109 protein-coding genes (2 of these 109 cut by a window edge) are annotated in these 110439 nt (G+C 66.8%); 40 read left to right on the forward strand and 69 right to left on the reverse strand.

The window, feature by feature from the left end; all coding sequences use genetic code 11:
- Together AC3ITW_RS04700 and AC3ITW_RS04705 are read right to left on the reverse strand one after the other, a co-directional pair.
- Positions 1-223: the 5' end (the start) of a sensor histidine kinase gene (locus tag AC3ITW_RS04700; protein ID WP_197584333.1), read on the reverse strand. Its footprint begins 1163 nt before the window's first position; the window shows 223 of its 1386 coding nt (coding positions 1-223); the start codon lies at positions 221-223; the stop codon falls past the left edge of the window.
- Positions 201-884, reverse strand: coding sequence for a response regulator transcription factor (locus AC3ITW_RS04705; RefSeq protein WP_088024830.1), 684 nt, complete (start codon positions 882-884; stop codon positions 201-203). The genes AC3ITW_RS04700 and AC3ITW_RS04705 overlap by 23 nt, the downstream gene beginning before the upstream one ends.
- Before the next feature lie 152 nt (positions 885-1036).
- On the opposite strand from AC3ITW_RS04705, the gene AC3ITW_RS04710 reads away from it, so the two are divergent.
- Together AC3ITW_RS04710 and AC3ITW_RS04715 are read left to right on the forward strand one after the other, a co-directional pair.
- Positions 1037-2215: an efflux RND transporter periplasmic adaptor subunit gene (locus AC3ITW_RS04710; RefSeq protein ID WP_489390106.1), complete on the forward strand. Its 1179-nt coding sequence runs from the start codon at positions 1037-1039 to the stop codon at positions 2213-2215.
- Positions 2216-2219: 4 nt separating this feature from the next.
- Positions 2220-5321, forward strand: a complete 3102-nt coding sequence (locus AC3ITW_RS04715) for an efflux RND transporter permease subunit (RefSeq protein ID WP_489390107.1) — start codon at positions 2220-2222, stop codon at positions 5319-5321.
- 270 nt (positions 5322-5591) lie between these two features.
- Here AC3ITW_RS04715 and AC3ITW_RS04720 read toward each other — a convergent pair whose 3' ends face one another.
- Positions 5592-5996, reverse strand: coding sequence for a GFA family protein (locus AC3ITW_RS04720; RefSeq protein ID WP_012510263.1), 405 nt, complete (start codon positions 5994-5996; stop codon positions 5592-5594).
- A 171-nt stretch (positions 5997-6167) separates the two neighbouring features.
- On the opposite strand from AC3ITW_RS04720, the gene AC3ITW_RS04725 reads away from it, so the two are divergent.
- Both AC3ITW_RS04725 and AC3ITW_RS04730 read left to right on the forward strand, forming a co-directional pair.
- Positions 6168-7142 carry an Lnb N-terminal periplasmic domain-containing protein gene (locus AC3ITW_RS04725; RefSeq protein WP_012510264.1) on the forward strand — a complete coding sequence of 325 codons (975 nt, stop codon included), beginning with the start codon at positions 6168-6170 and terminating at the stop codon, positions 7140-7142.
- Positions 7142-9163 (forward strand): esterase/lipase family protein, encoded by a 2022-nt coding sequence (locus tag AC3ITW_RS04730; RefSeq protein WP_489390108.1) that lies wholly within the window; start codon positions 7142-7144, stop codon positions 9161-9163. Before AC3ITW_RS04725 ends, AC3ITW_RS04730 begins: the two co-directional genes overlap by 1 nt.
- 38 nt (positions 9164-9201) lie before the next feature.
- Here AC3ITW_RS04730 and AC3ITW_RS04735 read toward each other — a convergent pair whose 3' ends face one another.
- On the reverse strand, positions 9202-10623 hold the full coding sequence (locus AC3ITW_RS04735) for an MFS transporter (protein ID WP_489390109.1): 1422 nt from the start codon (positions 10621-10623) through the stop codon (positions 9202-9204).
- 29 nt (positions 10624-10652) lie between these two features.
- On the opposite strand from AC3ITW_RS04735, the gene soxR reads away from it, so the two are divergent.
- Positions 10653-11087, forward strand: coding sequence for a redox-sensitive transcriptional activator SoxR (gene soxR / locus AC3ITW_RS04740; RefSeq protein ID WP_004147068.1), 435 nt, complete (start codon positions 10653-10655; stop codon positions 11085-11087).
- A 72-nt stretch (positions 11088-11159) separates the two neighbouring features.
- On the opposite strand, the gene AC3ITW_RS04745 is transcribed toward soxR, so the two are convergent.
- Positions 11160-11762, reverse strand: a complete 603-nt coding sequence (locus AC3ITW_RS04745; protein ID WP_489390110.1) for a short chain dehydrogenase — start codon at positions 11760-11762, stop codon at positions 11160-11162.
- Between the two features lie 100 nt (positions 11763-11862).
- Here AC3ITW_RS04745 and AC3ITW_RS04750 point away from each other — a divergent pair, with 100 nt between their 5' ends.
- Complete coding sequence (locus AC3ITW_RS04750) at positions 11863-12738, forward strand: LysR family transcriptional regulator (protein ID WP_197584355.1); 876 nt, start codon at positions 11863-11865, stop codon at positions 12736-12738.
- A gap of 59 nt (positions 12739-12797) precedes the next feature.
- Here AC3ITW_RS04750 and proC read toward each other — a convergent pair whose 3' ends face one another.
- Together proC and AC3ITW_RS04760 are read right to left on the reverse strand one after the other, a co-directional pair.
- Positions 12798-13619 (reverse strand): pyrroline-5-carboxylate reductase, encoded by an 822-nt coding sequence (gene proC / locus AC3ITW_RS04755; RefSeq protein WP_004147074.1) that lies wholly within the window; start codon positions 13617-13619, stop codon positions 12798-12800.
- A gap of 18 nt (positions 13620-13637) precedes the next feature.
- Complete coding sequence (locus tag AC3ITW_RS04760; protein ID WP_100434151.1) at positions 13638-14315, reverse strand: YggS family pyridoxal phosphate-dependent enzyme; 678 nt, start codon at positions 14313-14315, stop codon at positions 13638-13640.
- Between the two features lie 87 nt (positions 14316-14402).
- Between AC3ITW_RS04760 and AC3ITW_RS04765 the strand changes: the two genes are divergently transcribed.
- From AC3ITW_RS04765 to AC3ITW_RS04775, 3 genes are all read left to right on the forward strand, one after another.
- Complete coding sequence (locus tag AC3ITW_RS04765; RefSeq protein WP_004147099.1) at positions 14403-15440, forward strand: type IV pilus twitching motility protein PilT; 1038 nt, start codon at positions 14403-14405, stop codon at positions 15438-15440.
- A 132-nt stretch (positions 15441-15572) separates the two neighbouring features.
- Positions 15573-16667 (forward strand): PilT/PilU family type 4a pilus ATPase, encoded by a 1095-nt coding sequence (locus tag AC3ITW_RS04770; RefSeq protein WP_043033789.1) that lies wholly within the window; start codon positions 15573-15575, stop codon positions 16665-16667.
- Between the two features lie 152 nt (positions 16668-16819).
- Positions 16820-17803 (forward strand): aldo/keto reductase, encoded by a 984-nt coding sequence (locus AC3ITW_RS04775; protein ID WP_004147103.1) that lies wholly within the window; start codon positions 16820-16822, stop codon positions 17801-17803.
- Between the two features lie 55 nt (positions 17804-17858).
- Here the strand turns inward: AC3ITW_RS04775 and AC3ITW_RS04780 are convergent, their stop codons facing one another.
- Positions 17859-18758: a LysR family transcriptional regulator gene (locus AC3ITW_RS04780; RefSeq protein WP_153675053.1), complete on the reverse strand. Its 900-nt coding sequence runs from the start codon at positions 18756-18758 to the stop codon at positions 17859-17861.
- A gap of 93 nt (positions 18759-18851) precedes the next feature.
- Here AC3ITW_RS04780 and AC3ITW_RS04785 point away from each other — a divergent pair, with 93 nt between their 5' ends.
- From AC3ITW_RS04785 to AC3ITW_RS04795, 3 genes are all read left to right on the forward strand, one after another.
- A complete protein-coding gene (locus tag AC3ITW_RS04785; RefSeq protein WP_012510273.1) occupies positions 18852-19061 on the forward strand; it encodes a DUF4287 domain-containing protein in 210 nt (69 codons plus the stop codon).
- Between the two features lie 96 nt (positions 19062-19157).
- A complete protein-coding gene (locus AC3ITW_RS04790; RefSeq protein ID WP_032969133.1) occupies positions 19158-19607 on the forward strand; it encodes a GNAT family N-acetyltransferase in 450 nt (149 codons plus the stop codon).
- A 93-nt stretch (positions 19608-19700) separates the two neighbouring features.
- Positions 19701-20408, forward strand: a complete 708-nt coding sequence (locus tag AC3ITW_RS04795; RefSeq protein ID WP_012510275.1) for a YitT family protein — start codon at positions 19701-19703, stop codon at positions 20406-20408.
- A 73-nt stretch (positions 20409-20481) separates the two neighbouring features.
- On the opposite strand, the gene AC3ITW_RS04800 is transcribed toward AC3ITW_RS04795, so the two are convergent.
- Positions 20482-21024 carry a DNA-3-methyladenine glycosylase I gene (locus tag AC3ITW_RS04800; RefSeq protein WP_489390111.1) on the reverse strand — a complete coding sequence of 181 codons (543 nt, stop codon included), beginning with the start codon at positions 21022-21024 and terminating at the stop codon, positions 20482-20484.
- A complete protein-coding gene (locus AC3ITW_RS04805) occupies positions 21021-22808 on the reverse strand; it encodes a DUF4153 domain-containing protein (RefSeq protein WP_100467924.1) in 1788 nt (595 codons plus the stop codon). Before AC3ITW_RS04805 ends, AC3ITW_RS04800 begins: the two co-directional genes overlap by 4 nt.
- A 91-nt stretch (positions 22809-22899) precedes the next feature.
- Here AC3ITW_RS04805 and AC3ITW_RS04810 point away from each other — a divergent pair, with 91 nt between their 5' ends.
- From AC3ITW_RS04810 to AC3ITW_RS04825, 4 genes are all read left to right on the forward strand, one after another.
- Complete coding sequence (locus tag AC3ITW_RS04810) at positions 22900-23466, forward strand: YqgE/AlgH family protein (RefSeq protein WP_004147177.1); 567 nt, start codon at positions 22900-22902, stop codon at positions 23464-23466.
- Between the two features lie 19 nt (positions 23467-23485).
- Positions 23486-23953, forward strand: coding sequence for a Holliday junction resolvase RuvX (ruvX, locus tag AC3ITW_RS04815; protein ID WP_174238317.1), 468 nt, complete (start codon positions 23486-23488; stop codon positions 23951-23953).
- Between the two features lie 15 nt (positions 23954-23968).
- Positions 23969-24919, forward strand: a complete 951-nt coding sequence (locus tag AC3ITW_RS04820) for an aspartate carbamoyltransferase catalytic subunit (RefSeq protein WP_489390112.1) — start codon at positions 23969-23971, stop codon at positions 24917-24919.
- 253 nt (positions 24920-25172) lie between these two features.
- Positions 25173-25664 carry an REP-associated tyrosine transposase gene (locus tag AC3ITW_RS04825; protein ID WP_100434155.1) on the forward strand — a complete coding sequence of 164 codons (492 nt, stop codon included), beginning with the start codon at positions 25173-25175 and terminating at the stop codon, positions 25662-25664.
- 120 nt (positions 25665-25784) lie between these two features.
- Here the strand turns inward: AC3ITW_RS04825 and AC3ITW_RS04830 are convergent, their stop codons facing one another.
- From AC3ITW_RS04830 to AC3ITW_RS04905, 16 genes are all read right to left on the reverse strand, one after another.
- Positions 25785-26582 (reverse strand): carboxylesterase family protein, encoded by a 798-nt coding sequence (locus tag AC3ITW_RS04830; protein ID WP_489390113.1) that lies wholly within the window; start codon positions 26580-26582, stop codon positions 25785-25787.
- Positions 26583-26652: 70 nt separating this feature from the next.
- On the reverse strand, positions 26653-26919 hold the full coding sequence (locus AC3ITW_RS04835; RefSeq protein ID WP_004147233.1) for a hypothetical protein: 267 nt from the start codon (positions 26917-26919) through the stop codon (positions 26653-26655).
- Positions 26920-26980: 61 nt separating this feature from the next.
- A complete protein-coding gene (gene mgtE, locus AC3ITW_RS04840) occupies positions 26981-28342 on the reverse strand; it encodes a magnesium transporter (RefSeq protein WP_004147235.1) in 1362 nt (453 codons plus the stop codon).
- 180 nt (positions 28343-28522) lie between these two features.
- A complete protein-coding gene (ptsP, locus tag AC3ITW_RS04845) occupies positions 28523-30292 on the reverse strand; it encodes a phosphoenolpyruvate--protein phosphotransferase (RefSeq protein WP_012510280.1) in 1770 nt (589 codons plus the stop codon).
- Positions 30293-30294: 2 nt separating this feature from the next.
- Positions 30295-30564, reverse strand: a complete 270-nt coding sequence (locus AC3ITW_RS04850; protein ID WP_046983647.1) for an HPr family phosphocarrier protein — start codon at positions 30562-30564, stop codon at positions 30295-30297.
- Complete coding sequence (locus tag AC3ITW_RS04855) at positions 30557-30949, reverse strand: PTS sugar transporter subunit IIA (RefSeq protein WP_100434157.1); 393 nt, start codon at positions 30947-30949, stop codon at positions 30557-30559. Before AC3ITW_RS04855 ends, AC3ITW_RS04850 begins: the two co-directional genes overlap by 8 nt.
- Before the next feature lie 303 nt (positions 30950-31252).
- Complete coding sequence (rapZ, locus tag AC3ITW_RS04860; RefSeq protein WP_100434158.1) at positions 31253-32137, reverse strand: RNase adapter RapZ; 885 nt, start codon at positions 32135-32137, stop codon at positions 31253-31255.
- A 29-nt stretch (positions 32138-32166) separates the two neighbouring features.
- Entirely contained in the window at positions 32167-33117 is a 951-nt protein-coding gene (hprK, locus tag AC3ITW_RS04865; protein WP_005408388.1) for an HPr(Ser) kinase/phosphatase, read from the reverse strand.
- The gene (locus tag AC3ITW_RS04870) at positions 33114-33566 is read right to left on the reverse strand and encodes a PTS sugar transporter subunit IIA (protein WP_100434159.1); all 453 of its coding nucleotides are present in this window, start codon (positions 33564-33566) and stop codon (positions 33114-33116) included. The genes hprK and AC3ITW_RS04870 overlap by 4 nt, the downstream gene beginning before the upstream one ends.
- Before the next feature lie 21 nt (positions 33567-33587).
- Positions 33588-33905, reverse strand: coding sequence for a ribosome hibernation-promoting factor, HPF/YfiA family (hpf, locus tag AC3ITW_RS04875; protein ID WP_004147311.1), 318 nt, complete (start codon positions 33903-33905; stop codon positions 33588-33590).
- Positions 33906-33963: 58 nt separating this feature from the next.
- Entirely contained in the window at positions 33964-35388 is a 1425-nt protein-coding gene (locus tag AC3ITW_RS04880; protein ID WP_100434160.1) for an RNA polymerase factor sigma-54, read from the reverse strand.
- 40 nt (positions 35389-35428) lie between these two features.
- On the reverse strand, positions 35429-36148 hold the full coding sequence (gene lptB / locus AC3ITW_RS04885) for an LPS export ABC transporter ATP-binding protein (protein ID WP_049400688.1): 720 nt from the start codon (positions 36146-36148) through the stop codon (positions 35429-35431).
- Positions 36148-36699 (reverse strand): lipopolysaccharide transport periplasmic protein LptA, encoded by a 552-nt coding sequence (gene lptA / locus AC3ITW_RS04890; RefSeq protein ID WP_049462882.1) that lies wholly within the window; start codon positions 36697-36699, stop codon positions 36148-36150. Before lptA ends, lptB begins: the two co-directional genes overlap by 1 nt.
- A 104-nt stretch (positions 36700-36803) precedes the next feature.
- Positions 36804-37379, reverse strand: coding sequence for an LPS export ABC transporter periplasmic protein LptC (gene lptC / locus AC3ITW_RS04895; RefSeq protein ID WP_071228064.1), 576 nt, complete (start codon positions 37377-37379; stop codon positions 36804-36806).
- Complete coding sequence (locus AC3ITW_RS04900) at positions 37376-37924, reverse strand: KdsC family phosphatase (RefSeq protein ID WP_489390114.1); 549 nt, start codon at positions 37922-37924, stop codon at positions 37376-37378. Before AC3ITW_RS04900 ends, lptC begins: the two co-directional genes overlap by 4 nt.
- A 66-nt stretch (positions 37925-37990) precedes the next feature.
- Positions 37991-38992 (reverse strand): KpsF/GutQ family sugar-phosphate isomerase, encoded by a 1002-nt coding sequence (locus AC3ITW_RS04905; protein ID WP_012510287.1) that lies wholly within the window; start codon positions 38990-38992, stop codon positions 37991-37993.
- A 54-nt stretch (positions 38993-39046) separates the two neighbouring features.
- Here AC3ITW_RS04905 and AC3ITW_RS04910 point away from each other — a divergent pair, with 54 nt between their 5' ends.
- Genes AC3ITW_RS04910 through AC3ITW_RS04920 form a run of 3 tightly spaced genes read left to right on the forward strand, consistent with a single transcriptional unit; the run spans position 39047 to position 40896 of the window.
- Positions 39047-39277 carry a BolA family protein gene (locus AC3ITW_RS04910; protein ID WP_012510288.1) on the forward strand — a complete coding sequence of 77 codons (231 nt, stop codon included), beginning with the start codon at positions 39047-39049 and terminating at the stop codon, positions 39275-39277.
- A 21-nt stretch (positions 39278-39298) separates the two neighbouring features.
- Complete coding sequence (murA, locus tag AC3ITW_RS04915) at positions 39299-40570, forward strand: UDP-N-acetylglucosamine 1-carboxyvinyltransferase (protein ID WP_012510289.1); 1272 nt, start codon at positions 39299-39301, stop codon at positions 40568-40570.
- Positions 40567-40896: a hypothetical protein gene (locus tag AC3ITW_RS04920; protein ID WP_004147332.1), complete on the forward strand. Its 330-nt coding sequence runs from the start codon at positions 40567-40569 to the stop codon at positions 40894-40896. Before murA ends, AC3ITW_RS04920 begins: the two co-directional genes overlap by 4 nt.
- Positions 40897-41027: 131 nt before the next feature.
- Here the strand turns inward: AC3ITW_RS04920 and AC3ITW_RS04925 are convergent, their stop codons facing one another.
- From AC3ITW_RS04925 to purM, 7 genes are all read right to left on the reverse strand, one after another.
- Complete coding sequence (locus tag AC3ITW_RS04925) at positions 41028-41711, reverse strand: DUF3108 domain-containing protein (protein WP_100434161.1); 684 nt, start codon at positions 41709-41711, stop codon at positions 41028-41030.
- A gap of 2 nt (positions 41712-41713) precedes the next feature.
- Complete coding sequence (locus AC3ITW_RS04930; RefSeq protein ID WP_012510291.1) at positions 41714-42535, reverse strand: DUF3108 domain-containing protein; 822 nt, start codon at positions 42533-42535, stop codon at positions 41714-41716.
- Between the two features lie 67 nt (positions 42536-42602).
- Positions 42603-43262 carry a phosphoribosylglycinamide formyltransferase gene (gene purN, locus AC3ITW_RS04935; protein ID WP_100434162.1) on the reverse strand — a complete coding sequence of 220 codons (660 nt, stop codon included), beginning with the start codon at positions 43260-43262 and terminating at the stop codon, positions 42603-42605.
- A complete protein-coding gene (locus AC3ITW_RS04940; RefSeq protein ID WP_100434163.1) occupies positions 43259-43921 on the reverse strand; it encodes a DUF2238 domain-containing protein in 663 nt (220 codons plus the stop codon). The genes purN and AC3ITW_RS04940 overlap by 4 nt, the downstream gene beginning before the upstream one ends.
- Positions 43922-43963: 42 nt before the next feature.
- Complete coding sequence (locus tag AC3ITW_RS04945; protein ID WP_004147360.1) at positions 43964-44386, reverse strand: hypothetical protein; 423 nt, start codon at positions 44384-44386, stop codon at positions 43964-43966.
- A complete protein-coding gene (locus tag AC3ITW_RS04950; RefSeq protein WP_065722557.1) occupies positions 44383-44871 on the reverse strand; it encodes a hypothetical protein in 489 nt (162 codons plus the stop codon). Before AC3ITW_RS04950 ends, AC3ITW_RS04945 begins: the two co-directional genes overlap by 4 nt.
- 22 nt (positions 44872-44893) lie before the next feature.
- Positions 44894-45952: a phosphoribosylformylglycinamidine cyclo-ligase gene (purM, locus tag AC3ITW_RS04955; protein WP_100467929.1), complete on the reverse strand. Its 1059-nt coding sequence runs from the start codon at positions 45950-45952 to the stop codon at positions 44894-44896.
- 99 nt (positions 45953-46051) lie between these two features.
- On the opposite strand from purM, the gene AC3ITW_RS04960 reads away from it, so the two are divergent.
- From AC3ITW_RS04960 to hda, 3 genes are read left to right on the forward strand one after another with little or no spacing between them, the layout of a single operon-like run.
- On the forward strand, positions 46052-47191 hold the full coding sequence (locus tag AC3ITW_RS04960) for a DUF2066 domain-containing protein (protein ID WP_100467930.1): 1140 nt from the start codon (positions 46052-46054) through the stop codon (positions 47189-47191).
- Positions 47188-48357 carry an AI-2E family transporter gene (locus tag AC3ITW_RS04965; protein WP_004147375.1) on the forward strand — a complete coding sequence of 390 codons (1170 nt, stop codon included), beginning with the start codon at positions 47188-47190 and terminating at the stop codon, positions 48355-48357. Before AC3ITW_RS04960 ends, AC3ITW_RS04965 begins: the two co-directional genes overlap by 4 nt.
- Positions 48357-49064, forward strand: coding sequence for a DnaA regulatory inactivator Hda (hda, locus tag AC3ITW_RS04970; protein ID WP_012510296.1), 708 nt, complete (start codon positions 48357-48359; stop codon positions 49062-49064). Before AC3ITW_RS04965 ends, hda begins: the two co-directional genes overlap by 1 nt.
- A 518-nt stretch (positions 49065-49582) precedes the next feature.
- Here hda and murU read toward each other — a convergent pair.
- From murU to AC3ITW_RS04990, 4 genes are all read right to left on the reverse strand, one after another.
- Positions 49583-50293, reverse strand: a complete 711-nt coding sequence (gene murU, locus AC3ITW_RS04975) for an N-acetylmuramate alpha-1-phosphate uridylyltransferase MurU (RefSeq protein ID WP_489390115.1) — start codon at positions 50291-50293, stop codon at positions 49583-49585.
- Positions 50290-51315, reverse strand: a complete 1026-nt coding sequence (locus AC3ITW_RS04980; protein ID WP_012510300.1) for an aminoglycoside phosphotransferase family protein — start codon at positions 51313-51315, stop codon at positions 50290-50292. The genes murU and AC3ITW_RS04980 overlap by 4 nt, the downstream gene beginning before the upstream one ends.
- Before the next feature lie 64 nt (positions 51316-51379).
- On the reverse strand, positions 51380-51649 hold the full coding sequence (locus AC3ITW_RS04985; protein WP_004147394.1) for a GlsB/YeaQ/YmgE family stress response membrane protein: 270 nt from the start codon (positions 51647-51649) through the stop codon (positions 51380-51382).
- A 70-nt stretch (positions 51650-51719) separates the two neighbouring features.
- Positions 51720-53213, reverse strand: coding sequence for a M20 family metallopeptidase (locus AC3ITW_RS04990; protein ID WP_012510301.1), 1494 nt, complete (start codon positions 53211-53213; stop codon positions 51720-51722).
- Between the two features lie 199 nt (positions 53214-53412).
- On the opposite strand from AC3ITW_RS04990, the gene AC3ITW_RS04995 reads away from it, so the two are divergent.
- The 4 genes from AC3ITW_RS04995 (at position 53413) to AC3ITW_RS05010 (ending at position 56566) form a co-directional block, all read left to right on the forward strand.
- Entirely contained in the window at positions 53413-53739 is a 327-nt protein-coding gene (locus AC3ITW_RS04995; RefSeq protein WP_012510302.1) for a ComEA family DNA-binding protein, read from the forward strand.
- Between the two features lie 352 nt (positions 53740-54091).
- On the forward strand, positions 54092-55177 hold the full coding sequence (locus AC3ITW_RS05000; RefSeq protein ID WP_100434167.1) for a L,D-transpeptidase: 1086 nt from the start codon (positions 54092-54094) through the stop codon (positions 55175-55177).
- Positions 55178-55194: 17 nt separating this feature from the next.
- A complete protein-coding gene (locus AC3ITW_RS05005; protein WP_489390116.1) occupies positions 55195-55920 on the forward strand; it encodes a murein L,D-transpeptidase catalytic domain family protein in 726 nt (241 codons plus the stop codon).
- 34 nt (positions 55921-55954) lie between these two features.
- The gene (locus tag AC3ITW_RS05010) at positions 55955-56566 is read left to right on the forward strand and encodes a HutD/Ves family protein (RefSeq protein WP_012510305.1); all 612 of its coding nucleotides are present in this window, start codon (positions 55955-55957) and stop codon (positions 56564-56566) included.
- A 75-nt stretch (positions 56567-56641) separates the two neighbouring features.
- Here the strand turns inward: AC3ITW_RS05010 and AC3ITW_RS05015 are convergent, their stop codons facing one another.
- The 13 genes from AC3ITW_RS05015 to AC3ITW_RS05075 all read right to left on the reverse strand — a co-directional run bounded on the left by AC3ITW_RS05015 (position 56642) and on the right by AC3ITW_RS05075 (position 70059).
- Positions 56642-58246, reverse strand: coding sequence for a sulfite reductase subunit alpha (locus AC3ITW_RS05015; RefSeq protein ID WP_489390117.1), 1605 nt, complete (start codon positions 58244-58246; stop codon positions 56642-56644).
- The gene (locus AC3ITW_RS05020) at positions 58243-59214 is read right to left on the reverse strand and encodes an FAD:protein FMN transferase (protein WP_489390118.1); all 972 of its coding nucleotides are present in this window, start codon (positions 59212-59214) and stop codon (positions 58243-58245) included. The genes AC3ITW_RS05015 and AC3ITW_RS05020 overlap by 4 nt, the downstream gene beginning before the upstream one ends.
- A gap of 52 nt (positions 59215-59266) precedes the next feature.
- Positions 59267-60070 (reverse strand): DUF4198 domain-containing protein, encoded by an 804-nt coding sequence (locus tag AC3ITW_RS05025; RefSeq protein ID WP_032969161.1) that lies wholly within the window; start codon positions 60068-60070, stop codon positions 59267-59269.
- Positions 60071-60146: 76 nt separating this feature from the next.
- Positions 60147-60665, reverse strand: a complete 519-nt coding sequence (locus AC3ITW_RS05030; RefSeq protein WP_004147429.1) for a DUF2271 domain-containing protein — start codon at positions 60663-60665, stop codon at positions 60147-60149.
- Positions 60666-60691: 26 nt separating this feature from the next.
- Positions 60692-61330: a PepSY-associated TM helix domain-containing protein gene (locus AC3ITW_RS05035; RefSeq protein WP_154354638.1), complete on the reverse strand. Its 639-nt coding sequence runs from the start codon at positions 61328-61330 to the stop codon at positions 60692-60694.
- Between the two features lie 194 nt (positions 61331-61524).
- Positions 61525-63945, reverse strand: coding sequence for a TonB-dependent receptor domain-containing protein (locus AC3ITW_RS05040; RefSeq protein ID WP_100467936.1), 2421 nt, complete (start codon positions 63943-63945; stop codon positions 61525-61527).
- Positions 63946-64091: 146 nt separating this feature from the next.
- Positions 64092-64502 (reverse strand): hypothetical protein, encoded by a 411-nt coding sequence (locus tag AC3ITW_RS05045; protein WP_012510311.1) that lies wholly within the window; start codon positions 64500-64502, stop codon positions 64092-64094.
- Between the two features lie 164 nt (positions 64503-64666).
- Positions 64667-65344 (reverse strand): Fe2+-dependent dioxygenase, encoded by a 678-nt coding sequence (locus AC3ITW_RS05050; protein WP_100434173.1) that lies wholly within the window; start codon positions 65342-65344, stop codon positions 64667-64669.
- 10 nt (positions 65345-65354) lie between these two features.
- The gene (locus AC3ITW_RS05055; protein ID WP_485616895.1) at positions 65355-66074 is read right to left on the reverse strand and encodes a tetratricopeptide repeat protein; all 720 of its coding nucleotides are present in this window, start codon (positions 66072-66074) and stop codon (positions 65355-65357) included.
- A gap of 68 nt (positions 66075-66142) precedes the next feature.
- The gene (locus tag AC3ITW_RS05060; RefSeq protein ID WP_485616894.1) at positions 66143-68431 is read right to left on the reverse strand and encodes a TonB-dependent receptor; all 2289 of its coding nucleotides are present in this window, start codon (positions 68429-68431) and stop codon (positions 66143-66145) included.
- Between the two features lie 151 nt (positions 68432-68582).
- The gene (locus AC3ITW_RS05065) at positions 68583-68987 is read right to left on the reverse strand and encodes a hypothetical protein (protein ID WP_012510315.1); all 405 of its coding nucleotides are present in this window, start codon (positions 68985-68987) and stop codon (positions 68583-68585) included.
- A 203-nt stretch (positions 68988-69190) separates the two neighbouring features.
- Positions 69191-69523 carry a non-heme iron oxygenase ferredoxin subunit gene (locus tag AC3ITW_RS05070; protein ID WP_012510316.1) on the reverse strand — a complete coding sequence of 111 codons (333 nt, stop codon included), beginning with the start codon at positions 69521-69523 and terminating at the stop codon, positions 69191-69193.
- Positions 69520-70059 (reverse strand): GNAT family N-acetyltransferase, encoded by a 540-nt coding sequence (locus AC3ITW_RS05075; RefSeq protein ID WP_489390119.1) that lies wholly within the window; start codon positions 70057-70059, stop codon positions 69520-69522. Before AC3ITW_RS05075 ends, AC3ITW_RS05070 begins: the two co-directional genes overlap by 4 nt.
- A gap of 208 nt (positions 70060-70267) precedes the next feature.
- Here AC3ITW_RS05075 and AC3ITW_RS05080 point away from each other — a divergent pair, with 208 nt between their 5' ends.
- Positions 70268-70918: an REP-associated tyrosine transposase gene (locus tag AC3ITW_RS05080; RefSeq protein ID WP_004147515.1), complete on the forward strand. Its 651-nt coding sequence runs from the start codon at positions 70268-70270 to the stop codon at positions 70916-70918.
- Positions 70919-71034: 116 nt separating this feature from the next.
- On the opposite strand, the gene AC3ITW_RS05085 is transcribed toward AC3ITW_RS05080, so the two are convergent.
- The 5 genes from AC3ITW_RS05085 to AC3ITW_RS05105 form a co-directional block, all read right to left on the reverse strand.
- The gene (locus tag AC3ITW_RS05085; protein WP_489390120.1) at positions 71035-72291 is read right to left on the reverse strand and encodes a cysteine desulfurase; all 1257 of its coding nucleotides are present in this window, start codon (positions 72289-72291) and stop codon (positions 71035-71037) included.
- Positions 72288-73550, reverse strand: a complete 1263-nt coding sequence (gene sufD, locus AC3ITW_RS05090) for a Fe-S cluster assembly protein SufD (protein ID WP_100467944.1) — start codon at positions 73548-73550, stop codon at positions 72288-72290. The genes AC3ITW_RS05085 and sufD overlap by 4 nt, the downstream gene beginning before the upstream one ends.
- Positions 73550-74314 (reverse strand): Fe-S cluster assembly ATPase SufC, encoded by a 765-nt coding sequence (gene sufC, locus AC3ITW_RS05095; protein WP_004147524.1) that lies wholly within the window; start codon positions 74312-74314, stop codon positions 73550-73552. The genes sufD and sufC overlap by 1 nt, the downstream gene beginning before the upstream one ends.
- Positions 74315-74386: 72 nt before the next feature.
- A complete protein-coding gene (sufB, locus tag AC3ITW_RS05100; RefSeq protein WP_100434178.1) occupies positions 74387-75862 on the reverse strand; it encodes a Fe-S cluster assembly protein SufB in 1476 nt (491 codons plus the stop codon).
- Between the two features lie 17 nt (positions 75863-75879).
- Positions 75880-76335: an SUF system Fe-S cluster assembly regulator gene (locus AC3ITW_RS05105; protein ID WP_012510324.1), complete on the reverse strand. Its 456-nt coding sequence runs from the start codon at positions 76333-76335 to the stop codon at positions 75880-75882.
- Positions 76336-76546: 211 nt separating this feature from the next.
- On the opposite strand from AC3ITW_RS05105, the gene AC3ITW_RS05110 reads away from it, so the two are divergent.
- Entirely contained in the window at positions 76547-77014 is a 468-nt protein-coding gene (locus AC3ITW_RS05110; protein WP_012510325.1) for an SET domain-containing protein, read from the forward strand.
- Positions 77015-77093: 79 nt separating this feature from the next.
- Here the strand turns inward: AC3ITW_RS05110 and AC3ITW_RS05115 are convergent, their stop codons facing one another.
- The 4 genes from AC3ITW_RS05115 to AC3ITW_RS05130 form a co-directional block, all read right to left on the reverse strand.
- The gene (locus AC3ITW_RS05115) at positions 77094-77690 is read right to left on the reverse strand and encodes a YceB family lipoprotein (protein ID WP_005408439.1); all 597 of its coding nucleotides are present in this window, start codon (positions 77688-77690) and stop codon (positions 77094-77096) included.
- Between the two features lie 82 nt (positions 77691-77772).
- Complete coding sequence (locus tag AC3ITW_RS05120; protein ID WP_012510327.1) at positions 77773-78303, reverse strand: hypothetical protein; 531 nt, start codon at positions 78301-78303, stop codon at positions 77773-77775.
- A gap of 56 nt (positions 78304-78359) precedes the next feature.
- The gene (locus AC3ITW_RS05125) at positions 78360-78668 is read right to left on the reverse strand and encodes a DUF3861 family protein (protein ID WP_004147559.1); all 309 of its coding nucleotides are present in this window, start codon (positions 78666-78668) and stop codon (positions 78360-78362) included.
- 253 nt (positions 78669-78921) lie between these two features.
- Positions 78922-79320: an HU family DNA-binding protein gene (locus tag AC3ITW_RS05130; protein ID WP_012510328.1), complete on the reverse strand. Its 399-nt coding sequence runs from the start codon at positions 79318-79320 to the stop codon at positions 78922-78924.
- 371 nt (positions 79321-79691) lie between these two features.
- Here AC3ITW_RS05130 and AC3ITW_RS05135 point away from each other — a divergent pair, with 371 nt between their 5' ends.
- Positions 79692-80123 (forward strand): OsmC family protein, encoded by a 432-nt coding sequence (locus AC3ITW_RS05135; RefSeq protein ID WP_004147570.1) that lies wholly within the window; start codon positions 79692-79694, stop codon positions 80121-80123.
- Positions 80124-80203: 80 nt separating this feature from the next.
- Here AC3ITW_RS05135 and AC3ITW_RS05140 read toward each other — a convergent pair whose 3' ends face one another.
- Both AC3ITW_RS05140 and AC3ITW_RS05145 read right to left on the reverse strand, forming a co-directional pair.
- A complete protein-coding gene (locus AC3ITW_RS05140) occupies positions 80204-81082 on the reverse strand; it encodes a PhzF family phenazine biosynthesis protein (protein WP_100434179.1) in 879 nt (292 codons plus the stop codon).
- Positions 81083-81177: 95 nt separating this feature from the next.
- Positions 81178-82050, reverse strand: a complete 873-nt coding sequence (locus AC3ITW_RS05145; protein ID WP_012510330.1) for a PhzF family phenazine biosynthesis protein — start codon at positions 82048-82050, stop codon at positions 81178-81180.
- Positions 82051-82125: 75 nt separating this feature from the next.
- Here AC3ITW_RS05145 and AC3ITW_RS05150 point away from each other — a divergent pair, with 75 nt between their 5' ends.
- From AC3ITW_RS05150 to murD, 3 genes are all read left to right on the forward strand, one after another.
- A complete protein-coding gene (locus AC3ITW_RS05150; protein ID WP_100434180.1) occupies positions 82126-84720 on the forward strand; it encodes a bifunctional aspartate kinase/diaminopimelate decarboxylase in 2595 nt (864 codons plus the stop codon).
- A 79-nt stretch (positions 84721-84799) separates the two neighbouring features.
- On the forward strand, positions 84800-86152 hold the full coding sequence (murL, locus tag AC3ITW_RS05155) for a UDP-N-acetyl-alpha-D-muramoyl-L-alanyl-L-glutamate epimerase (RefSeq protein WP_100467946.1): 1353 nt from the start codon (positions 84800-84802) through the stop codon (positions 86150-86152).
- Positions 86133-87542 (forward strand): UDP-N-acetylmuramoyl-L-alanine--D-glutamate ligase, encoded by a 1410-nt coding sequence (gene murD, locus AC3ITW_RS05160; RefSeq protein ID WP_100434182.1) that lies wholly within the window; start codon positions 86133-86135, stop codon positions 87540-87542. The genes murL and murD overlap by 20 nt, the downstream gene beginning before the upstream one ends.
- Positions 87543-87663: 121 nt before the next feature.
- Here the strand turns inward: murD and AC3ITW_RS05165 are convergent, their stop codons facing one another.
- A complete protein-coding gene (locus AC3ITW_RS05165) occupies positions 87664-88260 on the reverse strand; it encodes an SMI1/KNR4 family protein (protein ID WP_100434183.1) in 597 nt (198 codons plus the stop codon).
- Between the two features lie 130 nt (positions 88261-88390).
- Here AC3ITW_RS05165 and AC3ITW_RS05170 point away from each other — a divergent pair, with 130 nt between their 5' ends.
- Positions 88391-89176: a dienelactone hydrolase family protein gene (locus tag AC3ITW_RS05170; protein ID WP_100434184.1), complete on the forward strand. Its 786-nt coding sequence runs from the start codon at positions 88391-88393 to the stop codon at positions 89174-89176.
- 18 nt (positions 89177-89194) lie between these two features.
- Here the strand turns inward: AC3ITW_RS05170 and AC3ITW_RS05175 are convergent, their stop codons facing one another.
- Entirely contained in the window at positions 89195-90160 is a 966-nt protein-coding gene (locus AC3ITW_RS05175; RefSeq protein WP_012510657.1) for an IS110-like element ISStma4 family transposase, read from the reverse strand.
- Positions 90161-90567: 407 nt separating this feature from the next.
- Positions 90568-91566 (reverse strand): polyprenyl synthetase family protein, encoded by a 999-nt coding sequence (locus tag AC3ITW_RS05180; RefSeq protein ID WP_004147673.1) that lies wholly within the window; start codon positions 91564-91566, stop codon positions 90568-90570.
- A 214-nt stretch (positions 91567-91780) separates the two neighbouring features.
- On the opposite strand from AC3ITW_RS05180, the gene AC3ITW_RS05185 reads away from it, so the two are divergent.
- Positions 91781-93394: an alpha-glucosidase family protein gene (locus tag AC3ITW_RS05185; protein ID WP_100434186.1), complete on the forward strand. Its 1614-nt coding sequence runs from the start codon at positions 91781-91783 to the stop codon at positions 93392-93394.
- A gap of 232 nt (positions 93395-93626) precedes the next feature.
- Here the strand turns inward: AC3ITW_RS05185 and AC3ITW_RS05190 are convergent, their stop codons facing one another.
- Positions 93627-96383 (reverse strand): TonB-dependent receptor, encoded by a 2757-nt coding sequence (locus AC3ITW_RS05190; RefSeq protein ID WP_489390121.1) that lies wholly within the window; start codon positions 96381-96383, stop codon positions 93627-93629.
- 251 nt (positions 96384-96634) lie between these two features.
- Positions 96635-98686, reverse strand: a complete 2052-nt coding sequence (locus tag AC3ITW_RS05195) for a glycoside hydrolase family 97 protein (RefSeq protein ID WP_100434187.1) — start codon at positions 98684-98686, stop codon at positions 96635-96637.
- A 237-nt stretch (positions 98687-98923) separates the two neighbouring features.
- Here AC3ITW_RS05195 and AC3ITW_RS05200 point away from each other — a divergent pair, with 237 nt between their 5' ends.
- The 5 genes from AC3ITW_RS05200 to AC3ITW_RS05220 all read left to right on the forward strand — a co-directional run bounded on the left by AC3ITW_RS05200 (position 98924) and on the right by AC3ITW_RS05220 (position 105396).
- Positions 98924-101116, forward strand: a complete 2193-nt coding sequence (locus AC3ITW_RS05200) for a glucosidase family protein (protein ID WP_100434188.1) — start codon at positions 98924-98926, stop codon at positions 101114-101116.
- Positions 101113-102600: an MFS transporter gene (locus AC3ITW_RS05205; RefSeq protein ID WP_100434189.1), complete on the forward strand. Its 1488-nt coding sequence runs from the start codon at positions 101113-101115 to the stop codon at positions 102598-102600. The genes AC3ITW_RS05200 and AC3ITW_RS05205 overlap by 4 nt, the downstream gene beginning before the upstream one ends.
- Positions 102600-104315 (forward strand): alpha-amylase family glycosyl hydrolase, encoded by a 1716-nt coding sequence (locus AC3ITW_RS05210; protein ID WP_100434190.1) that lies wholly within the window; start codon positions 102600-102602, stop codon positions 104313-104315. Before AC3ITW_RS05205 ends, AC3ITW_RS05210 begins: the two co-directional genes overlap by 1 nt.
- A 122-nt stretch (positions 104316-104437) precedes the next feature.
- Positions 104438-104824, forward strand: a complete 387-nt coding sequence (locus tag AC3ITW_RS05215) for an SseB family protein (RefSeq protein ID WP_100434191.1) — start codon at positions 104438-104440, stop codon at positions 104822-104824.
- 113 nt (positions 104825-104937) lie between these two features.
- Complete coding sequence (locus tag AC3ITW_RS05220) at positions 104938-105396, forward strand: GNAT family N-acetyltransferase (protein ID WP_004147717.1); 459 nt, start codon at positions 104938-104940, stop codon at positions 105394-105396.
- Positions 105397-105446: 50 nt separating this feature from the next.
- On the opposite strand, the gene AC3ITW_RS05225 is transcribed toward AC3ITW_RS05220, so the two are convergent.
- Both AC3ITW_RS05225 and AC3ITW_RS05230 read right to left on the reverse strand, forming a co-directional pair.
- Complete coding sequence (locus tag AC3ITW_RS05225; RefSeq protein WP_012510344.1) at positions 105447-105821, reverse strand: hypothetical protein; 375 nt, start codon at positions 105819-105821, stop codon at positions 105447-105449.
- 10 nt (positions 105822-105831) lie between these two features.
- Positions 105832-106731 carry a hypothetical protein gene (locus AC3ITW_RS05230; protein ID WP_012510345.1) on the reverse strand — a complete coding sequence of 300 codons (900 nt, stop codon included), beginning with the start codon at positions 106729-106731 and terminating at the stop codon, positions 105832-105834.
- Positions 106732-106979: 248 nt separating this feature from the next.
- Here AC3ITW_RS05230 and AC3ITW_RS05235 point away from each other — a divergent pair, with 248 nt between their 5' ends.
- A complete protein-coding gene (locus AC3ITW_RS05235; RefSeq protein ID WP_032969190.1) occupies positions 106980-107267 on the forward strand; it encodes a hypothetical protein in 288 nt (95 codons plus the stop codon).
- A gap of 76 nt (positions 107268-107343) precedes the next feature.
- On the opposite strand, the gene AC3ITW_RS05240 is transcribed toward AC3ITW_RS05235, so the two are convergent.
- Positions 107344-110439: the 3' portion of an ABC transporter permease/M1 family aminopeptidase gene (locus AC3ITW_RS05240; RefSeq protein ID WP_489390122.1), read on the reverse strand. The gene runs 489 nt beyond the window's last position; 3096 of the gene's 3585 nt are visible here — the last part of the coding sequence; its start codon lies off the right edge, out of view; the stop codon is at positions 107344-107346.

Genomic DNA, 110439 nt, shown 5'->3' on the forward strand with positions numbered 1-110439 from the left:
GGCTGTCGCGCAATGCTTCATCCAGTGCCGGCCCGTCGAAGCTCATGAACAGATGGGCGCGCTGCTGCAGGCCCGATTCGGTCAGGTCACTGAGGTAGTTCGAGATGCGCCAGTACATCACGCCCAGCAGCAGGCTCGACCACGCCACGAACAGGATGCAGTACAGGCCCAGCAGTCTGCTGCTGGAAGAGCGCCAGTGGTCAGGATTGCGCGTCGAAGACATAGCCGGTTCCACGTACGGTCATGATCGGCTGCGGTCGGCCGGGTTGTTCGATGCGTTTGCGCACGCGGCCGATATGCACGTCGATCAGGTTGGTACCCGGATCGAAGTGGTAGCCCCAGACTTCCTGGAACAGCATGCTGCGGGTGACGACCTGGCCGGCATTGCGCACCAGGAATTCGAGCAGCTTGAACTCGGTCGGCAGCAGCGCGATTTCATGCCCGCCGCGTCGCGCCGAACGGGTCATCAGGTCCAGTTCCAGGTCACCGGCGCGCAGTACGTTGTCGATGGCGCCAGTCGGGCCCTGACGCCGGATCAGCACTTCCACGCGTGCAGCCATCTCGTCCGAAGCGAAGGGCTTGGTCAGGTAGTCGTCGCCACCGGCGCGCAGGCCACGCACGCGTTCATCCACGTCCGACAGTGCGCTGATCATCAGCACCGGCGTGGTGATGCCTTCACGGCGCAGCGTGGTGACCAGGGCCAGCCCGTCGATGCCGGGCAGCATGCGGTCCAGGGTGATCACCGCGTAGTCGCCTGCACGTGCCAGCGCCAGGCCGTTGCTGCCGTCGCTGGCCACGTCCACGTCGAAGCCGTGGCTGCGCAGTTCGGTGGCGATCTCCTCGGCGGTGACAAGATCGTCCTCGATGGTGAGTACGCGCGGCATGGGCCAGTGTGCAGAGTGGGACAGGGGCATCCTCGCAATCGTGGGCAGCGACTGCAAATGAAAAATGTTTCATGCGCCATTTAGCAGGATCGTGCCGCCGCGTCTTCTATATTCGGCGCCGAACGCTCCCCCACGCGTGGAACCTGCAGCCGATGATCCTTCCGAACCCCTCCCGTCCGTACCGTGCCTGGCGGCTGCCGCGAACCGCGGGCCTGCCGCTGCTGGCGCTTGCCCTGGCCGGCCTGCTCAGCGCCTGCGGCAAGGACGCGCCCAAGCCCGGCGCCGCGGCACCGGAAGTGACGGTGCTGACCCTGCGCAGCCAGCCGCTGGCACTGCAGCAGGAACTGCCTGGGCGCAGCGTTGCCTCGCAGGAATCGGACGTGCGTCCGCAGGTGGATGGCGTGCTGGTGAAGCGGTTGTTCGAGCAGGGCCAGTGGGTGAAGGCCGGGCAGCCACTGTTCCAGATCGAGCCCGCGCTGTACCAGGCTGCGCTGAACGAGGCGCAGGCCAACCTGAAGACCGCCGAGGCCGCTGCGGTGACCGCGCGCCTGCGGGCGCAGCGCATGCAGGCGCTGGGCAAGGACCAGCTGGCCGCGCGCCAGGACGTGGACGATGCGATCGCCAGCGACCAGCAGGCTGCCGCCGTGGCGCAGGCCGCACAGGCCGCGCGTGACACGGCCAGCACACGGCTGGGGTTTGCCACGGTGACCTCGCCGATTGCCGGGCGCATCGGCCGCGCGCTGTTCACGCCGGGTGCGCTGGTCACCTCGGGCCAGGCCGATCCACTGGCACGGGTGCAGCAGATGGACCCGATGAACGTGGACATCACCCAGTCCAGCAATGAGTACCTGGCACTGCGCCGCGCCATCGCCGACGGTGGCGTGCAGGCCGACACAGCACCGGTGCGGCTGCGCCTGTCCGATGGCACCGACTACCCGCTGCCCGGCACGCTGGAATTCGCCGACGTGGACGTGCAGCAGGAAACCGGCAGCATCACCCTGCGGGCGCGTTTCCCCAACCCGGATGGGCAGCTGCTGCCGGGCATGTATGTGCGCGCATTGGTGGGGCAGGGGACCCGCCAGCAGGCGCTGCTGGTGCCACAGGCCGCGGTCGATCGCAGCCCCAAGGGCGAGGCGCAGGCGTGGCTGGTGGACAAGGACGGCAAGGCGCGGCTGCGCCTGTTCCGCACCGCGCGTGCGGTGGGCGACCAGTGGCTTGTGCTCGATGGCCTGGCCGGCGGTGAGCAGGTGGTGGTGGCCGGCGCGCAGGGCCTGGCCGATGGCATGACGGTACGGGTGAAGCCCGCGCCCGCCCCGGCCGGGAAGGACTGAGCAGATGCTGCCGCGCTTCTTCATCCATCGCCCGGTATTCGCCTGGGTCCTGGCGATCTGCATCATGGCCTTCGGCACCATCGCGGTGACCCAGCTGCCGGTGGAGCAGTACCCGGACATCGCACCGCCACAGGTCAACATCACCGCGAACTACACCGGTGCCTCGGCGCAGACGGTGGAAGACAGCGTCACCCAGGTGATCGAACAGCAGATCAAAGGCATCGATCACCTGTTGTATTTCTCGTCGACCAGTTCGTCATCGGGGCAGGCGCGCATCACGGTCACCTTCGACCAGAGCGCCAACCCGGATATCGCCCAGGTTCAGGTGCAGAACAGTGTCAACCAGGCCATCAACCGGCTGCCGCAGGAAGTGCAGCAGCAGGGCGTGACGGTGGCCAAATCCCAGGGCGACTCGCTGATGGTGGTCTCGCTGTACGACACCACCCGGCGCATGGAGCGCGTGGACGTCTCCGATTTCCTGGTCAGCAATGTTCAGGACCCGATCAGCCGCATTCCCGGCGTTGGCGAGATCAACGTGTTCGGCTCGGCGTACGCAATGCGCGTGTGGCTGGACCCGCACAAGCTGCGCGCCTATGACCTGATGCCGTCGGACGTGCGCGCTGCGATCCAGGCGCAGAACACGCAGGTGACGGCGGGCGAGCTGGGCGCGATGCCGTCCAGCCCGACGCAGAGCCTCAACGCCACGGTCACCGCGCAGTCACGCCTGCAGACCCCCGAGCAGTTCCGCGCGATCATCCTGCGCACCCTGCCCAATGGCGCGGCGGTGTTGCTGGGCGACGTCGCGCGGGTCGAGATCGGCGCGGAGAACTACCAGACCAGCAGCTATCTCAATGGCTATCCAGCGGCCGGCTTCTCGGTAACCCTGGCCTCGGGTGCCAACGCATTGGCTACTGCCGATGCAGTGCGCGCGGAGATCGAACGGCTGCGGCCGACTTTCCCGCCGGGGTTGCAGGTGGCCTATCCGCGTGACAGCACACCGTTCGTGCGGGTCTCGATCGAGGGGGTCATCCATACCCTGATCGAAGCCATCGTGCTGGTGGTGGTGGTGATGTTCCTGTTCCTGCAGAACCTGCGCGCCACGCTGATTCCGGCGATCACGGTGCCTGTGGTGCTGCTGGGCACATTCGGCGTGCTGGCCGTTGCCGGATTCACCATCAACACACTGACCCTGTTCGCGATGGTGCTGGCGATCGGCCTGCTGGTCGACGATGCGATCGTGGTGGTGGAGAACGTGGAGCGCATCATCCACGAAGAACATCTGCCACCGCGCGAAGCGACCGAAAAATCGATGGGCGAGATCACCGGCGCGTTGATCGGCATCACCGTGGTACTGGGTGCGGTGTTCCTGCCGATGGCGCTGTTCGGTGGTTCCACCGGCATCATCTACCGGCAGTTCTCGATCACGATCGCATCTGCCATGGCATTGTCGGCGCTGGTGGCGCTGACGCTGACCCCGGCGCTGTGCGCGACCCTGCTCAAGCCGTCTTCGGCGCAGAAACCGCAGGGCCGCTTCTTCCGGGCGTTCAACCGGGGTGTCGAGCGCAGCCAGTTGGCCTACCAGGGAAAGCTGGGTGGCGTCGTTACCCGGCCGCGGCGCTGGATGGCGTTCTACCTGCTGCTGGTGGTCGCCATGGTCGCGCTGTACGCGCGCATGCCCACCGGCTTCCTGCCGGTGGAAGACCAGGGCCAGGTGACCTTCCAGTTCTCCACGCCGGAAGGCACGCCGATGGCGCGCACCGAAGCGCTGGGCGAGCAGATCAGCCGCTACTTCATGGAGCACGAAAAGCAGAACCTGGATGTGGTGTTCGTGGTGGTCGGCCGCAACAATGCCGGCACCGGCCAGAACGCCGGGCAGGGCTTCCTCGCCCTGAAACCCTGGGATGAGCGCACGGGCGACAACACCGCAGCGGCGATCATCACGCGTGCCAATGCCTACTTCCGCAGCTTGCCGGATGCCAAGGTCAATGTACTGGCACCGCCGGCGGTGCGTGGACTGGGCCAGTCCAGTGGTTTCGAACTGTGGCTGCAGGACACCAGTGCGGCCGGGCGCGTGGCCCTGCAGGCAGCGCAGGAACAGGTGGTGCGCGCGGCCGGCGAAGACGACGGGCTCACCTCGGTGCGCCTGAATGGTCTGGGCGACAAGGCCGAGCTGCGGCTGGACATCGACCATGCCCAGGCCAGCGCGCTGGGCCTGGCCCAGGCCGACATCAATTCAACGTTGTCGGCGGCGTGGGGCGGCAGCTACATCAACGACTTCCTCGACCGTGGCCGGGTCAAGCGTGTCTACATGCAGGGCGACCAGCCCTACCGCAGCGTGCCCGACGACATCGGCCAGTGGTATGTGCGCGGCGGCACTGGGCAGATGGCCTCGTTCGCCAGTTTCGCCAGCAGCCACTGGGCGCGTGGGCCGCAGCTGCAGCAGCGCTTCAACGGCCTGCCGGCGATGCAGATCCAGGGCAGCGCCGCTGAAGGCCGCAGTTCGGGCGAGGCGATGCAGCGCATGCAGGCGCTGGTTGCCGATCAACCCGGGTTCGACCTGCAGTGGAGTGGCCTGTCCTACCAGGAACAATTGGCCAGCAACCAGACGTTGTGGCTGTACACCGCCTCCATCGCCTTCATCTTCCTGTGCCTGGCGGCGCTCTATGAGAGCTGGACGGTGCCGGTGGCGGTGGTGCTGGTGATCCCCCTGGGCGTGATCGGTACCGTGCTGGCGACCACGGCGGCCGGGTTCGTCAACGACATCTACTTCCAGGTCGGCTTGCTGACCACCATCGGCCTGTCGGCCAAGAACGCGATCCTGATCGTTGAGTTTGCCGAAGCCCGCTATCGCGCCGGCAGTTCGGCGGTGGAGGCGGCGCTGCAGGGCGCACGCCTGCGCCTGCGTCCGATCGTGATGACGTCGTTGGCATTTGTGGCCGGTGTGATTCCGTTGGCGTTGGCCACCGGTGCGGGTGCGGTCAGCCGTCGTGAAATCGGCATGAGCGTGATCGGCGGCATGGTCTCCGGCACGGTGCTGGCGGTGTTGCTGGTGCCGTTGTTCTTCGTGCTGGTACGCCGCCTGGGAGGTTCACGGCCGCAGCACTGAGAGTGGACCGCCGCTGTCATCTGACTGCCGCAGGGCCCTCACCGGTTCTTTGCCCAGGCATCGCTAGCGTACAGGTCCCCGTCCCCCACGGAGACCCGCCATGTGGCTGCTCGACCATCTCTGGCCTGGCCGTAGGCCTGTTCCTCCTCCGGTCGCCACCGAACCGCAGGCGACGCCCCGCCGGCCCTGGCTGAAGCGCCCGGTGCGGGCCGGCCGCAGCGGCATGGCCCCCTGGCAGAAGGTTGCCGCACCGCCACGACGCACTCGCCACTAACCGGTGCGGTCGGCGGGATGGTTGACCCCATCGTTGACTGGGATCACACCCAGCGCGAACGGGTCGATGCCTTCCAGGCAGGCCACGTTGTAGCCGTACTGTTCCGGGTTGGAGCGGCGCCGGTGATGGGTGTAGATGCCGCACACGCCACAGAAATAGTGCTCGGCCACATGGGTGTTGAACTGGTACAGCTGCAGGTGGTTCTGCCCGCGCACCACCTGCAGGCCCGCGCGGCTGACGCTGGCGGCAATGGCCCCCCGGCGCCGGCACATCGAGCAGTCGCAGCGGCGGGGTTCGACAATACCGTCCGGCAGGTCCAGCAGCAGTTCGACCGTGCCGCAGTGGCAGGTGGCTCGGTGCCGGGGTTGGACCGGAACGCCGGCCACGGAAGTGATGCCCATCGTTGCTCCTGTGAAGTGAACCTGGCCGCAGAGGCCGCCGCCGACGGTGCGCCGCCCAGCCTGAACGGTCCGTAGATGCCACGGTGAACCCGCTTGTGGCTAACTATGCGGCTTCGAGACCGCGACAGGGTGCCAGTGAACGCCGCAGGACGTTGGATGACAGGAAGTGCCATGGCGCTGGCGGCGCTGTGGGTGAGCGGGCTGCTGGCCTACCAGCTGCCGGGACCGGGTTGGCTGGCCACCGGCGTCGCCGTGCTGTGGCTGCTGGTGGCGCTGTGGGCGTCGTGGCGGGTCGCGCGCGGGCGTGCCTCGCGCCGCCTGGGCACGGCCTTCGGTGTGGCGCTGGCGTTGGCCGGCCTGTGGTGGCTGCTGCTGACCCCGCGCCAGGACCGCGTATGGGCCGACGACGTGGCCCAGCGCCTGCATGTGGTGTCCTTCGACGGGCGCCATGTGGTGCTGGACAACGTGCGCGACTTCAGCTGGCGCAGCGAAACCGACTACGACGCGCACTGGGTGCGCCGCGAATACGACCTGGACCAGCTGCGCTCGGCCGACCTGGTGCTGTCGTACTGGATGGGCCCGGCGATCGCCCACACGCTGATCTCGTTCGGTTTCGAGGATGGTCGCCACGTGGTGTTCTCGCTGGAGATCCGCAAGGAGCGCGGTGAGTCGTTCTCCGCGCTGGGCGGCTTCTTCCGCAAGTTCGAGATGACCCTGGTGGCTTCGGAGGAGACCGACATCATCCGCACGCGTACCAACGCGCGGGGCGAGGATGTCTACCTGTACCGCCTGCACGGCATGGACCGCGCACAGCTGAAGGAACTGTTCGCCGCGTACATCGCGCAGGCGCGCGAGCTGGATGCGAAGCCGGGCTTCTACAACACGCTGACCAGCAACTGCACGACCATCGTCTTCGACCTGGCCCGCCACATCGCACCGCGCCTGCCGCTGGATTACCGCCTGCTGCTGTCCGGCTATCTCGCCGAGTACGCGCAGGAGGTCGGTGCGCTCACGCCGGGCGTGCCATACGCCGAGCTGCACGACAAGGGCCGCATCACCCAGCGCGCATTGGACCTGGGTGATGGCGCGCATTTCTCCACCGTGATCCGCCAGGGCGTGCCCGGCACCGAGCAGGACCCGCAGTAATGACCCAACTCTTTCTGACCCGCTGGCAGCGCCTGCTGCCGGTGTTGTTCGTCGCCTTCCTGCTGCTGGGCAGCAGCGGCTGCGCGATGGTCACCGTCAAGCAGGTCAAATCCAGTGATTCGCTGGTCAACAAGCGCGCGGATGTGCTCAACACCGGCAAGCTCAGCCCGGCCGCGCGTGAAACGCTCAGCGCAGCGGGCCTGGACGAATCGCAGTGCGAGAAGGACTTCCTGGTCTGCCGCAGCACGTTGCTGATGACCGACGACCTCAATGTCGAACAACGCCTGTCGGCGCTGTCCGAGCTGTGGGTGAAGGCGGCATTGGCGATGACGCCGAAGAAGACCGCTGCCGGTGATCCACCGATGAGCGATGCGGCGCTGGATGCGTGGCTGGAGGCCGCGCGCTATGCCTATGCCTACCTGTTCTACAGCGGCCGCTCGCCGTCCGACCGAGCCTTCGAGGACCGCCAGACGCAGGTGCGTGACTACTACAACTACGCGGCCGAAAAGGCGGCGGTGGTGTTGTTCGTGCGCGCGCGTGCCGCTGCACTGGCCGGTGAGGACTACACGAAGCCGATCACGGTTGGCAGCTGGTCGCTGGCGTCCAATTACCAGCAGCTGGGCCTGAAGAGCATTCCCGCGCAGCTGGTTCCGGCCGGCACCGTCAGCTTTGTCGGCCTGCGCAGCACCTATCGCCGCGATGGCTTCGGTGCCGAGCTGGTGATGGTGATGGATCCGCCGAAGCTGGTTGCGCCGGTGATCGCACCGGATGGCCCGAAGGCCGAAACGGCACCGGATGATGAAGACGACGAGCGTCGTGGCCGCCGCCATCGTCATGACGATTCGGTGCCCGAGTTCAGTGAGATGTCCTCGATCAACGTCACTGCGCTGCTGCGGTTCGAAGGCAGCAGCCTGGAAGACGTGATGCGCACGCGCCGGGTCGAGCTGGATGCCTATTCGCCGGAAGCGACCGAGCGCATCACCCTGCACGGTGAGCAGGTACCGCTGGCCGGCAACTTCACTGCCGCCTACGGCCTGTGGCTGGCGCAGAGTGGCTTCGCGCGGCAGTCGCTGCGCACCCTGTTCGGCATGAGCGAGGGCATCGGCGAGCCGCACATCTACCTGATGCAGCCGTGGGATCCGAACCGCCGGATCATCTTCATGCTGCACGGCCTGGCCAGCAGCCCGGAAGCGTGGGTGAACCTGGCCAACGAAATCATGGGTGATCCCGAGCTGCGCCAGCAGTTCCAGGTGTGGCAGGTCTACTACCCGACCAATGCGCCGATCGCGTTGAACCGTTACGAGATCGCCAACGCGTTCAACGACACGCTGAAGCATTTCGATCCCGACGGCAGTACGCGTGCATCGAAGGACATGGTCTACATCGGCCACAGCATGGGTGGCGTACTGGCGCGGCTGCTGGTGAGCGATTCCGGCGATGTACTGTGGAACGACCTGCTGGCCAACTACGACCTGAAGGGTGAACGGTTGAAGCGGGTGCAGAACAAGCTGGGGCCGCTGCTGCATTTCAAGGCACAGCCGAACGTGGAGCGTGCGATCTTCATCGCTGCTCCGCACCAGGGCACCGACATCGCCGGCAACAAGGTCGGTCGCCTGATCGGCCGCCTGGTGCGGCTGCCGCTGACCATCCTCGGCAAGTTCGAGGATGTGTTCCTGGCACTGGCGCAGGCCGAGCAGCAGGTCGACGGTACCGCCAAGCCGAAGATTCCCAACAGCATCGACAACCTCAAGGCCAGCGACCCGTTCGTGAAGGCCGCCGCGCAGCTGCCGATCGAGACCGGCCTGAAGTACCACTCGATCATTGCCCAGCGCAAGCCGGAGCTGCCGGTGGAGAAGTCCGATGATGGGCTGGTGCCGTACTGGAGCGCACACCTGCCGGGCGCGCTGTCGGAGAAGGTGATCATCTCCGGCCACAGCGTGCAGGAAACCCCGCAGGCGGTGCTGGAGGTGCGGCGTATCCTGCATCGCGACGTCGATGACATGGGGACGGGTACCCGGTAGTGCCGGCCGCTGGCCGGCAATCCCGCAATGCGGCGGTGCTACACCCGTCGTGCGATCACCGTGGCCAGCAGCGCCAGGCCGAAGGTGATCGCCAGGCACAGTACGTAGCCGGTGTGGGGTGCGCTTTGCACGAACAGCGCGAACAGTGCACCGGAAACCGCCAGTGCGGTGGTCACCGACAGCGCCTCGCTCAGCTGCAGTGCCGAGGTGTTGGCACCCTGCTCGTGCGGTGAGGACAACGACAGCGTCAGCACCGACAAGCTGGCGTAGATCATGCCCATGCCGAAGCCGGTCACCGCCCAGCCGACCAGCGCCACGGGCAGCGGCACCGGATTGAACAACACGGCCAGTGTGGCGGCGATGCCGACCGTCATCAGCGGTGTGCCCACGCGGAGCAGCTGCTGGCGTGACCAGCCGCGCTGCTGGTGGCCCTGCAGCCATGAACCGGCGAACCAGCCCAGTGCACCAAGACTGAGCACGGCACCGGCCCAGCTGGGCGAGAGCCCGCGTTCGCGCTGCAACAGCAGTGGCAGGTAGGCCTCACAGGCGAAGAATGCGGCCGCCGCGACGCCGCGCAGCGCGATCACGCTGGGCAATCCGCGGCGCAGGATCAATGTGCCGGCGGGCAGCAGGCGATGCACGCAGAACAGCAGCGCCAGCAGCGCTGCGCCAATGCAGAGCAGGGCGGGCAGGCCGCGCTGCTGGCCGCCGAAGTAGAGCAGCAGCGCCGTCAGCGAGGCACCGCTGGCCCAGCGCACCACGTTGCCGCGTCCTTCGTCGCTGCTGGCAGCATCAGTGGGCTGCATGCGTGCCAGTGCCGGGCGCAGCAGCAGCGCGGCCGGGACCGCCAGCAGCGGCACCGCCAGGAACACCCAACGCCAACCGAGGTGCTGCACGATCAGGCCGCTCAGTGCCGGGCCGATCATCGACGGCACCACCCAGCCTGCGGAGAACGCGGCAAATACCTTCGGCCGCAGGTGCTCGGGGTAGCTGCGCCCGACCATCACGTACAGCGAGACTGAGATCGCACCCGCACCCAGGCCCTGCAGCAGGCGGCCTGCCACCAGCATGCCCATGCGCATGGCGAAGCCGGCCAGCAGCAGGCCCAGCACGAAGCAGGCCAGCCCATACCACAGCGGACGCGCCGGCCCCTGGCGGTCGGCCCAGCGCCCGGCCAGGGTCATGCCGATCACGCTGGTGGCCAGCGTGCCGCCGAACGCCAGTGCATACAGGCGCAGGCCATCCAGCGCCTCGGCCACGGTCGGCATCGCCGCTGCCACCGCCAAGGCCTCGAAGGCGTGCAGGGCGACCAGCGCGACCATGCCGATGGTGGTGGCGCGGTAGCGTGCGGACAGGATCGAAGTGTCGGCCGACGTGCTGGCGTCGACGGAAGAGGCAGTGGGGGTCATACGCGTCAGGTGCGGGCCGCGCTTGTCAACTGGCGGCGAAGATAGCAGCATGACACCTCAACTGCAGTTGAGGTCAAGTAATGGTGTCCCAGGATCTGAGCGTTGGCGAAGTATCCCAGCGCAGTGGCGTGGCCATTTCCGCGCTGCATTTCTACGAGCGCAAGGGGCTGATCAGCAGCCTGCGCACCTCGGGCAACCAGCGCCGCTACAGCCGTGACGTGCTGCGCCGACTGGCCGTGATCCGCGTGGCACAGCGGGTGGGCATGCCGCTGGAAGCCGTTGGCCGCGCTTTTGAAAGCCTGCCCGAGGGGCGCGCACCGACCAAGGCCGACTGGGCCAAGCTGTCCGCACGCTGGCGCACCGAACTGGAGGAGCGCATCCACATGCTGCAGCTGCTGCGCGACGAACTGACCGGCTGCATCGGCTGTGGCTGCCTGTCGCTGCAGCACTGCCGCCTGGCCAACCCGGGGGACGTCCTCGGCGAACGCGGCGACGGCCCCATGCGCTGGGAGTGACCGACAAAAAGGGGACGGAGGGGATTAAGTCGCAAGTGCACAAACGACTTAATCCCCTCCGTCCCCTTTTTCTTACCAGACCGTGATCGTCTCGCCGCTCTGGATGCCTTCCACCGCGCGCTGGAAGGCCAGTGCCGCGCGCTGTGCGCTCACCGCTTCAAAGCCGGGGAAGTAGGGCCCGTAGGCGGCCATCGATTCGATCAGCACGTTGGGGCTGACCACGTTGATGCGCAGGCCACGCGGCAGCAGTTCCAGCGCAGCGGCACGCACGAAGCCTTCCAGCGCGGCATTCACCGAGGTGGCGTTGACGCCATCGCGGATCGGCTGCGCGCTGACGATGCCACTGGTCAACGTGATTGAACCTCCGGCAGTGAGGTGGTGCTGCGCGACCAGCGCCAGCCGTACCTGGCCGAGCAGCTTGTCCTGCAGGCCCATGTTGAACTGCGCCGGGGTCATTGCCTGCAGCGGGCCGAAGTGCAGCTTGCCGGCGGTGGAGATCACCGCATCGACCGGGCCGGTACGCGCGAACAGTTCGGCGACGCTGGCATCGTCGGTGAGGTCCACGCGCAGTTCGCCGCTGGTGCGGCCGGCGGCGAGGATCTGGTGGTGCTGGCCAAGCTGGCGTGCGACCGCCTGGCCGAGGGTGCCGCTGGCACCCACAAGGAGAATCTTCACGGCGGTTCCTTGCGAGAGGGGGAATGAGCGCAGTCTGCGCCGTCACAGCCAGGTTCGGTAAGGTGCGTATGCTTAGTGGATTCCTAACTAAGGGTTAGCAATGGAGACGCTTCGCTGCATGCAGGCCTTTGTCGCCGTGGCCGAGCGCGGCAGCTTCACCGGTGCCGCCGAGCAGCTGCAGGTCTCGGCGGTGATGGTGGGCAAGTACATCCAGCAGCTGGAGGCGCACCTGGGTACGGCGCTGCTGCAGCGGAACACCCGGCGCCAGCGCCTGACCGAAGCCGGCAGCGCCTACCTGGCCGGTTGTCGGCAGGTGCTGGAGCAGGTGCAGCAGGCCGAGGCCGATGTCGCCGGCCTGCAGGTGCAGCCACGGGGCCTGCTGCGGGTCAGCGCGCCGACCACCTGGGGCAGCTGCGTGCTGGCGCCGGTACTGTCCGGGCTGCTGCGTGAGCAGCCGTTGCTGAACATCGAACTGGACCTGAGCAACCGCCGCGTGGACCTGATCGAGGATGGCTTCGACGTGGCAATCCGCGTTGGGCCGCTGCCGTCACAGGAAGTGGTGGCGCGGCCGTTGCCACCGTACGCGATGAGCCTGTGCGCGGCACCGTCCTATCTGCGCCGGCGTGGCACGCCGCGCACCCCTGAGGATCTGGCCGGGCATGACTGCCTGAGCCATCTGGCCTGGCGCGGTGGCCATGGCTGGCAGCTGGCCAACGGTGAACAGGTGGATTGGGAGGCGCGGCTGACCTGCAATGATGGTGTTGCACTGCGCGAGGCCGCCGTCGCCGGGGCAGGGCTGGTGCTGCAACCGACCGCACTGCTGGCCGGCGAGATCGGGGCAGGGCGGTTGAAGCCCCTGCTGCGCGACTACCTGCCGGAACCGCGACCGATGCACCTGATCTACCTGCCGGATCGACGGCCGCGTCCGCGCCTGCAGTGCTTCGTCGATTTCGTCATGGCCACATTGGGGCAGTGAGCATCCACGCCATGCGTGGATGATGGTAGGTGCCGGCCGTTGGTCGGCACACATCGGGATCAATCATTCGCCGCAGACAGTTCCTGCCCACGCACCTGCGCGGCGCGCAGCGCCGTATCCACCAGCGCCTCGAAACCACCGGCCTGGAAGCTCTCGATCGCGGCTTGGGTGGTGCCGTTCGGCGAGGTCACGCGGCGACGCAGTTCGGCCGGGCTTTCGCCGGCTTCATCGAGCATGCGCGAGGCACCCAGCAGGGTCTGCACCACCAGCGTGCGCGCCGCTTCTGCAGGCAGGCCCTGTGCGATACCCGCCGCTTCCATCGCTTCGGCCAGCAGGAACACATAGGCCGGCCCACTGCCGGAGACCGCGGTGACCGAATCCATCAGCGACTCGCTGTCGATCCACACCGTGCGCCCGGCACTGGCCAGCACCTGTTCGGCGCGTGCGTGCTGCTGCGCGTCCACCGACGCGGTGGCGTACAGGCCGGTCACGCCGGCGCCGAGCAGGGCCGGCGTGTTCGGCATCGCGCGCACCACCGGCAGGTTCCCGCCCAGCCAGCGTTCAAGCTGCGTGCTGGTGATGCCGGCGGCAATCGACACCACCAGCGGTCGGTTCGCCTGTGCCAGCGCCTGCAGCGACTGGCATACATCGCGCAGTACCTGCGGCTTCACCGCCAGCAGCCAGGTATTGCCCTGTGCGGCGGCATCAGCGGCGTTGTCGTGCACCTGCACGCCGAAGTCGGCAGCCAGTGACTCGCGCAATGCGGCCACTGGTTCGGCCACGTGGATGTGCGCGGCAGGCACGCCCTGGCGGATCAAGCCGGCGATCAGGCTGCGGGCCATGTTGCCGCCGCCGATGAAGGTGATGGAATCAACTGCCATGGAAGTCTCCTTGGAATATCAGGCCGGGCGCGGGCGCGCGCCGAACAGAGCGGTGCCGATACGCACCAGGGTGGCGCCCTCGGCGATGGCCTCGGCGTAGTCGCTGCTCATGCCCATCGACAGCGTGTCGATCTGCGCGTGCTGGGCAACCAACGACTGGAAAAGTGTGCGCATGCGCACGAATGCATCCCGGCGGCGCTCGGCCTCGGGCCACGGTGCGGGAATCGCCATCAGACCGCGCAGGCGCAGGCTGGGTTCGGCGGCAATGGCGGCAGCCAGCGCGTCCACATCCTCTGGTGCACAGCCGTGCTTGCTGGATTCGTCGTCGATGTTGACCTGGATCAGCACGTTCAGCGGGCCGCGTGCGACGGGGCGATGGCGTGCCAGCGCGGTCACCAGCTTGGGCCGGTCCACGCTCTGCACCCAGTCGAAGTGGCTGGCCACGGCCTCGGCCTTGTTCGACTGCAGGTGGCCGATCAGGTGCCATTCCAGGTCCAGGTGCTGCAGCGCCTGCATCTTGGCCAGTGCTTCCTGCACGTAGTTCTCGCCGAAGGCGTGCTGGCCCTGTGCGGCCAGCGCGGCCACGGCCTCGGCCGGCTGGGTCTTGGACACCGCCAGCAGGCGTGGATCGGGCCTGCCAGCGGCCTCGGCGGCGGCATGCAGGTTGCTCAGGATCTGGGGCAGGGGAGTGGCCACGTAACGCGTTCCGTTGAATCAGGAGGCTATACTGCCGCCCGGGGAAAGATCCTTCCAGTCGAAGCCGTTATTGGGGAGTAGCCGCTCATGGATATCGCCGAGCTGTTGGCGTTTTCCGTAAAGAACAAAGCGTCCGACCTGCATCTGTCCGCAGGCCTGCCGCCGATGATCCGCGTGGACGGCGACGTGCGCCGGATCAACATCCCAGCCCTGGACCACAAACAGGTCCACGCGCTGGTGTACGACATCATGTCCGACAAGCAGCGCCGCGATTACGAGGAATTCCTCGAAGTGGACTTCTCCTTCGAGATCCCGTCGCTGGCGCGCTTCCGTGTCAATGCGTTCAACCAGAACCGCGGCGCCGGTGCGGTGTTCCGTACCATTCCGTCCGAGGTGCTCACCCTCGAGGACCTGGCCTGCCCGCCGCTGTTCCGCGAAGTGATCCAGCAGCCGCAGGGCCTGATCCTGGTCACCGGCCCGACCGGTTCGGGCAAGTCGACCACGCTGGCGGCGATGATCGACTACATCAACAAGAACGAGTACGGCCACATCCTCACCGTCGAGGATCCGATCGAATTCGTGCACACCTCGCAGAAGTGCCTGATCAACCAGCGCGAAGTGCACCGTGATACGCATGGCTTCAACGAAGCGCTGCGCTCGGCACTGCGTGAGGATCCGGACATCATCCTGGTCGGCGAACTGCGTGACCTGGAAACCATCCGCCTGGCGCTGACCGCGGCGGAAACCGGCCACCTGGTGTTCGGGACCCTGCACACCAGTTCGGCCGCCAAGACCATCGACCGCATCATTGACGTGTTCCCGGCCGGCGAAAAGCCGATGGTGCGCTCGATGCTGTCCGAGTCGCTGCGTGCAGTGATCTCGCAGGCGCTGCTGAAGAAGGTCGGCGGTGGTCGTACCGCTGCGTGGGAAATCATGGTCGGCACCCCGGCCATCCGCAACCTGATCCGGGAGGACAAGGTCGCGCAGATGTATTCGGCCATCCAGACCGGCCAGCAGTACGGCATGATGACCCTGGACCAGCACTTGCAGGACCTGGTCAAGCGCAGCCTGATCACCCGCAACCAGGCCCGCGAGTACGCCAAGGACAAGCGTCTGTTCGAGTAAGGCGAGGCAATGGCGGGGCAGCGCGCAGCAAGGCGCGGCCGTCCCCGCGATGTCCCCTCCACCGACCGATTCCTGGAGCCTTTCGTGAACACCACCGCCACCACCATCGATTTCACATCGTTCCTCAAGCTGATGGCGCACCAGCGCGCCTCGGACCTGTTCATCACTGCAGGCATGCCGCCGGCGATGAAGGTCAACGGCAAGATCTCGCCGATCACGCAGACACCACTGACCCCGCAGCAGAGCCGCGACCTGGTGCTGAACGTGATGACCCCGGCGCAGCGCGAAGAGTTCGAAAAGACCCACGAGTGCAACTTCGCCATCGGCCTGTCCGGTGTCGGCCGCTTCCGTGTCAGCTGCTTCTACCAGCGCAACCAGGTGGGCATGGTGCTGCGTCGTATCGAGACGCGCATTCCCACCGTGGAAGAGCTGAGCCTGCCGCCGATCATCAAGACGCTGGCGATGACCAAGCGCGGCATCATCCTGTTCGTCGGCGCCACCGGTACCGGTAAATCGACCTCGCTGGCAGCGATGATCGGCTACCGCAACCAGAACTCGACCGGCCACATCATCACCATCGAAGACCCGATCGAATTCGTGCACAAGCATGAAGGCTGCATCATCACCCAGCGCGAAGTCGGCATCGATACCGACAGCTGGGAAGCCGCGCTGAAGAACACCCTGCGCCAGGCGCCGGATGTGATCATGATCGGCGAAGTGCGTACCCGCGAAGGCATGGACCACGCCATCGCGTTCGCCGAAACCGGCCACCTGGTGCTGTGCACCCTGCATGCCAACAACGCCAACCAGGCGATGGACCGCATCGTCAACTTCTTCCCGGAAGATCGTCGCAACCAGTTGCTGATGGATCTGTCGCTGAACCTGAAGGGCGTGGTTGCGCAGCAGCTGGTACCGTCGCCCGATGGCCGCTCGCGCAAGGTGGCGATGGAGATCCTGCTGGGCACGCCGCTGGTGCAGGACTACATCCGCGATGGCGAGATCCACAAGCTGAAGGAAGTGATGAAGGATTCGGTCCAGCTGGGCATGAAGACCTTCGACCAGAGCCTGTTCGAGCTGTACCAGGCCGGCGAGATCAGCTACGAGGACGCACTGCGCTACGCCGATTCGCAGAACGAAGTGCGCCTGCGCATCAAGCTCAGCCAGGGCGGCGACGCCCGCACCCTGTCGCAGGGGCTGGATGGCGTGGAGATCTCCGAGATCCGGTGATCTGCGTGTTCCGTAGAGTCGAGCAAGCTCCACTCTACGGGCGGGCGGCTCCGCGCATTGATGAATTCCAGTCATGACCAACTGCAATGCTGCCCATTCAATCCGTGGGCTCTGCAGGCGTATCGTCAGCGCTCCCCCTCTGGAGCACGACGATGCAGACACGTGAACTCGGCCGCAGTGGCCTGAAGGTTTCCGCCCTCGGCCTGGGCTGCATGGGCCTGAGCCATGGCTACGGCCAACCGGTGGAGCGGGGCCAGGGCATCGCCCTGCTGCAGGCCGCCGTCGAGCGTGGCGTGACCTTCTTCGACACCGCCGAAGTGTACGGCCCCTACACCAACGAAGACCTGCTCGGCGAGGCGTTGGCGCCGTACCGCGACAGGCTGGTGATCGCCACCAAGTTCGGCTTCAAGGATGCGCGCGTCGATACCGGGCTGGACAGCCGTCCCGAGAACATCCGCGCGGTGGCCGAGGCCAGCCTCAAGCGCCTGCGCACCGACCATATCGACCTGTTCTACCAGCACCGCGTCGACCCCAACGTGCCGATCGAGGATGTCGCTGGCACCGTTCGCGACCTGATCGCCGAGGGCAAGGTCGGCCACTTCGGCCTGTCCGAGGCCAGCGCCGCGACCGTTCGCCGTGCGCATGCGGTGCAGCCAGTGGCCGCCGTGCAGAGCGAGTACTCGCTGTGGTGGCGTGAGCCGGAGCGCGAGCTGCTGCCCACGTTGCAGGAACTGGGCATCGGCTTCGTACCGTTCAGCCCGCTTGGCCGTGGTTTCCTGACCGGCGCGATCAACGCCGACACCACCTTCGACGCCAACGACTTCCGCAACACCGTGCCGCGTTTTGAAGTGGAGGCGCGTCGAGCCAATCAGGCGCTGGTTGACCGCATCAGCACGATCGCCGCGGCCCGTGGCGCCACCCCGGCGCAGGTGGCGCTGGCCTGGCTGCTGGCGCAGGCGCCGTGGATCGTGCCGATTCCGGGCACCACCAAGATCCATCGCCTGGAAGAAAACCTGGGCGCGGCCGACCTGCAGCTGGCGCCGGAGGAACTGCAACGCATCGCGCAGACGTTGGAGGAAATCTCCATCGTCGGCGAGCGCTACAACGCGCAGCGCGCCGCGCAGGCGAAGGGTTGATCACCAGGTGGGTGCGGACCGTTGGTGGTGGGTGCGGACCGTTGGTCCGCACTCCTCAACTCCCCATCGGCCCGCGCAGCGCATCAAGCACCGTGCGCATCGCCACGGTGACGTGGCGGCGTGACGGGTAATACGCGTAGTAGCCATCGAAGTGCGGGCACCAGTCGTCCAGCACCGACTGCAGCCGGCCATCGTCCAGCATCGGCTGCACCTGGTCTTCCGGCAGCCAGGCGAGGCCGCTGCCGGCCAATGCGGCAGCACGGGTCATGCCCATGCTGTTGAAGATCCACTGGCCGCTCACGCGTACGCTCAGCTCGTTGCCGTCCTGGCCGAAATCCCACGGCATCAGCCCGCCATGCGTGGGCAGCCGCAAGGTCACGCAGTTGTGCTCGGCCAAGTCGTTCGGATGCCGCGGTACCACGTGCTGGCGGAAGTAGCTGGGCGCACCGACCACGCGCATGCGCAGCGGCGGGCTGACCGGCACGGCGATCATGTCGCGCGCCAGCCGTTCGCCGAGGCGGATGCCGATGTCGTAGCGCTCGGCGACGATGTCGGCCAGCCCGTAGTCGGCAGCCAGTTCCACCTTCAGGTCCGGATACTGCTGCAGCAATGGCGCCAGCCGCGGCCAGGCGATGTACTCGGCGGCATGGCCGGTCGCATTGATGCGGATGGTGCCGGCCGGTCGCTCGCGGTACTCGGCCAGTGCGGCCAGTTCGTCCTCGATCTCGGCCAGGCGCGGGGCGAGGGTATCGAGCAGGCGGGCGCCAGCCTCGGTGGTGGACACGCTGCGGGTGGTGCGGGTCAGCAGGCGCACGCCGAGTCGCTCTTCCAGCCCGCGCATGGCATGGCTGAGCGCCGACTGGGAAACGCCCAGCTGGGCGGCGGCCCTGGTGAAGCTGCCTTCGCGGGCAACGTGGACGAAGGCCTGCAGGTCGTTGAGGTTTTCACGGGGCATGAAGGGATGATACGGCTCCCGGATTGAACGGATCTGTCGATTTCCGGCTCCCCGGTTCGTCGTACCGGTACATCCATCGCAAGGAGCTTCCGCATGAGCACTGAAAAGCCCAAGGGCCCGGCCTCGTACTTTCCCTCCATCGAGAAGACCTACGGTCAGCCGGTGACGCACTGGTTCGGGCTGCTGGCGAAGCAGCCTGGGCTGAAACACATGGAACTGGTGAGCTTCCTTAAAAGCGAGCATGGGCTGGGCCATGGCCACGCCAACGCGCTGGTGGCGCACCATCTGGCCGGGAAGGGATGAGGCAGGCAACGCTGCGCTGAACGGTCGTGTGGGGTCAGGCCACACGGCATCCAGAGTCAGGCAGACTGGGCGTTCATCCCGAGGCAGGACGCCCATATGCAGGTCACGCTGGACACGATCACCGTCGACAACTACGAAGCCGTGTGCGACCTCGACGTCAGTGAGGCGCAGCAGGATTTCGTCGCCGGCAACACCTGGTCGCTGGTGCAGGCCGCATTCCATCCCGGCTACCAGACCCGTGCCATCCAGGCCGATGGCGAGCTGGTTGGATTCTTCATGTGGGTGCCGGAGACGCCGCAGCGCATCTCGATCTGGCGCTTCATGGTCGATCAGCGCTGGCAGGGGCGCGGCATCGGGCGGCGCGCGCTGGAACTGGCGCTGGCGCAGATCCGGGATACGCCCGGTCTGGCCGAGATCGAGATCTGCTACAACCCGCACAATCCGGTGGCGGGCGCCTTCTATGGCAGCTTCGGTTTCGTCGAGACCGGCATGGACGACGATGGCGAGGACATGCTGGCCGTGCTGCCGGTGACACCTCCGAAATAACCTGAATGGGCGAGCGCAGCTGAACGATTTCATCTGCAACTGTCATGCAGATCGTGTCTAATATCGCTCCCCACCTGCTGTTCCCCCACCCGTATGTCCCTTCCCGCCCATGGCTCCGCGCCGTGCGACGACGCTGACGGCCACCTGGTCACCGCTGGTCCGCTGACCCCACCGCCCGACAGCGCCGGCACCACCGCCGACGAAAAAGCGCTGCGCCACTCGATTGCCGAGGACGTGCAGGGCATGGTGCTGGCCACGATGGTGGCCTCGCTGGGCCTGGCCATCTTCGCCAAGGGTGGGCTGATGATCGGCGGCATGGCCGGCATGGCCTTCCTGCTGCACTACTCGATGGGCTGGAACTTCGGCCTGGTGTTCGTGCTGGTCAATCTGCCGTTCTACTGGGTGGCACTGCGGCGCATGGGCTGGGAATTCACCCTGAAGACCTTTGCTGCGGTCACCGCCTGTGGCGTGCTGACCGACCTGCTGCCGCGCTGGATCGATTTCTCGCACATCAACCCGCTGTATTCGGCGATTGTTGGTGGCGCGTTGTCCGGCCTGGGCATCCTGTTCTTCATCCGCCACCGCGCCAGTCTCGGCGGCATCGGCATTCTCGCCGTGTACCTGCAGCGCACCCGTGGCTGGAGCGCCGGCAAGGTGCAGATGTCCTACGACGCCTGCCTGATGGTGGCTGCTTTCTTCGTGCTGTCGCCGTCGAAGGTGTTGTACTCGGCCATCGGCGCGGTGGTGCTCAGCCTGGTGCTGATGTTCAACCACCGCCCGGGCCGTTACATGGGCGTGTGACGATTCGACGGTAGTGCCGGCCGCTGGCCGGCAACACCTGCAGCATTCCGAGGCTGCCGGCCAGCGGCCGGCACTACCGGGAGGCCTGCAACCACGGCGGCGACAGCTTCAGCAGCCGCGCATGCACCGGGCAGTCCTCGGCGTGCGCACCGGGCAGGTAGCCCAGGCTCATCAGGAACTCGCCGGTGATCTCGCCGCCGGTGAAGCGGAACGTCTTCTTGAACAGCTTCACCCAGTCGGCCTTGCTGCGCGGATGGTGCGCGTCCAGCCACGCCGCGAAGCTGCCGTGGTTGCCCCGCAGCTGCTGGATCACCTGCGCGTTGTGGATCGCCGCCAGCACCTTCAGCCGGTTGCGGATGATGCCCGCGTCCGACAGCAGCCGTTCGATGTCCTGCTCGGCATAGGCTGCAACCCGATCCACATCGAAGCCGTCATAGGCCGCGCGGAAGCCCTCGCGCTTCTTCAGGATGGTCTCCCAGCTCAGCCCGGCCTGGTTGATCTCCAGCACCAGTCGCTCGAACAGCTCGCGCTCGTCACGCTGCGGGAAGCCGTATTCGTTGGCGTGGTAGTAGTCGTGCACCGGATGGCCCGGGGCGATGAGGCAGTAACCGCTCATGGGGAAGACTCGTTGGATTCGGGTTCGGGATCGATGGCCACTGCGGGGCGCCCGCCGATGGACAGCATCGGCCAGCGCGGTGGCACAAGCGTGAGTTTGCCGTCACGCAGGGCCTGGTTGATCGCCTCGGCCTGGCCGCTGGCGGCACCGAACAGCGAACCGGCCCGATGCCAGCGCGTGTCCTTGCCGCGCGCGTACAGCACGCAGTCCGGCCCACGGATGTTGTACAGCTCGCACAGCAGCACCTCGGCGCTGCCGTCGCCATCCAGGTCACGATGCACGATCAGGCAGTCGCGCTCGCTCTGGGCGCAGGATTCGCCGTTGATCGCGCGGGTGGCCAGTGCCTGCCACCAATCGTCCGGTGGCGAGCTGGATCCCTTGGCCAGCTTCAGCGCGCGCTGCAGGGCGGCGATATCCTGCGGGCCCTTGTCCAGGCGGGTGCCGCCGTCCCAGCGTGAGGTGCGTGCCAGCGCATCGGCGATCACCTGCGGCGCGTTGGCATCGGCGATGATCGCCGGATCGTCCTGCAGTTCGCGCAACGCCTGCACGCCACGGTGGCCGAGGTCGAAGCGCAGCACGTTGACGTCGCTGCTGGTGATCGCCGGCGGGTCCGCACGCAGCCGCGCCAGCTGGCTGGACAGGGTCAGCCGCACCGGGTCCAGCAGCGGCGAGTTGCCCAGCAATGCCAGTGCCAGCACGGCCCAGCACATCCAACGGTTGATCGGCTCCAGCGTCTGCAGCCAGCGGCCCCGCCGGCGCACTACCGCCAACGCGTAGCCCAGCGCATAGCCGGCCACGGCCAGCGCGATCAGCACCGCCCAGAAGCGGTCCAGGGTCCAGCCGTACTGCACCACGCGCAGGCCCAGTGCATACAGCGCCAGCACCGCATAGACCGGCAGCGCCAGCAGGCTGGCCTCGACCAGCCGGCGCAGCAGCAGGGGGTAGGGCGCGGTGTCGTCGCCCTGCTGGTAGACCGCATTGGTGAACGACACCAGCAGCAGCGACAGCACCAGCAGCAGGCTGGCGGCGGAACGGGTCTTCCACAGCGGTTCCAGCCCGGTCAGCGGCAGGCTCAGCACGAACAGCACGGCGATGAACGAGAGCAGCGGCAGCAGCCCGCGACAGATCGCGAACAGCACCTGGCGGGTGATCTGGATCGCGCGGTGCTGGGTGCGCCCGATCAGCACACCAAACCCGGCCAGGCTGCCGGTGGCCAGCGCGATGAACGCGTCCTGCCGGAACAGATCGCGGAAGAAGGTCACGTCCAGCAGCTGGAACAGGGCCGCCCACAGCCACAGCAGCAGCCAGGTCAGCCCGGTGAACAGCGCCGCCAGGGCCAGGGTCAGGCCGTTCTGCCAGGCACGCTCGAACAGCTCCGGATAGCTGGCGCGCCAATGCCCATGCTGCAGCTGGAACTGCCACCAGGGCAGGGCCACGAACACTGCCACGGCCATGCCCAGGGTCAGCGGGAACTGCAGTGCGCCCGATTCCAGTGCGGTTTCGCCGTTGAGGTTCCAGCCGACCCAGGCGGCCAGCGCCAGCACCACCGCCGAGCCGAGCATGGCCTGCAGCCACAGGCGGCGCTGGCCCAGATCGACCAGGCTCAGCGCCACCGCGCTGGGAATGGCCAGCACCCAGGCGTACCAGCAGTAGCGCCAGCCGATATCGCGGAACGGCCACGCATCAGACAGCTCCTGCGCGGCATACAGCATCAGGCCCTGCAGCAGCGCGATCAGGACGATGGCGCTGCGTGCGGGCAGGGTCAGGGGCGATGAAGACTGCATCGACGACCTTCCATGGCAAAGCACCATCCTAGCCGATCGCCGCGCGCGTCCATCGCGCGACCATCCCGCCCCCAGCAGGTAGAATGGGGGCATGCCTGTAACGCCGACCTCCCTCGCCGATCACCTGCTCGTTGCGCTGCCGTCGCTGCTCGACGCGACCTTCGCCCGCAGCGTCGCGCTGATCTGCCAGCACGACGAGAACGGTGCGATGGGTGTGCTGGTCAACCAGCCTTCCGAATACACGCTGGGCGAAGTGCTGGCACAGATGGACATCACCACCGGTGATGGCGACCTGCAGGCGCGCATGGTGCTCAATGGCGGCCCGGTGCATCCCGAACGCGGCTTCGTCATCCATGACGACGCGCGCGCATGGGATTCCAGCCTGATCGTGGGTGAAGGCCTGTACCTGACCACCTCGCGCGACATCCTCGAAGCGATGGCGCGCGGCGAAGGCCCGGCCAATGCCGTGGTTACGCTGGGCTGTGCGGGCTGGGGCGCAGGGCAGCTGGAAAGCGAGCTGTCCGAGAACAGCTGGCTGACCGTGCCAGCCGATGCCGAGCTGGTGTTCCAGCTGCCGCTGGAGCAGCGCTGGCAGGGCGCGGCCTCGCGCATCGGCGTGGACCTGTTCCGGCTGACCGATTACAGCGGCCATGTCTGAGCCGACCGCGCCCGCACCGGTGTCTGCTGCCCCGGCCATCCGCCGTGACGGCACCGTTCTGGGTTTCGATGTCGGCTCGCGGCGTATCGGCGTGGCCATCGGCAGTGCCTTCGCTGCGCATGCGCGCGCGGTGGCCGTGGTCGATGTGCACGGCAACGGCCCGGACTGGACCGCGATCGAACGCCTGATCAAGGAATGGAAGCCCGATGGCCTGGTGGTCGGTGACCCGCTGACCCTGGACGGCCAGGACCAGCCCAACCGCAAGCGCGCGCAGGGCTTTGCCCGCCAGCTGCGGGAACGTTTCAAGCTGCCGGTGGTGATGATCGACGAGCGTTCCAGCTCGGTCGAGGCCGCCCGCCGCTTCGCTGTCGAGCGCGCCGAAGGGCGCAAGCGCCGCCGCGATGCGGCCGCCCTCGATGCCGTGGCCGCGGCGGTGATCATCGACCGCTGGCTGTCGTCCCCCGACGATGCCATCCCCATTCCCTGACTGCCCGACACCGCCATGACCGTCCAGCAACTCGATGCCTCCGGCCGCCTGCGCCACCTGCTGACCCTCGAAGGCCTTCCGCGCGAGACCCTGCTGCAGCTGCTTGACCGCGCCGGCCAGATCCGCGATGCCGCGGTCGGTCGTGTCGGCAACAAGCGCCAGGTGCTGGCCGGCTCAGCGGTGTGCACGCTGTTCTTCGAACCGTCCACGCGCACCCGCAGCTCGTTCCAGCTGGCCGCGCAGCGCCTGGGCGCCGACGTGCTGAACTTCGATGCCTCGACCTCGTCCACGCGCAAGGGCGAAACCGCCTGCGACACGCTGCGCAACCTGGAAGCGATGGGCGTGCGCGGCTTCGTGGTGCGCCACCCCGATGATGGCGCCGTGGCCGCACTGGCCGAAGCGGCGGGCGAGGGCACCGCGCTGATCAATGCCGGTGACGGTCGCAGCGCGCACCCGACCCAGGGCCTGCTCGACATGCTGACCCTGCGCCAGGCCAAGGGCCCTGATTTCTCGAAGATGAAGGTGGTGATCGTCGGCGACGTGAAGCATTCGCGCGTGGCCCGCACCGACCTGCATGCGCTGCGTACGCTGGGCGTGGGCGAGATCCGCGTGTGCGGCCCGCAGTCGCTGCTGCCCGACGACGAGACCCTGAAGGGCTGCGTGGTCGGTGATGATTTCGACGCGATGCTGGAAGGCGTCGACGCGCTGATGATGCTGCGCCTGCAGCGCGAGCGCATGGAAGAAGGCCTGGTGCCGTCGCTGGAGCAGTACCACGCGCAGTACGGCCTGACCAACGAACGCCTGGCCCGCGCCGGCAAGGATGCAGCCGTGCTGCATCCAGGCCCGATCAACCGCGGCGTGGAAGTGACCGACGAAGTGGCCGACGGCCCGCAGTCGTGGGTGCTGCGCCAGGTCGCCAACGGCGTCGCCGTGCGCATGGCCGTGCTGGAAACGCTGCTGGGCTGATCGCCCTGGTGGGTGCCGACCGTTGGTCGGCACAAAAGGGATTCACCCTGAACTGTCTGGGTGGGTGGGTGCCGACCGTTGGTCGGCACGGTTGATCTGTCCTTATCCGATCCGGTGGGTGCCGACCGTTGGTCGGCACTGAACCATCAAGTGCGGTGAAGTGCGGGCCTAGCCATTGAATGGGTCCAGGCCTACCTGTACTGACGTGGTTGCCCGATAGAAGAGGGATGCCGGCAGGCACACGCTTGTGCCCATGAACCGCGCACGCCTGAGACTTGGCCGCCATTCCCGGATCGGGCAATCCTACATCCTGACCACCGTCACCCAGGAACGTCGACGCTACTTCGACGATGCCACTGCGGCACAGGAGGTGATGGATGTGTTCCGTCGCATTGATGCTGAGGGCCTGACGCACTCACTTGCCTATGTGGTCATGCCGGACCACATCCATTGGTTGGTGGAGGTCCGTGCGTTCTCGCTGGATTACGTCATGCAACGCTTCAAATCGAGCAGTGCATTGCGGATCAACCGCATGCTGGGTAGGACAGGACCATTTTGGCAATCGAGCTATCACGATCACGCCATTCGTTCTGAAGAATCACTGTTTCGCCATGCGATGTACATCGTCGCCAACCCGGTCAGGGCGAACTTGGCGAGCTGCGTGGGAGAGTATCCGTATGCCTGGTGCCGATGGGAGATCGATGGGAGGTACCAAGCAATGGATTACCCCGAAGCGGAGAGATAGTGCCGACCAACGGTCGGCACCCACCAATACCCAAGCCAACCAACGGTCGGCACCCACCAACACCCAAGCCGACCAACGGTAGGCATCCACCAACAGATGTTTCCCAGCAGAAGCTGCGGTTCAGCGCTTCTGCGCGAACAGCCACGCCCACATCGCCGGGTCGGCGTAGGTAGCGTCCCAGGCATTGTGGTTGCCTTCCGGGTATTCGGTGTAGCGCACGTCGCGTGCGTTGGCGCTCTGGAATGCGGCATGCAGCCTGCGGTCGTCGTCCGGTGGCACCACATCGTCCAGCGCTCCGTGGAAGATCCAGATCGGTGTGTGCTGAAGGCGCTTGGCGATCTCCGCATACGGATCAGACTGCTGCGCGACCTGCTCGACGAACAGGGTCGGCCGCTTCGCACGCGGTGCCAGCACGGCACCGCATACCGGCACGATCGCGGCAAAGCGGCGTGGGTCGTCCAGGGCGATATTCCAGCTGCCGTAGCCGCCCATCGACATGCCGGTCAGGTACTGCCGGGCAGGGTCGGCGCCGAATTCGGCGATCGCTGCATCGAGTGCCGCCAGCGCGACACGGTTGTTGTGGCCGCTCCATTCCTCGTGGCCTGGCACCTGCGGGAACACCACCAGCGCAGGGAAGCCGGGGTGCTCGCGCAAGTAAGGTCCCAGCCCGGCGTGGGTCTGCCTGACACCATCGCTGCCGCGCTCGCCGGAGCCGTGCAGGAACAGGATGACCGGGAGGTGGGTGGGAGCGGCGGCCTGCAAGCCGGCCGGAATGAACACCTGGTAGTAGGCCGTCTCGCCATCCACCTTCACCGCACGGGCTTCGAAGCGTCCGCGCGCGCTGTCTGGAAGCGATGTGCAGGCGGTCATCATCAGAACGGCCAGCAGCGGCAGCCAGCGCGACAGCGAACGGACCATGGACTTTCCCGTAGCGGCAGGATCGTCTGCATCGTAGTCCGCCGCGATCAGCCTGGCATCATGCGCTGCGTCACTCCGGGCGCGGGACGCTGGCGATGATGTCCAGCTGCTCCTGTGCTTCAGCATTGCCTTCGGCGGCGGCCGCCTGCACCTGCGCCATATCCGGATGCAGCACCACCAGCAGTGGGTTCTCGCAGACCGGGCAGTCGTACTCGGTGGCGTCTTCGTCCAACTCCATCACCATGGCGCGCGAGCTGCCCTTCCATTCGCAGGCCGTGCAGGTGTACTGCTGGTCACGCCAGCCGGGCTGGAAGTAATTTTCGATCGTCGTTGCCATGGGTGTTCCAGTTGGGATCGGGTCAGCGCCCCGCGCGGTGCGGATCCGACCCTTGATACGGTCAGTGCAGCAGCACCAGGGTGGCCAGGCCGAGGAAGGTGAAGAAGCCCATCGAGTCGGTCACGGCGGTCAGGAAGATGCCGCTGGCCAGCGCCGGGTCGAAGCCGAAGCGTTTCAGCGTCAGTGGCACCAGCACGCCGGCCAACGCGGCGAACAGCAGGTTGCAGGTCAGCGCGATGGCGATCACCGCCGACAGGCCAGGTGAATGGAACCAGGCGAGCACGATCAGGCCCAGTAGCGAGCCGAGCACCACGCCGTTGAGCAGGGCCACCCGTACTTCCTTCCACAACAGCGTGCGTGCGTTGGAACTGCCGACCTGGCCCAACGCCAGGCCACGCACCATCAGCGCCAGCACCTGGGTGCCGGCATTGCCACCGAGGCCGGCAACGATCGGCATCAGCACCGCCAGCGCCACCAGCTTGTCGATGGTGCCTTCGAAATGGCCGACCACGCTGGAGGCGAGGAAGGCGGTGCACAGGTTCACCGACAGCCACATCAGGCGGCGGCGCATCGCACGCCAGACCGGGCTGAACAGATCCTCGTCCTCGTCCAGGCCGGCGGCGCCCAGCGCCTGGTGCTCGGCCTGGCCACGGATGATGTCGACCACGTCATCGATGGTGATGCGGCCGATCAGGATGTTGTTGTCATCCACCACCGGCGCGGAGATCCAGTCATGGTCGGAGAACTGCCGCGCCACCTCCTGGTCGCTCTCGCCGACATCGATCGCCGGTTGCTCATCGTCGATCAGGCGGTTGATCGGCGTGGTGTCCTCATGGGTCACCAGCGAGGCCAGCGACACCCGGCCCAGGTACTGGTGGCGGCGGCTGACCACGAACAGGTGATCGGTGTGGTCGGGCAGTTCGCCACGCAGGCGCAGGTAGCGCAGCACCACGTCGACGTTGACGTCGGCGCGCACGGTCACCACGTCCGGGTTCATCAGGCGGCCGGCGCTGTCCTCGGGGTAGGACAGCACCTGTTCCAGGCGCTCGCGGTTCTCGCGGTCCATCGACTTGAGGACTTCGTCGATGACCGTGTCCGGCAGATCCTCGACCAGGTCGGCCAGATCGTCGATGTCCAGGTCTTCGACCGCGGCGATGATCTCGTCCGGGTCCATGTCGGCGAGCAGGCTTTCGCGCACGTCGTCGCCGACGTGGACCAGCACCTCGCCGTCATCTTCCGGATCGACCAGGCCCCAGACGATCTCGCGTTTGCCAGGCGGCAGCGATTCGAGCAGGTTGCCGATCTCGGCCGGCGCCAGGGTATTGACCAGGCGGCGCACCGGGCCCAGTCGGCCGCTGTCCAGTGCATCGGACAGCATCCGCAACTGGCGCGCAGTCTTGTCGTGGCGTACAGCCTCAGCCATCGCAGCTCCCGCGGGATAAGAAAAGCCGCGATCCTGGCAAGGATGCGGCAACAGGGGTGTTCAGCGCGTCATTATCGCAAGGGGATGTTTCAACGCATAGCCGCCGGGCATGGCCCGGCGCTACCAGGCGACGTGCGGCGGTAGCGCCGGGCCATGCCCGGCGAACGGGGTGTGCTGCGATCAGGACGCGTCCGCCACCAGCGCCAGCCAGCGCTCGATGGCACGGCGGTCGCGGGCGGCCAGCAGCTTGGGAGCTCGTGCGCGTAGTGCCCCCAGGTCGGCGTCGCGGATCGCGCGGCGTACTTCCAGCAGGGTGCCGGGGTGCAGGCTGAATTCGGTCAGGCCCAGTGCCAGCAGCAGTGGGGTCATGCGTGCATCACCGGCGATCTCGCCACACACCGCCACCGGGATGCGATGGCGCACGCCGGTCTCGATCACCATCTGCAGCAGCCGCAGCACCGCCGGATGCAGCGGCGAGTACAGTTCGCCCAACGCTTCGTTGTTGCGATCGGCCGCCAGCAGGTACTGCACCAGGTCGTTGGTGCCGATCGACAGGAAGTCGACCAGATCGATGAAGCTCTCCAGTGCCAGCGCGGCGGCCGGTACCTCGATCATTGCGCCCAGCGGCACGTGGTCGGACACCATGTGGCCTTCGCCGCGCAGCTGCTCGGTCAGCTTGAGCATGCGCCGGCGCACCGCCAGCAGCTCCTCGCGGGTGCTGACCATCGGCACCAGCACGCGCAGCTTGCCGTAGGCCGAGGCGCGCAGGATCGCGCGCAGCTGGGTGTCGGCCACCTTCGGCCGCGCCAGCGACAGGCGCACGCCGCGCAGGCCCAGTGCCGGGTTCTCTTCGTTGCTCAGGGTCAGGCCGGTGCGGTCGGCCTTGTCCGCACCGAGGTCGAGGGTGCGGATGGTCACCGGTCGCCCGCTCATGCCCAGTGCGGCATCGCGGTAGGTCTGGAACTGTTCTTCTTCGTCCGGCAGCTCGTTGCGCTGCAGGAACAGGAATTCAGTGCGGTACAGGCCCAGCCCGTGCGCGCCCAGCGCATGCGCCTGGGTGACGTCCTCCAGCGATTCGGCATTGGCCAGCAGGGCGATGTCGACCTGGTCGCGGGTACGGCTGGGCTTGCTGCGCAGGCGGCCGAGTTCGCGCTGCTCGCGTGCGTGTTCTTTCAGCCGCGCGCGGTAGTCGCGCAGGTTGTCGGCCTGCGGGTTGGAGGTGATGCTGCCGTCTGCGCCGTCGATGATCAGCACGTCGCCATCGGCAATGCGGCTGAGCAGCTGCGGCACGTTGACGATCAAGGGCAGGTGCAGGCTGCGCGCCAGGATCGCACTGTGCGACAGCGCGCTGCCGGCGGCGGTGACGATGCCGACCACGCCCTGCGCCTGCAACTGGGCAAGCTCGGAGGGCGCGATGTTGTCGCAGACCAGGATTTCACCGGCGAGGCCTTTCACCGCTGGCGGCCGCTCGGGTTGCAGGAAGGCATGGATGCGGCCGATCACATGGTCGAGGTCATCCATGCGGCTCTTCAGATAGGCATCGTCCATGCCATCGAAGACCTTGGCCAGGCGGTCACGCTGCAGGCGCAGCGCATAGCCGGCGCTGTACGGGCCGCTGCGGATCAGCTCGTCCAGCCCGAACAGCAGCTCGGGGTCGTCCAGCAGCAGTGCATGCAGGTCGAGGAACTCGCCCACTTCCTGGTTCAGTGCACCCTGCAGGCGCTGTCGCAGCTCGTGCATTTCCGTGCGCGCGGCATCCACGGCACGGTGCAGGCGGGCCAGTTCGGCCTCGACCTGGTGGACGGCGACCCGTTGCTCGGCAACCTCCAGTGCATGCGGCAGGCGCACACGGGCGCGGCCCATCGCGGTGCCTCGGGCCGCACCATGGCCGGCCAGCAGCTGTACCGGCCGTTGGCCGGAACTGACCTGGCCGGCGCGTGCGCGTGGCACGCTCAGTTGTCCTCGTCGAAGCGGCGCTCGAACAGGCCGACCACCGCCTCCATCGCGGCGGCTTCATCCTCGCCGTTGATCCGCACCGTGACCGGGGTGCCCTGGCCGGCGGCCAGCAGCATCACGCCCATGATGCTCTTGGCGTTGATCTCACGGCCCTTGGCGGCCATGGTCACGTTGCAGCGGAACGGCGCCAGGGTCTGCACCAGCTTGGCGGTGGCCCGGGCATGCAGGCCCAGGCGGTTGCTGACGGTGAGTTCTCGTTCAAGCATCGTCGACTATCGCTCCATTACGGGTACCCGCCGCGGCTGTGGCGGGCAGTTGATCCAGTCCCTGTTCCGGATAATTCATCACCCGCAGCAACATCGGCAGGCTCAGCGCCGACACCCGGCGAACCGGGGTCCCCAGCCGGGCCAGCTGCCCGGCAAGGTTGGCGGGGCTGGCACCGTACAGGTCGGTCAGGATCAGCACGCCATTTCCCCCATCGACCCGCCGCAGGGCGGCCGAGGCGAGCGGAAGCAGGACGTCCAGGTCTGCGTCGAACGGTACTTCGAAAGCTTCTGTTTTCAGCGGCAACTGCCGCAGGAGCCGGGTCGCCACGTCAAGCAGGGCGGTCCCGACCCCGGGATGTGTTACGAGGAGAATGCCACAGGTCATTACTGCACGTTAACAGGTCAAGGTGAATTGGCGATAGCAGCAGGAGAGGGGCACAGTGTCCCGTATTCAGTGTTGCTCGGGTCGGAGCCCTTTTCCGTTGGAAAAGGATCCGACCCCATCCGTTTTTCGATGCCTGACCGGGACTCATCCACGCATGGCATGGATCTACCGTGTCGACCAGGGTCGACATCTACCAACAGCAGCACAGCATGCCATCCCACGGAATGCTGGCTTTTGACGTTGCTTCAGTCGAGCATGGCTCGACTCTACAGCGGGTGCCGGGCGCAGCCCGGCCGACCACCCTCAATCCTGTTCGCGGTGGTAGGTCGCCACGTCTTCCCAGCCCATCTCACGGGCGTGGCGCGCCATGCGTTCGGCCAAGAACACCGAGCGGTGCTTGCCGCCGGTGCAGCCAAACGCCACGGTCACGTAGCTGCGCGTGCCATCCCCCAGCTTCGGCAGCCAGGTATCGAGGAAATCCGTCAGCTGGGCCAGGTAGCGCTGCACGTCCGGTTGCGCTTCCAGGTAATCACGCACGCCCGGTTCGCGGCCACTCAGCGCGCGCAGGTCCGGATCCCAGTGCGGATTGGGCAGCACGCGCGCGTCGAACACGAAGTCCGCCTCGGCCGGCACGCCGCGCTTGTAGGCGAACGATTCGAACAGCAGCGACAGGCGCGTGGCGTGGTCCAGTGCGAACTCGGTGATGATCCGCCGCCGCAGCTGGTGCACGTTGAGCGCACTGGTGTCGATCACGGCATCGGCTTCGCGGCGCAACGGCGCGGTCAGCTCGCGCTCGCGGGCGATCGCTTCGGGCAGTGACAGCCCCAGCTGGCTCAGCGGGTGGCGACGGCGGGTGTCGGCATAGCGCTTGAGCACCGCTTCGTCGCTGGCTTCGAAGAACAGCACCTTCACTTCCACGCCGGCATCGGTGGCCAGCTGCCGCCAGTTGCCCAGCTGGCTCAGGTCGGACTGGCCGCGCACGTCGATGCCCACCGCCAGGCGGCGTGGTGCACTGCCGTCATGGTTGGCCAGCAGGCTGCGCACGAAATCGGGCAGCAGGTTGATCGGCAGATTGTCCGAGCAGTAGTAATCCTGGTCCTCGAAGGTCTTCAGGGCGACGGATTTACCCGAGCCGGACAGGCCGCTGACGATGATCAGGGTCGGGGCGGAGGGGGTTGCGGTGCTCATGGACAGGCTCTTCGAGGGAAGGGGGGGAGTCAGGGTGTTCGCCGTTCCAGCAGGTTGCTGTGGCGGGCGATGAACATGGCTGCCGGGTCGATGCCCTTGGTGCGCAGGATGTGCAGGCGGGTCGCGGCCTCGGTCAGCACGGCCAGGTTGCGGCCGGGCATCACCGGCAGGGTGATCAGCGGTACATCCAGGTCCAGCACATGGCGGGTGCCCGAGTCGCCGGTCAGGCGCTCGTAGCCATGCGGGGTGGGTTCGGTCATCGGCTTGGTCAGGTGGACGATCAGCCGAAGGTACTTGTTCTTCTTTACAGCCGTGTCGCCGAACATCTCGCGCACGTTCAGCACGCCCAGGCCGCGCACTTCCAGCAGGTCCTGCAGCAGTTCGGGGCAGGTGCCATCGAGCACGTCGGGCGCGATCTGGGTGAATTCGGGCGCATCATCGGCGACCAAGCGGTGGCCGCGGCTGAGCAGTTCCAGCGCCAGCTCGCTCTTGCCCGATCCGGCCTCACCGGTGATCAGCACGCCGATGGAGTAGATCTCCATGAACACGCCATGCAGGATCACCCGCGGCGCCAGCGTACGCGCCAGGTGGTAGGACAGATGGTTGAGCAGTTCGTGGCCGCGCTTGGGCGACAGCCACAGCGGCGTGCCGGATTCGTCAGCAGCGGCGCGCAGGTCTTCCGGGCAGGCCTGGTTGCGGGTCAGCACCAGCGCCAGCGGGTGCGACTGCATGATCTTTTCGATGGTCTCCCAGCGCTGGCGCGGTTCCAGTGCATCCAGCCAGGACAGTTCCTCGGTGCCCAGGATCTGCACCTTGTTGGGGTAGATCGCATTGAGGTAGCCGGCCAGCGACGGACGCCGCGAGACCGTGTTGCCGGCCTCCAGCTCGCGCTTCTCGCCGGACTTGCCGGCAGCCCAGCGCAGCCCCAGCCGCTCGCGCTGCTGTTCGAACAGTTCACGGGCGGTGATGCTGGTATTCATGCGGCGCTCGCAGGTGGGGTCAGCTCCAGGGCCTGGCGCAGGGCACGCGCATCGCCGGCCGCGCGCAGGGCATCGCGGATGTCGGGCGCCGAAAACAGCTCGGCCAGCTCGGACAGCAGCATCAGGTGCTGGTGGGTGTAGTGGGCGGGGACGGCCATGGCGAACACCAGGTCCACCGGCTCGTCGCCACCGAAGTCGACCGGGGTGGCCAACCGCAGCAGGGCGCCGCGGGGGCGGTCCAGGGTTGGCGCGCGGCCGTGGGGAATGGCGATGCCGTGACCGATCGCGGTGCTGCCCAGCGCTTCGCGCTGGCACAGGTTCAGATAGATCTGTTCGGCGTTGGCCTGGCGGCAGGCCAGCAACCCGGCGGCGGCCTGCAGGACGCTGTCGCGGTCGGTGGCCGTGCAGAGCTGGGTCTGCACGGCCGCCAGGAGGTCAGTCAGGGGCATGTCTGCGGTGAACGGTGGCGATCAGCCACCATTGTCGCCCACCGGCAGCGGTGCGTGCTGCTGTTTTTTCTCCTTGTGCTTGATCACCAGACGGTCAAGCTTGTCCGCAAGCAGGTCGATCGCGGCATACATGGTCTGGGCATTGGCCTCGGCGTGCAGGGTCTGGCCGGGAATGTTGAGGCTGGCGTCGACGTGGTGTTCGGTCTTCTGCAGCTTGAGGGTCACCCGCGCTTCGCAGTGCTGGTCGAAGTGTTTGCCGATCCGGGCCAGCTTCTCCTCTACATAGGACTGCAGGGCCGGGGTGACTTCGACATCTTTGCCAAACGTTTCGATGCGCATCGGGTTTCTCCTGTGTTCGGATGTGCCAATGAACCTCTCCGCCGGGCGCGGCGGCGCGTCAAGCGATTCTGACCCTTTCGTGCGAGGCGGAAATGTTCATGGCTTCACGATACTTCGCCACGGTGCGTCGCGCTACTGGAATTCCCGACGATTTGAGCAGGTCAGCCAGCTTGGCGTCAGAAAGCGGCTTGCGCGGGTTCTCGTCGTCGATCAGGCGCCGGATCATCGCCTGGATGGCCGTGCTGGACGCCTCGCCACCGCCCTCGGTATCGATGCCCGAGGCGAAGAAGGCGCGCAGCGGCAGGGTGCCGCGCGGGGTACGCACGTGCTTGCGGGCGATCGCGCGCGAGACCGTGGATTCGTGCAGGCCGAGCTCGGTGGCGATCTCGCGCAGGGTCAGTGGACGCAGCGCCTGCTCGCCGAATTCGAGGAAGCCGGCCTGCTGCAGGATCAGGCTGCGTACCACCCGCAGCAGGGTTTCGCCACGCTGCTGCAGCCCTTTCAGCAGCCAGCGCGCTTCCTGCAGCTGGGCACGCAGGTAGCCGGCATCGGCGTCGCCACAACGTCGGATCAGCTGTTCGTAGCCGCGGTGGATCACCACCTTCGGCCCGGCATGCGCGGCCAGCGCTGCGCGCCATACGCCGTTCTGCCGCCACACCACCACATCCGGCACCACGTAGGTGTCCTGCGACAGCGGTGCGATCTGCGTGCCCGGGCGCGGGTCCAGCGAGCGCAGCAGGGTGACTGCCGTCTCGACCTCGTCCAGGGGCTGTTTCAGTTCATGGGCCAGCCCGGCGACGCCGCTGCGCGGCAGCCGTTCCAGCTGGCCTGCGGCAATCTGTCGCGCCAGCACCAGGCCGGGCGTGTCACCGGCCAGCACATCCAGCTGCAGCAGCAGGCATTCGCCCAGCGTGCGTGCAGCCACACCGACCGGATCGAAGCGCTGGATGCGATGCAGCACGGCGAGGATCTCGTCCTCGTCGGCGTGGATCGCCGGCAACAGGGTTTCGGCGATGGTGGCCAGCGGCTCGCGCAGGTAACCGTCGTCGTCCAGTGCATTGATCAGTGCGGCACCGATACTGCGATCACGCGAGGACAGATGCGACAGATGCAGCTGCCACAGCAGATGGTCGGCCAGTGTTTCGGTTTCGGCTACGCGCTCGGCGGCGCTGCCGGTGTCGTCGTCATCGTCGAAGCTGCCGCCGCTGCCGGCCGCGCTCCAGTCCAGTTCGGCCGGTGCCCAGTCGTCACCGGCATCGGTACGTTCTGCGGGCGCGTCACCGTCGTTGCCATCGCTGCCTTCGTTGCTGGCGCTGCTGCTGTCACTGCTGTCGGCCCAGTCCAGCAGCGGATTGCTTTCCACCGCCTGGGCGATCTCCAGCTCCAGCTCGGTGGTGGACATCTGCAGCAGCTTGATCGCCTGCTGCAACTGGGGCGTGAGCACCAGTTGCTGTCCCAACGATGTCTGCAGCCGAGTCTTCATGCCTGTGCCGAAAGGAAGGAGAGGGACCCGGCGCTTGCCGTCACAGCTTGAAGGAATCCCCAAGGTAGACGCGACGCACGTCGGCATTGTCCAGGATCGCTTCCGGCGAGCCCTGGGCCAGCACGCTGCCCTCAGCGAGAATATACGCGCGGTCGCAGATACCCAAGGTCTCGCGCACGTTGTGGTCGGTGATCAGCACACCGATGCCACGCTGCTTGAGATGGGTGACGATGCGCTGGATCTCGCCGACGGAAATCGGGTCGACGCCGGCGAACGGTTCGTCGAGCAGGATCAGGCGCGGCTGCGCGGCCAGGGCACGGGCGATCTCGCAGCGGCGACGTTCGCCACCGGACAGGCTGGCGCCGAGCTGGTCGGCGACGTGGCCCAGCTGCAGTTCGTCGAGCAGGCTGTTCAATTCACGCTCGCGGCCAGCCGAATCCAGGCCCTCGCGCAGCTCCAGCACCAGGCGGATGTTGTCGGCCACGGTCAGCTTGCGGAACACCGACGGCTCCTGCGGCAGGTAACCCACGCCCTGCTTGGCCCGGGTATACATCGGGTCGCCGGTGATGTCCTTGCCGTCGAGCACGATGCTGCCAGCATCGGCGGCAACCAGGCCGACGATCATGTAGAAGCAGGTGGTCTTGCCGGCGCCGTTGGGGCCCAGCAGGCCGACCACTTCACCGGCGTCGAGGGTCAGCCCGAAGTCCTTGACGACTTCGCGTTGCTTGTACTTCTTGCGCAGGCCCTTGGCGACGAGCATTACTTCCTGCTCCCGGCCGGCTGTGCCGGCGTGGTGGCCTTGGGCTGTGCCGCAGGTGCGGCCGGGGTCTTGTTCTTCGGCGGGATGACGGTGCGCACGCGGCTGCCGTCACCACCGGAGTTCATTTCGCCGGTGCGGGTGTTGTAGATCATGCGCTGGCCGGCATTGGTGCCGCGCGCGCTGGTGACCTTGTAGTTGCCGGTCAGGGTGATGATCTCGGTCTTGATGTCGTAGTCGATGCGATCGGCCAGCGCGTCCATCCAGGTGCCATCATCGAGCTGCTGCTTCATCTTGGCCTGCTTGCCGGTGAACACCACACGCACCGCTTCGCCGTCCTTGAGGTAGATCTCGGCCTCGGACGAGCGCAGGTCCAGCGTGCCCTGGGTGATGATCACGCCCTGCGACAGCACGGTCTTGCCGTCGCCGGTGAGCATGCCCGACTGGGCGCCGGAATCGATGTGCATGTCTTCGTTGCGGTCGGTGGACTTGGCGAAGGCGGCGCTGGGGACAAGAAGACCAAGCGCGAGTACGGCGGCAAAGGGAATCTTCATCGGGGTCCGTTCTACCGGTGGGGGCCTCCCGGGTGGACCGGGGGCGGGCGGGTGGGGCTGCCGGCCTTGCGCCTGTCCGGAGACGTCGCAGGCTGGCGGCGGAATCAGCGTTTGGGCGTGTAGCGGCCCTTGGACTGGCTGAGGAAATGATACGTGTTGTTCTTCGAATCCACTTCGAAGCCGACGCCGGACTGTTCCATGCCCGGGCGGGTCATGGTCACCAGGGCGTCGGTGCGGGCGCGGTTTTCCTTCGGGAACACGTCCAGATGATCGGTGCGGAAGGTGGTCGGCACCGTGCCCGGGCCGACCGGGCTGTCGCCGGCGACATTGCCGCGCAGCTTCATCTCGTCGCCCTTGGCGCTGAGCCAGCCGGTTTCGGCACGCAGGGTCCAGTGCCTGCCATCCTTGTCCGGCATCTCGAACAACGGCGTGGCGATGTTGATGGTCTGGTCACCGCGCTGGCGTTCCAGCAACGGCGCACGCAGCGTGGTCGATTCCTTGCCTTGCTCATCCAGGGCGACGATCTGGAAGTCGTGCAGGATGTAATCCACGCCCACTTCCTGGCCGCCACTGGCTGGCCCCTTGTCGCGGTTGCGCAGCGCCGCCCAGCTGCTCAGCAGGGCGGCCAGCAGCAGGCCGATGCCGAGCAGGGTGCGCCAGTTCACGGTCGGCAGGTTCATGCGCCGAACCTCGCCAGCACCGCATCCACATGCCCCTGCGCGGCCAGCAGGATGTCGCACAGCTCGCGCGCGGCGCCACGCCCGCCATCGGCACGGGTCTGCCAGTGCACGCGCTCGGCGATCCACGGATGGGCGTTGGCCGGCGCCACGGCCAGTCCGACCGCGCTCAGCGGTGCCAGGTCAGGCAGGTCATCGCCCATGAACGCCACCTGTTCCAGGCCGATGCCGTGCTGGGCACACAGGGCCTGCACGCTGGCCAGTTTGTCGCCCACGGCAATCTGGGTATCGATGCCGAGGTCGGCGCCGCGCCTGAGCGCGGACTGGCTGTTGCGCGCGGTGATCAGCACGGGGTGGATGCCGTGCTGCTGCAGCAGTTTCAGGCCCAGGCCGTCCTGCACGAAGTACGCCTTGCTCTCGTTGCCGTCCTTGTCGTAGTACAGCTGACCGTCGGTGAGGGTGCCGTCCACGTCGAAGCAGGCCAGGCGGATACGGGCCGCGGCGGCATGCAGGTGGGCGGGGAAGGCGGGCAGGGGGGACCAGGGCATCAGGGCGGCAGGCTCGGTGGGGGCGGGTGCGGCGTTACAGACTGAATGGGGTCTACGGACTGTCGGTTAAACCACCCGCGCCCGCAACAGGTCATGAATGTTCAGGGCACCGACCGCGCGGCCCTGGCCATCGACCACGATCAGGCCGGTGATCTTGTGGGTTTCCATCAGGCGCGCGGCCTCGACCGCCAGCTGGTCGGCACCGATGGTGCGCGGGTTGCGGGTCATCACATCGGCGATCTTCGCCGTGCGTACGTCCAGCGCGCTGTCCAGCGCACGGCGCAGGTCGCCGTCGGTGAACAGGCCGATCAGCACGCCGTCCGCGTCGACCACGGCGGTCATGCCGAGCCGTTTGCGGCTCATCTCCATCAGTGCTTCGCTGAGGCTGGCGCCGGCGCCGACGCTGGGCAGGTCGTCGCCGGTGTGCATGACGTCGGTGATGTGCAGCAGCAGGCGGCGGCCGAGGCTGCCGGCCGGGTGCGAGCGGGCGAAGTCATCGGCGGTGAAGCCGCGCGCATCGAGCAGGGCCACCGCCAGCGCATCGCCCATCGCCAGCGAGGCGGTGGTGCTGGAGGTCGGGGCCAGCGCCAGCGGGCAGGCCTCGGCCGGTACGCTGACGTCCAGATGGATGTCGGCGGCGGTGCCCAGGCTGGACTGCGGGCGCCCGGTCATGGAAATCAGCACGTTGCCCTGGCGCTTGAGCACCGGCAGCAGCATCAGCACTTCGTCCGACTCGCCCGAATAGGACAGCGCCAGCACCACGTCGTCCTCGGTGATCATGCCGAGGTCGCCATGGCCGGCCTCGCCCGGGTGCACGTAGAAGGCCGGGGTCCCGGTGGAGGCCAGGGTGGCGGCGATCTTGCGGGCGATATGCCCGGACTTGCCCATGCCGGTGGCGACCACCCGGCCGCGGCTGGCCAGGATCGCCTGGCAGGCCTGCTGGAAGGCCTCGCCGAGGCGGTCGGCCACGGCATCCAGCGCCTGCCGCTCGATCTCGAACACGCGGCGGCCACTGGCGACCAGGCCGGCAGGGTCGACGGAACGGGGGGGCAACAGGGATTCGGCCATGCGGACGCCACGCAGCGGAAGTAGAATGGACGTACATTTTATTAGGAAAGCCCGTTGGACGCCGACACCATCCGCAATCTGATCGAAACCGGCCTGCCCGGCGCCCGCGCCGACGTGCAGGGCGACGATGGCGTGCATTTCGAAGCGACCGTGGTCTGTGACGCCTTCGCCGGCAAGATGCCGCTGGCACGCCACCGCATGGTGTATGCCACTCTGGGCGACCTGATGGGCGGCGCGATCCACGCGCTGGCACTGAAAACCGTGACCCCGGCCGAAGCCGGCTGAACCGCAGAAGATCCCGAATACATGGCCAAGATCGTTGTGACCGGCGGCGCTGCGCTGCACGGTGAAGTAAGCATCTCCGGCGCCAAGAACGCCGTCCTCCCCATTCTCTGCGCGACCCTGCTGGCCGACGAGCCGGTGGAGATCACCAACGTGCCGCACCTGCACGACGTGGTCACCACGGTGAAGCTGCTGGGCGAACTGGGCGCGAAAGTGACCATCGACCAGGGCACGCTGTCGCGCGGCAGCGCGATCGTGGTCGACCCGCGTTCGGTCAACCAGCACGTTGCGCCGTACGAGCTGGTCAAGACCATGCGCGCCTCGATCCTGGTGCTGGGCCCGCTGCTGGCGCGTTTCGGCGCGGCGGAAGTGTCGCTGCCCGGCGGCTGCGCGATCGGTTCGCGTCCGGTCGACCAGCACATCAAGGGCCTGCAGGCGCTGGGTGCCGAGATCGTGGTCGAGAACGGCTTCATCAAGGCCACCGCCAAGCGCCTGAAGGGTGGCCACTTCACCTTCGACATGGTCAGCGTCACCGGTACCGAGAACGTGCTGATGGGCGCGGTGCTGGCTGAAGGCACCACCATCCTCGACAACTGCGCGATGGAGCCGGAAGTGACTGATCTGGCGCACTGCCTGATCGCACTGGGCGCGAAGATCGAAGGCCTGGGCACTGCCCGCCTGGTGATCGAAGGCGTCGAGCGCCTGTCCGGCGGCCGCCATGAAGTGCTGCCCGACCGCATCGAGACCGGTACCTTCCTGGTGGCCGCGGCGATGACCGGTGGCAAGGTCACGGTCAACCGTGCGCGCCCGAACACCATGGACGCAGTGTTGTCCAAGCTGGTCGAAGCGGGCGCGAAGATCGAGACCACCGACGACACCATCACCCTGGACATGCAGGGCAAGCGGCCGAAGGCGGTCAACCTGACCACCGCGCCGTACCCGGCGTTCCCGACCGACATGCAGGCGCAGTTCATGGCGCTCAACTGCGTGGCCGATGGCGTTGGCGTGATCAACGAAACGATCTTCGAGAACCGTTTCATGCACGTCAACGAACTGCTGCGCCTGGGCGCGGACATCCAGGTCGAAGGCCATACCGCCATCGTGCGTGGCAACGAACACCTGAGCGGCGCGCCGGTGATGGCCACCGACCTGCGTGCGTCGGCCTCGCTGATCCTGGCTGGCCTGATGGCCAGCGGCGAGACCACCATCGACCGCATCTACCACCTTGATCGTGGCTACGAGAACATCGAAGAGAAGCTGTCTTCGCTCGGTGCCACCATCCGGCGCGTGCCATGATCCTGCGCGGGAGGTTCAGCCCGCGTCGCAAGGCGCTGCTGGCGCTGGTGCTGATCGTGCTGGCGTGGCTGGGCTATGCCTGGTACGCCAACCTGGCCATCACCCAGGGCATCGAGCAGAAGGACATGGACTGGAACGGCGACGGCACGGTCTCGCGTGACGAGATCATCCAGTCGTTCTATGCGGTGTCGGTCAATGACAGCCAGGACGGCAGCCGCCATTGCCGGACCTTTGTCTGGCGCAGCAGCGGTGAGCAGATCCGGGTGGATTGCCGGACCGAGTTCAAACCGGCCGAGGAACAGAAGCCGGCTGAAGCGAAGAAATAAGAGAACGCCCGCGAAAGCGGGCGTTTTTTTTGCGCGGGGTCGGATCCCTTTCCGACGGAAAGGGCTCTGACCCCACCATGTCGCAACCGGGGTCAGAGCCCTTCCCGGGGGAAGGGATCCGACCCCTGCAATCAGTTCATCGCCCTGATGGTCAGGTCCAGCGCATCGCGGCCGCTTTCACGCTGCAGCATGCGCGCCGGCACCGGGAACTCGGGCACGATCCAGGCGATCAGTTCCTTGTTGCCGTCGGCACGCGAGACCTTGGTGGCTTCATAGCTCTTGCCGGCCACGGTGATCGACTCCTTGCCGATCACGCGATAGGTCATGTTCTTGATGCGGCCTTCGTCGACCATGCGATAGGTCAGCGGCTTGCCGGCGGCCAGGTCACGGGCGATCGCCAGGTTGATCAGCAACGCGTCCATGTCACCGGCCTTCAACGCGATCGGTCCAGCGCGGTCCGGCTTGATGTCGCCGGTCCAGGTGGCCTGGTTGCTGCTCCAGTTGTAGTTGGCCTGCACGTTGCGCTTCTTCACCAGCAGCGCCGAACGGTCCTGGCTGCTGAGCGGGCGCAGCTGGCCACGCACTTCCTCGAACACCGTGCTCTGGCTGAGGTCGGCCAGCTGGTTCTTCACCTGCAGGCTGTAGCGCCACTTGTTGGCACCTTCGCTGGCCAGGGTCATGGTGCCGTTGGCCTGCATGCCCATGTAGCTGGCCAGGTAATCGGCCTTGAACGGTTCCAGCGCCATGGCCGGCAGGCTGGCCACGGTCATTGCGGCCGCTGCGATCCAGGTGAGGGGGCGGGTCAGGGTGTTCATGCTCAGACTCCTTGGTATTCGATCAGGCGCAGATCGACGCGATCTTCGCCGTCCTCGCGTTGCAGGATGCGCACCGGGGTGGGGACACCGTTGGCGATCCAGAGAATGGTTTCGTTGTTGCCGCCATTGGTCCGATAGACCCGCAGCGCGTTGTAGGACAGGTCACCGACCTCGACGTTCTCGGTCTGTGCTGCGGCCTGGTAGTCGTGCTGGCGGACCTTGCCCATGTCCACGTAGCGGTAGTGCATGGCGGCACCCGGGCGGGCATCGCGCATGATCGCCAGATTGATCAGCAGCGCGCTCTGGTCACCCGCCTGCAGCGGGATCGGTTGCGCGCGCTCCTTTTTCACGTCACCGCTCCACTGCGCGGTGCCGGCCTGCCAGTTGTAGGTGCCCACGGCCTTCTTGCCGAGAAACAGGCCCTTGCGCACGGTGCTCTGGCTCAGCGGTGCATAGATGCCACTGCGCTCCTCGAACACCGTGCTCTGCTCGATGTTCAGGCCGAGCACGCTGGCGAAGCCGCGGCGACCGACCACCTGCATGTCCACCCGCCACTGGCTGCCGCCGGTATGGGTGACCTGCATGCTGGCATCGCCGGCCTCCTTGCCCTTGTAGAAGGCCTGGTAAGTGGCGCTGAACGGCTGCAGCGGCGGCGGCTCCCAGGCCAGCGCCGCCGGCATCGGTACGGCCGGTTCGGCGGGCGGCTGCACCACGGGCACGGGTGCCGGCGGGGTGGCGGGCGCCTGCGCCTGGCTCCAGCCCACGGCGGGAAGCACGGCAAGCGACAGCAGCAGTGAAGTGGACAACAGGGTCGTGGTCTTCATGGAGGACAGGGACCGCAGGAGGAGGCAGGATGCCAGCCCCGCAGTCAGCGGGGCGTGTGCAATGGGGTTACCGGTTCAGGTTACCGGCGGAATCTAGGGCCAATGGGCTAAACAGGGGGTGACCGTCGAGCCAGGGCTGGCCCTCCCGTTCAGCCAGGCGGCCGCCACACAGCAGCTGCAGCGTGGCGATCAACAGCGGATGCTCCACCGCCAGCACGCGCGCGGCCAGGCTGTCCGCGTCATCGCCCGGCTGCACCGGTACACGCACCTGCGCCAGCACGGCGCCGGCATCGAGCTCCGGCACCACCAGGTGCACGCTGGCACCGTGCTCGGCATCGCCGGCCTGCAGGGCCCGTGCATGCGTGTCCAGGCCCTTGTGCAGCGGCAGCAGCGACGGATGGATGTTGACCAGGCGGCCATCGAAGCGCTGCACGAAGCCAGCGCCGAGGATGCGCATGTAGCCGGCACAGATGATCCAGTCCGGCTCAACTACAGCCAAGGCATCACCCAGTGCCTGCTCGTAGGCAGCGCGGTCGCTGAATTCCTTTGGTGCATGCGCCCAGCGCAGCGCAGGCGCCACGCGTTGCAGCGCCTGTGCGGTGGGCCGGTCGGAGAACACGCCGACCACTTCAGCCGGCAGGCGCCCGCTGCCGATGGCATCGAGGATCGCCTGCAGGTTGCTGCCGCGCCCAGAGGCGAGCACGGCGATACGGGTGGGGGCGGTCATTGCAGCGAACTCCGGCGGATCAGCGGCCAGGTCAGCAGGCTGCCCACGGTGGCCATCAGCATGTCGGCATGCGCGTCCCACATGTCGCCCTGCTGGCCGTTGTAGGCCTCGGCGGCATCCGGCGACAGGGCCAGCGCGATGGCCCACTCGAACCACTCGTAGACCAGGCTGGCACACATCACCGTCATCACCGCCAGGGTGAAGGCCTGGCCCACCCGCAGTGCCGGCCAGGCGTGGCGGGCCAGCTGCAGCAGGGCGGGGGTGAAGCAGACGCCGAACAGGAAATGGATGAGGCGGTCGAAATGATTGCGCTGCCAGCCGAACGCCGCGTTGGGCGACCAGCCGAACAGCGCCTGCGACCACGCGTCATAGGGCACGTTGGAATACAGCCAGCGCGCCGCCACGCAGTGCAGGGCGATGAAGCCGCAGATCGCGATGAAGGCGCCATTGCCCAGCCAACCGCCGCGGCGGTCCACCCACAGCAGCGCGGCCACGCCGATCACGGTCAGGGTGCTGTGCAGGGCCTGCTCGATCGGCCACAGCGGATGGACCCAGCTGATCGCGAACACCGCCAGTACGGCGGCGAAGGCCAGCTTCTTGGGGCCGGAGAAACGGTAGGCGGTTGCAGCGGCGGTGGTGGCGATGGCAGGCGAGGACATGTCGGGTCGATCGAAAGGGGGATGGTTCGTCTGCCTGCCGGCTCAGACGCTGAGGTGGTCGCCGCGGTCGAACAGCGCGGCCATTTCCGACTTGGACAGGAACACCCAGGCATAGGCGGCCAGGGCCATGCCCAGCGGACCGGCCAGCACCGCCAGCCACGCCGCGCGCCGGCACCAGGCCAGCCCGGTGCGGGCCGTCAACAGGCGCGCGGTATGCAGCTGCACGAACCCCAGCACGGCCGCCAGCACGGCGATGGACGCATAGACCGTGGTCAGCATCCAGGCATCGTCCAGCCCGCGTGAGTGGGCCACCCAGCCGCTGAGGCCGAGGAAGGCCACTGTGGCGAACCAATGGAAGCCGGCCAACGCGTAGAACAGCACTTTCAGCGTCTGCAGATGGCTGGCCAGTTGCAGCTGCGCCAGGGTCTGCCGCGGCAGCGGCGGCGGATTGCCGGAGGCGGTCATGCGGGCGTGGCGGGAAGGTCGAAGGCGGCCTTGACCTGCGGACGCAGCAGGGTGATCAGGCTGAACACCCCCAGCACGGTGCCGACTGGCGCGAACAAGCAGGCCAGGCCGGCCACGATCAGGCACAGCAGGTAGCGGCGGCGGCGGGTCAGGCAGCGGCCGGCATAGGCCACGAACGCGCCCAGGGTGACGCCACCGAACACGATGACGCAGCCGATGATGGTGAACATCCAGCCGAACAGGCGCTGCTCGGCCGGCGACGACGGCTGGCCGCCGGAATTCATCGGCAGGTTGCCGGTGAGCGCGGTGATGCCCAGCACGATGTGGATGATGAAGATCAGCGAGAACAGCGCGATCAGGCCGCCGACCACGTAGTGCGCGATGGCCAGCATGCGCAGGTGGTCGGCATCCTGAGTGCTGAACACCGGTACCGTCGCCAGCGGCGGCGGCACGGGGGCGGGCGACAAGGGGGGCGTTGCGTCCATGCGGGCTCCTGGGTTGCCGGGATCAGCCGATGTGGACGCGCTCGGCGCCTTCAGCGGTGACCACCTGGCCGATGGTCCAGTGGTCCAGGCCCTGGGCCTTGACCGCCTCGGACACGGCAGCGACCTGGTCCGGCGCGACGATCAGCACGAAGCCGATACCGCAGTTGAAGGTGCGCCACATCTCGCTGTCGGCCACCGCTCCTTCCTTCTGCAGCCACTGGAACACCGGCGGCAGGGTCCAGGACGAGGCCTGGATGTCCAGACCGAGGCCTTCAGGTACCACGCGGATGATGTTCTCGGTCAGGCCGCCACCGGTGATGTGGGCCATGCCGTGGATGGCCGCGCCGTGCGACATCAGCAGCGACAGGATCGGCTTGACGTACAGCCGGGTCGGTGCCATCAGCGCGTCGACCAGCTTCACGCCGCCTTCCAGCTCCAGCTCGGCCGGGCGGCCGGCACGGTCGTAGATGCGGCGCACCAGCGAGTAGCCGTTGGAATGCGGGCCGGACGAAGCGATGCCGATCAGCACGTCGCCGGCAGCCACGCTGGCGCCATCCTTCAGCTCGCTCTTCTCGACCGCGGCGACGGTGAAGCCGGCCAGGTCGTACTCGCCCGGGGCATACATGTCGGGCATTTCAGCGGTTTCGCCGCCGATCAGCGCGCAGCCGGCCTCGGTGCAGCCGTTGGCGATGCCGCCCACGACCGCCGCGGCGGTGTCGATGTCCAGCTTGCCGGTGGCGAAGTAGTCCAGGAAGAACAGCGGCTCGGCGCCCTGCACCAGCACGTCGTTCACGCACATGGCGACCAGGTCGATGCCGATCGTATCGTGGCGGTTCAGCTGGTGGGCCAGCTTCAGCTTGGTGCCCACGCCGTCGGTACCCGACACCAGCACCGGCTCGCGGTACTTGTTGGACAAGTCGAACAGGGCGCCGAAGCCGCCCAGGCCGCCCATCACTTCCGGACGGAAGCTGCGCTTGACCAGGGGCTTGATCCGCTCGACCAGCTCGTTGCCGGCGTCGATGTCGACACCCGCGTCACGGTAGGTGAGGGGGGAAGGGGCGGAAGACGGGGTGTTGGTCACGGGCGTCGGCGCTGGCAGGGGTTGAACGGGCGATTTTAACAGGCCGCATTGGCGCAAAGGCCGTATTCGGGCAACAATTCCCCCGGATACGTCGAGCCAATGGATGTCCTGATGCGCCGCAGCCTGATTTTGACCCTGCTCCTTGCGCTGAGCCTGCCGGTGGCCACGATGGCCCAGAGCGGCCTTCGCACCGAGGGTGATGTCGCCACCGCCAGTGGCGCGTACGAGGCCGAAGTGCCCGTCAACAGCCAAGCCGAGGCCGATCGCAACGGCGCCCTGGCCCGCGCCTTGAGCGTTGTACTGGGCAAATTGTCCGGGGATCGCAGCGTGATGTCGCGCCCTGGCGTGGCGCAGGCGCTGCGCAATGCCAAGGATTACGTGGCCAGCTACGACTACAAGCAGGACCAGAACGTGGGCGCTGGCGGTGCCCCAAGCTTCCGGACGCTGCTGGTCGCCCGCTTCCGCGAGGATGACGTTGATTCGCTGGTGTCGGCGCTGGGCCTGCCGTTGTGGCCGCTGCCGCGACCGAAGCCGGTGCTGTGGCTGGCCGTCGACGACGGCAGCGGTCCGCGCCTGGTCAGCGTGCAGCAGGCCAACGCCGCCCGCCCATTGCTGAACCGCGCCATCGAGCGCGGCTACAAGCTGGGCCTGCCCAGCGGTGGTGCCGCCGAACAGGCACTGGCCGGTGCCATCTGGCGCCAGGACAGCGCCGCCGTGGCCCGCGCCTCTTCGCGCTACTCGCCGCCGATGCAGCTGATCGGCAAGCTGTACCGCGCCAACGGCGGCTGGCAGGCGGACTGGGTGTTCGTCGACAACGGCCGTGAGCTGAACAAGTGGACCAGCAAGGACGCCAACGCGATGCGCGCGATGGCGGCCGGTGCCGATGGTGCCGCCGATGCGCTGGTCAAGCGCTATGCCAAGGCCGGCGCGGCCGTGGGCCAGGCCGGCACCTACCGGGTGGTGGTCACCGGCATCAACAGCGCCGACGACTACCTGCGCCTGGCTGCCGGCCTGCGCGAGGTACCGGTGGTGCGCAACGTCACCCCGCTGCACGCCTCTGCCAGCCAGCTGGAGCTGAACCTGGAGATGACCACCGGCCTGGCCGGCTTCAACCGCATGCTGGGCGACAACGGCGTGCTGGTGCCGAGTGCGCCGCTGCCGGCGCTGCCGACGCCCATCGATGACACCACTGGCACCCCGGTGGCCCCGCCTGTCAGCAACGAGTACCGCCTGCGATGACCCTGACCCCGGAAGCGGAAATCGCGCAGTTCCTGCGCCGGCTGAAGTACATCCTGTTCGCCGGCCTGATCGGCTGGATCGTCTGGTTGCTGGCACCGATCCTGACCCCGTTCGTGCTGGCGCTGGCGCTGGCCTGGCTGGGCGACCCGCTGGTGGACCGCATCGAGGCCACCGGCCGCTCGCGCATGACCGGCGTGGTGCTGGTGTTCGCGGCGATGGTGCTGGTGATCGTGGCGCTGCTGCTGGTGCTGGTGCCGATGATCGAGCGCCAGATCACCACCCTGATCGCGGTCGCGCCGCAGGCACAGGCGTGGTTGATGGAAAAGGGCATTCCCTGGTTCGAGCAGAAGACCGGCCTGGAAGTGATGCAGTGGATGGATCCGGACCGCCTGATCGAATGGGTACGCAGCCACTGGCAGCAGGCCGGCGGCTTTGCCACCACGTTCATGGGTTACGTCTCGCGCTCGGGCTTCGCGATGGTGACCTGGGTGGTCAACATCCTGCTGCTGCCGATCCTGGCGTTCTACTTCCTGCGTGACTGGGACAAGCTGGTCGAGCGGGTCGCGTCGGTGATCCCGCGCAACCAGATCGGCACCATCAGCGCGCTGGCGCGTGAATCCAACGAAGTGCTGGGTGCGTTCATCCGCGGGCAGTTCCTGGTGATGCTGGCGCTGGGCGTGATCTATGCCGGTGGCCTGTCGCTGGTCGGCCTCAAGCTGGGCCTGTTGATCGGCCTGATTGCCGGCCTGATCAGTTTCATTCCCTACCTGGGCGCGACCACCGGCATCCTGATGGCCATCGTGGCCGCGCTGGTGCAGGCGCAGGGCTTCGACCTGAAGCTGCTGATCCTGGTCGGTGTGGTGTTCACCGTGGGCCAGTTGCTGGAAAGCTACGTGCTGACCCCGCGCATCGTTGGCGACAAGATCGGCCTGCACCCGGTGGCGGTGATCTTCGCGGTGATGGCCGGCGGCCAGCTGTTCGGCTTCCTCGGCATGCTGCTGGCGCTGCCGGTGGCAGCGGTGACCAACGTGCTGCTGCGCTACGCGCACCAGCGTTATCGCCAGAGTGAACTGTACGTGGGTGAGAAGCCGGCGATCGTGCTTGATGGCGTGGTCGACCAGCCCCATATCATCCTCCCGACCGACAAGGGCCCCGACCTGAAGTGATGGGTGTGCCGCAACTGCCGCTGGCCCTGCATTACCCGCGGGACCAGCGCCTGGAGACCTTCATCGGCGCGCCGGACGGTGCGCTGGCGCAGCTGCGTGCGATCGCGGTCGGCGCCAGCCATGATTGGGTCTACCTGGAAGGCGCGGCGGGCACCGGCAAGACCCATCAGGCGCTGGCGATGTGTTCCAGCGCGGAGCAGGCTGGCCGGCTGCCGACCTATGTACCGCTGGCCAGCGCCGCCGGCCGCGTGCGCGCGGCACTGGATGGGCTGGAGGCGCGCGAGCTGGTGGCGCTGGACGGCCTGGATGAGATTGCCGGCAACCGCGAGGACGAGATCGCGCTGTTCGATTTCCACAACCGCGCGCGCGCTGCCGGCGTGACCGTGCTGTACACGGCGCAGAAGGCGCCGGGCGAACTGGGCCTGGTACTGCCGGACCTGCGTTCGCGGCTGGGCCAGTGCGTGCGCGTGCTGCTGCAGCCGCTGGACGAGGAAGGGCGGGCCGCGGTGCTGCGCGAGCGCGCGCTGCGGCGTGGGCTGGCGATCGACGAGGCATCCATCGAGTGGCTGCTGTCGCATACCGGGCGCGAGCTGGGTGGGTTGATCACGCTGCTGGACTGGCTGGACCGTGAGTCGCTGGCGGCGAAGCGGCGGATCACCGTGCCGTTCCTGCGCCAGGTGCTGGAAGAAGGCCGGCCGCGTTACTGAGGGATGTTGTTCGGCAGGGCTGCGCCCTGCACCCGCCGAAGCCGAAGCAACGTCAACGTCAAAGGCTGGCTTCCTGAGGGGAGGCGGGGCGCTGTGGGCTTGCGGGGCCGCCGTAAACCCGTCCATGGGGGCTTGGTCGCCGCATCCATGCGGCTCACACCCCGCAAGCCCACAGCGCCCCGCCTTCGACAGGTTCCCGCGATCTGCCGGGACTGCGTACTGCACTGCTGTTGGTGGGTGTCGACCTTGGTTGATACGTGTCTTGCTTGTGGTGGGTGACGACCGTTGGTCGTCACCAGAGCAAGCGCAGCGAAGCGACCCGCTTTTGCTTTTCTTTTTCTTTTCCGTGGCTGGACGCCCACGGAAACTGTCATAGGCCGGGCGGGGTGGGTTCGCGGGGGTGTCCGCGGCATGGATGCCGCGGCCAAGCCCCCAGGGACGGGTTCACGGCGTCCCCCGCGAACCCACCCCGCCCGGCCAAGCACGGCTTTTGATCTGAGCGACCAACCACGAGGGGCTCAGCCGTTCGCTGCCAACTCCACATCCAGCGCGCGCAGGCGATCCACGGTCCCGACATCGGTCCAGCGCCCGCGATGGTGCTGTCCGGTCATCAACCCCTGCGCCATGAAGTGCTTCTGCAACGGCACCACCGAGAACTTCGGCGGCAGCCGCTCGCTGCCCGGCGCATCACCGATCACCGTGCGCCAGTCGGCCACGATGGAAGGGCGATACACGCCGATGCCCGCATAGGTCAGGCAGGGTCCTGCCCGGTCGTGGTGCAGCACACCCTGCGCATCGAGACGGTAGTCACCTTCGGGGTGCTGAGCCGGATTGTCGACCAGCACCAGGTGTGCCTGGCCCTGCGGCTCACGGGGCAGCGTGGCGAAATCGAAATCGGTCCAGATGTCGCCGTTCACCACCAGGAACGGGGCGTCGCCCAGCACCGGCAGTGCGTTGAGGATGCCGCCGCCGGTTTCCAGCGGGGTCGGCCCTTCGTACAGGAAATGCAGTTGCAGGCCCCATTGGTTACCGTCGCCCAGCGTCGCCGGGAACTGCTCGGCCAACCACGCGGTGTTGACGACCACCTCGCGCACGCCCAACGCGACGAGGCGCTCCAGGTGCCAGACGATCAGCGGTTTGCCGGCCACTTCCAGCAGCGGCTTGGGCGTGTGCAGCGTCAGCGGGCGCATGCGCTCGCCCAGGCCTGCGGCAAAGACCAGTGCTTTCATCGGGCCACGCGCATCGGTGCGGCCAGCTCGGCCAGCGCCGGCTTGATGCGGTGTTCCAGCAGTTGCTGCAGCGGTGCCAGCTCGCGGTAGCGCGGCAGCACTTCGTCCAGATAGTTGATGAAGCGCGGCGCGTCGTCCAGGTAATGGCCCTTGTTGTCGCGGTAGCGCAGGCGACAGAACAGACCGAGGATCTTCACGTGGCGCTGGATGCCCATCCAGTCGGCATCGCGCAGGAAGATGGCGCGTTCGGGTACCGGCAGGCCGGCGGCGCGGGCGCGCTCGTGGTACTGCGCCAGCCACTCGTCCACGCGCTGCAGCGGCCAGCTCAGGAACGCGTCCTTGAACAGGCTCACCGCGTCGTAGGCGATCGGGCCACGCACCAGGTCCTGGAAATCCAGCACCGCCGGACCGTCGTCGACCGGCATCAGGTTGCGCGGCATGTAATCGCGATGGGTCAGCAGCTGCGCCTGGCCCAGGGCGTTGTCCATCAACCGGCGGTGTACCAGCTGCAGGCCTTCGAGCTCGCCGCAGTCCAGCTCCAGGTGGAGGTGGCGCTGCAGGAACCATTCGTCGAACAGGCCGGCATCACGCTGCAGCAGCGCCTCGCCGAACTGGCCGAAGCCGGCGGGTACCGGAATCGCCTGCAGGCGCAGCAACTGTTCGATCGAGCGACCGAACCATTCATCGGCGTTGCGCTCGTCGAGGATCTTCGCCAGGGTCGGGCCGCCGAGATCTTCCAGCAGCAGGAAGCCAACATCGAGGTCCTGCGCCAGCAGCGCGGGCACGCGCAGGCCGTTGTCGTGCAGCAGGCCGTGCATGTGCAGCCACGGCCGCGGATCTTCCAGCCCCGGGGGGGCGTCCATCACGATGTGGCTGCCGCGCGTGCTGGTGGTGCGCCAGTAGCTGCGCATGCCGGCATCTACCGAAGCGCGCTCGACCACGGCGTTGCCGTCGTCAAGCTGGGTACGGGCCCACCGCAGGCGCTGCGCGCTGCGCTGGGGATCGGAGGCGGGTTCGGTCATGCAGGCATATCCGGGCGCGCCGGGCGCGCCAACGTCGGGAACAGGAAGGGAAGGGCGGTCAGGCTCAGCGGCGACCGCTGAACAGGCGCAGGATCGCCAGCACGACGACCGCGCCCACGACCGCACCGAAGAAACCGGCCGGTTCGCCGGCGGCGTACCAGCCCATGTACTGGCCGAACCACCCGGCCAGCAGCGCGCCGATGATGCCCAGCACGATGGTCAGGAGGCAGCCCATGCGGTTGTTGCCGGGCATGAAGAATCGCCCGAGCAGGCCGACGAAGAAGCCGACCAGGATGATGTACAGCCAGCTGCTGCTGCCGAACAGACCATTCATGCGTGTGATTCCCACCAAGAGTGGACGCAGCCTAGCAAGGCCAGGCTGCGTCCGTCACGGTGTGCCGCTGTCAGCAGCAGCCGTGGTCGCCGTGGCGGGTGCCGCTGTCGGCAGCCACCGGCGAACCGCTGGTCTCGCCACGCAGGCTGGCGGCGTAGTGCTCGCTGATCACCTTGGACACGCAGGACGTGACCTTCTTGCCCATCGGGATGTGCAGGAACTCGTTCGGGCCGTGCGCGTTGGAGTGCGGGCCGAGCACGCCGGTGATCATGAACTGTGCGCCCGGGAATTTCTCGCCGAGCATGCCCATGAACGGGATCGAGCCGCCTTCGCCCATGTACATCGCCGGCTTGCCGAAGAAGGCCTGGCTGGCGTCGTCGATCGCCTTGGTCAGCCACGGCGCCATCGCCGGAGCATTCCAGCCGGTGGAGGCCTTTTCCAGGTCCAGGGTGACCTGTGCGCCGTTCGGCGGATCGCGTAGCAGCGCTTCCTTCAGCAGTTCGCCGCAGGTCTTGCCATCGGCAGTCGGCGGCAGGCGAAGCGACAGCTTCACCGACGTCTGCGGGCGCAGCACGTTGCCGGCCGATTCCAGCGCCGGCATGCCACCCACGCCGGTGACCGACAGCGCCGGGCGCCAGGTGCGGTTGAGCACCAGCTCGGTCAGGTCCTCGTTCATCGGGCGCAGGCCGTCGACCATCGGGAACTTCTCGAAGATCTCGGTATCGACCACTTCGGCGGCGCGCTTGGCCTGCGCCTGGCGCTCGGCCGGAATTTCAACGTTCATGCCATCGATCAGGATGCGGCCGGTGTCCTGGTCCTCGATGCGCGACAGCAGCTGGCGCAGCAGGCGGAAGCTGGACGGCACAACGCCGGAGGCATCGCCGGAATGCACGCCTTCGTTGAGCACCTTCACGGTGAAGTTGCCGCCGGTCAGGCCGCGCAGCGAGGTGGTGCACCACAGCTGGTCGTAGTTGGCGCAGCCCGAATCCAGGCAGACTACCAGCGACGGCTTGCCGATGCGGTCGGCCAGGTGGTCGACGTAGGCCGGCAGGTCGTAGCTGCCCGATTCTTCACAGGCCTCGATCAGCACCACGCAGCGGGCATGCGGCAGGCCCTGGGCCTGCAGTGCCAGCACCGCGGCCAGCGAGCCGAAGATGGCGTAGCCATCGTCCGCACCGCCGCGGCCATACAGCTTGTCGCCGCGCAGGACCGGGGTCCACGGGCCGAGGTCGTCGTCCCAGCCGGTCATTTCCGGCTGCTTGTCCAGGTGGCCGTAGAGCAGGATGGTGTCGTCGCCGGTTTCGGCGCCGGTAGCCGGAATTTCCAGGAAGATCAGCGGGGTACGGCCTTCCAGGCGCACCACTTCAACCTTCAGGCCGGGCAGCTGCTGGGCCTTGGCCCAGTTCTCCATCAGCGTGACCGCCTGTTCCATGTAGCCGTTCTGCACCCAATTGGCGTCGAACATCGGCGACTTGTTGGGAATGCGGATGTAGTCGACCAACTGCGGGACGATTTCGCTGTCCCACTTGTCATTGACGAATTGGCCGAGCTTGGCGCTGTCCATCTGAAACTCCGGTTGCATGGGCTGATCCGGCCATTCTACGCCTGTGCCACGGGTAGGGTTTTTCCTACATCACGTCGGGTATTTGGCTGGCTTTTAGAAATCCAGGAAACCGATAGGCTGTGTGCATGTGGTGACGGACACTGTTCCTACCGACGGGATTGCCGGTCGGGACGGCCAGAATCACAAGGAGATACACGTCGTGCCTTGGAGTGTCGTGTTGAGGGCACTGGTGCTGGTCGTGTGGATCGCTGGGGCGCATGCCGCCGAACCGATCGACATCAACCGCGCCGATGCCCAAGCGCTGCAGCAGGGATTGACGATGGTCGGAGCCGCCAAGGCCGAGGCGATCGTCGAGCACCGGCGCAGACACGGCCCGTTTCATCGCGTCGAGGACCTGACGCAGGTGAAGGGGATAGGGAAAGCAATCGTCGAACGGAATCGACAGCGGATCACCGTAGGCAACAGGTTGTTGCCGGCGGATCCGGTACCTGGATCGGTACCGGTGCGAACCGTACCGAGGCGCTGACAGCAGGAATCGTCGGAACCGGCAGGAGGCTGGTTCACCGGTCACGGACAGGAAGGCCTTGACCACCGACCGCCGCAGGACGCGGCACCAATCACCAGGATGGTGGCATCACAGACCTGTGGAAGGGGCTGAGATACAAACAGGACAGACGCGGCCGCGTGCAGGATGCAACGCTACCCCCACAGCGCAGGATGCGAGGGGGCGGCAGCAGGCCGACAAGGACGTAACGATTGCCCGGTACGACACATGGCTGTGTCGCCGGGCAGTTTCATTTCCGGCGCCTGGTTTTGCCGCGGCCACCACGGGCCGATGGTGTACGGTGGCCGCTCCGCATGGAAAGGACCCCCGCTGGATGCTTCCGCACCGCCCCACGACCCTGATGCTCGCCCTTGCACTGGCGCTGCCGCCGCTGGCCCATGCCGCTGCGCCGACGTCGGCTGCCAAACCAGCAGCTGCCGCAGCCAGCAGCGCCGAAGTGCGCGGACCGACCGACCTGAAGCCGGGCGAGTACCTGTGGCATCCGGAAATCTCGCCGACCGGCCCGATCGTGCTGGTGGTCAGCCTCGATGAACAGCGCGCCTACGTGTACCGCAACGGCATCGCGATCGGCCTGACCACGATCAGCTCGGGCAAGGCCGGGCACGAGACGCCAACGGGTGTGTTCACCATCCTGCAGAAGGACAAGGACCACAAGTCCAACCTCTACAACAGCGCGCCGATGCCGTACATGCAGCGGCTGACCTGGGACGGCATCGCCCTGCACGGCGGCAGCCTGCCCGGTCATCCGGCCTCGCATGGCTGCGTGCGGCTGCCGCAGGCTTTCGCGCAGAAGCTGTTCAGTGAAACCCAGCGTGGCGACACCGTGGTCGTGGCCGATGCCAAGAGCTCGCCGATGACCCTGGCCTATCCGTCGGTGCTGGCGCCGGTCAACGCGCGCGGCCAGGCCCTGCCGGAGACCGAGGGCGGGGCGCCGGCGCAGGCCTGGTGGAACGACAGCGCGGCGCCGGCGGGGCAGGTCGGCATCCTGGTCAGCCTGCACGACCAGCGCCTGTACGTGCTGCGCGATGGCGTGATGATCGGCGAGTCGCCACTGAAGGCCGACGCCCTGCCGGCATTCCAGGGCACCACACTGTTCGTGATGGGGCAGGGGTACAGCAGTACACCCAGCCCGCTGGATATGAACCAGCGGCTGCACCAGTGGACCGCCTATCCGCTGCTGGGCCAGGACCGTGCCCAGGCTACCCCGGACCTGCTCGCCACGCCTTCGCTGCCGATGGCGCTGCCGGCCGATTTCGCCCGCCAGCTGTACCAGGTGCTGGTGCCGGGCACGACCCTGCTGGTCACCTCGCTGCCGGCGGTCCGCCCAAGCCCGGCTGAATCCGGAATGCAGCCGGTCTTGGAATCCGAGCCGCCAGGGTCCACCCTCAAGGGCAACTGAGTCCCCTTGTTGTGCCCATGACTGCATCCCGCCTGTGCCGGCTGGCCGCGTTCGGCCTGCTGGCGACCTCGGCCAGCGCCCCGGCGCTGGCACAGACGCCCGCCCTTGCCACCAGCGCCGATGATCTGGCTGCCTTGCTGTCGCGTAGTGCGCCCAAGGCCGACCGCCACGTGTTGCAGCTGGCGGCGCACGCCATGCGCTGTGCGTTGCAGCGGCCAGAGCTGGGCATCAATGGTGATCGGCTCAGCGTGATCGACTATTCGCGCCCGTCCACCGAGCCGCGCCTGTGGGTGTTCGATCTGGCCCACCAGCGCCTGCTGTTCGAGGAATGGGTGGCGCATGGCCGCAACAGCGGTGAGAACCGCACCGAACACTTCTCCAACCGCGATGGCAGTTTCATGTCCAGCCTCGGCGCGTTCACCGCGCAGGAGACCTACATGGGCGGCAATGGGTACTCGCTGCGTCTGGCCGGGCTGGAACCGGGCTTCAACGACCGCGCGCGCGAACGCGCCATCGTCATCCACGGCGCGCCCTATGTGAATCCGGCGACCGCGCAGCTGCAGGGACGGCTCGGCCGCAGCCTGGGCTGCCCTGCGGTACGCCTGTCGGTGGCCAAGCCGCTGATCGACGCATTGCGCGGCGGCACGATGGTGTTCGCCTACTACCCCGACCAGAACTGGCTGAAGCACTCGCAGCTGCTGGCCGGCGAGTGCGGTGGCCAGGGCACGCTCGCCACGCGGTGATGCACGACGGCGCGCGGCATGATGCAATGCGCGGATGAACATCGACTCCCTGCTGCACACTCCGAGCCAGGTGATCTCCCGCCTGGACTACCGCCGCGAACGTTGGCGGAATGGACTTGGCTGGACCCGCGAGATCCTGCGCCTGCCTGCGCAGGGCGATGACTGGGCGCTGCGCCTGTCGGTGGCCGAGATCGAGCAGGATGCCGCGTTCTCTGCCTTCCCCGGGGTGGAGCGCGAACTGGTGCTGCTGCAGGGCAATGGCGTGCGCCTGCGCTTCGACGATGGCCGTGTGGCCGAGGTGCTGCCACCGCACGGGCGCGTGCGTTTTGCTGGTGAGGAAGCGCTGCACGGCGAACTGGTCGATGGCACCACCCACGACTTCAACCTGATGTGGAAGCGCGAGCTGCTGCAGGCCGAGCTGCTGCACCGGCCGCTGGTGGGCGCCATGTTCTTCTTCTGCGAACCGGGTGTGGCCTGGGCGCTGCATCTGCTGGCCGGTCAGGCGGAGTTCGGTGCAGATAGCGGCTTGCCGGCGCTGCAGGCGGGCGATACCGCGTGGCTGTCGGCCGGCGAGCGTCAGCGGCACGCGTTGCAGGGCGGTGGCGAGTTGTTGGCGATCCGGGTGAGTGCGGCGACGATGGCATGACCCTGTAGAGCCGAGCCCATGCTCGGCTGCTTTTCGCGTTCCACCCAGCCGAGCATGGGCTCGGCTCTACAGTGGCTAATACACATCGCGCCGGTAGCGACCGGCCAGCTGCAACGCTTCCTTGCCCTCGGCCCCCAGCACCTGCTCGATCACCGCATCCACCGCCGGGGCCATGCCCTGCAGGCTGCCGCAGACCAGGATCGTCGTACCTTCATCGACCCACTGCCGCAGCGTTGCCGCTTCGGCCAGCAGCCGGTCCTGCACATAGCGATGCGCGCCGCCGCTGCGGCTGAACACTGCATCCAACCGCGCCAGCGTGCCGTCGGCCAGCATTGCCTGCAGTTCCTCACCGAAGTGGAAGTCGTGCTCAGCGGTGCGTTCACCGAACAGCAGCCAGGTGCGGCGCGCGCCATCGCGAGCACGTTCATGCAGGTGCGCGCGCAGGCCGGCAATGCCAGTGCCGTTGCCGATCAGCAGCAGCGGCACGTCGGCGGCCACGCCGTGGAAGTTGTCGTTGCGTCGCAGGCGCAGCTGCACCGGTTCGCCGACCACCGCGTGGTCGCACAGCCAGCCGCTGCCGATGCCCGGCGTGCCATCGGCACGCAACTGGCGGCGCAGCAGGATGTCCAGCGCACCGTCGGCCATCACCGAGGCGATCGAGTACTCGCGATGCGGCAATGGCTGCAGGGTCGCCAGCAACGCAGGCAGGTCCCCCGGTGGAACCAGTGAAGGCAGGTGCGAGCGTGCGACACGGGCCAGCAACGTCTGTCCATCGTCGAGTACCGCGTCAGCATCAAAGCCCTGCGCGTCCAGCCACGCGCGCGCGCTGTCCCGCGCATGCTGCGGACCAATTTCGGCGATGTCGCCGGCCTGCCATTGCACATCAACGCCAACGGGGGGCTGCAGGCGCAGCCAGTACACCGGGCCGCCGGGGCTGCCCGGGTTCAGGTGCTCGCGTTGCAGCAGCGTCCACGGTTGATACTCGGCCGGGCTCCAGTCGGGTAGTTCGCTGGCGCCACCGCCGAGTTGACCCAGCAGTTGCTGCCAATGACGCAGCGCTGCAGGATCGGCGTTGTCGACCTCGATCGCATCGAACAGCGGATGCGCACCGTGCTGGCGCAACCACTGGTCCAGCTGGTGGCCGAATCCGCAGAAATGGCCATAGCTGCGATCGCCCAGCGCGAGCACGCCGTACTGCAGATGCTGCAGTGGGGGCGGCGTGGCCATCACCCCGCGCAGGAAGGGCAGGGCGTGGTCGGGTGGATCACCTTCGCCGGTGGTGCTTGCGATGAACAGCGCGCGCTGGCTGTCGGCCAGCAACGCCGCGTCCACTTCGTGCAGGCCGCGCACACGCACTGGCACGCTGGCACCGCGCAGGGCCTCGGCGCTGCGCTCGGCCAGCTCACGCGCGAAGCCGGTCTGGCTGGACCAGACCAGCAGGATCGGTGGGGTGTCTCCGGTTGCGGCATCGTCGCGCGGGCGCCCGCGCCACCACAGGGCCGCGCAGGCCAGCGCATACAGCGCCGTGGCGAGCACTGCGATCTGTGATTGCCGCGCCGGCGGCGCGCCCTGCCACCAGGCCTCGCCCAGGTGCAGGCGCAACAGCGCCCAGCCGATCACTGCCAGCAGGAACAGCACCAGCGCGTTGCCGAGCCACGCGCGCGACGGACGGGTGCTCATGCGCCCTGCTCGTCGAGCAGGCGCTGGAAGGCGCTGCTGAGGAATTCGCGTGGACCCTCCGCTGCGCGTTGCAGGTAGCGTGCAGCCAGTCCTTCGCGCTCTGCCAGTGCCATGCCTGCCTCACGTCCGAGCACGGTCAATGCCGTGGCCCAGGCATCGGCGTGCATCGCATCGTCGGCCACCACGGTTACCGCAGCCGCAACCTGACGCACCGGCATGCCGGTACGTGGGTCGAGACTGTGGCTGTAGGCCTCGCCATCGGCCTGGTACTGGTGCCAGCGATCACCGGAGGTGGCCACCGCCTTGCCGTCAAGTGCGAGCACGCGTGGCGGGGTATCGGTGTGCGCGTCTTCTTCGGGTGCGGACTCCACCAGAACCCGCCACGGCTGGCCGTCCGGCTTGCGGCCGTAGCCGGCCAGTTCGCCGCCGACTTCGATCAGCGCAGCAATGATGCCTTGTCCACGCAACCAGGCGGCCACGTGATCGACGCCGAAGCCCTTGGCGATCGCAGAGAGATCCAGTTCCAGTCCACCCGGTTGCAGCAGCGCATCGTCCTGCCACTGCAGGCGCTGCCAACCGCAGCGATCGCGCGTGGCCTGCAGAAGGGCCGCGTCCGGTTGGCGGCGATCACCGGCATGTGCACCGAAGCCCCACAGTGCAACCAGCGGACCGATGGTGGGATCGAAGGCGCCGTCACTGGTGGCGGCGATGGCCAGTGCGCAGGCCAGAACGTGGCGGGTCTCGGCCGGCAACGCGCACCATTGGCCGGCGTCGGCGCGGTTGTAGCGGCTTAGATCCGAGCCGGGTTCCCAGGTGCTCATCTGTGCGACCACTTCATCCAGCCGCGCCTGGATGCCAGCGTGCAGCGGGTGCAGGTCGCACTGGCGTGATGCGACCAGCGACACGCTCCACGTGGTGCCCATGGTGGTGCCGCCGAGGCGGGCGATGTCGAGCAGGGAATCGGTCATGGTGATGCGTAGCGGCGGCGATGCCGGGGGCTGCCCGGCATCGCAGTCCACATTACTGCGGCAGCACTTCCAGCGTCGCGACGTAGCTGAGGCGGCGCTTGGCGGCCTGCTTCACCGAGGTCTTGTTGTCCTCGGTGCCGGTTTCCAGCCAGTACATGCCAGCTTCCGGCCAGGTCACCTTGATCTCGCCCTTGGCGTCGCTGGTCAGCTTCAGCTCGTCCTGCGCGTTGCGGTAGCGGGTGCCGCCGCGCACGATCTCGAATTCCAGTCCGGCGGTCGGCTTGCCATCGACCAGCACGCGGAAGGTCGCTTCCTCGCCGGCGAACAGATCGTTCGGATGGCCCACGGCCACCAGTTCGATGCCGCGGTTGGTCGGCTTCAGCGCAGTGTCGTTCGGTGCGCCGTTGGTGACAAAAGTTTCCACGCGGCCGACCGACTGGCTCACTTCCAGCTTCTTCGCGTCCTTCGGCAGTTCACCGAAGGTGGCGGCGGTACCACGCCAGCGCTTGCGCTCGCCGTTCTGCTCGTAGGTGGCGAACAGGCCGTCATTGACCGACGCGATGCGGTAAGTGCCCTGCTGCTTCAGCTCAACGTCGAACACGCTGCGGTACTTGCCGGTGGCGGCGTTCTGCGCCTGCACGGTGCTGCCGTCGGGGGCGGTGATCACCACCGATTCCAGGCGCAGCGGAACGTGGTTGAAATAGAACAGGTCATTGGAGACCGCACCGTCGACGGTGATCCACGGCGCGTTGCCGGCGATCACGGTCTGCGAGGGCAGCAGCCAGGCCTTGTGGGCCAGGGCGGAGAAGGGAAGGGCAGCGGCCAGAGCGGCGGCGAGGACGAGCGTGCGCTTCATGCGGAAGACTCCAGGTGGATGCAGGGGGGTGCGGCGAGGGGAGGGGAATTACGACTTAATCCCCTCCGTCCCCTTTTCAGGGTTTGACGGCGAGGGTGACCTGGCCCAGTTCGGTGGCGCCCTGCGCCTTGCCGTTCTGTGCGGCGGTGGCCGGCCAGGTGAAGGGGATCTTCAGCAGCTCGCGGCCGCCGACTTCGCGCACCGCTTCCACCACCAGGGTGTAGTTGCCCGGGGCCAGCTGCTTCAGCGCCGGCTGCTTGTCGTTGAACGACAGCGCGTGCTTGCCGGCCGGGCGGGTCGGGCCGGTCACGCCGTCCACCGGCACCTGCAGGGTGCGGCCGCTCTTGCGCCACCACTGGCGCAGGTCGGGCAGCCACTTGGTGCCGTGGCCTTCGCTGTTGCTGGTCTGCTGGTACCAGACCGACAGGTTGGCGGCGACCTTCTGGTCGGCGCCTTCCAGCCACACCGCCACATATGGGCGGTGGTACTCGGCCACGTTGAGCTTGGGCACTTCGACGTTGATGTCGAGGGTGGTGGCATAGGCCGGCGAGGTGGCCAGCAGGCCGCTGAGGGCGATGGTCAGGGTGACGCGCATGGGGCGGCTCCGGAAACGAAGGAAAGTCAGTGGATCAGCAGCAGGGCGATCAGCAGCGGGATCATCAGGCCGAGGCCGACCAGCGGCCAGGTCATGCGCCGCTGCCGCGCATGCAGGTGCAGCAGGAACAGGCCGGTGATGCAGAACACCAGGCAGGCCACGGCGAACAGGTCCAGGAACCAGCCCCACGCCGGGCCGGCATTGCGGCCCTTGTGCAGGTCGTTGAGGTAGGACACCGCGCCGCGCGAGGTTGATTCGTACTCCACCGCGCCGGTCTCGCGATCGATGCTCAACCAGGCGTCACCACCGGGGCGCGGCAGCGACAGGTAGATTTCTTCGGCCGACCACTCGGCCGGGCGCCCGCCGATGGCGATGCCCAGGTGTTCATCCAGCCATTGCCGGGCCGGGCGCGGAATCGGTGCGTTGCCGTCCGCGCGCGCGCCGAGCTGGCCCAGCAGCGCGGCCGGCAGTTCCAGATGCTGGTTCTGCACCTCGGGCTTGGCCTCGATCTTCGCGGCATGGTTGAGGGTCAAGCCGGTCACCGCGAACAGCAGCATGCCGATCAGGCAGACCGCCGAGCTGATCCAGTGCCACTGGTGCAGCGTACGCAGCCAGAAGCCACGGCTCTGTTGCTGCTGCACGGTGGAAGGGGCAGGACGGCTCACGGCACGGTTCTGGATGGACGGGGACTGCCCATTACATCATTGATGAGAATAGCTCGCAATTGCGTGTCGTTCTGTATCCCTGGGTGGGAATTGCCGGCGGTTGGCCGGCAATTCTGCGGATCAGTAGATCCACGCCATGCGTGGATGGAGCGGTGCCGACCAAGGTCGGCACCCACCAGGGCAGGGCGCAGAGATCAGAACTTCGCGTTCAACGAAATCCAGTAGCTGCGGCGCTGGTCCTTGGTCGCGTAGTCGTCCACGCAGCTGAACTCGCTGGGATTGAGCAGCAGGCACGACTGCGAGACGAAGTCCTTGTCGAACAGGTTGTTGACCCGTGCGTTGACCGTCAGCCACGGCGTGGCCTTCCAGCTGCCGCCCAGGTGGAAGATCGTGTAGTCCTCGTAATAGCGCACGTGGCGGGTGCCGGCACTGTCGATCAGGGTGTCGCGATAGCGGTCGTAGCGGCCCTCGCCGATCAGCGACAGGCTGACCGCTTCGTTGATCTGCCAGTTGAGGCTGGCGTTGGCCATGTGCTTTGCCGGCGTGGTGCCTGCGATCGGGCGGCCCTTGTCGGGACCACTGGTCTGTTCGCTCTTGGTCCAGGTGTAGTTGCCGCGCAGCTGCAGGTTGTCGAGCAGGTCGACGTGGCCGGCCAGCTCGGCACCACGGGTTTCGGCCTTGTCGATGTTCACGCTCTGGGTGAACGTGCTGTAGCCCAGCGTTGCCCAGCCCGGACCGATGTCCACGCAGTAACCGCTGCCGGCCGGAGCCACTTCGCAGTTCGGGAAGGTGCCGCCGCTGGCGATCTTGTCTTCGAACTTGTTGAAGAAGCCGGTGACATTGAAGCCCCAGCGCTGGCCTTCGTAGTACGCCGCCAGCTCGTAGTTGGTGCTGGTTTCAGGCTTCAGGTTCGGCGAACCCACCAGCGGCAGCACGCCCTGGCCACCGAAACCGGTGATGCCCGGGAACAGCTGGTCCGGACGCGGCGTCTTGTAGCCGGTGCTGATGCCACCCTTGAAGGTCCAGGCGTCGCTGGCATTCCATACCAGGTAGCCGCGCGGGCTGAGGTGGCTGCCGAACACGTTGTGGTCGTCGTAGCGCAGGCCGAAGGTGGCGGTGAGGGTATCGGTCAGCGACCAGTTGTCCTCGGCGAACAGCGCCCACATGCGGTGCTTCTGCTTGGTGTTGCTGCGGTAGCCGGCGCCATCCATGCCGAACACACCGTCGATCATGTCGGTGTTGTTGTATTGGCCGCCGACGGTCAGCTTGTGCGCGCCGAAGTCGAGGTCGAGCATCGTGTCCAGCACGTAGCCTTCCAGCTCCATGGTGCGCAGCGGACGCGGCAGGAACGCCTGCAGGCGTGCCTGTTCGCTGGCATTGAGTGCACCCAGTGCGTTGTTGCGGCCAGCGGCACAGTTGTTGGCCGCACCGGTGCGGCGGCAGACGTCATTCCACAGCGTCTGCAGGTTGGCGCGTTCGTCCAGCGTCAGCGGCAGCGAGCGGCCGAGATTGCTGCTCTTGCTGTGGGTCAGCGAGGTCTGCCAGGTGCCGAAGCTGTAGCGGCCCTGATGGGTCAGCGACAACTGGTCGCGCTCGTAGCGCTGGTAGGCGGTGTAACCCACGCGCGGCTGCACCACGCGGCGGGTGACCGTGCCGCTGCCGTTCGGGTTTGGAATCACTGCGTTGCCGACGCGCCACAGGCTGGCCAGGCTGTCGAGGGTGCCGGTCTGGCCCTCGCTGTTGTCGTACTTCTGCCGCGACACGTCGTAGTCCAGCCACAGTTCGTGGTCATCGTTGACGTGGAAGTTCAGCCGCACACCGGTGTTCCAGTTGGTGTTGGCCACCGACTTGCCGCCGCCACCGAAGCCGATGCTGCGTTCCCACAGGCTGCCGTCGGGCAGGGTCAGTGCATCCCACTCCGGATTGGAGGCCTTGGCGTCGTAGTAGCTGCCGCGTACTGCCAGGCCGATACGGTCCTTGACCAGCGGGCCGCTGAGGTAGACGTCGGTGGTGCGTGCATCGCCGAACTGATCGTCCTGCTGCACGGTGAAGCCCTGGGTGAGCGCGCCGTGCCAGCTGTCCTGGTTGCGACGGGTGATGATGTTGATCACGCCGCCCATTGCATCCGAGCCGTACAGCGTGGACATCGGGCCGCGCACCACTTCAATGCGCTCGATGGCATCCAGCGGCGGCAGGTAGGCGAACTGGCCACCGCCGAAGTTGTTCGGATACAGCTGGCCGACATTGCTCTGGCGGCGGCCGTCGATCAGCACCAGGGTGTACTCGGAGGGCAGGCCGCGCATCGAGATGGTGGCACGGCCGTTCTTGTCGCTGGCTTCCAGGCCGACGTCGATGCCTTCGACGTCGCGCAGCGCATCGACAAGGTTGGTGTACGGGCGCTTGCTCAGCTCCTCGCGGCTGACCACGCTGATGCTGGCCGGGGCATCGACCACCTTCTGCTCGAAGCCGGAGGCGGTGACCACCACCTTGTCCAGCGTCTGTGGCGCGCCGGAAGCGTCACCGTAGGCGAAGGCAGGGGCGGTCATGGCCGCCAGCACGGCGCTGGTCAGCAGGGTACGGGACAGGGACGAACGGACACGATGGCGCTTGGCCATGGCAGTTACCTCGAGGGATGCAGGGTGGTGCGATGCCAGGCGCAAACGGCGCGGCATGCACGGGGAGGCCCGGTCAGGGGCGGCAGGGATGAAGCAGGCAGCGGCGTGCCGGTGCGACCGCGAAGGCGGTCACGCGGGGCCGTGAATCAGGCGAGCGGCGGCGCCTGGCCGCGTTGCTGGCGGCGCCCGGGCGCATCGGCCCAGGGCGTGTCCGGAGTGGCCAGTGGCCAGTCCAGGCGCACGCCGGGCGTGGCCGGCGTGGCGGGTACCAGTTCGAGTTCAGTGCGCAGCCATTGGCTGGCCAGCAGCATCGGAGGGCGTGCCTTGTCAGCCGATTTCACCGGGGCCGAGGTGGCGCGGCGCAGCTTGGCCGGTGCTTCTTCCTGCAGCGGGGCTTCACCGCCGCGTTCTTCCAGCGGCACCTGCAGGGCCTGCACCGGAGCGCTGGCGTGGGCCTGCGGCAACAGCGGCAGGGTGCCGAGCAGCAACACCAGCATCGCCACCCACGCCAACAGGCTGGCCAGCGCAGGACGCTGGCCGCGCATGGCGGTGCCCATCTTGCGATGGATGAGTGGGCGAGGGCGAAGCGGGCGCAGCAAGCAGGGGTCCCCAAGGGTCTGCCGGCAGCGGCCGGCATCAACGGGGCGTGATTGTAATGAGAGCTGTTAGCTGTTGCAAATGAGAATGATTGCCAAAATGTCGCAGGCCGGCCGGATCCGGCTCAGACCTCGCTCCAGCGTCGCAGCAGGTTGTGGTACACGCCGGTCAGCTGCAGCACCGCCTCGGCATCGCCGCCGGTCTGCCGCAGGCGCTCGATCGAGCCGTCCATTTCCCACAGCAGGCGGCGCTGCACATCGTCGCGGACCATGCTCTGCACCCAGAAGAACGAGGCCACGCGCGCGCCGGCCGTGACCGGGCGCACCTGATGCAGGCTGCTGGACGGATACACGATCAGGTCGCCGGCCGGCAGCTTCACTTCGTGCTCGCCGTAGGTATCGCTGATGATCAGCTCGCCGCCTTCGTACTCGTCCGGCGCGGACAGGAACAGCGTGCAGGAGATGTCCGAGCGCAGCTGTTCGCCGTTGGCCAGGTTCATCACCGCGCCATCGACGTGGAAGCCATAGGTGCCGCCACCGCTGTAGCGGTTGAAGCGCGGCGGCAGGTACTTCAGTGGCAGCGCGGCGCTGAAGAACAGCGGGTGCCGGGCCAGAGCGACGAGGATGATCTCGCCCAGTTCGCGGCGCAGCGGCGAGGCCTCGGGCAGCTGCTGGTTGTGCTTGGCCTGCGCGCCGAGGTGGCCGACGGTCTCGCGGCCATCCGTCCAGTCGGCGGCATCGAGGCGGCGGCGGAATTCGGCTACCTGCTCGGCGCTGAGGATATCGGGGATGTGCAGCAGCATGCGGAACTCCTCAGGAGGACGTCGGTGCGACCAGGGCGCGCACCTGGGGGTGCGGGGAAGCGGCCAGCTCCGGCACGATATGCGCCATGAAGGCCGGGCTGCCGTGGGCCAGCGCCCGTCGCAGCCAGTGCACGGCCTGTTCGACCTGGCCGGCCTGCAGCAGGATCGAGGCGTAGTTGGCCTGGCCGCGGAAATCACCGGCCTCGGCCGCGCGCTCGTACCAGGCCAGCGCTGCCTGTGGATCGGGCGCGGTATCCAGCCCGTCTTCGAGGTGACGGGCCAGCAGGTTCATCGATTTGGCATGACCCAGGTGTGCGGCGCGGGTGTACAGGGCCAGTGCCTGCGCGCGGTCCTGCGTCACGCCGCGGCCGGTGGCCAGCAGGTTGGCCAGGTTGTACAGGCCCCAGTCCAGGCCGGTGTCGGCCGCGCGCCGGTACCACACCGCGGCCAGCGTGGAATCGGGCGTGGTGCCCTGGCCCAGTTCGTGGCAGCGGCCAAGCATGTTCATCGCCATCGGCACGCCGTTGTTGGCGGCCGTTTCGTACCAGAGCAGTGCCGCAGAGGCGTCCTGTGCGGTGCCTTTGCCTTCCATGTGCATCTGCGCGAGCAGCAGCTGAGCATCGATCTGGCCGGCCTGCGCGGCATCGCGTACGCGCATGAACGCCGCCTGCGGATCGTGCTGCAGCAGGTCTGCCAGTGCGTCGGAATCAAATGGGGTGCTGGAAGCCATGGGGTGAGTATCGCCGGAAACAAAAACGGCGGCAGGAGAGCCTGCCGCCGTGGTGGAGCGGAGTTACATCAGAACTTCACGTTCAGCGCCAGGGTGGCCGAGCGACCCGGGGCGATGCTCGCGTAGTGCGAGGCATAGGCCTTGGTGAAGTAGGTCTTGTCGGTCAGGTTCTGCACGTTGAGCTGCAGGCTGATGTTGTCCTGGATCGCGTAGCTGGCCATCGCGTCGAAGCGGGTGTAGCTGGCGATCCACTTGGTGTTGGCGACGTCACCGTACTGCTTGTCCGAGTAGAACGCGCCGGCGCCGATGGTCAGGCCGATCGGGAAGCGGTAGGTGGTCCACAGGTTGGCGCTGTGCTTGGCGGTATTCGGGAACTCGTTGCCGTTGTTCGGCGACGGCACGTAGACGTTGGACGGGCAGGTCCGGCCCGACACGGCGCAGACGAAGCCGTTGTCCTTCAGTTCCGAGTCCAGGTAGGTGTAGCCGCCGTACAGGCTCCAGGCGTCGGTCAGCTGCCCGGTGAAGCCCAGTTCGAAGCCGTTGATTTCCTTCTTGCCTGCGTTCTGGCTGGTGCCGTTGTCGATCGTCACACGTGCGTTGTTCATCACGGTATGGAAGATCGCCGCGGTCAGGTTCAGGCGGTTGTCGAGCAGGTCCCACTTGGTGCCCAGTTCGAGGTTCTTGGTGTCCTGCGGCTTGAGGTCGGCCACAGCCGCGCTCAGACCGTCGGAGCCGTCACCTCCGTCCATGCCCGGCGGGGTCGAAGAGGTGCCCCAGGACAGGTAGATGCTGCCGTTGGCCGCCGGCTTGAACACCACGCCAGCCTGGTAGTTCAGGAAGTCGTTGTCATTGCGCACGCGGGTCGGCGCCGCACCGGCCACCGGCGTGGTCAGGGTGGTGCGGAAGTCGTCGTAGCGCAGGCCGAGATTGAAGCTCCACTGTGCGTTGAGTTCGATGGTGTCGAACAGGTACGCCGAGGTGGTCTTGGTGCGCTGTTCGACGTCCAGCGCCTTGTCGCTGCGATACACCGCGTGGGTCGCCGCCCACGGATCGTTCGGGTTCGGATTGGCGAAGCTGGTGCAGTTGTAGCCGGTGGCCGCGCCGGTGGTCGGGCACTTGCTGTTGCCGGTCAGCGGGTTACTGGTGCCCGGGGTCATCAGGTAGCTGCCGCGGGTCATCTTCTCGTCGCTGTACTCCACACCGGCGCTGTAGCTGTGCTTGAGCGCGCCGGTCTGGAACGCGCCGGTCAGGCCCAGCTGGTCGGCGAAGCTCTTGACGTCGACGGCGCGGCTGTTGGTACGGCGCCACAAGGTGCCGTAGTTGTTCGGGTTGCCCTGGCTGTCGTCCGGCTGGGTCCACAGGTAGTCGTTGCTGGTGTTGCCCAGGCGCGCAATGTTGCGCAGCTTGTGGCCACCGAAGTCGTAGCTGGCATCCAGGGTGCTGATGTCGGCGCGGGTGCGCTGGAAGTCACGGTCGACCAGGCCGTAGTAGTTGTTGCGGTCCGGCACCATCGGGCGGCCATCGACCCACTTCGAGGCCGGCGCACCGTTCGGATTACCGTACGGGAAACCACCTGCATCCGGCAGGTCGTCGCTCTGCATGTGGTAGTGGCTGGCAATCAGCTGCGCCGGGCCGTTCAGGCCGAACGCGATCGACGGTGCGATGCCCCAGCGGCTGACATTGGCGGCGTCACGGCCGGCGATGTCCGACTCGTGCTTCATCAGGTTCAGGCGGGCGGCGATGCCATCGCCCAGCACGTAGTTGGCGTCCACGGTGCCGCGTGCGTAGCTGTCGGTACCGATGCCCATGCTGGCGCTGGTTTCGTTCTTCAGCTTCGGCGTCTTGCTCACCAGGTTCAGGCTGCCACCACCGGAGTCACGGCCGCCGTAGGCCGAGCTCGGGCCCTTGACCACTTCCACCTGCTCCAGGTCGAAGATTTCGCGGGTCTGCGAACCGACGTCGCGCAGGCCATCGACAAACATGTTGCTCTGCGAATCGAAGCCGCGGATGAAGGGACGGTCGCCGGTCGGGTTGCCGCCTTCGCCGGCACCGAAGGTGATGCCCGGCACCATGCGCAGTGCATCCTGCAGGTTGGTCGCACCGGTTTCGGCAATCAGCTTCTCCGACACGATCGACACCGACTTCGGAGTGTTCAGCAGTTCCGCGGTGAACTTCGGCGAGGACGGATTGAACCAGCTGCCGCGCACCTGCACCTTGTCCAGGTCGGTGGCCTTGCGGGATGCAGCGTCAGCGCTGTCGGCAGCCTGTGCGGCCAGCGGTGCGAAGCCGGCGGCGAGGGTGGCGGAGGCGAGCAGGGAAACGCGCGGGGCGTACTTGCGGGTCTTGATATGGGTCATGGTCTGGATGGCGGTGGCTTGGATCAGGAAAGGGCGAGGGCCGAAGCGCAGACAGCGCGACGACACGTAGAAGGCGGTTTCTGTAGAGCCGAGCCGACGCTTGGCTGCGCGGTGAACGGCTTCAGGCGCACGGCAACGGCCGCAAGGCGCCTCAGCTGGCGTGCGGTGCGGGTGGTGCGTGGCCGGGATTCAGGCGCAGCGAAGGGTCGTGCAACTGCCAGCGCAAGGCGTCGGAGCGCCACAACGGGATATGGGCGACCAGAGCCGCACGGGGCGGGGCCAGGCCGGTGCAGGGCGCGCCGCCCTCGCCATCAAGCGGGGGTTCGGGTGCAGGCGCCGCATGTTGAGGACATTCGTCCGCCGGCGGGGCCGGCAGCGGCATGGCCTGCAGCAGGTTGTCCGCGTGTGCCTGCCAGCCGTGGGCGGCAGGTTCGTTGCCGCGCCCTTCGTGCAATGCCGACCACCCCAGCAGCAGCGTCAGCAGCGCGGCCACGAGCAGCGGCCACCCTTGACGGGCGAGCTGGCGCAGCGTGGCGGTGGGCGCGGGCGAAGCCATGGCGCGAGGGCGGAGTCGTTACGAAGATGTTACGTAGAATAACATCAACGATAATGATTCGCATATGCGCGCTCGGACGGGCGATCGGGATGCCCCCGAAAGGCCCTGGAAGGTCGCTCAGGGCGTTCCAGTAGATCCACCTCATGGGTGGATGCTCTCCGGCAGGCGCGTGCATGCGCGGGTCCTTGCCGGGCGGCGGCGCCTCAATCGCGGTCGTCGCGGGTCCAGATCGCGTCGTGCTCGCGCTTTACCGGGAACTTCGGCACCGGGCTGTAGGCCGGGGCACACAGGGCACGGCCATCGCGCACGTCGAAGCGCGCGCCGTGCAGCACGCACTCCACGCTGCCTTCGGCGGTGTTGAACTCGCCCGAGGACAGCTCGAACTCCTCATGCGTGCACTGGTCTTCCAGCGCGTACAACTCGCCGTCGAGATTGAACACCACGATCGGCGTGCCGGTCACTTCGTCGAACACGCTCTTCATTTCGCCCGGCAGCAGCTCGGCGCCGGCACAGACAAAGGTCCAGGCCTCGCTCACGCAGAGTCTCCGGCCAGCGGCTTTTCCAGGATCTCGAAGCGCAGGTCGTCGCGCTTGGGGATGCCGAAGCGTTCGTCGCCGTACGGGAACGGCTTCTTGATGCCGGTGCGGCTGTAGCCGCGACGCTCGTAGAAGGCGATCAGTTCGTCGCGCACGTCGATCACCGTCATCTGCATCACCGGCACGTTCCATTCGCGTGCGGCGTGCGCTTCGGCGGCGTCCATCAGCTGCTTGCCGACGCCGCCGCCCTGCTGGGCCGGGTCGACCGAGAACATGCCGAAGTAGCCCTTGCCGTCGACATCGGCGACATGGGCGCAGGCCACCAGTTGGCCGTCGCGTTCAGCCAGCAGGATGGTCGAGCGCGGGCGGTCGAGGTCACCCTGGATGCCGTCGGCATCGATGCGGGCGCCATCCAGCAGGTCGGCTTCGGTGGTCCAGCCAACGCGGCTGGCGTCACCACGGTAGGCCGAGGTGACCAGGGTGATCAGGGCGGGGATGTCGGCCGACGTGGCGGCCCGGTAGGTCAGGGTGCTCATGGACACATTCTATGTGGGGTGGGGGCGTGCGCAAATGGGAAGGTGGGGTCAGATCCCTTTCGCAGCGTGATAGGGATCTGGCCCCGGCGTCTACTGACCCAACGGCAGGCCATGGACCGACTGGCACGGGCGCGGAATCGGCAGATGCTCGGGGTCAGATCCCTTTGCGCAGCGAAGGGCTCTGACCCCCTGTTTCCAGGAGGAACCCATGCCGAGGCCACGACGGGTCGATGCGCCCGGATACCCGCAACATGTCGTCCAGCGCGGCAACAATCGACAGCCTGTGTTCTTCTCGGATGGCGACCGCGTCGCCTACCTGCGGCTGCTGTGTCATCACGCGGACCAGCAGCACTGCCGGATTCACGCCTATGTGCTGATGGGCAACCACGTGCACCTGCTGGTGACCCCTGATGCACCGGGCGGGATGTCGCGGATGATGCAGGCGGTGAACCGCGCCTACGTTCGCCGTGTGAACGAACGGCAGCAGCGCACGGGAACCCTGTGGGAGGGCCGCTTCCATTCCACGCTGGTTGATACCGAACGCTACCTGCTTGCCTGCCAGCGCTACGTCGAACTCAACCCGGTGCGGGCGGGGATGGTGGTGCGTCCTGGGGACTATCGCTGGTCAAGCTATCGCGCCAACGCACAGGGACGGGCAAATGCACTGCTCGTACCGCATTCGGCATTCGAGCTCATTGCTGCTGATGTGGATGAGCGGCGCAGACGCTATGCGGAGTTCATCGCGCAAGGTATTCCTGCTGGGGATCTGGTGGCGATACGTGGCGCGCTGCAGTCGCAGCGGCGGCTGTCGGGGCCGTTGATGGGGTCAGAGCCCTTTCGCGATGCGAAAGGGATCTGACCCCGATGTGCCATGGCCTGCGGAGCTCTGCGTGTCTTCGATCCTGCCATTGGCGCCGCCATGAAAAACGCCGCGGTTTCCCGCGGCGTTCTCGGCTTCCGGCTGGCCAGGGAATCTCACCCCAGCAGCTTGCGCACCTTGGTCAACGCGGTCATGAAGCGCTCGATCTCGGCGTGCGTGTTGTAGAACGCCAACGAGGCACGGCAGGTGGCGGCGACGCCGAAGTACTGCAGCAGCGGGTGTGCGCAGTGCTGGCCCGAGCGCACGGCCACGCCTTCCAGGTCGAGCAGGGTCGCAAGGTCGTGCGCATGCGCGCCGTCGATCAGGAACGAGACCACGGCGGCTTTTTCCGGCGCTTCGCCGATGATGCGCAGGCCGTCGACACGGCGCAGCTCTTCGGTGAAATGCGCCAGCAGTTCGGCTTCGCGTGCTTCCACGTTCTCCTGGCCGAGCTGCTGCAGGTAGTCGGCGGCTACGCCCAGGCCGATGAATCCGGCGATGTTCGGGGTGCCGGCTTCGAACTTGTGCGGGGCATCGTTGAACACGGTGCCGTCGAAGCTGACTTCCTTGATCATCTCACCGCCGCCGAGGAACGGCGGCATCGCGTCCAGGTGCTCGCGACGGGCCCACAGTGCGCCGGTACCGGTCGGCCCGCACATCTTGTGGCCGGTGATGGCGTAGAAGTCGCAGCCGATCGCAGCGACGTCGACCTTGCGGTGCGGCACCGCCTGCGAGCCGTCGACCACGGTGATGATGCCGCGCTTGCGTGCTTCACGGCAGATCTCGCGCACCGGATTGACCGTGCCCAGCACGTTGGACACGTGCGTGACGGCGAGCAGCTTGACCTCGGGGGTCATCGCCGCGCGCAACGCGTCCAGGTCCAGCGCACCATCGGGGGTGATCTCGGCCACGCGGATGGTGGCGCCGGTACGCTGCGCGACCAGCTGCCACGGCACGATGTTGGCGTGGTGCTCCATGCGCGTGATCAGGATCACGTCGTCGGCCTTCAGCCGTGGCAGGGCCCACGAGTACGCCACCAGGTTGATGGCGAAGGTGGTGCCGCTGCACAGCACCAGGTCGCTGGGGCGCACGTTGAGGAAGCGCGCCAGTTTGTTTCGCGCGCCTTCATAGGCGTCGGTGGCTTCGCTGCCCAGCGCATGTACGGCACGGCTGACGTTGGCGTTGTAGCGGCGGTAGAACTCGTCCACCGCGCCGATCACCTGCACCGGCTTCTGGCCGGTGTTGGCATTGTCGAAATAGACCAGCGGCTTGCCGTGCACTTCGCGCATCAGCAGCGGGAAGTCGAGGCGGACGCGGTCCCAGTCGGGGCTGCCGGTGCGTTCTTCGATCGGTCGCGGCGAGGACAGGTTCATGCCACACCTGCCTCGGCCAGGGCCTTGTCCAGGCGACGCGCCAGCTGCGAGCGCAGCGCGTCGGGCAGCACCTTCAGCGGCTCGTGGCAGAACGCGGCACTCAGTAGTGCCTGCGCCTGCGCCTGCGGCAGGCCGCGCGTGCGCAGGTAGAACAGCGCATTGGCATCGAGCTGGCCGACGGTCGCGCCGTGCGCGGCCTTCACCTCATCGGCGTCGATCACCAGCGTCGGCTGGGTGTCGATCTCGGCGTCGGGCGACAGCAGCAGGTTCTTGTTGGACAGGTTGGCATCGGTGCCGTCGGCGCCTTCGCGGATCTGGATGCCGCCATGGAACACCACGCGGCTGCGGTTGGCCGCAACGCCGCGCCACAGCAGCTCGCAGTTGGTATCGCGCGCGATGTGGTCGATGCCCAGGCGGGTCTCGACGTGGCGGCGGCCATTGCCGAGCAGCACGCCATTGGCGGTCAGGTGGGCGTTGTCGCCTTCCAGACGCACGTTCAGTTCATGGCGGCTGAGCGCGGCACCCAGCTCCAGGTCGACGCGGTGGTACTGCGCGTCGCGGGCCAGCACCGCATCGGTGCGCAGGAAGCTGGTCTGGCGCGCGCTGCCGGCCTGGATGCGGGCATGCTGGAGCACCGCGTCACGGGCGACGTGGGCATGCAGCACGGTGTTGTCCAGATGGGCGGCATCGCCGACGCTGAAGCGGTGCTCGACCACGCCCAGCTGTGCGCCGGCACGCAGTTCGATCAGGTGGCGGTGATGCCAGGCCAGGTCGGTGTCGCCGGCCACGCTGGCGAACACCAGCTGCAGGGGGGCTTCGACCTGTACGCCTTCGTCCACGCGCAGGACCACGCCTTCATCGGCCAGGGCGGCGTTGAGTCGGGCGAAGATTTCTTCGCTGCGCTCGTAACGGCGGCCAAGGAAACGCACGGCATCCTCACCGTCCGCCAGCGCGGCCGACAGCGGCTGCAGCTGCACGCCGGCCGGCAACGCCTGCACGTCGCTCAGCGTGGCATCCAGGCGACCGTTGACGAACACCAGGCGCGGCGCCGGAATGTCTTCCAGCAGCGCGACGTCCAGGGCCGGGCCCTGCAGCGGTGCCGCGGCGAATGCACGGCGCTCCAGCTGGCGCAGCGAGGTGTACTTCCAGGCTTCGTTGCGGGCGGCCGGCAGGCCATCGCGCAGGGCCGCATCCAGCACTTCGCGGCGCGCATCGCTGCCGCAGAAGGCCTGGGCCATCGAGTCGAGCAGGGCGCTCATCAGACCGCCGCCTCGCGCACCACGCGATCCTTCAGGAAGTCATAGCCGTGCGCTTCCAGCTCCAGCGCCAGTTCCGGGCCACCGCTCTTGACGATGCGGCCGTCGGCCAGCACGTGCACCACGTCCGGCTTGATGTAGTCCAGCAGGCGCTGGTAGTGGGTGATGACCAGGAACGAGCGGTCGGCGCTGCGCAGTGCGTTGACGCCGTCGGCCACGCTCTTCAGTGCGTCGATGTCCAGGCCCGAATCGGTCTCGTCCAGGATGGCCAGCTTCGGCTCCAGCACGGCCAGCTGGAAGATCTCGTTGCGCTTCTTTTCGCCACCGGAGAAGCCTTCGTTGACGCCACGGTGCAGCAGTTCGTCCTTCAGGTGCAGCACGGCCAGCTTCTGCCGCACCAGCTTGAGGAACTGCATGGAATCGAGCTCTTCCTCGCCGCGTGCCTTGCGCTGGGCATTGAGCGCGGCGCGCAGGAAGTAGGTGTTGTTCACGCCGGGGATTTCCACCGGGTACTGGAACGCCAGGAACAGGCCGGCGGCGGCGCGCGCTTCCGGGTCCTGGTCCAGCAGGTCGGTGCCTTCGAACTGCACGCTGCCTTCGGTCACGTCATAGCCGTCGCGGCCTGCCAGGACATTGCCCAGGGTGGACTTGCCGGCGCCGTTGGGGCCCATGATGGCGTGCACCTGGCCGGGCTTCACTTCCAGCGACAGGCCCTTGAGGATTTCCTTGTCGCCGATGCGGGCGTGGAGGTTTTCGATCTTCAGCATGATGGGGATTTCCGTGGTGCGGGCCGTGGCCCGCCGGTAAAGAGAATGCGTTGTGCGAGGGGCGGCGGGCGGTCAGCCCACCGAGCCTTCCAGCGAGACTTCCAGCAGCTTCTTGGCTTCCACCGCGAACTCCATCGGCAGTTCGCGGAACACCTGCTTGCAGAAGCCGTCGACGATCATCGACACCGCGTCTTCCTGGCTGATGCCACGAGCGCGGCAGTAGAACAGCTGGTCGTCGGAGATCTTGGAGGTGGTGGCCTCGTGCTCGACCGTGGCGCCCGGGTTCTTCACCTCGATGTAGGGGAAGGTGTGCGCACCGCACTGCTTGCCGATCAGCAGCGAATCACACTGGGTGTAGTTGCGCGCGCCATCGGCGTTGCGGTCGACCCGGACCAGGCCGCGGTAGGTGTTCTGGCCACGGCCAGCGCTGATGCCCTTGCTGATGATCTTGCTCTTGGTGCGCTTGCCGACGTGGATCATCTTGGTGCCGGTGTCGGCCTGCTGGCGGTGATGGGTCAGTGCCACCGAGTGGAACTCACCGACCGAGTCATCGCCCAGCAGCACGCAGGACGGGTACTTCCAGGTGATCGCCGAACCGGTCTCGACCTGGGTCCAGGTGACCTTGCTGCGCGCGCCACGGCATTCGGCACGCTTGGTGACGAAGTTGTAGATGCCGCCGACGCCGTTCTCGTCGCCCGGGTACCAGTTCTGCACCGTGGAGTACTTGATTTCCGCATCTTCCAGCGCGACCAGCTCGACCACGGCGGCGTGCAGCTGGTTCTCATCGCGCATCGGCGCGGTGCAGCCTTCCAGGTAGGACACGTAGGCCTTGTCCTCGCAGATGATCAGCGTGCGCTCGAACTGGCCGGTGTGGCCGGCGTTGATGCGGAAATAGGTGCTCAGCTCCATCGGGCAACGCACGCCCTTGGGGATGAACACGAAGCTGCCATCGGAGAACACCGCCGAATTGAGCGCGGCGAAATAGTTGTCGCCGACCGGCACCACGGTGCCGAGGTACTGCTTGACCAGCTCCGGATGCTCCTTGATCGCCTCGGACATCGAGCAGAACACGATGCCCTTCTCGGCCAGTTCCTTGCGGAAGGTGGTACCGACGGACACCGAGTCGAACACCGCGTCGACCGCCACGCCGGCCAGCTTGGCGCGCTCGTGCAGCGGCACGCCCAGCTTGTCGTAGGTATCCAGCAGTTCCTTCGGCACGTCGTCCAGCGAGGCGTACTTCGGGCCCTTCGGCGCGGAGTAGTAGCTGAGCGCCTGCAGATCGATCGGCGCGATCTGCAGCTTGGCCCAGTTCGGCATCGGCATGGTCAGGAAGTGGCGGTAGGCGTCCAGGCGCCACTGCGTCATCCATTCCGGCTCTTCCTTCTTGGCCGACAGGGCACGGATGGTGTCCTCGTCGAGGCCTGCGGGAAGGGAATCCGATTCGATGTCCGTGATGAAGCCGGCCGAATACTTGCGGCCGAGCTGCTCGTGGATCTCGCGGTTGGGGGTGTCGTCGCTGGCGACGTTTTCGATGGTTTCGGTGGCCATGGGGGGCTGCCTACGGATCAGGAGACGACGTCGACAGCGATGGTGCGGCGCTGTTCGTCATCGGCAAGGGGGAGAGGGGGCAGGATCTGGGCGAGGGTGACGTCGCGCAGGGCCTCGGAGACCACGTCGTTGATCAGCCGCCAGCTGCTGCGCGCACCGCACTTGGGCGCCATGCCGCACTGGTGGTGGTCGTGGCTGCATTCGGTCAGGGCCAGCGGCCCTTCCATCGCTTCGACCACTTCGAACAGCGAGATCTCGATGGCCGCGCGGGTCAGGCGGTAGCCGCCACGGACGCCACGCAGGCCCTCGACCAGGCCGGCCTGGGCCAGCGGCTTGAGCACCTTGCTGACGGTCGGCGGTTCCAGACCAGTGAATTCGGCCAGTTCGGTGGCACTGAGCACCTCGCCCGGGCGGGCGGCGAGTACGGTCAGTACCACGGTGGCGTAATCGGTGAGTTTGGTGACGCGCAACATGGGGATGCGAGTGGTTCTTAAAGCGGACTGAAATTGTACGCTTTTATTCGCCGCCATCCAAGCCGGGAATTCAGCCGGCGCTGGGGGCCGGGCCGGGAGCACTCACCGGGGCCGATGCCAGGGCGCCAATGCTGAGCCAACGGGATGATTTTCGCAATCACCCGGAATGGGCGAGAATCAACGTTCCTTTCGTTGCAGACCTCCCTTGCCGATGCCCAAGAAGATCCAAGCCCGCAAGTCCGCCATCCACGGCAACGGTGTGTTTTCCGTGGCCCCGATCAAGCAGGGCGAGCGCGTGATCCAGTACAAGGGCCTGCTGCGCAGCCACGGCGACGTCGATGCCGATGACAGCGGCGATGTTGAAAGTGGCCATACCTTCCTGTTCACCCTCAACGACGACTGGGTGATCGATGCCAACTACAAGGGCAACGACGCGCGCTGGATCAACCACAGCTGCGACCCGAACTGCGAGGCGGTGATCGAGGAAGACGAAGACGGCGACAGCCGCGGCGACAAGGTCTTCATCGAGGCGCTGCGCGATATCCAGGCCGGCGAAGAGCTGACCTACAACTACGGCATCACCCTGGCCGAGCGCCATACGGCCAAGCTGAAGAAGATCTGGGAGTGCCGCTGCGGCTCGCCCAAGTGCACCGGCACCATGCTGCAGCCCAAGCGCTGATTGCGGTAGCGCCGGGCCATGCCCGGCGATCGCGGTGCGCGGGAGAATCAGAAGCCGCCGGGCATGGCCCGGCGCTACCTTATTTTCCGAGCACGCCTGCCGGCACCAGGTTGCCCAGGTTCTGGTTGAAGGTGACCACCAGCTTGCCGTTCTTCACCTGTGCCGACTGCACCTGCAGCGCACCGAGCACGCCGGCCACGGCCGGGTCCAGCTTGTAGATCGGCTCGCGCTGGGCGTAGTCGCTCAGCCAGGCATTGAGCAGGCCGCGGGTACGCGAGTCGAGGCGACCGCCCTGGTTGGCCGGAGTGAAGTCATCGACGCTGGGCTGCTGCAGGTGGAAGCCCTGGGTCTGTGCGTCGTAGCGCAGGCCGCTGCTGAGCTTCACCGTACCGAGCTTGGCCGGGTTGCCGCCAGCGGTCGCCAGCGCCACATCCATGCCCAGGTTCAGTCGTTCGCCGGCCGGCAGGCTCAGCTGCGGATGGCTCATGGTCAGCGCGATCAGGCCACCCAGCGCATCCTGGGTGCGCGGGAAACTGCCATCGAGGTACTGCTGCACATCGCTGGCGCCGACCGACAGTTCACGGCCGGAAATGGAAGGGGCGGCCTGCGCACCGATCGCCGCGGCGATCAGTACGGTGGAGGCGGCAAGGCGGGTCATCAGGGAACGCAGGCGCATGGCGGTGACCGGTGAATGCGGAATGGATGGAGCAAAGAGTAGCCTTGCCGGCTGAATCGTGCGTGCATGCCGCTGCAACGGTTCAGTCCAGCGTTGGCCGCAGTTGCGCCGACTGGATCTGCCAGGCGCGGCCATCGCTGCTGGGCTGCACCCGGTACCAGCCGCCGAAGCGGAACGTGCCCTGGGTGGTTGCTGCACGGACCTGTACCGGGATCTCCAGCAGCTGTGGTGGCTGGTGACCATCGCGGGCGATCGGCGACCCGGTCGTCAAACGCAGGCTGCGGACGTTCTCCAGCTGGCGCAACGCGGCGTCGTCCGCGCTTCGTGCATCGCGGGGCGGGAAGGTCCAGGCGGCATCGGCGCCTTTGTGGTCACGGTTGAGCAGGGCCATGACATAGCGATTGAGCATCGCGGCCGGGAGCTCGGCTTCGGCCGTGACGGCGGCAAACAGCGGGTCGACCGCGGTGGCTTGCAGTGCGGGCGCTTCGGCCTCTGCACTGGCAGCGGCCGGAGCCGGCGGCTGCGCAGGGGGAGCGGTTGGATCCGGTTGCGCCTCCGGCCGCGAACAGCCGAACAGCACCAGCGGCGCGATCAACAACAGGAACCTGCGCATGCCTGCCTCCTCCCCGAGGCGACGTGAAGGAGGGCAGTGTATCGGCTGCGCCGGTCTCAGCGGGAGGACGGCAGCTGTTCCAGCGCATCCAGCGCCGGCAGTACCTGCGTGGCGATTGCGGCCAGTGCGTGGCCTTCGGTTTCGGCGTGGCGCTGCACGATATCGCGCAGCAGCTGGGTGGCGATCACGACTGTCGCACGCTCATCGCCGCTGAGCCCGGCGGTGCGCGGTGCAGCTTCCAGCAGGCGCATCAGGTCGCGGCTGGCGCGATGCTCCAGTTCGATGGTGCAGCGCCCGGTGCACTGCACCCCGTCCTTTTCGATGGGGGTCACCGAGATCCGGTAGCGGGTGGAGGGGCTGGCCATGAGGGTGTGCTCGCCGTAGCTGTGGAGGATGTGCCCACGATAGGCAAGGCCACGGTCGGCAGCGATGGCCGGCGCTGCACGCAGTGTTCCACCCGGTACGTTCCGTGCGTGCAGAACGCGCGCTCATCCAACGGCGGCGGGCCTGTGCGGGCAATCCGCTGGCTGCGGCAACGCTGTGTTGCGGCCTGCGGTTCGGACAAAAAAAACGGGACGGCCTGAGCCGTCCCGTCGGAATCCGCTTCGGGGCGCGCGCTTACAGCGCAGCGTCCTTCAGCTTCTTCAGCGGACGCACCTTCAGCTTGGTGGTGGCCGGCTTGGCGGCGAACCACTGTTCTTCCTTGGTGAACGGGTTGATGCCCTTGCGCTTCGGCTTGGCCGGCACATTGACGGTGCTGATCTTCAGCAGGCCCGGCAGGGTGAACGAGCCAGCGCCCTTCTTGTGCACCGAGGAGGCGACAGCGCTTTCCAGCGAGGCCAGCACAGCGCGGACGTCCTTGGCGATGACGCCGGAGGCTTCAGCGATGTGTGCAACCAGGCCGGACTTGGTCAGCACTTCCTTGATCGGCTTCGGAGCGGCCGGCTTGGCGGCTGCCTTCGTCGCGACTTTCTTCACTGCCTTCTTCGGGGCAGCCTTCTTAGCGGTCTTTGCCATGGTTTCCTGTTCCGTGAACGGTTGGTTGTTTGGTCGGCGCCGAACCCCGTCGGCAAGCGCAATGTAGGGCAACTCTCGGGCGCCGCCAATAGCCTGGAGTGCGGAAAGTGCATGTTTTTTCATATCCAGGCCGATTCAGTACATGGCCGGTGGTGGGGGCTGGGGGTGCCGCGGTGCGGCCGGCAATGCTCGTCCCGGTAGCACAGGGATGCGCGAAATCACTGAAAACAAGGGAAAAATACGCGTTCTGCTGGCGAGGAAGTGTCCACGTGCCTGCGGCCAGGGTGACGTCTGGCGTGCGGCGGAGCGACGCAGGGCTAACGCATGGCGTGCGAGGGTAAACGTTCATCACCGCCACGCAGGAGCAGCACATGGGAATCTCGCGACACGCCACCGCGCACTGGGAAGGCGATCTGAAGTCCGGCAAGGGACAGTTGAGCACGCCGCAGAGTGGCCTGCTGGACAAGACCCGCTATGGCTTCAACAGCCGTTTCGGCGACGAAAAAGGCACCAACCCGGAAGAGCTGATCGCTGCCGCGCACGCCGGCTGTTTCACCATGGCGCTGTCGGCCAAGCTCGGCGAAGCCGGCTTCACCCCGACCTCGCTGGATACCGAGGCCAAGGTCGATCTGTCACTGGAAGGTGGCCCGCAGCTGTCGCAGATCCGGCTGAAAGTGAAGGCCGTGGTGCCGGGCATCGATGCGGGGCAGTTCCGTGCCATTGCCGATGACGCCAAGCAGAACTGCCCGGTGTCCAAGGCGCTGAGCGCGGTGCCGATCAGCCTGGAAGCCGAGTTGGGTTGAGGTCGGTAGCGCCGGGCCATGCCCGGCGAGCGCAGCGGAAAGACGCCGGGCATGGCCCGGCGCTACCACGCCGTACGGGATCACCAATCAATGGTGCCGGCAATCACTGTCTGCACCTGGCCACCGGACCAGACTTCACCGTCTTCATCGACGAAAAGGGTCAAGCGCGCATCGTGGCCGACTTCACGGCCCTGGCTGACTTCAAACGGTGCGCCGCCACGGGGCAGGGCGTCGCGCAGGTCCAGCCATGCGGCGAGCACGGCGTTGGCTGCGCCGGAAGCGGCGTCTTCGAAGCGACGGCCGTTGCCGACGAAGGCGCGCACCGCGAGGTCGAACCCCTCGCTGCCATCGCTGAAGGCATAGGCAAACACGCCCATGCTGTCGGTGGATTCGGCCAACTCGGCGACCGCGTCCCAGTCCGGACGGAGGGCACGCAATGCGGCCTCATCGGCCGCCTGCACCACCCACCAGCTGCGCCCGCCCTGCATGCGTGCCGGCGGCAGCGTGCCCAGCGGCCAGCCCTTCAGGGCCGGCTGCAGGCGTGGATCGGTGGCCTCGGCGGTCTCGGCCAGCTGCGCGCGCGGGGTGCGGATGGCGATGCGCTGCTGCGCAGCCTCGCCACTGACGCGTAGCGGCAGCACGCCGGCAATGCCGTCCTGCACCAGCATGCCGTCGACCGGCGCGGCCAGTCCGGCCTGCAGTACCGCATGCGCGGTGCCGACGCTGGGGTGGCCGGCGAACGGCACTTCCTTCTGCGGGCTGAACATGCGCAGCCGATAGCTGGCGCCGGCCGCCTCCGGCGGGAACACGAAGGTGGTTTCCGGCAGGCGCGTCCAGCGCGCGATGGCCTGCATGCTGGCGTCGTCCAGGCCTTCGGCATCGAGTACCACGGCCAGCGGATTGCCCGCGCCGGGGCGCGGCGAGAACACATCCAGCTGCAGGAAACGGCGGCTAGTCATCGGGGCGAAACTCCAGGAATGAAGGGGGATACGGTAGCGCGGGGCCATGCCCCGCGAGCGCGCAGCGCGGCAAGGCCGACTGGCCTGGCCCGGCGCTACCAGCGGATGTTGCCGTCGATGACTGGCTGCACCTGGCCGCCGATCCACACCGTGCCCTCTGCATCGACTTCTACCTGCACTCGGCCATCGCGGCCGACTTCGCGGCCCTGGCTGGCCACATAAGTGCCGACGCGGCCGGGCAGGGCACTGCGTTGCCGCAGCCAGGCGCCGATCAGGGCGTTGGCGCTGCCGGTCACCGGATCCTCCGGCACGCTGGCCGCATCGGCGGGGCAGAACGCGCGCACCACGCGGGAATGGTCGGTGCCGGCTTCATCAGCGAACACGGCCACGCCGGTTGCGTCGGTGGCCAGGCTCCAGTCACGCAGGGCGGCCATGTCCGGCACCAGGTTGCGTACGGTGGTGGCATCGCGCAGCGGCAGCAGCCACCAGCGCGCGCCGTTGTCCCAAAGTTCCGGCGCATGCCCGTTGGCGGCGAGGGCCAGCAGCGCTTCGGGTACCCCGTTGGCTGTCGTCGCCCGTTGCCGCGCCGGCGGGCTGGCCAGCTGGACCTGCAGCGCCTCAGCCGGGCCGCTCACCCGTACCGGCAGCAACCCTGCGGCGCACTGCTGTACCAGCGCACCCTCGCGCGGCTGGGCCAGGCCGCAGGTCACCGCCGTCCAGGCCGCGCCAACACTGGGGTGGCCGGCGAAGGCCAGTTCACGGGTCGGGGTGAAGATGCGGATGTGATAGTCGGCACCGGGCGCGCTGGGGCGCAGGAAGAACACCGTCTCGGACAGGTTCAGCCAGGCCGCCAGGGCCTGCATCTGCTCGCCGGAGAGATCGTCGGCGTCCAGCACGGCACCCAGTGGGTTGCCGGTACCGGGGCGGGGGGCGAAGACATCGAGCTGCAGGTAACGGAGGACGGCCATCTACGGGGATATTGCGCTTAGAATCAAAGGTTCCGCCCCCAAGGGCGGCTTCCCCACATTCTACATAGCCAATCCATGTCAGCTTCCCCCCTTGTCGATCGTTGGATCGTACTGAAGTTCGGCGGCACCTCGGTGTCGCGTCGTCACCGCTGGGACACGATCGGGAAGCTGGCGAAAAAACGCGCGGAAGAGACCGGCTCGCGCGTGCTGGTGGTGGTTTCGGCGCTGTCCGGGGTCACCAACGAACTGACCGCGATTGCCGATGGCGCGCCGGACAGCCGTGATCGCGTGGCCGCGCTGGTCGAGCGCCACCAGGGCTTCCTGCAGGAACTGGAGCTGGGCGCCGAGGTGCTGGCCGAACGACTGGCCGTGCTGCAGGGCCTGCTCGATGACCCGCGTGCCGTTGCCCGTCCGCTGGACTGGCAGGCTGAAGTACTGGGCCAGGGCGAACTGCTGTCCTCCAGCCTGGGTGCGGCCTATCTGCGTGCCAGCGGCCTGGATTTCGGCTGGATGGATGCCCGCCAGTGGCTGGATGCACTGCCGCCACAGCCGAACCAGAGCGACTGGTCGCAGCGCCTGTCGGTGAATTGCCAATGGCGTGCCGATGCCGCCTGGGCGCAGCGCTTCCGCGCGCAGCCGACCCGGCTGCTGATCACCCAGGGCTTCATCTCGCGCCACGCCGACGGCGGCACCGCCATCCTCGGCCGTGGTGGTTCGGATACCTCGGCGGCGTACTTCGGTGCGCTGCTCGGCGCCAGCCGCGTGGAGATCTGGACCGACGTGCCGGGCATGTTCAGCGCCAATCCCAAGGACGTTCCGGACGCGCGGCTGCTGACCCGGCTGGACTATTACGAAGCGCAGGAAATCGCCACCACCGGTGCCAAGGTGCTGCACCCGCGTTCGATCAAGCCGTGCCGTGATGCCGGCGTGCCGATGGCCATTCTCGATACCGAGCGCCCGGAACTGCCGGGCACCAGCATCGACGGCAATGCCGCACCAGTGCCGGGGGTGAAGGCGATCAGCCGCCGCAACGGCATCGTGCTGGTGTCGATGGAAGGCATCGGCATGTGGCAGCAGGTCGGCTTCCTGGCCGACGTGTTCAATCTGTTCAAGAAGCATGGCCTGTCGGTGGACCTGATTGGTTCGGCCGAGACCAACGTCACCGTATCGCTGGATCCGTCCGAGAACCTGGTCAACACCGATGTGCTGGCCGCGCTGTCGGCCGATCTGTCGCAGATCTGCAAGGTGAAGGTGATCGTGCCGTGCGCGGCGATCACCCTGGTCGGCCTCGGCATGCGCTCGCTGCTGCACAAGCTGTCGGACGTGTGGGCGACCTTCGGCCGCGAACGCGTGCACATGATCTCGCAGTCGTCCAACGACCTGAACCTGACCTTCGTCATCGACGAAGCCGATGCCGATGGCCTGCTGCCGATCCTGCACGCCGAGCTGATCGACAGTGGCGCGATGCCGGTGGAAGAGACCGAAGTGTTCGGCCCGCGCTGGCGTGAGATTGCCGGTACAGTGCGCCCGCGTGGTACGCCGTGGTGGCGTGGCCAGCGTGCGCACCTGCTGCAGCTGGCCGATGCCGGTACGCCGCGCTACGTCTACCATCTGCCGACCGTACGTGCCCGTGCCCGTGCGCTGGCGGCAATCAAGCCGATCGACCAGCGCTACTACGCGATCAAGGCCAACAGCCATCCGGCCATCCTGCAGCTGCTGGAAGCCGAGGGCTTTGGACTGGAGTGCGTATCGCATGGCGAACTGAAGCACGTGTTCCAGCATCTGCCGGAACTGTCGCCCAAGCGCGTGCTGTTCACCCCCAGCTTCTGCCCGCGCGAGGAATACGAAGCGGCATTCGCGCTGGGCGTGACCGTCACCGTCGACAATGTCGAAGCCCTGCAGCGCTGGCCGGACCTGTTCCGCAACCGTGAACTGTGGCTGCGCGTCGATCTGGGTCGTGGCGAGGGCCACCACGCCAAGGTGCGTACCGGCGGCAAGGATTCCAAGTTCGGCCTGCCGATTGCCCGCGTCGACGAGTTCGTGCGCGCGGCTACCGAACTGGGCACCCGCGTGGTCGGCCTGCATGCGCACCTGGGCAGCGGCGTGGAAACCGCGCAGCACTGGCGCCTGATGTGCGATGAGCTGGCCGGTTTCGCCCGCCGCATCGGCAGCGTGCAGACCATCGACATCGGTGGTGGCCTTCCAATTCCGTACAGCGACGAAGACGAGCCGTTCGACCTGGATGCCTGGGCCGAGGGCCTGGCCGAGGTCAAGGCGCTGCATCCGGCGTTCCGCCTGGCGATCGAACCGGGCCGCTTCCTGGTGGCGGAATCCGGCGTGCTGCTGACCCATGCCACCCAGGTGGTGGAGAAGGATGGCGTACGCCGGGTCGGCCTGGATGCGGGCATGAACACCCTGATGCGCCCGGCGCTGTACGACGCCTGGCATGACATCGAGAACCTCAGCCGCCAGGGCGGCTACGCCGAGGCCGCCTTCGATGTGGTCGGCCCGATCTGCGAATCCAGTGATGTGTTCGGCAAGCGCCGCAAGCTGCCGGTGTCGACCGCGCCGGACGATGTGATGCTGATTGCCGATGCCGGTGCCTACGGCTACGTGATGTCCAACACCTACAACCAGCGGGCGATGCCGCGCGAAGACGTGATCGAGTGATCGCTGCCTTCCGCGCTCTGCACCCGCCCACCGACACCTCCCGCGCCTGCGCGCGGGCAGGTGCCTGACCGGATACACCATGACTGCTTTCGACAAACACCAGGTTTCCCGCTTCCGCTTCGTCCGCTGCGAGTTCGCTGCGGACACCGGTGTGGCCAAGCTGGTCTACGCCTTCGATGATGGCCCGGAGATGGTGGAAACCATCACCGTGCCGGGCGCCCCGTTCGTGCTGGATCAGGCGCGCACCGCCGCCGTGCAGCGCGCGCTGCAGCTGCTGCACCTGATCGCCGGTGTCAGCTACTACAAGGCGGGCGTGCCGGAGACGGTCAGCATCGACAGCTACGCCATCGATGCCGATACCGCTGCCCTGGTGGAGACGGTCTACCTCAATGGCCTGGGCGAATTTGCCTACCGCAACGGCCTGAACCTGCGCGGCCGCTTCCGCCTGCCGGTGCAGGGCGAAGCGGTGCCGGCGCCGGTGCTGGGCCTGCAGCCGCACGCGCTGGTGGCCATCGGCGGCGGCAAGGATTCGCTGGTCAGCATCGAGGCCCTGCGCCGTGCCGGCGTGGACGAGACAGTGACCTGGATCGGTGGCTCGCAGCTGATCCGTGCCTGCGCCGAACGCACCGGCCTGCCGACGCTGAACCTGGGCCGCGCGCTGGCGCCGGAGTTGTTCGAACTCAACCGCCAGGGCGCCTGGAACGGCCATATCCCGGTCACTGCGGTGAACTCGGCGATCATGGTGCTGGCCGCGCTGCTGCAGGGCGTGGACCAGGTGGTGTTTTCCAATGAGCGTTCGGCCAGCTACGGCAGCCAGATTCCGGGCACCGGCGAAGTGAACCACCAGTGGTCCAAGGGCTGGGCGTTCGAGCAGGCGTTCGGCAGCCATGTGCAGAAGCAGGTGGCCGCCGATCTGCAGTACTACTCGCTGCTGCGGCCGATGTCCGAGCTGGCGGTTGCGCGCCAGTTCGCCAAGACCGATTTCTACGACGCGCACTTCTCCAGCTGCAACCGCAACTTCCACATCCTCGGCGAGCGCCCGGTGAACCGCTGGTGCGGCGTCTGCCCGAAGTGCCATTTCGTGTTCCTGGCGCTGGCCCCGTTCATGCCCAAGACGCGCCTGGTGCGCATCTTCGGCCGCAACCTGCTGGATGACATCGAGCAGGCCGGCGGCTTCGATGCGCTGCTGGAGTTCCAGGACCACAAGCCGTTCGAGTGCGTGGGCGAAGGCCGCGAATCGCGTGCAGCGATGGCAACCCTGGCACAGCGCGCCGAGTGGAAGGAAGACGTGCTGGTGAAGCGCTTCTGCAATGAGATCCAGCCGCAGCTGGATGCCACCGAACTGGAACTGGCACCGCTGCTGCAGCTGCAGGGCGAGCACCGTATTCCGGCTGCGCTGTGGGAACGGGTACGTGAAGATTTCGAAGTTTGAAGGAAAGCGCGTTGCGCTGTGGGGCTGGGGCCGTGAGGGCCGTGCCGCGTTTGCGGTGCTGCATTCGCGCCTGCCCACGCTTGGCCTGAGCCTGTTCTGTCCAGCTGCCGAAGTCGAGGCAGCGCGTGCGGAAACACATGGTGCGCTGGACGTCCGTGGTGAGCCGTCGGCCGAGGCGCTGGCTGCCTTCGATGTGGTGATCAAGTCGCCGGGCATCAGCCCTTACCAGCCAATCGCGCTGGCCGCCGCCGCGCAGGGCACCACTTTCATCGGTGGCACTGCGCTGTGGTTTGCCGAGCATGCGGGTGCTGATGGCATCGTGCACGACACCGTGTGCGTGACCGGCACCAAGGGCAAGAGCACCACCACCGCGCTGGTCGCGCACCTGCTGCGAGCGGCCGGCCACCGTACCGGCCTGGTCGGCAACATCGGCCTGCCGCTGCTGGAAGTGCTGGACCCGCAGCCCGCGCCCGAGTACTGGGCGGTGGAACTGTCCAGCTACCAGACCGGCGAAGTGGCGCGCAGTGGTGCCCGCCCGCAGGTGGCGGTGGTGCTGAACCTGTTCCCGGAACACCTGGACTGGCATGGCAGCGAACAGCGTTACATCGAGGACAAGCTGCAGCTGGTGACTGAAGCCGCACCGCGCATCGCCGTGCTCAACGCCGCCGATCCGCATCTGGCCGCGCTGTCGCTACCTGATAGCAAGGTGATCTGGTTCAACCAGCCGCAGGGCTGGCATATGCGCGGTGACATCGTGCATCGCGGTGAGCAGGCCGTGTTCGACACCCGCAACACACCGCTGCCGGGCCGCCACAACCGCGGCAACCTGTGCGCGGTACTGGCCGCGCTGGAAGCACTGGGCCTGGATGCGGTGGCGCTGGCACCGGCGGTGCAGGATTTCCGCCCGCTGCCGAACCGCCTGCAGCGCATCGGCGCGGCCGAAGGCCTGACCTACGTCAACGATTCGATCAGCACCACGCCGCATGCCAGCCTGGCCGCGCTGGAGTGTTTCGCCGGGCAGCGCATCGCGCTGCTGGTGGGCGGGCACGACCGTGGCCTGGACTGGACCGATTTCATGCAGCACATGGCGCACGACGTGCCGCCGGTGGAGATCGTGACCATGGGCAGCAATGGCCCGCGCATCCACGCGATGCTGCAGCCGCTGGCCGATGCCGGTCGCTTCGGCCTGCACGCTGCGGGCGATCTGCCGGAGGCGATGGCCTTGGCGCGTGCGGCGCTGGGTTCTGAGGGCGGGGTGATATTGCTGTCGCCTGGCGCACCGAGTTTCGGTGCGTACCGTGACTACGTGGCGCGTGGCCGCCACTTCGCCGAGCTGGCCGGCTTCGATCCGGACAGCATCAGCGCGATTCCGGGTCTGGGCATCGCCTGATCTGCCGGATCGGGGTCGGATTCCTTTCTGCAGGAAAGGGCTCTGACCGCAGCGGATCCTGCGCATCCATCCACGCATGGCGTGGATCTACTGTAGAGCTGAGCCCACGCTCGGCTGCGTTTCAATCCTCGTCCTGGTCGATGAACGCGTAATCGCCATCAATCAGCTGCTGCAGATATGCATCGAAGCTCGGCGCGATCACCGCATAGCTGTCCGGATCGTGCAGGTAGCGCACCACCTGGCCGACTGTGCCGCCCGGCGCCGGATCGAAATCCAGGTACAGCATCGAAGTGCCGCCGTTGTTCATGCAGTGCGAGAAGCACAGGCGGCGGTTCATCGGAAGATCGGCGTCGATGCCTTCACCCAGAATCTCCGGCTCGTCATCCAGCCACTCTTCGTAGATGGAACGGATGCTGTCGTCCCACTGCCGCTGGTCCTCGAAGACCTGCGCCACCGAACGCAGGTAGTACGGGTAGCTACCGCCCTCCACGTCCGATCCGAGCATCAGCACGCAGACCTCCCCACCGGGGTACTCGCGGAAGTGCGTGCCATCCACGCGCGACAGCAACGCGACCAGACTGTCCGGCACCTGCGGCCACTGCGCACGCAGGCGCTGCAGGTCTTCGGCGCTGGCGCCCTGCACGTGGGCCCACTGCGGGGCATCGTCGGCAGGCAGGCGTGGAATCAGGCCAGACAGAAAGCGATCAACCAGGTTCATGCGAAAAAAGGGGACGGAGGGGATTAAGTCGTATCCAACCACACCTGCGTCACGTCGCCAATGCAGAATGCGACGCGGGAGGGGCGAATACGGCTTAATCCCCTCCGTCCCTTTTTTTCGGAGCAGGCGCATGAATCGTTGGCGATGCGGCGTGGCGATGGTACTGGGGCTGGCAGCGATGCCGGCGTGGGCGGCGATGAAGACGCAGCCGGTGGAGTGGAAGCACCAGGGCACGACCTTTAGCGGCGTGCTGGTCTATGACGATGGCGACAACGATAAGCGCCCCGGGCTGGTGATGGTGCCGAACTGGAAGGGCGTGAATGAATCGGCCATCGAGAAGGCCAAGCAGCTGGCTGGCGATGACTACGTGGTGCTGGTGGCCGATGTGTACGGCAAGGGCGTGCGGCCCAAGACCGATGCCGAGGCTGGCCCGGTGGCGACCAAGCTGCGCAACGACCGGCCGCTGCTGCGTGCGCGTGCGCTGGAGGCGGTGAACGTGCTCAAGGCGCAGGCCGGCAAGGCGCCGGTTGATGCCAGCCGGATCGGTGCGGTCGGCTTCTGCTTCGGGGGGACCACGGTGCTGGAGCTGGCCCGTGCCGGTGCGCCACTGGCAGGCGTGGTCAGCCTGCATGGCGGGCTGGGTTCGCCGCTGCCGGCCCAGGCCGGTGGCACGCACCCGTCGGTGCTGGTGCTCAATGGCGCCGATGACAAGAGCGTGAGCGCCGAGGACATCGCCGGTTTCCAGAAGGAAATGAACGCGGCCAAGGTCGATTGGGAATTCACCAACTACAGCGGGGCAGTGCACTGCTTCGCCGAGCGTGATGCCAACAGTCCGCCGGGCTGCCAATACAACGAACGGGCGGCCAAGCGCGCGTGGAAGGCGCTGGATGCGTTCTTTGAGGAACGCTTCATGTAGATACCGTGTCGCCCTCGCCTAGGCAAGGGCGACGTCAGGCTCAAAGGGTCGGCCACTTCTCAGTACGCCCCAAATCAGATGGATGAGCTTGCGCATCACTGCGCACATGACGACCTTGAAGGGCTTGCCTTTCGCGCTGAGCCGGTCTGCAAAGGACTTCAGTGTGGGGTTGTGGGTCTTCCCGGTCAGCGCCGGCATGTACAGCTTTTTGCGGAAATTGGCGTCGCCGACGCGTGATATCCGGCATTTGCCTTCGTAGTTTCCTGATTGACGCTGGGCCGGATTCAGGCCCGCGTGGGCAACCACCTGGCGCACGTCGCTGTATTTGCTTAGATCCCCCAGCATGGCCAACAGCTGGGCACTGCTGGTGTTGCCTACACCGGGGATGCTGGTAAGCAGTTGATGACGCCGGCGCAGGTCCGGATCGTTATCGATATGGTCCTCAATCGCCTTCTGGACCTGCTTGATCTGCTCTTCCAACGTCCGGATCACATCCTTGATCCCTTGCTGGACCGAGATATCGGCAACGTCCAGGCGGTTGTGCTCCATCTGCAGCATTTCCTGGAGGTCATCTCGACGCCGTACCAAGGCGCGCAGCTTCACCTCCGAGGGCGTCGGTGGAACGTAGGGATACAGCTTTTCCGAGCGTTGTGCCTCAAAAAACCGGGCAATCAGCTTGGCGTCGCTGCGGTCAGTCTTGGTCCGCATCCCCTCCGCCTGCCCAAACGCCTTTACTCGGGCGGGATTGGCCACATGAACCACTACCCCCGCTTCCACCAGTGCTTGAGCCAAGGCCTCGTGATAGATGCCTGTAGCCTCCATACCTACCGCCGCGTTCGGCGCATGTTTGGCGCGCCAGGCCAGAAGCTCATCAAAACCCTTTGGCGTATTGGGGAGTTTGGCCTTGGTTCGATACTTGCCGTGAGATAGAGGCAGGGCGATGTCAAAAGTCGCCTTGGCTGCGTCGATGCCGATAAATTGCATGATTTCGCTCCAGCTTGAACTTACGATCGTGATCGGAAGCCGCCAGACTTGCCCTTGTGAGTACAGGCTCTCACCCGATGGCGGGCCTAAGATACCGTTCAAGTTCCATGGCGGTGTCAGGCCGCCGACGCGCTGAATCTACTTTGCAAGCTCGAAGGCTTAAGAGCCGAGGCAGCGTCATCGGAGCCTCCCGGGTCACCGGGGGATTGTGCCTGATCAGGGCACGATCCAAGACACAAGAGCCGAGCCATGCTCGGCTGTGAAAGGTGTGCCGACCAACGGTCGGCACCTACCGATGTTTCAGTGCCGACCAACGGTCGGCACCTACCGATGTTTCAGTGCCGACCAACTGTCGGCACCTACCGGTCATTGTGGGTGCCGACCGTTGGTCGGCACGCCTTCACCCGTCAATGCGAACGCTGCACCGCGTAGCGGGCCAGGCCGCGCAGTGCGGCCACGGCATCATTGTCGCCAAGGCCGTCCAGCGCGCGCTCGGCGGCTTCGGCATATTCCTCGGCACGCGCACGGCTGTACTCCAGGCCGCCGGTGGCGCGGATTGCGGCCAGCACTTCCGGCATCGCCGAGGCATCACCGTCCTGCACGATGGTGCGCAGGCGCTCGCGGGTGGCGTCGTCGGAGTGGGCCATCGCGTGGATCAGCGGCAGCGTCGCCTTGCCCTCGGCGAGGTCGTCGCCCAGGTTCTTGCCCAGTTCCTCGGCGTTGGCCGAATAGTCCAGCACGTCGTCGGCGATCTGGAACGCGTAGCCCAGGTGCATGCCGTAGTCGAACAGGGCCTGCTGGGTGGCTTCGTCCACGCCGCTGGCCAGTGCGCCCAGGCGGGTGCCGGCAGCGAACAGCACCGCGGTCTTGCGCTCGATCACGCGCAGGTAGGCGGCTTCGTCGGTATCCGGGTTGTGCACGTGCAGCAGCTGCAGCACTTCACCCTCGGCGATGCGGTTGGTGGCATCGGCCAGGATCTGCATCACCGACATGCGCTCCAGCTCGACCATCAGCTGGAAGCTGCGCGAGTACAGGAAATCGCCGACCAGCACGCTCGGTGCGTTGCCCCACAGCGCGTTGGCGGTGCTGCGGCCACGGCGCAGGCTGGATTCGTCCACCACGTCGTCGTGCAGCAGGGTGGAGGTATGGATGAACTCGATGATCGCCGCCAGCTGGTGGTGGTCCGGGCCGGCCTGGCCGACCGCATGGCCGGCCAGCATCACCAGCATCGGGCGCAGGCGTTTGCCGCCGGCGGAGATGATGTGGTCGGCGATCTGGTTGATCAGCACGACGTCCGAGGACAGCCGGCGCCGGATCAGGGCGTCGACGGCGGCCATGTCGGCCGCGGCAAGCGACTGGATCTGGGGCAGGCCCAGGGCGGGACGGGTGTCTTCGGTGATGGTCATGCGATCAGGCTTTCAGGCTCATCGCTGATTATAGGCGTTGCCTGTGAATTCGGGCGCAAGCCGGGCTGGCCGACGTCCTTGGCCCGGCCACGGCTGCCGCCCGCGTGAATACGTATGCAGGTTGCGCCAAGCCCGGGGACCCACCGCTAAGCTTGCGGCATCAGGATTTCGGCCCGCTCCCGGCGGGTCCCGCACGCCCGGAGGGGGGCTGTCGATGTCGCACTATCCATGGTGGCGCGGAGCCGTCATCTACCAGATCTACCCGCGCAGTTTCCTCGACGCCAACGGCGACGGGGTAGGCGACCTGCCCGGCATCATCCAGCGCCTGGACCACATCGCCGCGCTGGGCGTGGACGCGATCTGGATATCGCCGTTCTTCAAATCGCCGATGGCCGACTTCGGCTATGACATCGCCGATTACCGCGACGTCGACCCGCTGTTCGGCAGCCTGGACGACTTCGACCGCCTGCTGGCCAAGGCCCACGGGCTGGGCCTGAAGGTGATGATCGACCAGGTGCTGAGCCACACCTCGATCGAGCATGCCTGGTTCCGCGAGAGCCGCCAGGACCGCAGCAACCCGAAGGCGGACTGGTACGTCTGGGCCGATCCGCGCGAAGACGGCACGCCGCCCAACAACTGGCTGTCGCTGTTCGGCGGCGGCGCCTGGCAGTGGGAGCCGCGCCGCGAGCAGTACTACCTGCACAACTTCCTGGTCGACCAGCCGGACCTGAACTTCCATCACCCGGACGTGCAGCAGGCGACCCTGGACAACGTGCGCTTCTGGCTGGACCGTGGCGTGGATGGCTTCCGCCTGGATGCGATCAACTTCTGCTTCCACGACGCGGAGCTGCGCGACAACCCGGCCAAGCCGGCCGACAAGCGTGTAGGGCGCGGCTTCAGCGCGGACAACCCGTACGCCTACCAGTACCACTACTACAACAACACCCAGCCGGAGAACCTGCCGTTCCTGGAGAAGCTGCGCGCGCTGCTGGACGAGTACCCGGGCGCGGTCAGCCTCGGCGAGATCTCCTCGGAGGACTCGCTGGCGACCACCGCCGAGTACACCCGTGACGGTCGCCTGCATATGGGTTACAGCTTCGAGCTGCTGGTGGAAGACTACAGCGCGGCCTACATCCGCGACACGGTCTCGCGCCTGGAAGCGGTGATGACCGAAGGCTGGCCGTGCTGGGCGGTTTCGAATCACGACGTGGAGCGGGCGGTCAGCCGCTGGGGCGGCCACCCAGCCGACCCGCGCCTGGCGCGGATGCTGGTGGCGATGCTGTGCTCGCTGCGCGGCTCGGTCTGTCTGTACCAGGGCGAGGAACTGGGCCTGGCCGAGGCCGAGGTGCCGTTCGAAGCCCTGCAGGACCCGTACGGCATCACCTTCTGGCCCAACTTCAAGGGGCGGGATGGCTGCCGCACCCCGTTGCCGTGGACCGATGCGCCGCTGGCCGGGTTCACCTCGGGCCAGCCGTGGTTGCCGATCCCGGCCGAGCACCGGGCGGCGGCAGTGGCCGTGCAGGAGCGGGATCCGCACTCGGTGCTGGCCGCGTTCCGGGCGTTCCTGGGCTGGCGGCATACCCAGCCGGCGCTTCTGCATGGCAGCATCCGATTCATCGAAAGCGCCGAGCCAGTGCTGCTGTTCGAGCGTATGCTTGCAGATGAAACCCTCCTGCTGGCCTTCAACCTGTCGGCCGAGGCGGTGAGTCATCCGCTGCCGCCGGGCAACTGGCAGCAGGTGGCGGTGCCGGGCCCGGATGCGGGCACGGTGCAGGGCAATGAACTCCAGCTGCCGCCGCGTGCGGTGTATTGCGCACGTCGCAGCTGACCGTTTTCTCCGGTGGCGGTACTTGCGGGGACGGGGCCGAAGCGCCCCGTCCCTTTTTTGTGGGTGAGCTTCCGGCGAAAGGCATCTACGCACGGCGCGGATCTATTGTCGGCATGCGCGCAAAAGAAAACCCGCTGCCTGCGCAACGGGTTTCCGGTCCTGCTCCCTTTGTGTTGCCGGCCAGCGGCCGGCACTACCGGGTCCGGGTCGCCGGGCATGGCCCGGCGCTGCCTCAGAACTTGTAGTTCACGCCCAGCATGTAGGTGCGACCCCACTCGATGTACTCCAGCGGGCGGTCCTTGCTGCCGGCGTAGGTACGGTACGGCTCGTTGGTCAGGTTGCTTCCCTGCAGCAGCAGGGTCAGGCCGCGCAGGGTGCTGCTGTCGCTGAAGGTGTAGCTGAGCTGTGCATCGGTCACGTTCTCGCCGACCACGTAGCGCAGGCTGCGGTTGCCGTTGAAGTTGCCGATCTCGCCGATGAAGTCCGAACGACGGCGCTGGCTCACGCGTGCTTCAAAGCCACTGCGCTCGTAGTAGGCGGTGAAGTTGTAGACGCGCTTGGACAGGCCCGGCAGGCTGATCGGATCGTTGCCCACGCTGGAAGCGCTTTCCGGGTCCAGGATGGTGATATCGCTCTTGTTGAAGGTCGCGCTGGCCTGCACGCCGAAGCCACGCAGGCTGTCGGTCAGCATCTCCAGCGGGAACGATGCGGTCAGTTCCAGGCCCTTCAGCGTGCCACCCTTGCCGTTCTGTGGGGCGGAGAAGGTGCCGGTGGTCAGCACCGGCGTGGTCATGCCAGGCGGCGGTACATAGCTGCCCAGCAGTGCGGTGAAGTCGTAGTTGTCCACCGACTGCGTGTAGACGTAGCTCTTCAGGTCCTTGTAGAAGATCGCTGCGGCCACGTAGGCCTTCTCGCCGAAGTACTTCTCGTAGGACAGGTCCAGCGCGGTGGCACGCCACGGATCCAGCAACGGATTGCCGCCGCTGCCACCGGGGCGGCCGGTGCCGGTATCCACGCCGAATTCGAGGCCGGCGCGCATCTGGTCCACACGCGGGCGTGCGACCTGCTTGGCGGCAGCGAAGCGCAGCGTCTGCTGGTGCGGGAACATGAAGGCCAGGTTCAAGCTCGGCAGCCAATCGTTGTAGGTGCGGCCGTTCGAGTACGGCTGCACGTTGTTGCCGGCTGCCTGCGAGCTGTCCCAGTAGCGCGAGTCCGAGCTCTGGTCGGTGTGCTGCATCTGCACGCCGATGTTGCCGCGCACGCCGACCACGCCGATGTCGGTGTTGATGTTCAGGCGCGCCCAGGCGGTGGTGATCTTCTCCTGCACCGTCCACGACTTGGGAATCAGGTAGTCCAGGTTGTCGACCGGGTTGAAGGTCATGTAACGGCCCACCGCGGCCGGCACGTTCCAGGCCGGGATGTAGCCGATGCCGGCGAAGCCGAGGTTCACCGGACGGTACTGCAGGTCCGAGGCGATGTTGGCATCGCCCTGCGCGCCGAGCAGGATGTTGCCTTCGGACTGGGTCTTCACCTTGCGGCGGTCGGCGTAGTTGACGCCGATGTCGAGGTCCGGTGCCCACGAGGCGATGGCGTCGGGCAGGGCGATGGTCGCGGCCAGCTTGCCGCCCTTCAGGCGGTCTTCGACCTTCGGTACCTTGCCGTAGCCGGAGCCGTAGATGGTGTTGGTCAGGAACAGCGCATCCGGGTTGGAGTAGTTCAGGCCCGGGCTGATCTGCGAGAAACCATTCTGGCGGAACTGCACGCCGACCGTATCCAGCTGCGGCATCGGGGTCAGCTGCAGGTTGTTTTCCAGGTTCAGCTCGTCGCGGGTGGCCTTGGAATAGTTCAGGTCGGCGACCAGCTTCACGCCGCTGAAGTTGAACTCATTGTTCCAGCCGAACGCGTCGATCTTGTCCTTGCGCTTGTTGTACATGCCGCGCACCAGCGGATACACGCCGCTGGCGATGCCGCCGGTAAACGAGCCGTTGCCATTGACCTGCGGGTTGCTGACCAGCAGGCCCGGGGTGTAGTTGCCGTTGTAGTTGCTGAGATTCAGCTCGAACTGGTTGGCGGTATCGATCTGCTCGGCTTCGGTGTGGAACGCATCGAAGGTGCTGGTCCAGCTGTTGTTCGGCCGGAACTGGATGGTGGCCATCACGCCGTCGCGCTTGTTGTTGCCGGTGCGGCGCAGTGCCTTGATGCCATCGGAGAAGTAGGTGCCCGCAGCGACGCCCGGGCGGTTGCCCTTGTCGGTGTGCTCGGTGGTCCACGGCTCATACAGGCCAACCTGGTTTTCCTGGATCGGCATGTCGCTGTGCGCGTAGCCGATGGCGATGCCCAGAGTCTTGTCCAGGAACTGATCGATGTAGCTGGCGCTGAAGCGGTTGCCGTACGGATCGACGTTGGCGGCGCGGCCCAATGAACTCTTCTGGTAGCGGCCGCTGACTGCGATCACGCGCTCGCCGAAGCTGAGCGGGCGTGCGGTCTGCATGTCGATGGTGCCCGACAGGCCCTGGCCGACCAGTGCGGCATCCGGGGTCTTGTACACGGTCACGCCGTTGACCAGTTCGGACGGATACTGGTCGAACTCGACGCCACGGTTGTCGCCGGTGCTGACCACTTCACGGCCATTGAGCAGCGTGGTGGCGAAGTCGGGCGACAGGCCGCGCACGCTGATCACCTGCGCACGACCGGCCACACGCTGCGCGGCCAGGCCGGGCAGGCGCGAGATCGATTCGGCGATGCTGACGTCGGGCAGCTTGCCGATGTCTTCGGCGGAGATCGCTTCGACCACCGAGGTGGCGTCCTGCTTGACCGCGATGGCGCTCTCGATGCCGCGGCGGATGCCGGTGACCTGCACCGTATCCAGGTTGGTGGCGGCGGTGGCGGCCGGCGTGGTGGTGCTCTGCGTGGACTGTGCCGACGCCAGCGTCGGCGCCAGGACAACGGCCAGCGCGATGCTCAGCGCGCTGCGCTTGTGGTTCAACATTTTCCCCTCCCAGGCAATGTTGCAGATCGATTCGTGAACGTCCCGGAGTGACCGTGGACGTGCGACGCGGTGGCCGCTGTCGTCGCCGCTATGGTAGGCAGCGCGTTCTTCGCGGGAATCACCCTGCATACGTATTCAATGGCGTTTGCAGGGATGTAATCGCTTTCAGGTTCTGTTTGCGGTAGTGCCGGCCGCTGGCCGGCAATCGCGTTCACCGGGTTGCCGTCCAGCGGCCGGCACTACCGCGGCATTCAAAGCGGCGTGAAACGAATGGCCTGCCCACCCCCCGGTGCCAGCACCAGCGTCAGCACGTCGGCGCTGGTCACCTCTCGGGTTTCGCGCGCGAATGCGAAGGGATTGCTGCGGAAATCCGCGCCCTCGCCATCGCGGTAGATCTCGGCGCGGTAGCGCACGCCCGGTTCCAGGAAGCCCAGCGACACCGGCAGCACACGGCCGTGCTCGTCGGTGATGCTGCCGAGGAACCAGTCGCGGCTGTTGCGGTCGCGGCGCACGATCGTCACGTAGTCGCCCACTTCGCCATCGAGCACGCGGCTCTGCTCCCAGTCCACCGCGACGTCTTCGATGAAACGGAATGCCTCGCGATGCTGCAGGTAGTGCTCGGGCAGGTCGGCGGCCATCTGGATCGGGCTGTACAGCACCACGTACAGCGCCAGCTGGCGTGCCAGCGTGCTGGGAATGGCCTGGCCGTGGCGGCCCTTCAAGCTGAGGATGCCGGGGGTGTAATCCATCGGCCCGGCCAGCATGCGGGTGAACACCAGATTGACCTCATGTTCCGGCGGGTTCGGCGGCTGGCCCCAGGCGTTGTACTCCATGCCGCGTGCGCCTTCGCGCGAGATCCAGTTGGGATAGGTGCGGCGTAGGCCGGTGTCCTTGATCGGCTCATGCGGGTTGACTGACAGGTGCCGGCGCGCGGCTTCCTGCACTACCTTCAGATGGTGGTGGGCCATGAACTGCCCGTCATGCCACTCGCGCCACAGGGGGCCACCGGCGGGATCGCGGCGGTCGACCTGGCCGTCATCGCAGACGTAGCCGGTCTTGAACTGGTCCACGCCCAGCCGTGCGTACAGGTCCAGCGCAGCCCCCAGCTGCTCCTCGTAGTGCTCGATGGCGCAGCCGGTTTCGTGGTGGCCGATCAGGTGCACGCCCTTCTTCAGGCCGTAGGCGGACAGCGCCTCGATATCGAAATCGGGCGTGGCGCGGGTGAAGTCGAAGTCGTAGCCGTTGCCGACCCAGTTGCCGTCCCAGCCCGGGTTCCAGCCTTCCACAAGCACGCCACGGAAGCCGTGCGCGGCGGCGAAGTCGATCACCTTCTTCGTCTTCGCGGTGGTCGCCGCATGCGTCGGCCCGGTCGCCCAGCTCTCGTTGTCCAGGTGCATCGACCACCACACGCCCAGGTACTTGGCCGGCTTCACCCAGCTCACATCGCCCAGCGCGTTGGGTTCGTTGAGGTTGAGGATCAGGTCCGATTCGACCAGGCCCCCGGCACGGTCGGCGATCTGCAGCGTGCGCCACGGCGTGGCGAAGGGCAGGGTGCGGCGCACCTTCCAGCCTTCGGCCGAAGGCGACAGCTGCGCACGCAGGCGTTGGCCTTCGGTGCGGCGCAGCCACATGCCGGCGTAGTCCACCAGTGCGGCCTCATGGATCGCCACGTGCAGGCCGTCGCGGCTGCGCAGGGTCATCGGTGTATGCACCAGCGGCACCTCGTTCAGCGGCGTGCGCTGGTACAGGTACTCGTAGTGGATCGGTTCCCCGGCAGGGATCCACCACGCGGTGGAATCCTGTGCGATGGCGAACTCGGTGAGCTCGTCATCGATGATGGCTTCGCGCAGGTTCGGCTGCCCGGGGAATACGTAGCGGAAGCCGAGGCCATCGTCGTACACGCGGAACACCACGTCCAGCCGACGCTTGCTGCCGGTGGTCTCGGCCAGCTGCACGGTCAGCTCGTTGAAGTGGTTGCGGGTGACCCGGCGTTCGCCCCAGGGCTGCTCCCAGCTGTCATCGCTGCTGCGCCGTTGCTGGCCGAGCAGGGCGAAATCACGGTCCAGGCGGCCGTCGCGCAGGGCGAAGCCAAGCTTCGAATCCTCCACCACGACCTCGCCGAAGCGCTCGACGCGATAGCGCGCGGTGCCACCGTCCAGCACCAGACTGACCTTGAGCACCTTTCCCGGTGATTCGACACTGGCCACCTGCGGCGCGGCCTGCGCCAGCGTGGCCAGGCCCAGCAGGGCCAGGCCGAGCATCTGCGCGAACAGCGCGCGTACAACCGTGTGCGACATCGGCATTTCCCCTCCCAAGGCGCCGTTGGCAGACCCGGACCATAAGCCAGCGCGGCAGGCGCGCTACCGCGTGGCGCCATGAATACGTATGCAGCTGGACGCAGCCGACAGCCCCGCGTCTACCATGGGGCCAAGGCACCTTGAGGGAGGGGCCGCGCCCGCCCGTCGGCAACGACGGTGCGGACCTACAACGCGTGCAGAGAGGGAGGGAGGCCGACGGGCGCAAGCCGGTCCGCCGCTTCGATGCTGAAGATCATTTGCCTGACCGCTGCCCTGGGGGCAGCGCTGGGATCGACCGCGCAGGCGGCCGACCTGCAATTCGACGGCCGCCATGCGCGCGCCGAAGCCGCTGCCAACGGCAGCTTCGTGCTGCATGCGCCGAAGGGCGCAGTGCAGATCGCAGCCGCACCGATGCGCAGCCAGACCGGAAGCGTGATGTTCGATGCACTGTTCGCGCTGGCCCAGCAGGAGATGGACCAGGATCGCGTGGATGCGATCCGCGATCCTGCATTCGATGAGGGCCGGCCGGTGCCGTGCGAGTGCTTCCAGACAGGTGCGCGCTGGCCCTACGTGTGGACCCGCGATGTCAGCTTCGCCGCCGATCTGGCGCTGGCGCGGATGGACCCGCAGCGCACGCGGCAGTCGCTGCAGTTCAAGCTGTCCGCAGCGCGCGACGGGCATACGCCCGGCCTGTTCGTGGCGCAGGACACCGGTTCCGGTGGCAGTTGGCCGATCAGCAGCGATCGCGTGGTGTGGTTCCTGGCGGCACGTCACCTGCTGGAGGATCGCGCGTTTGCCGACCAGGTCTGGCAGGCGCTGCAGGGTACGCTGGCGCAGGACCGCGCGATGGTGTTCGACGCGCGAATGGGCCTTTATCGTGGCGAGACCTCCTTCCTGGATTGGCGTGAGCAGACCTATCCGGACTGGACCCGCGAGGACGTGCGCTTCATCGGCGATTCCTATGCGCTGTCCACCAACGTGCTGCACTACCAGGCGCTGCGCCTGGCCGAACGCCTGGCTGGCCAACATGGTGATGCCCGCGCGGCTGACTACAAGGCGTGGGCCGATGCGTTGGCGCAGCAGATCGATGCGCGCTTCTGGCGCGAGGACATGGGCCAGTACATGAGCTACATCGGCGAAGCCGCGCACCCGGTGCCCTACGCCAAGGTCGATCTGCTCGGCCTGTCGCTGGGCATCCTCGCCGAGGTGTTGCCGGCCGAGCGTGCGCGCCGTGCGCTGGCCGCCTACCCGATGGGGCCGGCCGGCAGTCCGGTGGTGTGGCCGCAGGAGTCGCAGCAGCCGATCTACCACAACCGCGCGATCTGGCCGTTCGTCAGCGCCTACTCGCTGCGTGCGGCGCGGCAGCTGGACGATGCGCCGCGCATCGCTGCCGAAATCCGCTCGCTGATGCAGGGCGCGGCGCTGGCCGCTTCCAACATGGAGAACTACGAGCTGGTCAGCCAGGCCGTGCATGTCGACGAAGGCGCACTCAGCGGCCCGGTGGTCAACTCCGAACGCCAGTTGTGGTCGGTGGCCGGCTATCTGTCGATGGTGCTCGAAGGTGTGTTCGGTGTGCAGGACGATGGCCGCGTGCAGCCCAAGCTGCCGGTCACACTGGTGCCGGAGCTGTTCGGTACGCAGCGTCGCATCAGCCTGGAGGCCGGTGGCAAGCGCTACGTGCTGGAGCGCCCGCAGCAGCTGGGTGATGGCCTGCTGGTGGCGGGCAGGACGCTGATCCAGGGCAACACGACCACGGTGCAGCTGATGGCTGCACAGTCCGCGACCGGCTTCGGTGGCACAACCGCCGACGCCAATGCGCGTGCGCCGGCCACGCCGACCGCACCGCAGGCCACACGCAATGGCGCTGGCTGGAGCGTGCCGGTCACGACTGGGCAGGTTCTGTGGAAGGACGGCAGGGCCGTCGCCGCCAGCAATGGCCCGGTGCACATCAGCGACGATGGCCTGCGGCACTGCCTCAGCCTGACCCGGCGCGAGGGTGCATTGGAATCGCTGCACAGCCCGATGCTCTGCGTCGGTCCGCAGCAGGTGCTGAAGGGCGAGGAACGCTGGCAGTTCACCGCGGCCCAGGCCGGGCAGGTGGGCCTGCGCCTGCAGTACAGCAACGCGAACGGGCCGATCAACACCGGCGTCACGGCTGCGGTCAAGCAGCTGGTTCTGCAGTGCCCGGGCCAGCCGTTGCAGCGGCATACGGTCACCCTGCCGCACAGCGTGGCGGTGCAGGATTCGACCTCGGCAACATTCGCGGTGCCCAAGGGGCGGTGCACGGTCACGCTTGAAGAGGGCTTCAACATGAGCGCGCTGCAGCACTTCGCGCATTACACCGGCGGCAAGGGCGGGCGTGATGGTGTGCTCAACCAGGCCCAGGTGCAGGCACTGAAGGTGGCGCCGGTGGCGATGGAAGAGGGCGCACGATGAGTCGTCCCGCCAAACCGCAGCTGTCGTTCTGGCAGATCTGGAACATGTGTTTCGGTTTCCTCGGCATCCAGTTCGGCTTCGCCCTGCAGAACGCCAATGCCAGCCGCATCTTCGAGACCCTGGGCGCGGACATGGACGCGGTGCCGGGGCTGTGGATCGCTGCGCCGCTGACCGGCCTGCTGGTGCAGCCGGTGATCGGCTACCTGTCCGACCGCACCTGGACGCGCTGGGGCCGCCGCCGTCCGTTCTTCATGATCGGCGCGGTGCTGACCACACTGGCCCTGCTGGTGATGCCGAACTCGCCAACGCTGTGGATTGCCGCTGGCACGCTGTGGGTGCTGGACGCCTCGATCAATGTGTCGATGGAACCGTTCCGCGCCTTCGTCGGTGACCAGTTGGCACCGCGCCAGCGACCGGTCGGCTACGCGATGCAGAGCTTTTTCATCGGTGTCGGTGCCATCGTTGCCAGCTTCCTGCCGTTCATCCTCGCCCATTTCGGTGTGGCCAATACCGCAGCTGCCGGCGAAGTGCCCGATACCGTGCGCTATGCGTTCTACTTCGGTGCGGTGGTGCTGCTGGCGGCGATCACCTGGACGGTGGTCAGCACCCGCGAGTACTCACCGACGGAGCTGGCTGGCTTTGATGATGCCGAGCCGCCAGCGCACCACGCAGGGACTGCCATCGGTGGCCCGGCGCCGTGGACGCAGGTGGCGCTGTGGCTGGGGCTCGGCGTGGTGCTGGCGCTGCTGATCGCCTGGCGGCAGGGCGACAAGATGCTGTACGTGCTTGCGGGATTGTGTGCGGGTTACGGCGTGCTGCTTGCGCTCGCCCGTGCGCTGCCGGGCACCCACATGCTGGCCGCCATCGTCGGCGATCTGCGCGCGATGCCGGTCACCATGCGTCGCCTGGCGTGGGTGCAGTTCTTCTCGTGGTTCGCGTTGTTCGCGATGTGGATCTACACCACCGCCGCGGTGGCCGGTATCCACTTCGGCTCGACCGATCCGCAGTCGGCGGCCTACAACGAGGGAGCCAACTGGGTGGGGGTGCTGTTCGGCGCCTACAACGGCTTCGCTGCGCTGGCCGCGGTACTGATCCCGCCGATGGTGCGTGCGATCGGCCTGCGTTGGAGCCACCTGGTCAACCTGTGGCTGGGCGGTGCCGGCCTGGTGTCGCTGATGTTCATCCGCGACCCACACTGGCTGCTGCTGTCGATGGTCGGCGTCGGCTTCGCCTGGGCATCCATTCTTTCGCTGCCATACGCACTGCTGTCCGACAGTGTGCCGGCATCGAAGATGGGCGTGTACATGGGCATCTTCAATTTCTTCATCGTGATCCCGCAGCTGGTCGCGGCCAGTGCGCTCGGCTTCGCCCTGCGCGCCTGGCTGGGTGGCCAGCCGATGCATGTGCTGGTGCTGGGCGGCTGCAGCCTGTTCGTCGCCGGCCTGTGCGTGCTGCGGGTTCCGTCCCGTCCGGAGGTGGTGTGATGCGTGGTGCGCTGTCTGTTGCTGTTTCCCTGGTGCTGCTGGCCGGCCATGCGGCGGCCGCGCCGCGCCCGGACTATGTCGGCACCACTGAGCCGTTCGCCAGCGATGCGGTGTACTTCGTGGTCACCGACCGCTTCGTCAACGGTGACCCGTCCAACGACCACCGCGACCAGGGCGGCAAGCACCGCACCTTCGATATCCCGGTGCCGTGCCCGGACAAGGTGGACGGCAATATCGGCTACCTCGGTGGCGACTTCCGCGGCGTGCTCGACAATGCGCAGTACATCCGCAACCTCGGCTTCGGCGCGGTATGGATCACGCCGATCATCGACAACCCGGACGAGGCGTTCACCGGCAGCAAGGCGATCAGCTGTACCAGCACGCTGACCGATCGTGGCAAGACCGGTTATCACGGCTACTGGGGCGTCAATTTCTACAAACTCGATGAGCACCTGCCCAGCAGGGATCTGGACTTCGCCGGGCTGACCAAGGGCCTGCATGGCGCAGGCCTGAAAGTGGTGCTGGACATTGTCGGCAACCACGGCTCGCCGGCCTGGACCATGCCGACGCGGCAGCCGCAGTTCGGCCAGATCTTCGACAAGGACGGCACGCTGATCGCCGATCACCAGAACCTGCCACCGCAGAAACTGGACCCGAAGCACAACCCGCTGCACGCGTTCTACAACAACATCGGTCCGGTCGACAGCAAGGACGCCTCGATCTTCGATGGCAACCTGGCTGAACTGTCCGACTTCAACCAGGACAATCCGGCGGTGATGGATTATCTGGTGGGTGCTTACCTGCAGTGGACTTCACAAGGGGTAGATGCGCTGCGCATCGATACCATCGGCTGGCTGCCGCATCCGTGGTGGCATGCCTTCGTCAAACGCATCCGCGCTGAACATCCGGGCATGTTCATGTTCGGCGAAGCGTTCGACTACAACGCGGCGAGCATCGCCGAACACACCTGGCCGTCCAATGCCAACGTGAGCGTGCTGGATTTCCCGTTGCGCGGCGCGTTGGAACAGACCTTCGGCATCGCCGGCAAGGGCTTTGAAACCCTGGCCGAGCCACTGCACCTGACCGGCGGCCCGTACGCCAATCCGTACGAGCTGATGAGCTTCTACGACAACCACGACATGCCGCGCCTGCAGGCCAGCGACAACGGCTTCATCGATGCGCACAACTGGTTGTTCACCGCACGCGGCATTCCGGTGGTCTACTACGGCTCGGAAACCGGCTTCATGCGTGGTCGAGCCGAGCACGCAGGAAACCGTGCCTACTTCGGCCAGCCGCGCGTGGATGCTGCCCCGCAGAGCCCGATCTTCACGCCGCTGCAGCGCATCGCCAGGCTGCGCGCAGCCACCCCGGCCCTGCAGCGCGGCCTGCAGGTGAACGAACGCCTGCAGGGCGACGAGGCGGTGTTCTTCCGCGTGCTGCAGCAGGGCGACGTGGCGCAGACCGCGCTGGTGCTGCTGAACAAGGGCGACCGGGCCAGAACCTTCACCGTAGCGCGTTACGTGCAGGCAGGCCGCTGGCGCGATGCACTGGACGGCGGTTCGTTGCAGGTGGATGCCTCCCTGAAGGCCGACGTGCCCGCGCACGGCGTGAAGGTGTACGTGCTGGACGCCGCCGTGCAGGAGCCGGCCCTGCAGGCTGAGCTGGACAAGGCGATGGCCGACCAGCGGGCGCGGGACCAGCGGCTGGGGCGGTAGTGCCGGCCGCTGGCCGGCAACCCATGAATCCATGGCACCTTCAGGTGCCGGCCAGCGGCCGGCACTACCTGGTTTGGCTGCATCCGGCACAATAGGCCCCCCTCACGCCCCGCCGTACCGCCATGACCGACCTCGCCCCGCAGACCCCGATCGAAACCCTGCTGAAGGCGGCGATGGACGGGGCGGTGCCGATCCGCGCCTTCATGGAAGCCTTCGTCGCCTCCGAGGTGGTGCTCCTGACCGGCAGCCTGGTCACCCCCGACGGCAGCGGCTTCGACCCGCTGCTGTTCGACAAGCAGGGCACCCTGCATGTGGCCGTGTTCACCGACCCGTCGCGGGTCGGCACCTACAGCCAGCAGGCCGAACACCATATCCGCTGGCTGATGCTGGACGTGCTGCGCCGCGTGCCGGGTGGCTATGGCGTGGTGATCAATCCGGGCACCCCGCTGGGCTTCGAGATCTCACCGAGCGGCGTGGGCGAGATCCTGAAGGACTTTGCGCAGGGCTGAACCGCCGCCGTGTAATTTGTAGAGTCGAGCCATGCTCGACTGCCGTTCGCACAATGCCAGATCAGTCGAGCATGGCTCGACTCTACAGAACGCTTCCCCATTGAGGCACCGCCATGGAGTTCAGGGAATTACCCGCCGACGCACCGGAACGGCAGCAACTGGCGCAGTGGTATTACGCGGAATGGGGCCGGGACGCTGGCCTGTCGCTTGAACAGGAACTGCAACGGCTCAACCGGCCGCAGGATGCCGAGGGTCTCCCGCATCTGATTGCCGCCTTCGATGGCGACCAGGTGGTCGGCGCGGTGCAGTTGAAGCGCAGGGAGATGCCGGCATTCCCGCAGTACGAGCATTGGCTGGGCAGCGTGTTCGTGGCCGATAGTCATCGCGGGCGTGGGCTGGCTGGCGCGCTGGTCGAACAGGCCGCGGCGCAGGCGGTGCGGATGGGCGTTTCCGAACTGCACCTGCAGACCGAATCCCTGGATGGCGGTCTGTATACGCGGCTGGGCTGGAAGCCGCTGCAGGAAGCCGACAACCATGGTTGTCGCGTGCTGGTGATGGTGCGTTCCCTATAAGAAAAGTGTCATGGCGTGCCCGAGTTTTGGAGACTCCGGGCAACGGATGCTCAATCGCCCGCCAGGCCACCGGCCGTGAGGGCAGCATTGCGTCGTACTTCGTCACGCTCGATGTATCTCAGGAGATCCTGTTGGAGAATGCGCCTGCTGATTTCTGCAAGACGGTTATTCTCTGCATCTGACTTCCCGGGTGAGCTGGCTGAAAGCAGGAGCATGTTGGCGATGTGGGACGAGATTCTGGACTGAAGTTCAGCCTGCGACCTTGCCTCGCCATCCTCGTCGAACAACAGATGGATGGACATGGCGAGGTCGTCGCTGTACTGGTGTCTGAGGCTGGGCAGTCCGTGGGTGATGTGCCATGCCCCCAGAAGCGAGAACACAATGGCCACCAGGGAATGCGTTCCCAGCTGCAACCATATCTTCATGACTAATCTCCTAGCGCGGGCGGATCCATTCGCAGCGGTCCAGCTTTCCATTTACCGACCCGCATCGGAAGTAGCCGCCACTGAAGTTGTAGCGCACCTCGCGAGGCCAATCGCCCCTATCGACATCAATATCAATCTTTCCCCCGTTCTTGATGGTGTCTGATTCAGGCAAGGCTTGGCCAAGAACATCCTTTGCCGTGCCTTTGATCAGTCGCGCCGCCCCTCTGGCCATTGGATTGATCTGCCAGCAGGCGGTGTCGCCGTTGTCCATCAGCAGGCAGCCGCCAACACCTCTGCCGAAGAAATGCTCAAGCGACCTGAAAAGGGAGCCAACGAGGTTTCCATTTATCTGTCCATGCTGCCAGGCTGGATTGTTCGTCGTATGCGCGATTCGGATCGCATCGTCGACTGCCGGAATGAACTGGTTTGCGACATACACACTTGAAAAGTATCCACTGTCGTTCCTGGGTTTGATGAACACCCATTCCTTCGACATTCGGACAATTGCTTCGAGCTGAAGCCGTTCGCTGTCCGCCAAGCCCTGTGAGCTGCTGTCGAAGTCACCTTGTCCATGCCGTGACAGCACCGGCTGGCTCGGTAGGCGCCAGCCTGGAACGTTGATGTCAGCCGCGACTCCCGGATCACCTTGGGGAGCGGCCTGGTGGAAGCGTCTGGGAACCTCGCCAGGAGGAATGTAGTTGACGGTGACGTAGAGTGCTTGGGCGGTGTTGGGGTTGACCACGAGATAGACCTCCCAGCCACGTCGGAACCCATGAGCCATCTCGCCAGCGGATTCGTATTGCCAGGATTGAGTGCAATTGCCACAGGTGACTACCTGGACCGCGTGCGCCTCGAACGGGGAAAGCGCGGTGCCTGCCAGAATCAAGGTGGCTGCAGAGACCATTTTCACAAAGTGACTCCTTGGACGAGTGGGTGTACCCGTGGGCACACCCTCCTGATCCACGGTGTTCCCACTCATTCACCTTGCGCTTCGTGGCGACCGCCGCGTATCGGTATCCGCCGTGCGGTGCGTCAGAGATCCGAGGATCCTGGTGTAAGGCATCCAATCTGGCGGCGATGGGGCCATCTGCTGCACCCAAGGTCAGTGAGCGTTATTCTGGAAGCGGACTCCATCTTCTGGTGGCTGATAACGTGACCATGGCTGCACCCCATCATTCCCGCGCCGCGCTGATCTTCCTGATCGCGGCCATCGCCGCCGCGCTGGTGTCCATGCCCTTGCTGCGCGCGGTGGGCATTGTGCAGTGGCCGGTGTTTGTCATCGCCTGGCTGATCAACCTGGGCGCGGCCTGGCATCTGGCGCAGTGGGCGCGCCAGCAGGGCCGGTCGGCCTGGGCCTTCGGGTTGCCGGCGGCACTGGGTACCGTCGCCTCGATCGTGGTCTATGTACTGCTGGCGTTGCTGGGGCCGAAGGCGGCGGCGCGCTGAAGGCGCTGTGCCGAGCATGGCTCGGCACTACATGCGGCATGCGGAGCGCCGACGCAACCGCCGGCGCTCCATCACTTCACATCGTCACCTTGCGCCGGTTGTCATCGCTCACCCGGTCGATCAGCTTGTTGTACGGGTCGAAGCCTGCTTCGTCCGGCTTTTCGTCCACCGTCACCGTGATCTTCGGCGCGGCGCTGGTGATGTGGTGGCGCTGCAGGTACAGCACCTTCTGGTCGCGTTCCTTACCCGAAGGCCCATTGGCGAACACGCCGATCTCAACCCAGTCATCCATCGTGCCGTCGCTCTCCTTGCCCTTGCCATCGGCGTACTGCTTGGCCGCGTGCAGGTCCAGGGTTACGTCGTAGCGACCGTCATCGCGCTTGCGGGCGCTGGCGGTCATCACGCGGTTGTCGTAGAAACTGATCTTCTCGAACAGGTCGGTGACCAGCTGCTGGCGATCAGCTGGCGTTTCGGCACGGATATAGTCCAGCAGTTCGCGTGAGGTGGTATACGGCGGCTGCTGGTAGCCCTTGTCCTGCAGGAAGCGCTTCAGGGCGCGGTTCAGGGCTTGCTCGCCGATCTCCTCGCGCAGCCGGTAGAACACCAGCGAACCCTTCTGGTAGTGGATGTACTGCTGGTTTTCCACGCGCTCCAGCGGCTGCTCCTCGATGGCCTCGCCACCGCGTCCGGACAGGTAGCCGTCCAGCTCGCGCTTGAGGAACTGGCGCATGTGCTGGCGGCCGTACTCCTGCTCCATCACCATCAGCGCAGAGTACTGCGACAGCGACTCGGACAGGACCGTGGCGCCCTGCACATTGGCACCGATCACCTGGTGCGCCCACCACTGGTGTGCGATCTCGTGCGCGGTCACGTAGAACACGTAGTCCACCTTGTCCGGATCACGCAGGTCGGCGATGAAACCGATGGCCTCGGAGTAGGGGATGGTATTGGCGAACGACTGTGCGAAGCGCGCATAGCCCGGGAACTCGATGATGCGCACCTGGCGATGCTGGTACGGCGTGAAGTTCGCTTCGTAGTAGGCCAGCGACTTCTGCACCGCTTCGATCATCCGGTCCACGTTGTAGCCGTGCGCCGGATCGAAGTAGACCTCGATCGGGATGTCCTTGTACTTCGCCCTGCGCACCTCCCAGCGTGCCGACAGGTAGGCGTAGAAGTTCAGCATCGGGCGGTCCATCGCGTAGCTGAAGCAACGCCGGCCGTTCACCGTGGTCTCGTGCTGCAGGTAGCCCGGGGCCAGCGCCACCTGGTCCGGCGCGGTGCAGACCGTGGTGCGGAAGTCGAGCCAATCGGCATCGTTGGAGATGTAGGTGTTGGCACGCGCGGCTTCGTCTTCCAGCTTGGGCATGCGCCGCGGTTCGCCGAGGTCACGCTTGCGACGCTCGTTGCGGTCGCTGATCTCCGCACCTTCGTTGTAGCCGAAGGACGGCAGCACGCGGCTGTTGAAGAAGGTGCCGTTGTCGACGATGTTGCTTGGTGCCTGGCCGGCGGTGATGCCGTTGGGCCTCTGCACCACCCGGAAGTGGACGCTGCGGCTTTCACCCGGCTGCAGTGGCGTAGCCAGGCGGTAGATGCGGTAGCCAAGGTCGGCGTCGTGCATCGACAGGGTCTGTCCGCCCAGATCGGCGGCGACCAGCTGCTTGTCATCGCCCATCGACACATGCACCTCCTGGATCGGCACGGCATGCGTGTTGCGTACCGTCCAGTTCGCGTCGATCACCATCGACTGTGTTTCCGGGAACACGTCCACGCGGTTGTCCACCGCTACGATGCGTGGTTGCGGCAGGTTGCGGTACTTCGACAGTTCACGCTCGTAGCGGGCCTGCAGGTCCAGCTGCTGGTCGGGCGAGAGGAACTCGTTGCGGATGTTGGTGCTCCAGTACAGCCAGCCGCCCACACCGATGAAGGCCAGTGCCGCCAGCGCTGCAAAGGCGCCGGTCGGACCGCGCAGGCGACGACCGGCCAGGGCCAGGCGCTGGCGCAAGCCCTGGCTGACACCGCGTACCCAGAACGCCGAGGCCAGGCACATCAGGGTCAGCAGGAACAGCGCCCAGTAACCCTGGAAGGCCAGTTGCCCCGGCAGGAAGTGACCGTAGCCGTTCATGTCCGAATAGGGCGCGATGGGCCAGCTGCCGAAGTTGTACAGGTTCTGCGTGTAGTCCAGCAGGCCCAGAACACCCTGGCCGATCATCACCACGATCAGCAGCGCGTAGCCGACGAACTTGTTGTTGGTCAGCACCTGCAGCACCAGCGCCAGGCCGCCCATCAGGATGTAGACCACCGAATCCAGCGCCAGGCTGCGCAGGTACAGCAGCGGCTCCAGGTGGGTGTAGCCCTTGGTCAGCTGCACGCCCATCGCCGCCAGCGCGCCGGCCGCCTGGAAGCAGACGATCACCGCCAGCAGCGCGGTGAACTTGGCCAGCAGCGGCACCCAGTTCGGCACCGGCATGGCATCGGTCACCTCGTTGATGCGCGCGCTGCGTTCCTTCCAGACCAGTTCACCGGCGAAGAACAGCACGATGATCACCAGCAGCCAGCTGAAGGCACCCTGCAGGCCCATGATCATCTGCGAAGTGACCGGCCAGATCGAGGTGCCATACAGCGTCTGCCGGAACAGCGCGCTGGGCAGGAAGTTGGCCAGGCCCAGCACCAGCAGCACGATGAACGGCACGCTGCGCAGAACGCCGCGTGTATCGAAGCGGACCTGGCGCAGGAACTGCTGCCACGCCGTGGTGGTAGTGAACGCCGGCACCACGCGCGGCAGCGTTGCGCGGGTGGGGCGGACGGCGCCGGCATCGGCAACCGGTTGCGCCTGCCTGCGGCCCCAGCGCCGACGGCCACTGCCGCTGCGTTCGGTGCGGAACAGCGCGAAGGTGGCGGCGAACAGCGCGGCGGCCACGCCCAGCCACAGGGCGCGGTTGGCCAGCAGGTAGCCGGCCAGCTCGGGAATTCCGCTGTTGCGCTCGGCGGTGGACCAGTAGCGGATGGTGCGGCCCAGTGCGCGCATGCCCAGCGGTTCGCTCAGCACCGCGATCCAGGTGTTGTCGATGTCGCGCAGCAGGGCCGCGCTGGCACCGTACAGCACCAGGTAGGCCACCAGGCCGATGTAGACCCACAGGATCGAGCGCGTCAGCGCCGCCAGCAGCGACAGCAG

It is taken from the genome of Stenotrophomonas sp. KH_052 (genome assembly GCF_057838755.1).

Coding starts and splice junctions, on each gene's coding strand:
- AC3ITW_RS04705 (WP_088024830.1), bottom strand. CDS start 884: ATGCCGCGCGTACTCACCATCGAGGACGATCTTGTCACCGCCGAGGAG.
- AC3ITW_RS04710 (WP_489390106.1), top strand. CDS start 1,037: ATGATCCTTCCGAACCCCTCCCGTCCGTACCGTGCCTGGCGGCTGCCG.
- AC3ITW_RS04715 (WP_489390107.1), top strand. CDS start 2,220: ATGCTGCCGCGCTTCTTCATCCATCGCCCGGTATTCGCCTGGGTCCTG.
- AC3ITW_RS04720 (WP_012510263.1), bottom strand. CDS start 5,996: ATGGGCATCACTTCCGTGGCCGGCGTTCCGGTCCAACCCCGGCACCGA.
- AC3ITW_RS04725 (WP_012510264.1), top strand. CDS start 6,168: ATGGCGCTGGCGGCGCTGTGGGTGAGCGGGCTGCTGGCCTACCAGCTG.
- AC3ITW_RS04730 (WP_489390108.1), top strand. CDS start 7,142: ATGACCCAACTCTTTCTGACCCGCTGGCAGCGCCTGCTGCCGGTGTTG.
- AC3ITW_RS04735 (WP_489390109.1), bottom strand. CDS start 10,623: ATGCTGCTATCTTCGCCGCCAGTTGACAAGCGCGGCCCGCACCTGACG.
- soxR (WP_004147068.1), top strand. CDS start 10,653: ATGGTGTCCCAGGATCTGAGCGTTGGCGAAGTATCCCAGCGCAGTGGC.
- AC3ITW_RS04750 (WP_197584355.1), top strand. CDS start 11,863: ATGGAGACGCTTCGCTGCATGCAGGCCTTTGTCGCCGTGGCCGAGCGC.
- proC (WP_004147074.1), bottom strand. CDS start 13,619: ATGGCAGTTGATTCCATCACCTTCATCGGCGGCGGCAACATGGCCCGC.
- AC3ITW_RS04765 (WP_004147099.1), top strand. CDS start 14,403: ATGGATATCGCCGAGCTGTTGGCGTTTTCCGTAAAGAACAAAGCGTCC.
- AC3ITW_RS04770 (WP_043033789.1), top strand. CDS start 15,573: ATGGCGCACCAGCGCGCCTCGGACCTGTTCATCACTGCAGGCATGCCG.
- AC3ITW_RS04775 (WP_004147103.1), top strand. CDS start 16,820: ATGCAGACACGTGAACTCGGCCGCAGTGGCCTGAAGGTTTCCGCCCTC.
- AC3ITW_RS04780 (WP_153675053.1), bottom strand. CDS start 18,758: ATGCCCCGTGAAAACCTCAACGACCTGCAGGCCTTCGTCCACGTTGCC.
- AC3ITW_RS04785 (WP_012510273.1), top strand. CDS start 18,852: ATGAGCACTGAAAAGCCCAAGGGCCCGGCCTCGTACTTTCCCTCCATC.
- AC3ITW_RS04790 (WP_032969133.1), top strand. CDS start 19,158: ATGCAGGTCACGCTGGACACGATCACCGTCGACAACTACGAAGCCGTG.
- AC3ITW_RS04795 (WP_012510275.1), top strand. CDS start 19,701: ATGTCCCTTCCCGCCCATGGCTCCGCGCCGTGCGACGACGCTGACGGC.
- AC3ITW_RS04800 (WP_489390111.1), bottom strand. CDS start 21,024: ATGAGCGGTTACTGCCTCATCGCCCCGGGCCATCCGGTGCACGACTAC.
- AC3ITW_RS04805 (WP_100467924.1), bottom strand. CDS start 22,808: ATGCAGTCTTCATCGCCCCTGACCCTGCCCGCACGCAGCGCCATCGTC.
- AC3ITW_RS04810 (WP_004147177.1), top strand. CDS start 22,900: ATGCCTGTAACGCCGACCTCCCTCGCCGATCACCTGCTCGTTGCGCTG.
- AC3ITW_RS04820 (WP_489390112.1), top strand. CDS start 23,969: ATGACCGTCCAGCAACTCGATGCCTCCGGCCGCCTGCGCCACCTGCTG.
- AC3ITW_RS04825 (WP_100434155.1), top strand. CDS start 25,173: ATGAACCGCGCACGCCTGAGACTTGGCCGCCATTCCCGGATCGGGCAA.
- AC3ITW_RS04830 (WP_489390113.1), bottom strand. CDS start 26,582: ATGGTCCGTTCGCTGTCGCGCTGGCTGCCGCTGCTGGCCGTTCTGATG.
- AC3ITW_RS04835 (WP_004147233.1), bottom strand. CDS start 26,919: ATGGCAACGACGATCGAAAATTACTTCCAGCCCGGCTGGCGTGACCAG.
- mgtE (WP_004147235.1), bottom strand. CDS start 28,342: ATGGCTGAGGCTGTACGCCACGACAAGACTGCGCGCCAGTTGCGGATG.
- AC3ITW_RS04850 (WP_046983647.1), bottom strand. CDS start 30,564: ATGCTTGAACGAGAACTCACCGTCAGCAACCGCCTGGGCCTGCATGCC.
- AC3ITW_RS04855 (WP_100434157.1), bottom strand. CDS start 30,949: ATGACCTGTGGCATTCTCCTCGTAACACATCCCGGGGTCGGGACCGCC.
- rapZ (WP_100434158.1), bottom strand. CDS start 32,137: ATGAGCACCGCAACCCCCTCCGCCCCGACCCTGATCATCGTCAGCGGC.
- hprK (WP_005408388.1), bottom strand. CDS start 33,117: ATGAATACCAGCATCACCGCCCGTGAACTGTTCGAACAGCAGCGCGAG.
- AC3ITW_RS04870 (WP_100434159.1), bottom strand. CDS start 33,566: ATGCCCCTGACTGACCTCCTGGCGGCCGTGCAGACCCAGCTCTGCACG.
- hpf (WP_004147311.1), bottom strand. CDS start 33,905: ATGCGCATCGAAACGTTTGGCAAAGATGTCGAAGTCACCCCGGCCCTG.
- AC3ITW_RS04880 (WP_100434160.1), bottom strand. CDS start 35,388: ATGAAGACTCGGCTGCAGACATCGTTGGGACAGCAACTGGTGCTCACG.
- lptB (WP_049400688.1), bottom strand. CDS start 36,148: ATGCTCGTCGCCAAGGGCCTGCGCAAGAAGTACAAGCAACGCGAAGTC.
- lptA (WP_049462882.1), bottom strand. CDS start 36,699: ATGAAGATTCCCTTTGCCGCCGTACTCGCGCTTGGTCTTCTTGTCCCC.
- lptC (WP_071228064.1), bottom strand. CDS start 37,379: ATGAACCTGCCGACCGTGAACTGGCGCACCCTGCTCGGCATCGGCCTG.
- AC3ITW_RS04900 (WP_489390114.1), bottom strand. CDS start 37,924: ATGCCCTGGTCCCCCCTGCCCGCCTTCCCCGCCCACCTGCATGCCGCC.
- AC3ITW_RS04905 (WP_012510287.1), bottom strand. CDS start 38,992: ATGGCCGAATCCCTGTTGCCCCCCCGTTCCGTCGACCCTGCCGGCCTG.
- murA (WP_012510289.1), top strand. CDS start 39,299: ATGGCCAAGATCGTTGTGACCGGCGGCGCTGCGCTGCACGGTGAAGTA.
- AC3ITW_RS04920 (WP_004147332.1), top strand. CDS start 40,567: ATGATCCTGCGCGGGAGGTTCAGCCCGCGTCGCAAGGCGCTGCTGGCG.
- AC3ITW_RS04925 (WP_100434161.1), bottom strand. CDS start 41,711: ATGAACACCCTGACCCGCCCCCTCACCTGGATCGCAGCGGCCGCAATG.
- AC3ITW_RS04930 (WP_012510291.1), bottom strand. CDS start 42,535: ATGAAGACCACGACCCTGTTGTCCACTTCACTGCTGCTGTCGCTTGCC.
- purN (WP_100434162.1), bottom strand. CDS start 43,262: ATGACCGCCCCCACCCGTATCGCCGTGCTCGCCTCTGGGCGCGGCAGC.
- AC3ITW_RS04940 (WP_100434163.1), bottom strand. CDS start 43,921: ATGTCCTCGCCTGCCATCGCCACCACCGCCGCTGCAACCGCCTACCGT.
- AC3ITW_RS04945 (WP_004147360.1), bottom strand. CDS start 44,386: ATGACCGCCTCCGGCAATCCGCCGCCGCTGCCGCGGCAGACCCTGGCG.
- AC3ITW_RS04950 (WP_065722557.1), bottom strand. CDS start 44,871: ATGGACGCAACGCCCCCCTTGTCGCCCGCCCCCGTGCCGCCGCCGCTG.
- AC3ITW_RS04960 (WP_100467930.1), top strand. CDS start 46,052: ATGGATGTCCTGATGCGCCGCAGCCTGATTTTGACCCTGCTCCTTGCG.
- AC3ITW_RS04965 (WP_004147375.1), top strand. CDS start 47,188: ATGACCCTGACCCCGGAAGCGGAAATCGCGCAGTTCCTGCGCCGGCTG.
- hda (WP_012510296.1), top strand. CDS start 48,357: ATGGGTGTGCCGCAACTGCCGCTGGCCCTGCATTACCCGCGGGACCAG.
- murU (WP_489390115.1), bottom strand. CDS start 50,293: ATGAAAGCACTGGTCTTTGCCGCAGGCCTGGGCGAGCGCATGCGCCCG.
- AC3ITW_RS04980 (WP_012510300.1), bottom strand. CDS start 51,315: ATGACCGAACCCGCCTCCGATCCCCAGCGCAGCGCGCAGCGCCTGCGG.
- AC3ITW_RS04985 (WP_004147394.1), bottom strand. CDS start 51,649: ATGAATGGTCTGTTCGGCAGCAGCAGCTGGCTGTACATCATCCTGGTC.
- AC3ITW_RS04990 (WP_012510301.1), bottom strand. CDS start 53,213: ATGGACAGCGCCAAGCTCGGCCAATTCGTCAATGACAAGTGGGACAGC.
- AC3ITW_RS05000 (WP_100434167.1), top strand. CDS start 54,092: ATGCTTCCGCACCGCCCCACGACCCTGATGCTCGCCCTTGCACTGGCG.
- AC3ITW_RS05005 (WP_489390116.1), top strand. CDS start 55,195: ATGACTGCATCCCGCCTGTGCCGGCTGGCCGCGTTCGGCCTGCTGGCG.
- AC3ITW_RS05010 (WP_012510305.1), top strand. CDS start 55,955: ATGAACATCGACTCCCTGCTGCACACTCCGAGCCAGGTGATCTCCCGC.
- AC3ITW_RS05015 (WP_489390117.1), bottom strand. CDS start 58,246: ATGAGCACCCGTCCGTCGCGCGCGTGGCTCGGCAACGCGCTGGTGCTG.
- AC3ITW_RS05020 (WP_489390118.1), bottom strand. CDS start 59,214: ATGACCGATTCCCTGCTCGACATCGCCCGCCTCGGCGGCACCACCATG.
- AC3ITW_RS05025 (WP_032969161.1), bottom strand. CDS start 60,070: ATGAAGCGCACGCTCGTCCTCGCCGCCGCTCTGGCCGCTGCCCTTCCC.
- AC3ITW_RS05030 (WP_004147429.1), bottom strand. CDS start 60,665: ATGCGCGTCACCCTGACCATCGCCCTCAGCGGCCTGCTGGCCACCTCG.
- AC3ITW_RS05040 (WP_100467936.1), bottom strand. CDS start 63,945: ATGGCCAAGCGCCATCGTGTCCGTTCGTCCCTGTCCCGTACCCTGCTG.
- AC3ITW_RS05045 (WP_012510311.1), bottom strand. CDS start 64,502: ATGGGCACCGCCATGCGCGGCCAGCGTCCTGCGCTGGCCAGCCTGTTG.
- AC3ITW_RS05050 (WP_100434173.1), bottom strand. CDS start 65,344: ATGCTGCTGCACATCCCCGATATCCTCAGCGCCGAGCAGGTAGCCGAA.
- AC3ITW_RS05055 (WP_485616895.1), bottom strand. CDS start 66,074: ATGGCTTCCAGCACCCCATTTGATTCCGACGCACTGGCAGACCTGCTG.
- AC3ITW_RS05060 (WP_485616894.1), bottom strand. CDS start 68,431: ATGACCCATATCAAGACCCGCAAGTACGCCCCGCGCGTTTCCCTGCTC.
- AC3ITW_RS05065 (WP_012510315.1), bottom strand. CDS start 68,987: ATGGCTTCGCCCGCGCCCACCGCCACGCTGCGCCAGCTCGCCCGTCAA.
- AC3ITW_RS05075 (WP_489390119.1), bottom strand. CDS start 70,059: ATGAGCACCCTGACCTACCGGGCCGCCACGTCGGCCGACATCCCCGCC.
- AC3ITW_RS05080 (WP_004147515.1), top strand. CDS start 70,268: ATGCCGAGGCCACGACGGGTCGATGCGCCCGGATACCCGCAACATGTC.
- AC3ITW_RS05085 (WP_489390120.1), bottom strand. CDS start 72,291: ATGAACCTGTCCTCGCCGCGACCGATCGAAGAACGCACCGGCAGCCCC.
- sufD (WP_100467944.1), bottom strand. CDS start 73,550: ATGAGCGCCCTGCTCGACTCGATGGCCCAGGCCTTCTGCGGCAGCGAT.
- sufC (WP_004147524.1), bottom strand. CDS start 74,314: ATGCTGAAGATCGAAAACCTCCACGCCCGCATCGGCGACAAGGAAATC.
- sufB (WP_100434178.1), bottom strand. CDS start 75,862: ATGGCCACCGAAACCATCGAAAACGTCGCCAGCGACGACACCCCCAAC.
- AC3ITW_RS05105 (WP_012510324.1), bottom strand. CDS start 76,335: ATGTTGCGCGTCACCAAACTCACCGATTACGCCACCGTGGTACTGACC.
- AC3ITW_RS05110 (WP_012510325.1), top strand. CDS start 76,547: ATGCCCAAGAAGATCCAAGCCCGCAAGTCCGCCATCCACGGCAACGGT.
- AC3ITW_RS05115 (WP_005408439.1), bottom strand. CDS start 77,690: ATGCGCCTGCGTTCCCTGATGACCCGCCTTGCCGCCTCCACCGTACTG.
- AC3ITW_RS05120 (WP_012510327.1), bottom strand. CDS start 78,303: ATGCGCAGGTTCCTGTTGTTGATCGCGCCGCTGGTGCTGTTCGGCTGT.
- AC3ITW_RS05125 (WP_004147559.1), bottom strand. CDS start 78,668: ATGGCCAGCCCCTCCACCCGCTACCGGATCTCGGTGACCCCCATCGAA.
- AC3ITW_RS05130 (WP_012510328.1), bottom strand. CDS start 79,320: ATGGCAAAGACCGCTAAGAAGGCTGCCCCGAAGAAGGCAGTGAAGAAA.
- AC3ITW_RS05135 (WP_004147570.1), top strand. CDS start 79,692: ATGGGAATCTCGCGACACGCCACCGCGCACTGGGAAGGCGATCTGAAG.
- AC3ITW_RS05140 (WP_100434179.1), bottom strand. CDS start 81,082: ATGACTAGCCGCCGTTTCCTGCAGCTGGATGTGTTCTCGCCGCGCCCC.
- AC3ITW_RS05145 (WP_012510330.1), bottom strand. CDS start 82,050: ATGGCCGTCCTCCGTTACCTGCAGCTCGATGTCTTCGCCCCCCGCCCC.
- AC3ITW_RS05150 (WP_100434180.1), top strand. CDS start 82,126: ATGTCAGCTTCCCCCCTTGTCGATCGTTGGATCGTACTGAAGTTCGGC.
- murL (WP_100467946.1), top strand. CDS start 84,800: ATGACTGCTTTCGACAAACACCAGGTTTCCCGCTTCCGCTTCGTCCGC.
- AC3ITW_RS05165 (WP_100434183.1), bottom strand. CDS start 88,260: ATGAACCTGGTTGATCGCTTTCTGTCTGGCCTGATTCCACGCCTGCCT.
- AC3ITW_RS05170 (WP_100434184.1), top strand. CDS start 88,391: ATGAATCGTTGGCGATGCGGCGTGGCGATGGTACTGGGGCTGGCAGCG.
- AC3ITW_RS05175 (WP_012510657.1), bottom strand. CDS start 90,160: ATGCAATTTATCGGCATCGACGCAGCCAAGGCGACTTTTGACATCGCC.
- AC3ITW_RS05180 (WP_004147673.1), bottom strand. CDS start 91,566: ATGACCATCACCGAAGACACCCGTCCCGCCCTGGGCCTGCCCCAGATC.
- AC3ITW_RS05185 (WP_100434186.1), top strand. CDS start 91,781: ATGTCGCACTATCCATGGTGGCGCGGAGCCGTCATCTACCAGATCTAC.
- AC3ITW_RS05190 (WP_489390121.1), bottom strand. CDS start 96,383: ATGTTGAACCACAAGCGCAGCGCGCTGAGCATCGCGCTGGCCGTTGTC.
- AC3ITW_RS05195 (WP_100434187.1), bottom strand. CDS start 98,686: ATGCCGATGTCGCACACGGTTGTACGCGCGCTGTTCGCGCAGATGCTC.
- AC3ITW_RS05200 (WP_100434188.1), top strand. CDS start 98,924: ATGCTGAAGATCATTTGCCTGACCGCTGCCCTGGGGGCAGCGCTGGGA.
- AC3ITW_RS05205 (WP_100434189.1), top strand. CDS start 101,113: ATGAGTCGTCCCGCCAAACCGCAGCTGTCGTTCTGGCAGATCTGGAAC.
- AC3ITW_RS05210 (WP_100434190.1), top strand. CDS start 102,600: ATGCGTGGTGCGCTGTCTGTTGCTGTTTCCCTGGTGCTGCTGGCCGGC.
- AC3ITW_RS05215 (WP_100434191.1), top strand. CDS start 104,438: ATGACCGACCTCGCCCCGCAGACCCCGATCGAAACCCTGCTGAAGGCG.
- AC3ITW_RS05220 (WP_004147717.1), top strand. CDS start 104,938: ATGGAGTTCAGGGAATTACCCGCCGACGCACCGGAACGGCAGCAACTG.
- AC3ITW_RS05225 (WP_012510344.1), bottom strand. CDS start 105,821: ATGAAGATATGGTTGCAGCTGGGAACGCATTCCCTGGTGGCCATTGTG.
- AC3ITW_RS05235 (WP_032969190.1), top strand. CDS start 106,980: ATGGCTGCACCCCATCATTCCCGCGCCGCGCTGATCTTCCTGATCGCG.